This is a genomic window from Neorhizobium sp. P12A, from assembly GCF_008365395.1.
Lineage (GTDB): Bacteria > Pseudomonadota > Alphaproteobacteria > Rhizobiales > Rhizobiaceae > Rhizobium.
Map to the genome: position 1 here is coordinate 111,414 of NZ_QOVX01000010.1, position 100,289 is coordinate 211,702.

General features: G+C 58.9%; 97 protein-coding genes and 1 tRNA gene (1 of these 98 only partly in view). 54 read left to right on the top strand and 44 right to left on the bottom strand.

Translation table 11 applies throughout. The features are described from left to right. On the bottom strand, positions 1-933 hold the 5' portion of the coding sequence (locus tag DTW90_RS24135) for a bifunctional 2-C-methyl-D-erythritol 4-phosphate cytidylyltransferase/2-C-methyl-D-erythritol 2,4-cyclodiphosphate synthase (protein ID WP_149341461.1). The gene continues 288 nt to the left of window position 1, outside the view; only the first 933 of its 1,221 coding nucleotides appear in the window; the start codon lies at positions 931-933; its stop codon lies beyond the left edge, outside the window. 141 nt (positions 934-1,074) lie between these two features. Between DTW90_RS24135 and dusB the strand changes: the two genes are divergently transcribed. The 8 genes from dusB (at position 1,075) to hflX (ending at position 11,322) form a co-directional block, all read left to right on the top strand. After that, the gene (dusB, locus tag DTW90_RS24140; protein ID WP_149341463.1) at positions 1,075-2,100 is read left to right on the top strand and encodes a tRNA dihydrouridine synthase DusB; all 1,026 of its coding nucleotides are present in this window, start codon (positions 1,075-1,077) and stop codon (positions 2,098-2,100) included. Continuing rightward, positions 2,097-3,257, top strand: a complete 1,161-nt coding sequence (locus DTW90_RS24145) for a nitrogen regulation protein NR(II) (protein WP_149341465.1) — start codon at positions 2,097-2,099, stop codon at positions 3,255-3,257. The genes dusB and DTW90_RS24145 overlap by 4 nt, the downstream gene beginning before the upstream one ends. Next, the gene (ntrC, locus tag DTW90_RS24150) at positions 3,254-4,705 is read left to right on the top strand and encodes a nitrogen regulation protein NR(I) (RefSeq protein ID WP_132523834.1); all 1,452 of its coding nucleotides are present in this window, start codon (positions 3,254-3,256) and stop codon (positions 4,703-4,705) included. The genes DTW90_RS24145 and ntrC overlap by 4 nt, the downstream gene beginning before the upstream one ends. A 276-nt stretch (positions 4,706-4,981) precedes the next feature. Then, complete coding sequence (locus DTW90_RS24155) at positions 4,982-7,255, top strand: PAS domain-containing sensor histidine kinase (RefSeq protein WP_149341467.1); 2,274 nt, start codon at positions 4,982-4,984, stop codon at positions 7,253-7,255. Next, the gene (locus DTW90_RS24160) at positions 7,245-8,609 is read left to right on the top strand and encodes a sigma-54 dependent transcriptional regulator (protein WP_132523832.1); all 1,365 of its coding nucleotides are present in this window, start codon (positions 7,245-7,247) and stop codon (positions 8,607-8,609) included. Before DTW90_RS24155 ends, DTW90_RS24160 begins: the two co-directional genes overlap by 11 nt. Before the next feature lie 76 nt (positions 8,610-8,685). After that, a complete protein-coding gene (locus tag DTW90_RS24165; protein WP_149341469.1) occupies positions 8,686-9,549 on the top strand; it encodes a D-amino-acid transaminase in 864 nt (287 codons plus the stop codon). A gap of 109 nt (positions 9,550-9,658) precedes the next feature. Then, positions 9,659-9,901, top strand: coding sequence for an RNA chaperone Hfq (gene hfq / locus DTW90_RS24170; protein WP_003539403.1), 243 nt, complete (start codon positions 9,659-9,661; stop codon positions 9,899-9,901). 89 nt (positions 9,902-9,990) lie between these two features. Further along, positions 9,991-11,322: a GTPase HflX gene (gene hflX, locus DTW90_RS24175; protein ID WP_132523830.1), complete on the top strand. Its 1,332-nt coding sequence runs from the start codon at positions 9,991-9,993 to the stop codon at positions 11,320-11,322. A gap of 51 nt (positions 11,323-11,373) precedes the next feature. Here hflX and DTW90_RS24180 read toward each other — a convergent pair whose 3' ends face one another. From DTW90_RS24180 to DTW90_RS24190, 3 genes are all read right to left on the bottom strand, one after another. Further along, positions 11,374-11,862 (bottom strand): GNAT family N-acetyltransferase, encoded by a 489-nt coding sequence (locus DTW90_RS24180; protein WP_132523829.1) that lies wholly within the window; start codon positions 11,860-11,862, stop codon positions 11,374-11,376. Positions 11,863-12,047: 185 nt separating this feature from the next. Beyond that, the gene (mazG, locus tag DTW90_RS24185) at positions 12,048-12,881 is read right to left on the bottom strand and encodes a nucleoside triphosphate pyrophosphohydrolase (protein ID WP_149341471.1); all 834 of its coding nucleotides are present in this window, start codon (positions 12,879-12,881) and stop codon (positions 12,048-12,050) included. Between the two features lie 6 nt (positions 12,882-12,887). Then, on the bottom strand, positions 12,888-13,475 hold the full coding sequence (locus tag DTW90_RS24190) for a nucleoside deaminase (RefSeq protein ID WP_149341473.1): 588 nt from the start codon (positions 13,473-13,475) through the stop codon (positions 12,888-12,890). Positions 13,476-13,767: 292 nt separating this feature from the next. Here DTW90_RS24190 and cysG point away from each other — a divergent pair, with 292 nt between their 5' ends. The 5 genes from cysG (at position 13,768) to DTW90_RS24215 (ending at position 18,737) form a co-directional block, all read left to right on the top strand. Beyond that, positions 13,768-15,207: a siroheme synthase CysG gene (gene cysG, locus DTW90_RS24195; protein ID WP_149341475.1), complete on the top strand. Its 1,440-nt coding sequence runs from the start codon at positions 13,768-13,770 to the stop codon at positions 15,205-15,207. Then, complete coding sequence (locus tag DTW90_RS24200; RefSeq protein ID WP_149341477.1) at positions 15,207-15,521, top strand: DUF2849 domain-containing protein; 315 nt, start codon at positions 15,207-15,209, stop codon at positions 15,519-15,521. The genes cysG and DTW90_RS24200 overlap by 1 nt, the downstream gene beginning before the upstream one ends. An 8-nt stretch (positions 15,522-15,529) precedes the next feature. After that, positions 15,530-17,203, top strand: coding sequence for a nitrite/sulfite reductase (locus DTW90_RS24205; RefSeq protein ID WP_149341479.1), 1,674 nt, complete (start codon positions 15,530-15,532; stop codon positions 17,201-17,203). A gap of 12 nt (positions 17,204-17,215) precedes the next feature. Further along, positions 17,216-17,728 (top strand): DUF934 domain-containing protein, encoded by a 513-nt coding sequence (locus tag DTW90_RS24210; protein ID WP_132523823.1) that lies wholly within the window; start codon positions 17,216-17,218, stop codon positions 17,726-17,728. A gap of 196 nt (positions 17,729-17,924) precedes the next feature. Further along, positions 17,925-18,737 carry a ferredoxin--NADP reductase gene (locus DTW90_RS24215; protein ID WP_132523822.1) on the top strand — a complete coding sequence of 271 codons (813 nt, stop codon included), beginning with the start codon at positions 17,925-17,927 and terminating at the stop codon, positions 18,735-18,737. Positions 18,738-18,789: 52 nt separating this feature from the next. On the opposite strand, the gene DTW90_RS24220 is transcribed toward DTW90_RS24215, so the two are convergent. The 5 genes from DTW90_RS24220 to DTW90_RS24240 form a co-directional block, all read right to left on the bottom strand. Next, complete coding sequence (locus DTW90_RS24220) at positions 18,790-19,404, bottom strand: GntR family transcriptional regulator (protein ID WP_149341481.1); 615 nt, start codon at positions 19,402-19,404, stop codon at positions 18,790-18,792. A 135-nt stretch (positions 19,405-19,539) separates the two neighbouring features. After that, the gene (locus DTW90_RS24225) at positions 19,540-19,944 is read right to left on the bottom strand and encodes a GFA family protein (RefSeq protein WP_149341483.1); all 405 of its coding nucleotides are present in this window, start codon (positions 19,942-19,944) and stop codon (positions 19,540-19,542) included. Between the two features lie 10 nt (positions 19,945-19,954). Continuing rightward, entirely contained in the window at positions 19,955-20,161 is a 207-nt protein-coding gene (locus tag DTW90_RS24230; RefSeq protein WP_132523819.1) for a hypothetical protein, read from the bottom strand. 206 nt (positions 20,162-20,367) lie between these two features. Next, on the bottom strand, positions 20,368-20,622 hold the full coding sequence (locus tag DTW90_RS24235) for a GlsB/YeaQ/YmgE family stress response membrane protein (protein WP_149341485.1): 255 nt from the start codon (positions 20,620-20,622) through the stop codon (positions 20,368-20,370). 180 nt (positions 20,623-20,802) lie between these two features. Then, positions 20,803-21,069, bottom strand: a complete 267-nt coding sequence (locus DTW90_RS24240; protein ID WP_149341487.1) for a hypothetical protein — start codon at positions 21,067-21,069, stop codon at positions 20,803-20,805. 482 nt (positions 21,070-21,551) lie between these two features. On the opposite strand from DTW90_RS24240, the gene DTW90_RS37195 reads away from it, so the two are divergent. Further along, positions 21,552-21,764 (top strand): hypothetical protein, encoded by a 213-nt coding sequence (locus DTW90_RS37195; RefSeq protein WP_188080026.1) that lies wholly within the window; start codon positions 21,552-21,554, stop codon positions 21,762-21,764. 1 nt (position 21,765) lies between these two features. Here DTW90_RS37195 and DTW90_RS24250 read toward each other — a convergent pair whose 3' ends face one another. Continuing rightward, positions 21,766-22,014: a hypothetical protein gene (locus DTW90_RS24250; RefSeq protein ID WP_132523815.1), complete on the bottom strand. Its 249-nt coding sequence runs from the start codon at positions 22,012-22,014 to the stop codon at positions 21,766-21,768. Between the two features lie 107 nt (positions 22,015-22,121). On the opposite strand from DTW90_RS24250, the gene DTW90_RS24255 reads away from it, so the two are divergent. From DTW90_RS24255 to DTW90_RS24265, 3 genes are all read left to right on the top strand, one after another. Further along, on the top strand, positions 22,122-22,307 hold the full coding sequence (locus DTW90_RS24255; RefSeq protein WP_132523814.1) for a hypothetical protein: 186 nt from the start codon (positions 22,122-22,124) through the stop codon (positions 22,305-22,307). 436 nt (positions 22,308-22,743) lie between these two features. After that, the gene (locus DTW90_RS24260; protein WP_132523813.1) at positions 22,744-23,097 is read left to right on the top strand and encodes a hypothetical protein; all 354 of its coding nucleotides are present in this window, start codon (positions 22,744-22,746) and stop codon (positions 23,095-23,097) included. Positions 23,098-23,328: 231 nt separating this feature from the next. Beyond that, positions 23,329-23,571 (top strand): DUF982 domain-containing protein, encoded by a 243-nt coding sequence (locus tag DTW90_RS24265; RefSeq protein ID WP_245512744.1) that lies wholly within the window; start codon positions 23,329-23,331, stop codon positions 23,569-23,571. Between the two features lie 90 nt (positions 23,572-23,661). Here DTW90_RS24265 and DTW90_RS24270 read toward each other — a convergent pair whose 3' ends face one another. Both DTW90_RS24270 and DTW90_RS24275 read right to left on the bottom strand, forming a co-directional pair. After that, the gene (locus tag DTW90_RS24270) at positions 23,662-23,856 is read right to left on the bottom strand and encodes a hypothetical protein (protein ID WP_132523811.1); all 195 of its coding nucleotides are present in this window, start codon (positions 23,854-23,856) and stop codon (positions 23,662-23,664) included. A 282-nt stretch (positions 23,857-24,138) separates the two neighbouring features. Continuing rightward, positions 24,139-24,214 (bottom strand) — tRNA-Lys (locus tag DTW90_RS24275). A gap of 191 nt (positions 24,215-24,405) precedes the next feature. On the opposite strand from DTW90_RS24275, the gene DTW90_RS24280 reads away from it, so the two are divergent. After that, complete coding sequence (locus DTW90_RS24280) at positions 24,406-25,155, top strand: cytochrome c biogenesis protein CcdA (protein WP_132523810.1); 750 nt, start codon at positions 24,406-24,408, stop codon at positions 25,153-25,155. 7 nt (positions 25,156-25,162) lie between these two features. Here the strand turns inward: DTW90_RS24280 and DTW90_RS24285 are convergent, their stop codons facing one another. Further along, a complete protein-coding gene (locus DTW90_RS24285; RefSeq protein ID WP_149341491.1) occupies positions 25,163-26,365 on the bottom strand; it encodes a UbiH/UbiF family hydroxylase in 1,203 nt (400 codons plus the stop codon). 210 nt (positions 26,366-26,575) lie between these two features. Between DTW90_RS24285 and pcsA the strand changes: the two genes are divergently transcribed. The 13 genes from pcsA (at position 26,576) to DTW90_RS24350 (ending at position 42,079) form a co-directional block, all read left to right on the top strand. Continuing rightward, positions 26,576-27,298, top strand: a complete 723-nt coding sequence (gene pcsA, locus DTW90_RS24290; RefSeq protein ID WP_149341493.1) for a phosphatidylcholine synthase — start codon at positions 26,576-26,578, stop codon at positions 27,296-27,298. 206 nt (positions 27,299-27,504) lie between these two features. Further along, entirely contained in the window at positions 27,505-29,082 is a 1,578-nt protein-coding gene (locus DTW90_RS24295; RefSeq protein ID WP_149341495.1) for an ABC transporter ATP-binding protein, read from the top strand. After that, positions 29,072-30,157 (top strand): ABC transporter permease, encoded by a 1,086-nt coding sequence (locus tag DTW90_RS24300; protein WP_149341496.1) that lies wholly within the window; start codon positions 29,072-29,074, stop codon positions 30,155-30,157. Before DTW90_RS24295 ends, DTW90_RS24300 begins: the two co-directional genes overlap by 11 nt. Further along, positions 30,154-31,074, top strand: a complete 921-nt coding sequence (locus DTW90_RS24305; RefSeq protein WP_149341498.1) for an ABC transporter permease — start codon at positions 30,154-30,156, stop codon at positions 31,072-31,074. The genes DTW90_RS24300 and DTW90_RS24305 overlap by 4 nt, the downstream gene beginning before the upstream one ends. A 55-nt stretch (positions 31,075-31,129) precedes the next feature. Continuing rightward, complete coding sequence (locus DTW90_RS24310; protein WP_149341500.1) at positions 31,130-32,209, top strand: BMP family ABC transporter substrate-binding protein; 1,080 nt, start codon at positions 31,130-31,132, stop codon at positions 32,207-32,209. Between the two features lie 142 nt (positions 32,210-32,351). Then, positions 32,352-33,314 (top strand): galactofuranose ABC transporter, galactofuranose-binding protein YtfQ, encoded by a 963-nt coding sequence (gene ytfQ / locus DTW90_RS24315; protein WP_149341502.1) that lies wholly within the window; start codon positions 32,352-32,354, stop codon positions 33,312-33,314. A 117-nt stretch (positions 33,315-33,431) separates the two neighbouring features. Further along, complete coding sequence (gene ytfR, locus DTW90_RS24320) at positions 33,432-34,955, top strand: galactofuranose ABC transporter, ATP-binding protein YtfR (RefSeq protein WP_149341504.1); 1,524 nt, start codon at positions 33,432-33,434, stop codon at positions 34,953-34,955. Next, entirely contained in the window at positions 34,952-35,980 is a 1,029-nt protein-coding gene (locus DTW90_RS24325; protein ID WP_149341506.1) for an ABC transporter permease, read from the top strand. The genes ytfR and DTW90_RS24325 overlap by 4 nt, the downstream gene beginning before the upstream one ends. Continuing rightward, positions 35,977-36,945, top strand: a complete 969-nt coding sequence (yjfF, locus tag DTW90_RS24330) for a galactofuranose ABC transporter, permease protein YjfF (RefSeq protein ID WP_149341508.1) — start codon at positions 35,977-35,979, stop codon at positions 36,943-36,945. Before DTW90_RS24325 ends, yjfF begins: the two co-directional genes overlap by 4 nt. 10 nt (positions 36,946-36,955) lie before the next feature. Continuing rightward, positions 36,956-37,702, top strand: coding sequence for a FadR/GntR family transcriptional regulator (locus DTW90_RS24335; RefSeq protein ID WP_149341510.1), 747 nt, complete (start codon positions 36,956-36,958; stop codon positions 37,700-37,702). Positions 37,703-37,785: 83 nt separating this feature from the next. After that, entirely contained in the window at positions 37,786-39,147 is a 1,362-nt protein-coding gene (glmU, locus tag DTW90_RS24340; protein WP_149341512.1) for a bifunctional UDP-N-acetylglucosamine diphosphorylase/glucosamine-1-phosphate N-acetyltransferase GlmU, read from the top strand. A gap of 202 nt (positions 39,148-39,349) precedes the next feature. Then, the gene (glmS, locus tag DTW90_RS24345) at positions 39,350-41,176 is read left to right on the top strand and encodes a glutamine--fructose-6-phosphate transaminase (isomerizing) (protein WP_149341514.1); all 1,827 of its coding nucleotides are present in this window, start codon (positions 39,350-39,352) and stop codon (positions 41,174-41,176) included. A 162-nt stretch (positions 41,177-41,338) separates the two neighbouring features. After that, on the top strand, positions 41,339-42,079 hold the full coding sequence (locus DTW90_RS24350; RefSeq protein ID WP_149341516.1) for a DUF502 domain-containing protein: 741 nt from the start codon (positions 41,339-41,341) through the stop codon (positions 42,077-42,079). Here the strand turns inward: DTW90_RS24350 and recG are convergent. Both recG and DTW90_RS24360 read right to left on the bottom strand, forming a co-directional pair. Next, entirely contained in the window at positions 42,035-44,140 is a 2,106-nt protein-coding gene (recG, locus tag DTW90_RS24355; RefSeq protein ID WP_149341518.1) for an ATP-dependent DNA helicase RecG, read from the bottom strand. The two genes, DTW90_RS24350 and recG, sit on opposite strands and share 45 nt — an antisense overlap. A 126-nt stretch (positions 44,141-44,266) precedes the next feature. Then, a complete protein-coding gene (locus tag DTW90_RS24360) occupies positions 44,267-45,265 on the bottom strand; it encodes a serine hydrolase (RefSeq protein ID WP_149341520.1) in 999 nt (332 codons plus the stop codon). Here DTW90_RS24360 and DTW90_RS24365 point away from each other — a divergent pair. From DTW90_RS24365 to DTW90_RS24380, 4 genes are read left to right on the top strand one after another with little or no spacing between them, the layout of a single operon-like run. Next, positions 45,264-45,491, top strand: coding sequence for a hypothetical protein (locus DTW90_RS24365; RefSeq protein ID WP_149341522.1), 228 nt, complete (start codon positions 45,264-45,266; stop codon positions 45,489-45,491). The genes DTW90_RS24360 and DTW90_RS24365 overlap by 2 nt on opposite strands. 27 nt (positions 45,492-45,518) lie before the next feature. After that, positions 45,519-45,836, top strand: coding sequence for a succinate dehydrogenase assembly factor 2 (locus tag DTW90_RS24370; protein ID WP_149341524.1), 318 nt, complete (start codon positions 45,519-45,521; stop codon positions 45,834-45,836). After that, on the top strand, positions 45,833-49,336 hold the full coding sequence (gene mfd, locus DTW90_RS24375; protein WP_149341526.1) for a transcription-repair coupling factor: 3,504 nt from the start codon (positions 45,833-45,835) through the stop codon (positions 49,334-49,336). The genes DTW90_RS24370 and mfd overlap by 4 nt, the downstream gene beginning before the upstream one ends. A 38-nt stretch (positions 49,337-49,374) precedes the next feature. Next, positions 49,375-50,121, top strand: a complete 747-nt coding sequence (locus DTW90_RS24380) for a dienelactone hydrolase family protein (RefSeq protein WP_149341528.1) — start codon at positions 49,375-49,377, stop codon at positions 50,119-50,121. A 42-nt stretch (positions 50,122-50,163) separates the two neighbouring features. Here DTW90_RS24380 and DTW90_RS24385 read toward each other — a convergent pair whose 3' ends face one another. Then, positions 50,164-50,835, bottom strand: coding sequence for a DsbA family oxidoreductase (locus DTW90_RS24385; RefSeq protein ID WP_149341529.1), 672 nt, complete (start codon positions 50,833-50,835; stop codon positions 50,164-50,166). Positions 50,836-50,938: 103 nt separating this feature from the next. After that, positions 50,939-52,753 carry an extracellular solute-binding protein gene (locus DTW90_RS24390; RefSeq protein ID WP_149341531.1) on the bottom strand — a complete coding sequence of 605 codons (1,815 nt, stop codon included), beginning with the start codon at positions 52,751-52,753 and terminating at the stop codon, positions 50,939-50,941. A gap of 263 nt (positions 52,754-53,016) precedes the next feature. Between DTW90_RS24390 and DTW90_RS24395 the strand changes: the two genes are divergently transcribed. Continuing rightward, positions 53,017-53,676, top strand: coding sequence for an invasion associated locus B family protein (locus tag DTW90_RS24395; RefSeq protein WP_132523788.1), 660 nt, complete (start codon positions 53,017-53,019; stop codon positions 53,674-53,676). A 128-nt stretch (positions 53,677-53,804) separates the two neighbouring features. On the opposite strand, the gene hspQ is transcribed toward DTW90_RS24395, so the two are convergent. The 3 genes from hspQ to DTW90_RS24410 all read right to left on the bottom strand — a co-directional run bounded on the left by hspQ (position 53,805) and on the right by DTW90_RS24410 (position 56,151). Then, positions 53,805-54,134, bottom strand: a complete 330-nt coding sequence (hspQ, locus tag DTW90_RS24400) for a heat shock protein HspQ (RefSeq protein WP_132523787.1) — start codon at positions 54,132-54,134, stop codon at positions 53,805-53,807. 211 nt (positions 54,135-54,345) lie between these two features. Next, a complete protein-coding gene (gene glnA, locus DTW90_RS24405; protein WP_132523786.1) occupies positions 54,346-55,755 on the bottom strand; it encodes a type I glutamate--ammonia ligase in 1,410 nt (469 codons plus the stop codon). A gap of 57 nt (positions 55,756-55,812) precedes the next feature. Further along, on the bottom strand, positions 55,813-56,151 hold the full coding sequence (locus DTW90_RS24410) for a P-II family nitrogen regulator (RefSeq protein WP_003539626.1): 339 nt from the start codon (positions 56,149-56,151) through the stop codon (positions 55,813-55,815). 347 nt (positions 56,152-56,498) lie between these two features. Here DTW90_RS24410 and DTW90_RS24415 point away from each other — a divergent pair, with 347 nt between their 5' ends. Further along, complete coding sequence (locus DTW90_RS24415) at positions 56,499-57,974, top strand: NAD(P)H-hydrate dehydratase (protein WP_149341532.1); 1,476 nt, start codon at positions 56,499-56,501, stop codon at positions 57,972-57,974. A gap of 9 nt (positions 57,975-57,983) precedes the next feature. Here DTW90_RS24415 and DTW90_RS24420 read toward each other — a convergent pair whose 3' ends face one another. Further along, positions 57,984-58,790 carry a DUF72 domain-containing protein gene (locus DTW90_RS24420; RefSeq protein ID WP_149341534.1) on the bottom strand — a complete coding sequence of 269 codons (807 nt, stop codon included), beginning with the start codon at positions 58,788-58,790 and terminating at the stop codon, positions 57,984-57,986. Positions 58,791-59,226: 436 nt separating this feature from the next. Then, positions 59,227-62,148, bottom strand: coding sequence for an excinuclease ABC subunit UvrA (uvrA, locus tag DTW90_RS24425; protein WP_132523783.1), 2,922 nt, complete (start codon positions 62,146-62,148; stop codon positions 59,227-59,229). Between the two features lie 248 nt (positions 62,149-62,396). Here uvrA and DTW90_RS24430 point away from each other — a divergent pair, with 248 nt between their 5' ends. Continuing rightward, a complete protein-coding gene (locus DTW90_RS24430; RefSeq protein ID WP_132523782.1) occupies positions 62,397-62,930 on the top strand; it encodes a single-stranded DNA-binding protein in 534 nt (177 codons plus the stop codon). Between the two features lie 132 nt (positions 62,931-63,062). Here the strand turns inward: DTW90_RS24430 and DTW90_RS24435 are convergent, their stop codons facing one another. Both DTW90_RS24435 and DTW90_RS24440 read right to left on the bottom strand, forming a co-directional pair. Further along, positions 63,063-63,611, bottom strand: coding sequence for a cupin domain-containing protein (locus DTW90_RS24435; RefSeq protein WP_149341535.1), 549 nt, complete (start codon positions 63,609-63,611; stop codon positions 63,063-63,065). A 60-nt stretch (positions 63,612-63,671) separates the two neighbouring features. Then, complete coding sequence (locus DTW90_RS24440) at positions 63,672-64,319, bottom strand: MarC family protein (RefSeq protein WP_149341537.1); 648 nt, start codon at positions 64,317-64,319, stop codon at positions 63,672-63,674. Between the two features lie 216 nt (positions 64,320-64,535). Between DTW90_RS24440 and gyrA the strand changes: the two genes are divergently transcribed. Beyond that, positions 64,536-67,331 carry a DNA gyrase subunit A gene (gyrA, locus tag DTW90_RS24445; RefSeq protein WP_132523779.1) on the top strand — a complete coding sequence of 932 codons (2,796 nt, stop codon included), beginning with the start codon at positions 64,536-64,538 and terminating at the stop codon, positions 67,329-67,331. A 332-nt stretch (positions 67,332-67,663) separates the two neighbouring features. On the opposite strand, the gene DTW90_RS37200 is transcribed toward gyrA, so the two are convergent. Together DTW90_RS37200 and DTW90_RS37660 are read right to left on the bottom strand one after the other, a co-directional pair. Continuing rightward, positions 67,664-67,819, bottom strand: a complete 156-nt coding sequence (locus tag DTW90_RS37200; RefSeq protein WP_165927854.1) for a hypothetical protein — start codon at positions 67,817-67,819, stop codon at positions 67,664-67,666. A gap of 143 nt (positions 67,820-67,962) precedes the next feature. Continuing rightward, positions 67,963-68,136 (bottom strand): hypothetical protein, encoded by a 174-nt coding sequence (locus tag DTW90_RS37660; RefSeq protein WP_245512734.1) that lies wholly within the window; start codon positions 68,134-68,136, stop codon positions 67,963-67,965. Between the two features lie 205 nt (positions 68,137-68,341). On the opposite strand from DTW90_RS37660, the gene coaD reads away from it, so the two are divergent. From coaD to DTW90_RS24490, 6 genes are all read left to right on the top strand, one after another. Further along, positions 68,342-68,839 (top strand): pantetheine-phosphate adenylyltransferase, encoded by a 498-nt coding sequence (gene coaD, locus DTW90_RS24455; protein ID WP_132523778.1) that lies wholly within the window; start codon positions 68,342-68,344, stop codon positions 68,837-68,839. 30 nt (positions 68,840-68,869) lie between these two features. Beyond that, positions 68,870-69,439 (top strand): peptidylprolyl isomerase, encoded by a 570-nt coding sequence (locus DTW90_RS24460; RefSeq protein WP_149341539.1) that lies wholly within the window; start codon positions 68,870-68,872, stop codon positions 69,437-69,439. Between the two features lie 20 nt (positions 69,440-69,459). Then, positions 69,460-69,969, top strand: a complete 510-nt coding sequence (locus DTW90_RS24465; protein WP_149341541.1) for a peptidylprolyl isomerase — start codon at positions 69,460-69,462, stop codon at positions 69,967-69,969. Positions 69,970-70,041: 72 nt separating this feature from the next. Then, complete coding sequence (queA, locus tag DTW90_RS24470; RefSeq protein WP_149341543.1) at positions 70,042-71,112, top strand: tRNA preQ1(34) S-adenosylmethionine ribosyltransferase-isomerase QueA; 1,071 nt, start codon at positions 70,042-70,044, stop codon at positions 71,110-71,112. Between the two features lie 271 nt (positions 71,113-71,383). Beyond that, a complete protein-coding gene (gene tgt, locus DTW90_RS24485; protein ID WP_149341545.1) occupies positions 71,384-72,514 on the top strand; it encodes a tRNA guanosine(34) transglycosylase Tgt in 1,131 nt (376 codons plus the stop codon). Positions 72,515-72,750: 236 nt separating this feature from the next. Continuing rightward, entirely contained in the window at positions 72,751-73,254 is a 504-nt protein-coding gene (locus DTW90_RS24490; protein ID WP_348642659.1) for a class I SAM-dependent methyltransferase, read from the top strand. A 17-nt stretch (positions 73,255-73,271) separates the two neighbouring features. On the opposite strand, the gene DTW90_RS24495 is transcribed toward DTW90_RS24490, so the two are convergent. Continuing rightward, positions 73,272-74,000, bottom strand: coding sequence for a DUF2971 domain-containing protein (locus DTW90_RS24495; RefSeq protein ID WP_188080027.1), 729 nt, complete (start codon positions 73,998-74,000; stop codon positions 73,272-73,274). 726 nt (positions 74,001-74,726) lie between these two features. On the opposite strand from DTW90_RS24495, the gene DTW90_RS24500 reads away from it, so the two are divergent. Beyond that, positions 74,727-75,620, top strand: a complete 894-nt coding sequence (locus tag DTW90_RS24500; protein WP_149341551.1) for a cell wall hydrolase — start codon at positions 74,727-74,729, stop codon at positions 75,618-75,620. A 121-nt stretch (positions 75,621-75,741) separates the two neighbouring features. Here DTW90_RS24500 and DTW90_RS24505 read toward each other — a convergent pair whose 3' ends face one another. The 3 genes from DTW90_RS24505 to DTW90_RS24515 form a co-directional block, all read right to left on the bottom strand. Beyond that, positions 75,742-76,179, bottom strand: coding sequence for an SRPBCC family protein (locus tag DTW90_RS24505; protein ID WP_149341553.1), 438 nt, complete (start codon positions 76,177-76,179; stop codon positions 75,742-75,744). A gap of 53 nt (positions 76,180-76,232) precedes the next feature. Continuing rightward, complete coding sequence (locus tag DTW90_RS24510; protein WP_149341555.1) at positions 76,233-76,553, bottom strand: helix-turn-helix domain-containing protein; 321 nt, start codon at positions 76,551-76,553, stop codon at positions 76,233-76,235. A gap of 151 nt (positions 76,554-76,704) precedes the next feature. Next, on the bottom strand, positions 76,705-77,424 hold the full coding sequence (locus tag DTW90_RS24515; RefSeq protein ID WP_149341557.1) for a Crp/Fnr family transcriptional regulator: 720 nt from the start codon (positions 77,422-77,424) through the stop codon (positions 76,705-76,707). A gap of 132 nt (positions 77,425-77,556) precedes the next feature. Here DTW90_RS24515 and DTW90_RS24520 point away from each other — a divergent pair, with 132 nt between their 5' ends. After that, complete coding sequence (locus tag DTW90_RS24520) at positions 77,557-77,802, top strand: hypothetical protein (RefSeq protein WP_149341559.1); 246 nt, start codon at positions 77,557-77,559, stop codon at positions 77,800-77,802. Positions 77,803-77,986: 184 nt separating this feature from the next. On the opposite strand, the gene DTW90_RS24525 is transcribed toward DTW90_RS24520, so the two are convergent. From DTW90_RS24525 to DTW90_RS24545, 5 genes are all read right to left on the bottom strand, one after another. Beyond that, the gene (locus tag DTW90_RS24525) at positions 77,987-78,412 is read right to left on the bottom strand and encodes a DUF4864 domain-containing protein (RefSeq protein WP_132523767.1); all 426 of its coding nucleotides are present in this window, start codon (positions 78,410-78,412) and stop codon (positions 77,987-77,989) included. Positions 78,413-78,479: 67 nt separating this feature from the next. Further along, positions 78,480-79,745 carry a beta-ketoacyl-ACP synthase II gene (fabF, locus tag DTW90_RS24530; RefSeq protein WP_149341561.1) on the bottom strand — a complete coding sequence of 422 codons (1,266 nt, stop codon included), beginning with the start codon at positions 79,743-79,745 and terminating at the stop codon, positions 78,480-78,482. A gap of 81 nt (positions 79,746-79,826) precedes the next feature. Further along, positions 79,827-80,333, bottom strand: coding sequence for a helix-turn-helix domain-containing protein (locus tag DTW90_RS24535; protein ID WP_149341563.1), 507 nt, complete (start codon positions 80,331-80,333; stop codon positions 79,827-79,829). 181 nt (positions 80,334-80,514) lie between these two features. Beyond that, complete coding sequence (locus DTW90_RS24540; RefSeq protein ID WP_149341565.1) at positions 80,515-82,419, bottom strand: ABC transporter ATP-binding protein; 1,905 nt, start codon at positions 82,417-82,419, stop codon at positions 80,515-80,517. A 2-nt stretch (positions 82,420-82,421) separates the two neighbouring features. After that, positions 82,422-84,287 carry an ABC transporter ATP-binding protein gene (locus tag DTW90_RS24545; RefSeq protein ID WP_149341567.1) on the bottom strand — a complete coding sequence of 622 codons (1,866 nt, stop codon included), beginning with the start codon at positions 84,285-84,287 and terminating at the stop codon, positions 82,422-82,424. A 447-nt stretch (positions 84,288-84,734) separates the two neighbouring features. Here DTW90_RS24545 and DTW90_RS24550 point away from each other — a divergent pair, with 447 nt between their 5' ends. Beyond that, positions 84,735-85,802 (top strand): glycosyltransferase, encoded by a 1,068-nt coding sequence (locus DTW90_RS24550; RefSeq protein ID WP_149341569.1) that lies wholly within the window; start codon positions 84,735-84,737, stop codon positions 85,800-85,802. A 158-nt stretch (positions 85,803-85,960) separates the two neighbouring features. Here DTW90_RS24550 and DTW90_RS24555 read toward each other — a convergent pair whose 3' ends face one another. After that, a complete protein-coding gene (locus tag DTW90_RS24555) occupies positions 85,961-86,398 on the bottom strand; it encodes an EF-hand domain-containing protein (RefSeq protein WP_132526849.1) in 438 nt (145 codons plus the stop codon). Positions 86,399-86,654: 256 nt separating this feature from the next. Between DTW90_RS24555 and DTW90_RS24560 the strand changes: the two genes are divergently transcribed. From DTW90_RS24560 to DTW90_RS24570, 3 genes are all read left to right on the top strand, one after another. Beyond that, on the top strand, positions 86,655-86,879 hold the full coding sequence (locus tag DTW90_RS24560; protein ID WP_149341571.1) for a hypothetical protein: 225 nt from the start codon (positions 86,655-86,657) through the stop codon (positions 86,877-86,879). A 313-nt stretch (positions 86,880-87,192) separates the two neighbouring features. Then, positions 87,193-88,170 carry a sugar kinase gene (locus tag DTW90_RS24565; RefSeq protein WP_149341598.1) on the top strand — a complete coding sequence of 326 codons (978 nt, stop codon included), beginning with the start codon at positions 87,193-87,195 and terminating at the stop codon, positions 88,168-88,170. Positions 88,171-88,275: 105 nt separating this feature from the next. Continuing rightward, positions 88,276-89,163, top strand: a complete 888-nt coding sequence (locus DTW90_RS24570) for an MBL fold metallo-hydrolase (RefSeq protein ID WP_149341573.1) — start codon at positions 88,276-88,278, stop codon at positions 89,161-89,163. A gap of 72 nt (positions 89,164-89,235) precedes the next feature. Here DTW90_RS24570 and DTW90_RS24575 read toward each other — a convergent pair whose 3' ends face one another. The 3 genes from DTW90_RS24575 to DTW90_RS37205 form a co-directional block, all read right to left on the bottom strand. Beyond that, entirely contained in the window at positions 89,236-89,433 is a 198-nt protein-coding gene (locus tag DTW90_RS24575) for a hypothetical protein (RefSeq protein WP_149341575.1), read from the bottom strand. A gap of 141 nt (positions 89,434-89,574) precedes the next feature. After that, entirely contained in the window at positions 89,575-90,090 is a 516-nt protein-coding gene (locus DTW90_RS24580; protein ID WP_149341577.1) for a GNAT family N-acetyltransferase, read from the bottom strand. Next, complete coding sequence (locus tag DTW90_RS37205; protein ID WP_188080028.1) at positions 90,074-90,247, bottom strand: hypothetical protein; 174 nt, start codon at positions 90,245-90,247, stop codon at positions 90,074-90,076. The genes DTW90_RS24580 and DTW90_RS37205 overlap by 17 nt, the downstream gene beginning before the upstream one ends. A 219-nt stretch (positions 90,248-90,466) precedes the next feature. Between DTW90_RS37205 and DTW90_RS24585 the strand changes: the two genes are divergently transcribed. Then, complete coding sequence (locus DTW90_RS24585; RefSeq protein WP_132526837.1) at positions 90,467-90,613, top strand: DUF1127 domain-containing protein; 147 nt, start codon at positions 90,467-90,469, stop codon at positions 90,611-90,613. Between the two features lie 188 nt (positions 90,614-90,801). Here the strand turns inward: DTW90_RS24585 and DTW90_RS24590 are convergent, their stop codons facing one another. The 3 genes from DTW90_RS24590 to DTW90_RS24600 all read right to left on the bottom strand — a co-directional run bounded on the left by DTW90_RS24590 (position 90,802) and on the right by DTW90_RS24600 (position 94,669). Continuing rightward, positions 90,802-93,042 carry an EAL domain-containing protein gene (locus tag DTW90_RS24590; protein WP_149341579.1) on the bottom strand — a complete coding sequence of 747 codons (2,241 nt, stop codon included), beginning with the start codon at positions 93,040-93,042 and terminating at the stop codon, positions 90,802-90,804. A 212-nt stretch (positions 93,043-93,254) separates the two neighbouring features. After that, positions 93,255-94,280: a D-cysteine desulfhydrase family protein gene (locus tag DTW90_RS24595; protein WP_149341580.1), complete on the bottom strand. Its 1,026-nt coding sequence runs from the start codon at positions 94,278-94,280 to the stop codon at positions 93,255-93,257. A gap of 143 nt (positions 94,281-94,423) precedes the next feature. Continuing rightward, positions 94,424-94,669 carry a hypothetical protein gene (locus DTW90_RS24600; RefSeq protein WP_149341582.1) on the bottom strand — a complete coding sequence of 82 codons (246 nt, stop codon included), beginning with the start codon at positions 94,667-94,669 and terminating at the stop codon, positions 94,424-94,426. 460 nt (positions 94,670-95,129) lie between these two features. Between DTW90_RS24600 and DTW90_RS24610 the strand changes: the two genes are divergently transcribed. Continuing rightward, positions 95,130-95,831 (top strand): type 1 glutamine amidotransferase domain-containing protein, encoded by a 702-nt coding sequence (locus tag DTW90_RS24610; protein ID WP_149341586.1) that lies wholly within the window; start codon positions 95,130-95,132, stop codon positions 95,829-95,831. Between the two features lie 489 nt (positions 95,832-96,320). On the opposite strand, the gene DTW90_RS24615 is transcribed toward DTW90_RS24610, so the two are convergent. After that, a complete protein-coding gene (locus DTW90_RS24615) occupies positions 96,321-98,324 on the bottom strand; it encodes an ABC transporter ATP-binding protein/permease (protein WP_149341588.1) in 2,004 nt (667 codons plus the stop codon). Positions 98,325-98,462: 138 nt separating this feature from the next. Continuing rightward, positions 98,463-98,675, bottom strand: coding sequence for a hypothetical protein (locus tag DTW90_RS24620; protein WP_149341590.1), 213 nt, complete (start codon positions 98,673-98,675; stop codon positions 98,463-98,465). 630 nt (positions 98,676-99,305) lie between these two features. Between DTW90_RS24620 and DTW90_RS24625 the strand changes: the two genes are divergently transcribed. Further along, positions 99,306-99,620, top strand: coding sequence for a hypothetical protein (locus tag DTW90_RS24625; protein ID WP_245513006.1), 315 nt, complete (start codon positions 99,306-99,308; stop codon positions 99,618-99,620). Positions 99,621-100,289: the final 669 nt, after the last annotated feature.

Below are 100,289 nucleotides of genomic sequence, written 5' to 3' on the forward strand. Positions count from 1 at the left end.
CGGATCGGAGGGCGGGAAATGGTCGCCTATGTCGCCTGCGCCGCAAGTGGCAAGGAGCGCATCGGTCAGCGCATGCAGCGCCACATCGGCGTCGGAATGGCCCTTAAGCTTTTGGTCGTGGGGAATGAAGACGCCGCAAAGCGTCACGCCATCGCCGGCTTCGAGCTGATGCACGTCATAGCCGTTTCCTGTGCGCACATCCGGCAGCAGCGCCCCAGTAAGCTTCTCGTCAGCCATGGCAATATCCCTTTTGATCGTCAGTTTGACATTGTCCGGCGTGCCCAGGACCAGAGTGACCGGCATTCCTGCCCATTCCGCGATGGCGGCATCGTCGGTAAAATCGGTCTTGTGTTCCGCTTCGGCCTTTTCGTGCGCAGCAAGGATCTCGGCGAACTGAAATGATTGCGGGGTCTGCGCCGCATGCAGATGAGCGCGCGGAACGGTCTCACCGACAAGATTGTCCGCCGTTGCTCGCTTGAGCGTATCTGCGACCGGCATTGCAGGCAGCACGGCAGGCGCGCCGGCCGAGAGTGCCGAGAGTACTCGATCGAGCAGATCATGATCGAAGAACGGACGCACCGCATCATGGATCATGACATGCGTAATCTCTGCTTCGCCGAGCGCCTGCAATCCGGCGAGCACCGATTGCTGGCGCGTCTTGCCGCCGAACGCGAATGAGATTTTCGACTGATCGGACAGATGTGCCAAAGCAGCCTTGAAAAGCGCTTCGTCATCCCGGTGGATCACGACCACGATCTTTGCCGTTTGCGGCCATGTCACGAATCTTTCAAGCGTATGCGCAATAACCGGCTTGCCACCGATGGGGCGATACTGCTTCGGGCCTTCCTCAGGCGATCCGGCGCGTTCGCCTCTGCCGGCGGCAACGATGACTATTCCGGCGAACATTGGTTGCATTGAAGGCATTTGCGTCATAAATCCCCGGGAAACAGCCAGCGCGATAGCAGCGGTCTATCGCCTCGACAGGGCATTTTCCAGCATTTGCCCAAAAAATATCGGCTTTCACCGAAACCCCTTGGCAAGCCCATAAAGAGTGGCTAAAAATAGTGCAAACCAATGGCATGCCTGAAAGATAATCATTTGCTTTCCTTCAACTTAGCAGCGCCGTTTTCCATCGGTTCCGTTTCGATCCGAAACCGGGTGATTCTGGCGCCGATGTCCGGTATGACCGATCTCCCGTTCCGGCAACTCGCCTTGCGCTATGGCGCCGGATTGGTGGTGACAGAAATGGTTGCGAGCCGGGAGCTGGTGCAGGACACGCCGGAATCCTGGGCGCGGTTGAGGAGCGCGGGGCTCAAGCCGCACATGGTCCAGCTTGCCGGCCGCGAGGCCCATTGGATGGCCGAGGCCGCTAAGATCGCCGTCGACAATGGCGCCGATATCATCGACATCAACATGGGCTGTCCAGCCAAGAAGGTGATCGGCGGCTATGCCGGCTCCGCTTTGATGCGCGATCCCGATCACGCACTTAGCCTGATCGAGGCAACGGTGAAAGCCGTCGATGTGCCCGTGACCCTGAAGATGCGGCTCGGCTGGGATCACACATCGCTGAACGCGCCGCAGATTGCGCGCCGCGCGGAAGAAGCTGGGATCCAGCTCGTGACCATCCACGGCCGCACCCGTATGCAGTTTTACGAGGGCAGGGCGGATTGGGATGCGATCCGGGCCGTGAGGGACGTGATTTCCGTTCCGCTGGTCGCCAATGGCGATATCGACACGCCTGAGGATGCGCAGGAGATCCTTTGCCGGTCCGGCGCCGACGCCGTGATGATCGGCAGGGGCTGCCAGGGCCGCCCGTGGCATGCCGGCGTGCTGGCTGGTCACGCCGCGCCCGATCTCGGCGACATCGCTGACATTGCCGTCGAACACTACGAGAAGATGCTGGAATTCTACGGCGAGGCGGTCGGCTTGCGCCATTCTCGCAAGCACCTCGGCTGGTACCTCGATCGCTACGCAACGGCGCTTGCCGCCGAGAAAAAGACTGCGATCATGACGGCGACGGACAGCCGTGTCGTCATTCAACATTTCCGCGAGGCGCTCGGCGCCGATTGCGTTGCGTCCAACGCCCGGGAGGCGGCATGAGCTCCAAGTCAGACTCCACGCCTCCTGCTGCGGGTACAGGCAACGCCATGGCGATGGCGGTGCTGAATGCCATTCAAAATCCCGTCGTCATGGTCGACGAAGCCGGCCTCATGGTCTTTGCCAACTGGGAGGCGGAGGCCTTTTTCGGCGCCAGCGCCTCCCATCTCGCCCGCTACAAGATTTCGAGCTTCATTCCCTTCGGCAGTCCGCTTCTGGCGCTCATCGATCAGGTGCGCGAGCGCAAGGCGCCGGTCAACGAATATCGCGTCGACCTGAGCTCGCCGCGTCTCGGCCAGGACAAGCTGGTCGATATTTATGTCGCTCCCGTTCCCAGCGAACCGGGCTCCGTCGTCGTCGTGTTTCAGGAACGTTCGATGGCCGACAAGATCGACAGGCAGCTGACCCATCGCGCCGCTGCCCGCTCGGTGACCGGTCTCGCCTCGATGCTGGCCCATGAGATCAAGAACCCGCTTTCCGGTATCCGCGGTGCGGCACAGCTTCTCGAACAATCGGTAGAAGATGACGACCGTGCCTTGACGCGGCTCATCTGCGACGAGACGGACCGCATCGTCTCGCTTGTCGATCGCATGGAGGTTTTCTCCGACGAGCGGCCGGTCGATCGCCTGCCGATCAACATCCACTCGGTGCTCGACCATGTGAAGGCGATCGCCAAGGCGGGCTTTGCCCGCAACATCAAGATCACCGAACTCTATGACCCCTCGCTGCCGGCGGTCTTTGCCAACCGCGACCAGCTGATACAGGTCTTCCTCAATCTGGTGAAGAATGCGGCCGAGGCGCTCAGCGACACGCCGGAGGCGGAAATCGTGCTGACCACGGCCTATCGACCCGGCATCCGCCTTTCGGTCGCCGGTACGCGCGAGAAGATTTCGCTGCCGCTGGAATTCTGCGTGATCGACAACGGTCCGGGCGTACCGGCCGATCTCCTCCCGCATCTCTTCGATCCGTTCATCACGACAAAGACGAACGGATCCGGTCTCGGTCTGGCGCTCGTTGCCAAGATCATCGGCGACCATGGCGGCATCATCGAATGCGACAGCCAGAACCATAAGACCATCTTCCGCGTGCTGATGCCTGCCTCCAAGGACATCACGCTCGACGACGCCATCTCTCCGAACGCTACAGGACCTTCCAGATGACTGCCACGATCCTTGTTGCCGACGACGATGCGGCCATCCGCACCGTGCTTAATCAGGCGCTTAGCCGCGCCGGCTACGATGTACGTATAACATCGAATGCCGCCACGCTATGGCGCTGGGTTTCCGCCGGAGAGGGCGATCTAGTCGTGACCGACGTCGTCATGCCCGACGAAAATGCCTTCGATCTCTTGCCGCGCATCAAAAAGGCCCGGCCGGACCTGCCAGTTCTCGTCATGAGCGCCCAGAATACCTTCATGACGGCGATCAAGGCTTCGGAGAAGGGAGCCTATGACTATCTGCCGAAGCCCTTCGATCTCACGGAACTGATCGCCATCATCGGCCGTGCGCTCTCGGAGCCGAAGCGCAAGCCTGCCAAGCTCGAAGACGACATCCAGGACGGCATGCCGCTGGTCGGCCGCTCCGCCGCCATGCAGGAAATCTACCGCGTGCTGGCGCGTCTCATGCAGACCGATCTGACGCTGATGATCACCGGCGAATCCGGTACCGGCAAGGAACTGGTCGCCCGCGCGCTGCACGACTACGGCAAGCGCCGCAACGGCCCCTTCGTCGCCATCAACATGGCCGCCATTCCGCGCGATCTCATCGAATCCGAACTTTTCGGCCATGAGAAGGGCGCTTTCACCGGCGCTCAGACGCGCTCGACCGGCCGTTTCGAACAGGCCGAGGGTGGAACTCTCTTCCTCGATGAAATCGGCGACATGCCGATGGACGCCCAGACGCGCCTGCTGCGCGTCCTGCAGCAGGGCGAATATACGACGGTCGGCGGACGCACGCCGATCCGCACCGACGTTCGCATCGTGGCCGCCACCAACAAGGATCTGAAGCAGGCGATCAACCAGGGCCTCTTCCGCGAAGACCTATATTACCGCCTGAACGTCGTGCCGCTGCGGCTGCCGCCGCTGCGCGACCGCGCGGAGGATATTCCGGACCTGGTTCGGCATTTCGTCCAGCAGGCGGAGAAGGAGGGCCTCGGTTCGAAGCGTTTCGATCAGGAAGCGCTCGAATTGATGAAGGCCTATCCGTGGCCGGGCAATGTCCGCGAACTGGAAAACCTCATCCGCCGCCTCATGGCGCTTTATCCACAGGATGTCATCACCCGCGAAATCATCGATTCCGAGCTGCGGGCCGATGTGCCCGACAGCCCGATCGACAAGGGGCCGGTTCGCAATGGCAACATGTCGATTGCTCAGGCTGTCGAGGAAAACATGCGCACTTATTTCGCCAGCTTCGGCGAAAATCTGCCGCCGCCCGGATTATATGACCGCGTTTTGACCGAAATGGAGTATCCTCTGATCCTGGCAGCGCTGACGGCGACCCGCGGAAATCAGATCAAAGCCGCCGATCTCCTCGGCCTCAACCGCAATACGCTGCGAAAGAAGATCCGGGAACTCGGTGTTTCGGTCTATCGGAGCTCCCGCACGGCTTGACAAGGTGGCAGGATGCGTTGCATTTTCGCCACAATGCGTTGCTTAAAGGTCACGCAGCGGATTCACGTTTTTCGTGGAAATGAGTGGCCGACATATTCTTCTCGTTGGGAAGATCGGCGGTGTTTCAGGTGGTTGCGACAGTGCGGCCGCGTGCTTTACCGAAAAATGCGCGATGCGCAGCCTCTCCTTTCTCATCGGCCGCCGTGAGGTCGCGAAAAGCTGGAATTCGATGATGCATGGCCGGGACGAGAATCGCCCCGGTTGAGAGAGGCGCGAATGAACCAAGATGCGGAATCGCCGAGGCTGCGCGACAGAAAAGTCGTGAATATCAGGGATCGCCGTGCCTCCTTTACGCTGCCGGGACTGATATTGGCGGGTGGTGCGCTGTTATGCGCCGTGGCCACGCTTCTGGTCCTGCTGGGCCTCACCCCAATTCCCCCGACATCGCAGGTCGTCATCGCATCGGTGGCAGTGAATTCGGCCTTCGTCTGCGGCCTGCTCTTCATGGTCGGTTTCGAGGTCTTCCGCCTCTTCAAGGCCCGCAGTCGCGGCCGTGCCGCCGCCCGCTTGCATATTCGTATCGTGGTCCTGTTTTCGATCGTGGCGATTACGCCGGCGATCCTCGTTGCAATCTTTGCCAGCCTGACCCTGAACGTCGGCCTCGACCGCTGGTTTGCCTTGCGCACACAGCAGATCATCAGTTCGTCCCAGAACGTCGCGCAGGCCTATCTGACCGAGAATGCCAGCTATCTCCAGGGTCAGACCGTGTCCATGGGCAACGACCTGGAACGCAATCGGGCCCTCTATAATCTCGACCGAACCGGTTTTGCCGATCTGATGACGCGTCAGGCCCGCGGACGCGGCTTGCTTGGCGCGTTTATTGTGCGGTCGGATGGATCGGTCATCGTCCAGGCCGACATCAAGACGGAAAGGCCGCTGCCGGCCATTCCGAAGGATGCACTTGCCGCCTCGGCCGGCGGCCAGCCGACTCTCATTCCACCTGGAGTGACCAACCTTGTCGGCGCGATTATCAAGCTCGACGAAATTTCCGGTGCATTTCTCTATACGGTCCGGGCTGTCGATCCCCGCGTCATGAGCGCTATGCGCATGGTCGAGGAAAATACGGCCGAATATAAGTCGATGGACGAGGGCAGGATCTCGCTGCAGATCGCCTTCGCCGTGCTCTATCTCGGTTTTGCGCTGATCGTGCTTCTTGCCGCGATCTGGACGGCCATCGCGGTCGCCGACCGGATCGTCCGCCCGATTCGACTGCTCATCAGCGCCGCCGACAATGTTGCGTCTGGCAATATGAACGTCCTAGTGCCGGTTCGCGCCGCCGACGGCGATGTTGGCAACCTCTCGCGAACCTTCAACAAGATGATCTCGCAGATACGCACACAGCATGACGAGATTGTCGAAGCCAAGGACGAAGTGGATGATCGCCGCCGCTTCATCGAGGCGGTTCTGTCGGGCGTTACGGCTGCCGTTATCGGCGTTCAGCACGATCGGCAGATCACCATCGTCAACACGTCAGCCGAGGTGTTGTTGACTCAACCGAGCGCCGAACTCCTGGGCAAGAATCTTGCCGATATTGCCCCTGAGGTCGATCAGGTGGTCACCGAAGCCGCCGCGCGTCATCGCAATGATTTCCGCAAACAGATTGCACTCGTTCGCGGCGGTACTGTCCGGACACTCAGCGTCCAGGTCACGCGGGAGGAGGCGAGGGATCACAACGAATCCTACGTCATCACCCTCGACGATATCACCGACCTCGTTATCGCCCAGCGTTCGACCGCATGGGCGGATGTCGCCCGTCGCATCGCTCACGAGATCAAGAATCCGCTGACGCCGATCCAGCTATCCGCAGAGCGTATCCGCCGCCGTTACGGCAAACATATCGACGAGAACGATCGGGCGGTCTTCGATCAATGCACGGATACGATCATCCGGCAGGTCGGCGATATCGGCCGCATGGTCGATGAATTCTCGTCCTTCGCCCGCATGCCGAAGCCGACGATGGAGCCGAGCGATCTTCGAAACATTTTGCGCGATGCCGTGTTCCTCAGGGAGATGGGCAACACGCATGTCAAATTCGAGCGGGAACTGGGCAGCGAGCCGCTGGAGGGCATGTTCGATGCCCGCATGCTGGGTCAGGCCTTCGGCAATCTCATCAAGAATGCGGTCGAGGCGATCGAGGCCGTGCCGACCGACGAGAGCCGCGAGCAGCCGAAGGTCCTCGTCCGGGCATCCCTCGATGAAGAGCGCGACCGCTTTACGGTCGACGTGATCGATAACGGGCGCGGCCTGCCCGTCGAAAACAGGCACAGTATTCTTGAGCCCTATATGACCATGCGCGAGAAGGGCACCGGCCTCGGCCTCGCGATTGTCAAAAAAATTATTGAAGACCACGGCGGGCAGCTGGAACTCCACGATGCTCCCGCAGATTTCGACCAGGGAAGGGGAGCCATGATCCGCGTGCATCTGCCACGTCGCGAACTGGGAACCGCAGCCCAGCCCGCAAGCGATAAGGAAAATGTTTATGGCATCTGATATTCTCGTTGTAGACGACGAGGAAGACATTCGCGAGATTGTCTCGGGGATCCTTTCCGACGAAGGTCATGAAACCCGGACAGCCCATGATAGCGACAGCGCGCTGGCAGCGATTTCCGATCGTGCCCCGCGGCTGGTCTTTCTGGATATCTGGATGCAGGGCAGCAAGCTGGATGGTCTGGCATTGCTGGACGAAATCAAGACCCGCCATCCGGAACTGCCGGTCGTGATGATATCAGGTCACGGCAATATCGAAACGGCAGTTTCCGCCATCAAGCGTGGCGCCTTCGATTTCATCGAAAAACCCTTCAAGGCAGACCGACTGCTGCTGATCGCCGAGCGGGCGCTCGAAAATTCCAAGCTGAAGCGTGAGGTCGTGGAGCTCAAGCGCCGCGCCGGCGAGGCGGCGGAATTGATCGGTACGTCGATTGCCGTGTCCCAGCTTCGCCAGACGATCGACAAGGTCGCTCCGACCAACAGCCGCGTCATGATCTTCGGCCCATCGGGATCAGGCAAGGAACTCGTCGCCCGTATGATCCACAAGAAGTCGACGCGATCGAGCGGCCCCTTCGTCGCGCTGAACGCGGCCAATATCACGCCGGATCGCATGGAGATCGCGCTCTTCGGAACCGAGGGTTCACCTGGTCAGGCGCGCAAGATCGGCGCGCTGGAAGAGGCGCATCGCGGCATCCTCTATCTCGATGAAGTCGGCGAAATGCCCCGCGAGACCCAGAATAAGATCCTGCGTGTTCTGGTCGATCAGCAGTTCGAGCGCGTCGGCGGCTCCAAGCGGGTGAAGGTCGACGTCCGCATCATTTCCTCGACGGCCTATAATCTCGAAAGCCGTATTGCCGAAAGCCTGTTCCGCGAAGATCTCTATCATCGTCTTGCCGTCGTGCCCGTCCGCGTGCCGGCGCTCGCCGAACGCCGCGAGGATATTCCCTTCCTCGTAGACCAGTTGATGCGGCAGATATCCGAACAGGCCGGCATCCGAACCCGTCGGATCGGCGACGATGCTATGGCCGTTCTGCAGGCGCACGACTGGCCCGGCAATATCCGCCAGCTTCGCAACAACATCGAGCGGCTGATGATCCTCGCGCGCACCGACGGACCGGAGACTCCGATCACGGCGGAAATGCTGCCGACCGACCTTGGCGACATGCTGCCGAAGGTCTCCGCCAAGAACGACTATCACATCATGACGTTGCCCCTGCGTGAAGCGCGTGAGATGTTCGAGCGGGATTATCTGATCGCCCAGATCAATCGCTTTGGCGGCAATATTTCCCGCACGGCGGAATTTGTCGGGATGGAGCGGTCGGCGCTCCATCGCAAGCTGAAGTCGCTCGGCGTTTGATGTTATCTCCGGGCGGTGACATTGCCGCCGCCCGTCTTGCTTTTTCTATTTCAAGTGATTTCGACGAAGGTACGCAATGCCGAGAATAGCCTATGTGAATGGACAATACGTAGCGCATACGGACGCGATGGTGCATATCGAGGACCGTGGCTATCAGTTTGCCGACGGGGTCTATGAGGTCTGCGAGGTCAGGCATGGCCTGATCGTCGATCTGACGCGGCATCTCGATCGCCTTAATCGTTCGCTCGGTGAGTTGCGGATTGCATGGCCGATGAGCCGCGCGGCGCTGACGCAGGTCATTCGCCAGACGCTGCGCCGTAATCATGTCCGCAACGGGTTGTTCTATCTTCAGGTAACACGCGGTGTGGCTCGCCGCGATCACGTCTTCCCCAAGGAAGGAACGCCCTCTTCGATCGTCGTGACGGCCAAGAGCACCGACCCAACGATAGTCGCCAAAAAGAATGCCAGCGGCATCAAGGCGATCACTGTTCGGGACAATCGCTGGGACCGCGTCGATATCAAGACCGTGGGATTGCTGCCGAACGCGCTGGCGCGCCAGCAGGCCAAGGAGGCCGGTGCGCAGGAGGCGATCTATATCGATCACAACGGCATGGTGAAGGAGGGGGCCGCCACCAACGTCTGGATCGTCGATGCGGATGGTATCCTGGTCACTCGCCCGGCCGAGCACGGCATCCTTCGGGGCATCACGCGAACGACGCTGATCGACGTGGCCGGCAAGCTCGATCTGCCGGTTGCGGAGCGGTATTTTTCCGTCGAAGAGATGATGTCGGCTCGCGAAGTGTTCATCACGGCGGCGACAAGCATTTGTTTTCCCGTTGTTTCCATCGATGGCCAGACCATTGCCAACGGTCACCCGGGAAGTGTGTCACAGAAAATCCGAGAGGCCTTTTTCGACGTTGCGGAAAAGACAGTGATTTGATACCAAGATTTGCTGGAGGGGAGATACGAGGGAATCTCGCCTCCGGGGACACCAGGACTAAGTTGATATTCCACCGACATTTGTCGGCAAGAAAGAAAGAAGCGGCGCGATGGCGGAACGTTCTCAGAATTTGCAGGATCTGTTTCTCAATACTGTTCGCAAACAAAAAATTTCACTTACGATTTTCCTGATCAACGGTGTAAAGCTCACGGGCGTTGTTACGTCCTTCGACAATTTCTGCGTCCTGCTGCGCCGAGACGGTCATTCGCAACTTGTCTACAAGCATGCGATCTCGACCATCATGCCAGGCCAGCCGATGCAGATGTTCGAGAGCGAAGAAGCCGCATCCTGAATGCATCCTAGATAGGATCTGCCGTCATCACGACACGCGATACCAAGAACGATTCCATCATCCCGGAAACCAAAAAGCTCCGGGATGACATGCGCGCCGTTGTCATCGTGCCTGTGCTGAAACAGGCGCGAAGCAAGGTTTCCCAGAACGAAACCGCGATCACCACCTCACGTTCGCCGGAAAGCCGACTGGAAGAAGCCAAGGGCCTTGCCCAGGCGATCGATCTGGATGTGATGAGCGGCGTCGTGGTGCCGGTCAACGACCCGCGGCCGGCAACCTTGATGGGCACTGGCAAGATGCAGGAGATCAAGGCGCTTCTCGACGAGTTCGACGCCGGCCTCGTCATCGTCGATCATCCCCTGACGCCGGTGCAGCAGCGGAATCTCGAAAAGGAATGGAACGCCAAGGTCATCGACCGGACGGGCCTCATCCTTGAAATCTTCGGCCGCCGCGCCTCCACCAAGGAAGGCACGCTGCAGGTCGATCTGGCACATCTGAACTATCAGAAGGGCCGCCTGGTCCGAAGCTGGACCCACCTTGAGCGTCAGCGCGGCGGTGGCGGCTTCATGGGCGGTCCCGGCGAAACCCAGATCGAAGCCGACCGGCGCCTGCTGCAGGATCGCATCATCAAGCTCGAGCGCGAACTCGAGCAGGTCGTCCGCACTCGCCAGCTTCATCGCGCCAAGCGCAAGAAGGTGCCGCATCCGATCGTGGCGCTCGTGGGTTACACAAACGCCGGCAAGTCGACGCTGTTCAATCGCATCACAGGGGCAGGCGTACTCGCTGAAGACATGCTCTTTGCCACGCTCGACCCGACATTGCGCCGCATGAAGCTGCCGCATGGCCGCACCGTTATCCTGTCCGACACCGTCGGTTTCATCTCCGATCTGCCGACCCACCTCGTCGCCGCCTTCCGGGCAACGCTGGAAGAGGTGCTGGAAGCCGATCTGATCCTGCATGTACGCGACATGGCGGATGAAGACAACGCCGCCCAGAGTTCTGACGTTATGCGCATCCTCGGTGATCTCGGCATCGGCGAGGCCGAGGGCGCTGAACGCATCATCGAGGTCTGGAACAAGATCGATCGGTTGGAGCCGGAAGCCCACGACGCCATCGTGCAAAAGGCGGCAAGCGCGCAGAATATCGTTGCGGTTTCTGCGGTAAGCGGCGAGGGCGTCGACCGGCTGATGGACGAGATCAGCCGCAGGCTCTCCGGCGTCATGACCGAAACGACGATCACGCTTCCGGTCGACAAGCTGGCTCTGTTGCCCTGGCTCTACAATCACGCCGTCGTCGACGGACGAGAGGACAATGAGGACGGCTCGGTGACGCTCGACCTGCGTCTCGCAGAAACCGAGGCTGCGGAATTGGAACGCCGTATGGGCAACGGGCCGAAGGCGCAGAAGGAAGATTGGGAGTAGGGCGGGCGCGGGTGCTTTTCTTAGAACCCGTGAGATTCTACCCTCCTGACGTCATTGCTGTCCTTGGGTCCGCGGAGTCCTCTTTAAGAGCTTAGCCATGGGATAGCCGGGCAGTTTGCCCCAAAATTCCGGCGCACCCGCATCGACATAGCCTTGCATGTAATAAAAGCGGCGCGCTGTTTCCGTACTCGTTAAAGTAGCTTGATTGTGGCCCGAATCCGTCAAAAACCCTTCGAGGGTGGCTAACATAATCTTGCTCACACCTTGGAAGCGAATGCTGGGCGCAACATAGTTCAGCGTGATCTCTCCGCTGTTGGTTGCCCCGCCAACTGCGCAAATTTTTCCATCTTGCTCGTCAACGAAAATGCTCTGATTGGCAGAGGCGAGCCACAGGAGAAAGTTCTCAGCCGTTTTGTTTTCTAGCCACATTCGCAGGACTTCGTCGTTTTCCTGGTGATCTGAAACGCAAAGCTCCTGGATAGATTCGCGTATGACGTGGATTGCTCGATCGGCATCATCCGGTATCGCCATACGGATCATAGTCGCTTTCTTTCGCCCTTTAACAGCTGCACTCTGCGGGCATTCCCGATCTGCGAGTTCACACAGACATCCGCTCAATTGGAGCCGAAGACCAAGCTGAAATGCTTCCACTGAAAAGCGCCAATGAGAATTCGGTCATTGACCCCAGTATCTAATAGCAGATGCACGCTTAACCTGAATTCACCCTAGGTCAACTGCCGCTCGATTGCCTTCGCCGCCTGCCAGATCTCTTCCATGCGCTCCAGTGACGCGCCCTCTAGCGTCTCGCCCTCGGCCTCCAGCGTCGTCTCTATATGGCCGAAACGGCGGCGGAATTTGGTGTTCGTCCCGCGCAACGCCTGTTCCGGATCAGCTTTGATATGCCGGCCGATATTGACGACGGCGAAAATCAGGTCGCCGAGTTCGTCCGCGACCTTGTCTTTTTCGCCGTCCCGCAATGCAACGCGAAGCTCATCGATTTCCTCTTCGATCTTGTCGAGGATAGGTTCGGGCGCCGACCAGTCAAAGCCGACCTTCGCTGCCCGTTCCTGAAGCTTCAGAGCCTCCGTCAGCGCGGGAAAGCTGCGTTGCACCGAACCCAGGAAGCCTGCCTTGAAGTCTTCGGTAATACCGCGCCGCGCGCGGCGTTCGGCTCTCTCCCGCTTCTCCTCGGCCTTGATCTGGTCCCATTGCAGCTTGACGGCATCGGGCGTGTCCGCATCCGAGCGCGCGAAGACATGCGGATGGCGCCGGATCATTTTCCGTGTGATGGCCTCGACGACATCGCCGAATGAAAATTCACCGGCCTCTTCCGCCATCCGCGCATGAAACACCACCTGCAGCAGCAGGTCGCCCAGCTCGTCGCAGAGATCGTCCATATCCCGGCGTTCGATCGCGTCGGAAACCTCGTAGGCCTCCTCGATCGTATAGGGCTTGATCGTCTCGAAGGTCTGGACGATGTCCCAGGGGCAACCCGTCTTGCGATCTCGAAGGGCGGCCATGATTTCGATCAGGCGGGAAATGTCTTTTGAAGATTCCATGATGGCTCAATTCAGCGGAATGTCGTTATCGCCCTTGGAGGCCTGGTAACTATCGGAAAGCGCTGCATAAGTCGCCTTGATCCGGGCAATCTGCGCTTTCAGTTCGGTTCGTGTGTGATCTGCTTCCGTCTCCACCAGGTCGGCGATCGCAAAACTGTTCCAGAAGGCGTTCTGCTTGCGATAGCCGCCCGGTTCAAGGCCGAAGACTTCTTTCAGGATCTTGAGGTCGTGCGGGATGGCGAAGCTGTCGCGGGAATCCTCGTGACTGAAGAAATAATAGAAATTGTCGAAACCAGCCCAGGTGATCGCCGACATGCACATGGTGCAGGGTTCATGCGTGGATAGGAAAATCAACTCTTTCGTGGTCGGTTTCTCGCCCATCTCGTAGAAGCGCTTCAGCGTATGCACTTCGCCGTGCCAAAGCGGGTTTTCCAGCTCGTTGTTGGTTTCGGCCACGACCAGCGAAAGGTCGGATTTGCGCAGGATCGCCGCGCCGAATACCTTGTTGCCGGCGGCAACGCCCTGTCGAGTGAGGGGCAGAATGTCGTTTTCCACGACATCGAGCAGTCGAGCGGCAATCGTATTGGCAGACAAGCGGATACTCCTGAGTTTGACTTGAGCTTATCCGCAACCCCCGTCGCGCGGGAAGCGGAAATGAAGCACCGGTTCCGTTTGCCACAACGAAAAGGACTCTGTCGTGCCGAAAATGCCATAAAAACTATGGATTTTACGTGCTTGAACCCTTGTTGGCGCGATCGGTGAGATTTACTCAAATCGTCGATCGGACGAGCAAAAGAATACGAACTCGCTTGAGGTTTGGAATTTCTGTTTCTTCAATCTCTTGCCGCTAAAGGGCATATTCCGGCAGCTTCGAATTGGAAAGAGTATGCCTCCCAAGACTGATCAGCTATCTGTGTTTCCCGCCTTCTTCCGGGTTGAAGGACGGGTGACGGCTGTCTTCGGCAATGGCGACGAGGCCTTTGCCAAGGTGCGGCTGCTGCAGAATACGCGCGCCCGCATCGTCGCCTATGCCGACGCACCTGAAGCCGACTATCACACCTTCCTGATTTCCAATCGTATCCAGACCGTGCGCGCTTCTTTTTCGCCGGACCAGGTTTCAGGTGCCTCGCTGGTATTTGCAGCTACGGGAAATGCCGAGCTTGACCGCGCGATTGCCGCTGCCGCGCGAGCCGAGAAGATCCCGGCGAATGCGGTCGACCAACCCGATCATTGCGATTTCTTCACGCCGGCGCTCGTCAACCGCGCACCTGTTGCGGTCGCGATCGGCACGGAAGGGGCCGGTCCGGTTCTCGCGCAGATGATCCGGGCGCAGATCGACCAGCTTCTTGCGCCGTCCCTCGGCCGTCTCGCAGAGCTTGCGACCAGCTATCGCAAGACCGTCGAGCATGTGGTTCCGCGCGGTGCGGCCCGTCGGGTTTTCTGGCGCCGCTTCTTTTCAGGCCCGGTGGCGGATGCTGTTGCTGCCGACAATCTCCCGCACGCTCAACAGGTCGCCAATCGGCTCTTGCGCTTCGAGGAGAAAGTTTCAGGGCATGTCTGGCTCGTCGGTGCCGGCCCCGGCGCAGTTGATTTGCTGACGCTGCGCGCCCAGCGCGTAATGATGGAAGCCGACGTCATCGTGTACGATGCCCTTGTGCCGCAGGCGATCGTCGACATGGGCCGCCGTGACGCAGAGCGCCTGTCGGTCGGCAAGCGCAAGGGTTGCCATTCGAAGTCGCAAGAAGAAATCAACGATCTGCTCGTCCAGCTCGGCCGCGACGGTAAACGCGTCGTCCGCCTCAAGAGTGGTGATCCGCTGGTCTATGGCCGGGCAGGCGAAGAGATGGCCGCCCTGCGCGCCGCCGACATCTCCTACGAGATTGTTCCCGGCATCACGTCCGCCTTTGCTGCCGCAGCCGATTTCGAGCTGCCGCTCACCTTGCGTGGCGTTGCATCTTCGCTCGTTTTCACGACGGGCCACGATCTCACGGGTGATGTCCTGCCGGATTGGGCGAGCCTCGCTGTATCGGGCGCGACGATCGCGGTCTATATGGGCCGCACGGTCGCTGCGTCGGTCGCGAGCCGCCTGATGGATGCGGGCTTGCCGGCCGAGACGACAGTCGCGGTCGTCGAGAATGCCAGCCGCTCCGATCGCCGCCTGCTGCACGGCACATTGAAGGATCTTCCGGATCTCGAGTTCCGGGACGAGTTGACGGGGCCCGTCATGGTGATTATCGGCGATGCGGTCGCAGGCGCCAATTTTGAACTGTCCGAGCCGCTGACGCGCAAACGCGCCCGGCTCGATGAACTTGCGAGGAGCATATGATGGTAGACAAGGTTCTCACCGCCAATCGCCTGACCGACGGCATCGCCGTCTGGCTGAATGCGGATGACGAATGGACGACCTCCCTGCAGGAAGCGCTTGTCGCTCGTCATGCGGAAGCGGTCGCGGCGCTTGAGGCGATCGGCAAGAAATCTTATGCGGATAACAAGGTCGTTGACGTTAATGTCATCGAAGTACAAGAAACCAACGGCATTCTGTGGCCGTTGCGCCTTCGCGAGCGCATCCGCGCCCAAGGTCCCACCATGGAATATGCGCCGGGCTACGCGCCGGCCGATCCAGAATTCATTGATGCCTGAGGAAGACGATGTATCGTTACGATGAATTTGACCACGCCTTTGTCGCCGAGCGCGTTGCGCAGTTTCGCGATCAGGTCGAACGGCGCCTTTCTGGCGAGCTGTCGGAAGATGCATTCAAGCCTCTGCGCCTGATGAATGGCGTCTACCTGCAGCTTCACGCCTATATGCTGCGCATCGCCGTTCCCTACGGCACGCTAAGCTCCAGGCAGGTGCGGATGCTGGCTCATATTGGCCGCACCTACGACCGCGGCTACGGCCACTTCACCACGCGCCAGAACCTGCAGTTCAATTGGCCGAAGCTCTCCGATATTCCGGCGGTTCTGGAAGAGTTGGCGAGCGTGGAAATGCACGCGATCCAGACATCGGGCAACTGCATTCGCAACGTGACGGCGGACCATTTCGCCGGCGCTGCAGCAGACGAAGTCGCCGATCCGCGGCCCTATGCAGAAATCCTGCGACAGTGGTCTTCGGTTCATCCTGAATTCTCCTTCCTGCCGCGCAAGTTCAAGATTGCCGTGACCGGCGCAGAGCGTGACCGCGCCGCGATCCAGGTTCACGACATCGGCCTGCATCTGAAGAAGAATGGCAAGGGCGAAATCGGCTTTGCCGTCTATGTCGGCGGCGGCCAGGGCCGTACGCCGATGATTGCCAAGCTGATCCGCGATTTCCTGCCGGAAGAGGATCTACTGTCCTACACGACGGCAATCGTGCGCGTTTACAATCTGCATGGCCGCCGCGACAACAAGTACAAGGCGCGTATCAAGATCCTGGTTCACGAAACCGGCGCCGAGGAGCTGACGCGCCAGATCGAGGCCGAGTTCGCCAAGCTGAAGGACAGCGAGCTGAAACTGCCGGAAGCCGACGTTCAGGCGATCACCGCCTATTTCGCGCCGCCCGCATTGCCGGAGCGCGCCGAAGGCTGGGAAAACCTCGCTCGCTGGAAGAAGGCCGATCCCGAGTTTGCGCGTTGGGTTCAGCAGAACGTGCAACCCCACAAGAACCCCGACTACGGCATGGTGACGATCTCGCTGAAGCCGATCGGCGGTATCCCGGGCGATGCGTCGGATGCGCAGATGGATGCGATCGCCGATATCGCCGAGGAATATGCCTTCGACGAAATCCGCGTCAGCCACGAGCAGAACCTGATCCTGCCGCATGTGGCACTGGCCGATCTCGAAGCCGTCTATCGCGGCTTGGTCGCGATCGGTCTGGCCGAGGCCAATGCGGGCCTGATCACCGATATCATCGCCTGTCCGGGACTGGACTATTGCGCGCTCGCCAATGCGCGCTCGATCCCGGTCGCCCAGGAAATCTCCCGTCGCTTCGGCTCCGCCGAACGTCAGGCTGAAATCGGCGAGTTGAAGATCAAGATCTCGGGCTGCATCAACGCCTGCGGCCACCACCATGTCGGCCATATCGGGCTGCTCGGTGTCGAAAAGAAGGGTGCCGAACTCTACCAGATCACGCTTGGCGGCTCCGGTGACGAGCACACCTCGATCGGCGAGATCATCGGCCGCGGCTTTGAGCCCGAAAAGGTCACGGACGCGATCGAGACCATCGTCGATACTTATCTCGGCCTGCGCCTCAATCCGTCGGAAATCTTCCTCGATGCCTATCGTCGCGTCGGACCGCAGCCTTTCAAGGAAGCGCTCTACGGCTCGTCGGCAGCAGAAGCGGCATAAGGGGGCATAGAGATGACGAAGATCTGGAGAGAGACCGGGTTTGTCGAAAACGATCCGTGGATCATCGAAACCGATGAGGTGAAGGCGACGGAAGACCAGAAGCCGTTGCTGGACCTGGACGCGATGATTGCCAGGGCTGAAGAGAGCAACGATGTCGGCCTCGGCGTGCTGATCAAGCCTGCCGACGATGTAAGGCGCCTTGAGCCCTATCTCTACCGCCTGGAGATCGTTGCTGTTGCATTCCCGGCCTTCAATGACGGCCGGGCTTTCAGCCATGCATCGCTGCTGCGGCAGCGTCTCGGCTATACCAACGAGATTCGCGCGGTCGGTGACGTGCTGATCGACCAGATTCCGCTGATGCTGCGGGTCGGCATCGATAGCTTTGCCGTGACCAACGAAACGGCGCTGAAGCGGCTTTCCGAAAACCGTCTGCCGAGCATCCCGCATCACTATCAGCCGACGGCTCGTCATGCCGAGGGCGGCAAGGGCTATAGCTGGCGCCGCCAGTCCGGAAAGATCGCCTGAAACGATTTCCCCGGATGTGAGAAGAGGTGATATACTTTTCTCCGTCCGGTGACATTGCGGTCTGGAAACTTGACTGCAATAAGCATATTTCCTGCTTACGGTGAGGCATGGAATGGAATGCCTTTAAATGGAGGCAGATTTGTAATATCTGCCTCGCAGCACCGATGATCATCAGACCTACGGGATTAGATTGCGCATGAACGCCCCCGCCAAGACAGAAGAATTCGCATCCGCCATTCCTGCCGGCGTTTTCGCCGAGACGGTGTTGAGCGTCACGCATTACACGGATCGGCTGTTCCGATTCACCATGACCCGGCCGCAGGGCTTCCGCTTCCGCTCCGGCGAATTTGCGATGATCGGCCTCATGGTCGAGGGCAAGCCGATTTTCCGCGCCTATTCGATCGCAAGCCCGGCCTGGGCGGAGGAGCTGGAATTCTTCTCCATCAAGGTTCCGGACGGTCCGCTGACCTCGCATCTGCAGGCAATCAAGCCCGGCGATCAGGTGCTGATGCGCAAGAAGCCGACAGGCACGCTCGTGCTCGACGCGCTAACCCCCGGCAAGCGTCTCTACATGTTCTCGACGGGCACGGGCGTTGCGCCTTTCGCCAGCCTGATCCGCGATCCCGAGACCTACGAGAAGTTCGAGGAAGTCATCCTCACCCACACGACTCGCGACGTCGCCGAGCTGAAATACGGCTTCGATCTGGTCGATGAAATCCGCAACGACGAGCTGCTGAGCGAGATCGTTGGCGACAAGCTACGGCACTACGCAACGGTGACCCGCGAGGATTTCGAATATCGCGGCCGCATCACCGACCTGATTTCGTCAGGCAAGCTCTTTACCGATCTCGGCGTTCCGCCGCTCGATCCTGCGATCGATCGCGGCATGATCTGCGGCTCCTCGGCCATGCTGAAGGACACCAAGGAACTGCTGGAAAAGGCTGGCATGGACGAGGGCGCCAACAGCAAGCCGGCGGAATTCGTGATCGAACGCGCGTTTGTCGGCTGACGCTGACTGTCAGCAGATTTCAAAGGCGGTTCCGGAAACGGAGCCGCCTTTTCTATTTGGCGCCGAGATAGTCGATAAGAGAGGTCATCGCGCGGCGGGCTTCCTCCACGTTCGCCTGGTGGATAGCACGGATCACGGTCACATGGAGCGAGATCGACCGGTCCATGCGTTCGGGATTGGCGGTCGAATACCAGAGCCTGCGGGAGTGCGTCTGCACGGGTGCGAGCGCGGCGGTAATGAAGCCGTTGGGGCAGGCATCTTCCAGAAGCTCGTCAAAGGCCTTGTCGGCCGCAAAGAAACCCGCGAGATCCCCGCTGACGGCGCAATCGGACATGAGCCGTGCGCAATCCAAAAGCTTCATCCGCTGCTCGCCATTGGCATGTTGAGCCACAAGCGCCGCGGCAATCGGCTCCAGTTCGCGGCGCACCTGCATGACATTGGTATGGTCTTCCGGGCGGATCTCTGCGACCTGCAGGCCGACACGCGGCTTTATGAGAATAAGACCCTGCCACGCGAGCTTCTGGATCGCTTCGCGGACCGGAGTGCGCCCGTGACCAGCAAGCTCGATTAACTGCTTCTCCGTCACCAGTGCGCCGGGTTTCAACGCAAGGCTGACGACCAGATGCTCCAAGGCAAGATAGGCGAGGTGGCTCTGCGAATTCTGCATTGTTGGGCGATTCCAGATGATGCTGATATATCACATATTTGCATGTCGCTTTTGCGATGGCAACTTCGCCTGATATATCAGCCTGAGCAGTAGAGGATTGCGACCGCGTCGAAGCGGGAAACTGCTTCGGCCCATTCATTTCTCGGAAATGGCATCCTCGGAAAATTGCCTGGTTCCGGGCAAGGGATGCAGCCAATGCTCCCGCCGCTTGATCCAAAGTTCGTAGGTCGGCTGCAGATCGGTCGGTGCATCGACAAGGGTGCCGATCTGGATTTCGACTTCGTCCTTGTTCAGATTGAAGAGCCTCGAGCCGCAACGGGGGCAGAAGCTTCGACCGCTATATCTCGATACCATTCCTTCCGAAGAAAAGGATGCTCGTGGCCAGATCGCGAAGGTCGCGTAGGCCGAGCCGCTGGATTGCCGGCAATCGGTACAGTGGCAGAGGCCTATGCGTAGCGGGTTTCCGCGAACCTCGTAGCTGACGGCTCCGCACAGGCAATTGCCGGCTCTGGTCTCGGACGAGGTCACCTCAGACCGCATGTCATCGACATCAATGTTCGAGCGTGGACGGCATCATTGGCGGACGACGCTTTGCCGCCATCAACAAATCCAGTTCCGTCGCCGAAGGGCCGAATTTGTCATAGAGGCGCTTGGCCTCACCTTCGTCGAGCCTGTATTTTCTGGCGAACTCTGCAATGCTGTAGGGCTTGCCGCGGATGACCTTCCGGTTCTGTGTCTGGTTGGAAATTCCCGTCATCTCAGCCTCTTTTTTTGAACTCCAGGAGGTAGTTAGGGCTGCCGGCAGCTTTGAGAAGGGGGAACTATAGTCTGATGGCAGCACGCTTCCGCCGAAATACTTCGGAACATCAGAGCCGCGTCGATCCCATCGCGAGATAGGCTAAATTTTATTGGAAACGGTCACCATCCGCCCGGCTCAATAGTGACCGTTACAGGCATTAGCTGTTAGCGGCGAATGAGGCGACCGACCGCGATCAAGATGCAGGCACCGATGAAGCCGGCAATCAGATAGGCGATCATGCCGCCACCGAGGCTGAGATGGAGTACTGATAGAATGGCGTTGGCAACGATCGCGCCGACGATGCCAAGAATGATGTTCATGAATACGCCCATATTGCTGTTCATGAATTTTTCGGCGAGCCAGCCCGCAATACCGCCGATGATGATGGCTGCAATCCAACCCACTTGCCCGTCTTGCATGAATTTCCTCCTGCTTATTGAATTGTTGATTATCAAACGGCGGCAAGGTTCTTCAAAAGGGCCAATGCCGTAAAGAATTGTGCACTTCCTGCTTGCGAAGCGCAATGCTGGCTATATGCCATATCAATGCTGCAGAGCTTTGACGGTCTGATACCTTGTTCGGTATCAGGGCGACCGGGTTCAATGACCAATTTCTCCCCAGCTCGGCTCCCAGTCGACATGGTCAAGCTGGATATAGACGTTCACGGCGTTGATTCCGGCGTAATTGGCGGCCCATGCTAGGGCGGCTTCAGCATCGCAGCCTGGATCCGGCCAGGAATAGCCTTCGTCGGACAAATCCTCGCTCTTGGAAATAACCGCCTGCAAGCCGCGGCTCGCCTTGTAGAGCCGGATCAATACGTAAGGTGGCTCTGCGCAATCTTCTTCGTAATAGCGAAATTTCGTCATGCCGGCTCGCTCCGAAACTTTGCTCCATCAGATGATGCGATCATGCCAGAGGGAGGCCACAGATAAAATGACATTTCGTCCGCCGTCTTCGAAAGAGGTCTTCGCCGGTGTTTGGAGTTTGGGGAGACCGCCGACGATCCCCTCGGGAAAAACTATGAGCCGGCGGTCTCTGCGCTGCGCAGTTGCCATTTTGAGGAAAGCTCACCTAACGTCAATTGCCCCGGCCTTATCTCTTTGGGCTAGCTCATTGCGTTCAGCGCGGGTTCATGGCTGCCCGCTCAGACTTGCTATGTCGTAATGGCAAGGAGCAGAATTCATGAGACGGATAGCGAATTTAGCTGTCGCAGCAAGCCTGGCATTTGGAGCGATTTTTGCTGCGATGGAACCGGCTTCGGCTGTTCCGATGGTCCGCCCCGCAGTGTCGGAAAACTCAAATGTGTTGCAGGTTCAGTATTATAGCCGGTACGGCTACTACGGGCATCATGGACACTATCGCTATCCTGATCGCTACTGGCACCATCATCGCTGGCACCATCGGCATTGGCGCCATCATCATCACCACCACGATCATCACCATCATGGTCACCACTACCATCATGGTCATCACCATCACTAGCGGTCGCTTAAACGTGAACCGCGCCAAGTCACGCGAAATCCACCAGGCGTTAGGTACTGCGCCTGGTAAGATCGTCTAGATCAACGCTGGCTGGCCTCCGCCGCCTCGGTTCGTGCCCGGAACGGGAATTTTCGCCCGCATTGGCATTTGATGATGTAGCTCTCCTGGAAATTGGAGGACCGTTGCTCGAAGAACCCCGTCGGAAGCTGGTCGACCTGAAAACCAGGGTGCTTTCGGGTGGGGTGATCGTCTTCGGATGCTTCGGCAAAACCGGTGTTGTTGCATTGTGGGCAGGTGAGTTTCTTCGAAAAGCGATCGCGGGAAGCCATGAGCAGTCTCTCTTTGGGTCGGCTGTTCATACACGGGGATCAGCCATCGGAAAAGACGGAACCATTCCCCACGGCCTGTCGTTGACCTCAACGAAAGGAGAACGACTATGCCGAATAGAGATCCCATACCGACTCCTAGCGCAGAAACCCCGCGCGGCCCGACGCCCACGCCTGGAATCCCGGATCGCACGCAGGAGAAGCCACCATTGACGCCAGCGCAGGATCCCGGTGACACGAAAAACCCGGAAGATCCGGCACTATTGCCGATCGGCGATCCCGCCGGAGCGGCTTAAATTTCTGCAACTGATATCGATAGGGCGAAGGCGGCTGTCAGGTCGTCTTCGCTTTGTGAAAAATCCGGAACGATCGGACGTCGGTCAGTTGCAAGGACGTCTTCAGACCAAAGCGGATAGCCGCCTGCTCCCATTCCAGAAAAGAACGGTGTCAGCATCTTCAAGCGTCGAGACGGGAGGAGAAAAAAGCCCCGCCGAAGCGAGGCCGAGTTTGCTGCGCTTCGGGGAAATATCGAAGCGACGCGGCTTATGTATCGCCGAAAACGAGTTGATGGGAGGGCAGATTCGGCCGAAGCGGTACGGTCTTTGAACGAATTCGATCAAGCCGGCCGGGGCTGGGATAGCGGCGGCCGGCCGGATATTGATCCTCCGTTTGCATCTTAATTCGAAACAGCTACATTAATTTCGTGGATGAGAAAGCTGGAGGAGCGATTTCATGAAGAGAATGTGGCCCGAAGAGTTGAATGCGGTTCTCGATGGCGCGGAAGAAGTCATGCTGGAAAGCGCTTCGCCCGAGCATCCGGTACATCGGAAGGCTTTGAAGGCCCATCTGCCGATGGAGGACTACGAGCGCATCTGGCCGCTGGCGGAGATGCGCTTTCGCATGGGGGACGGCCGATTCTCCGGCAAGGCAGTGACGCTGATAACAACAAATCCCCATTACCATGAATGGCACCCTGCGGATGGCGGAAGCGTCGAGAACGTTTCGGAGAGTGGGCGGCATTACACGACGAAATATGTCGACGTCTATTTCTTGCTGGACGACGTCAGGGAAACCGTATCCGCGTGAGATAATCTGACCTTGCGGTCACAGGGCCGCGCCAGCCCATCCTTTGGCCGGCCCTGGACATCACCGCTTCAGCGCGCAGCGTGGGCGACAGAGTCCATCGCCGCATCAAGTCGCAAGCTTCATTCTAACCCCACAAAAACCGGAGTTGTGCGTTCCCGCGCAAGCGCTACAGTGGGCCATCGGGGTTAGGGCGCGACGAATATGCAAGGGACAAGGTGGCAAACTCCCGTGATGTTGGCCTGCAAGAAAAGCGGCCAATATTTCGTGATTACCAGCACGCAGGAAGCACTGGATATGCTGTCGACCAAGTGGCCGGTCAACGAAGGTCGGGCGTTGATAGAAGCGCTGGAAACCTGTAGCGCCGCGCTTGAGGGGAGGCGGAGCAATCTTGACGCCAGGCTTGGCCTCCTGCGCGCGGCAGACGAAGCTGGCGTGCCAGTCGTCGACTGTATGTCGCTTGAATATTCGATTTGAATAGCGTCGTCGTCTTGTCTTCCGTGATGCCGGTACTGGCTAACCACGGCCCGGAAAAGACCTCCTCTTTAAATGGTAGTAGCTTCGGTCTCAGCTGAGGCGAGCAATCGTATCGTCGAGGTTATCGATCGCTAACTGCTCGCGCGCGATCATGCCTTCAATATCGACATCCTCGCTCACCCATTTCGCGCTCAGACCCTGCGTCTTCATCGACAGCAGTTCATTAAGATGCGCGACCTTCTCGTCTCGCATCTTGATCAACTTCAAGCGAAAATCGTCGTTCATACCAAACCCCTCCAGAGGTGACGTTCGTCGATGCGCTACTACACTAGCACTGCTCAGGCCCCGTTGCAGAATTGCGGATATTACTCGGCAACTTCTTTCTGCTCCAGTCCGGTAAGAACACCAGAAAAAGCAACTATCGCCTACAGTTCCTAGCCGTTTTCTCTGATCGGAGTTGACGAACGGAGGCGCGAAGAGCGAGCCTAAGAAGAAGAAAGCCGTGTGACTGTATGACTTTCCAACCGTCACAAAAAGCACACGCAAATCGCTGAATAGTTGATTTCATGGTGAGAGCGATGGGATTCGAACCCATGACCTACTGATTAAAAGTCAGTTGCTCTACCGACTGAGCTACGCTCTCCCGTTTCCGGATGCGAAGCACCCCGGTTGGAAGTGCGCGGAACATATGCAGACACCCTATTGTGGTCAACCCGGAAAATTGCCGAAATTGCGGCACCTTGCGGTTTTTTGAAGCGATCCGCTAAAAGGTGATTGGCGTTCGGGCGCTTCAAAAGCTAGGAAGGCTGGATATGTCGTAGCCGGAGTGCCTTCGTGTCGATTGCCGATATCTCGCTTCTCAGCGCCTTGCTGGCCGGAGCGCTTTCCTTCCTTTCGCCTTGCGTCCTGCCTTTGGTCCCACCTTACCTTTGCTATATGGCCGGCATCTCGGTCGAGCAGTTCAGGGGCGGGGAGGCGGTGATCGCCGGGCCAAGCATTCGTGGGAATGTCCTGTTTTCGGCACTGTTCTTCACGCTCGGTTTCGCTACCGTCTTCATTGCGCTCGGCGCCGGCGCCTCCTCGATCGGCTTGCTCTTGCGCCAGCACCTCGATCTGCTTGCGCAGATCGGCGGGCTAATCATCATTGTCATGGGGCTCAACTTCCTCGGCGTTTTCCGCCTCGGAATCCTGGCGCGCGAAGCGCGATTCCAGGGTGGCGGCAAGCCGGCGACGTTGACCGGCGCCTATATCATGGGCCTTGCATTCGCCTTTGGATGGACGCCCTGCATCGGGCCGGTTCTAGGCGCAATTCTCGGTGTTGCCGCGTCGCGTCAGACGGTTGGGGCGGGGGCAGGGCTGCTTGCCATCTATTCGCTCGGCCTTGCCGTGCCCTTCTGGATCGCAGCCGGTTTCTCGGGCGCTTTCATGAATTTTCTCGCCCGCTTCCGTCGTCATCTCGGACTTGTTGAAAAGGTCATGGGCGGCTTTCTTGTCGTCACCGGCCTTGCCTTCATGTTCGGTTTCGTCAGCGACGTCTCGATCTGGTTCCAGCAGACCTTCCCGATCCTGATGCAGATCGGCTGAGTAAAGCCTATCGCCGCAGCTTTTCGCGAAGAGCCGACGGCATCAGCCTGAAGCCGCCGCCGGGCTCTATGCCTTCGCGCATGACGATGCTGCGCAGCGGCGGGATGGCGGAAAGGACATGCAGACCCGCCGCCCGGAGCATCTGCACCGGCAGGAAATCCGACAGCAGCGATCGGTTGAGAAGATCGACGCTCGCCGTGCGGCTGATGATATCGGTGCGGCGCTTGCGGTCGAAACTGTCGCCGGCATCAGCCGCGACCGGCTGGCTGGCCCGGCCGCAAAGAATATCAACCAATCCCATGACATCGCGCAGGCTGAGGTTGAGACCCTGCGCACCGATCGGCGGAAAGACATGCGCGGCTTCGCCGATCAATGCGGCGCGACCCTTTCCAAAACGGTAGGCGGTCATGCCGGAAAGCGGCCAGACCTGCACGCTGTCCTCGACGGTGACCTTTCCGAGCATCGATTGCATGCGCTCTTCGACGTGCCTGCTGAGTTCCTCAAGCGTCAGTTCAGCTCTTGCCGCGGCCTCCGTCGGCTTCTGCACCCAGACGAGGCTCGACCGGCTGCCTGGCAGGGGTACCTGCGTGAACGGGCCGCTCTCGGTGTGAAATTCCGTCGAGATATTCTGGTGCGGCAGCGAATGCGCGAAGTTCAGCACCATGGCGGATTGCGGATAGGACCAGTTGCGAAACTTGATGCCGGCGCTGTCGCGCACGATCGAGCGACGACCATCGGCGCCGACGACGAAGGATGCCTCGACGGTCTCGCCATTGTCGAGAGTGATGGTGACACCGTCTTGCTTTGTCTCGATATCAGTGGCGCTTGCCTCGATGGTCGATATGTTTCCCTCCGCCTTGATGGCGTCGTTCAGCACCTGTGTAAGGGCCGCGTTGGGAATATTGTAGCCGAAGCTTTCGAGGCCGATTTCCGATGCTCGGAACGCAACCGTGGGCGCGCGCAACAATCTCTTGGTGCCGTCGATGATCTGCATCGTATCCAGGGAGGTTGCAGAGGGCGCAATCTTCTCCCAAAGCGCAAGTCGCTCCAGAAAGCGAATGGACTGGTCCATCAGTGCCGTTGTGCGCCGATCGGTCTTTGCCGGGGCAGCGGCGATGAGGACGACCTGTCTGCCGCCGCGCGCCAGCGCGATCGCTGCGATGCTTCCGGCCAAGCCTGCGCCGATAACGGCAACCTCAATCTGCTTCATGTCGCTATCCCGTTGTCATTTCCGGTAAAATTAGCTGTTTGTCCTGTTGAAATCCATGGGATGAAACATCGCAGTGGATGAAAATGACAGGAAGTCGGGCTATCGTCCGGCAAACCCTATGCTTTTGCGCTGGCAGCGCGGGGCAAACGATGCATATTAGACAAAACATCGCCGTAGGGGGCGATCGATAAAGGCAGGCTGCGGGGGCGCATGGCAATTTTCAAATACAAGCGGGTGCCCTATGCGGAGATTCGTGCCTTTTCCGTTCACATCCTGACTGCTTCCGGCTCGTTTCTTGCCTTCCTGGGAGTGGTCGCGGCGGCAGAACATCGCTTTATAGACATGTTCTGGTGGCTGGGCCTGGCGCTGCTGGTCGATGGTATCGACGGCCCGATCGCCCGCAAGGTGCGCGTCAAGGAGGTTCTGCCGAACTGGTCCGGCGATACGCTCGACAATATTATCGACTACGTCACCTACGTATTGCTGCCCGCCTTTGCGCTCTATGAAAGCGGCATGATTGGGCAATTCTGGTCCTTCGTGGCCGCCGGCGCGATCGTGGTTTCGAGCGCCATCTATTATGCCGATACGGGCATGAAGACCGACGAATATTTCTTCTCCGGCTTCCCCGTCGTCTGGAACATGGTCATATTCACGCTGTTCGTCATCGATGCAAGCGCCACGACGGCGATGATCGTGGTCGGTTTTTCGGTCGTGCTGACCTTCCTGCCGATCAATTTCCTGCATCCGGTTCGCGTTGAGAGGCTACGGCCTCTCAATCTCGGTGTTTTTTTCATCTGGTCGGCGCTTGCCGTTTATTCGCTGCTGATGCATTTCATGATGCCGCAATGGGCGGTCGTCCTGTTTATCATTGCCGGCATCTACCTCTATTGCATCGGGGCAGTGTTGCAATTCTTCCCCTCGCTGGGACGATAGGGTGCCTCCAGATGGTTGATGGAAACGCATTCGATTATTTGCTGTTGTGCAAGGCAGCAAAGTGCGTATCAATAATGGCAGAACGCGAACCTTGCGCATCTGCCGCTGCGTGCGTAGGGGTGGAACTGAGAAGAACAAGTGGAACGAAGCTGCTGGTGCCGTAAAGATCCCGAATGGACAGGACAGCAGGGAGAAATGAGGGGAAAGTGTCGTCATCCGATGTGCCGCAAGCCGGTACGTTATTGTCGGTCCGAAAACTGACGAAGCTCTTTGGCAGCTTTGCTGCCTGCAACGAAATAGATCTCGACATCAGGCCGGGTGAAATCCACGCATTGTTGGGAGAGAACGGCGCCGGCAAATCGACCCTGGTGAAGATGCTGTTCGGCGTATTGGAGCCGAGCCATGGTGAAATCCTCTGGCAGGATCGGCCGGTCTCGATCACGTCTCCGGGCGAGGCGCGCAAGCTTGGCATTGGCATGGTTTTCCAGCATTTCTCGCTGTTCGAGGCACTGACCGTCGCCGAGAATATTGCCTTGTCACTCAGCGACAGTATCCCGATCGGCCGGATTGCGGAGGAGGCGAGGTCGCTGTCCAGCGCCTATGGCCTGCCGCTTGATCCGCATGCACATGTGGCCGATCTCTCGGTCGGCGAGCGCCAGCGCATCGAGATTGTCCGCGCGCTGTTGCAGAATCCGAAGCTCATCATCCTCGACGAGCCGACCTCGGTGCTGACGCCGCAGGAGGCCGACAAGCTTTTCGAGACCCTGTTCAAGCTGAGGGCCGAGGGCCGCTCGGTTCTCTATATCAGCCACCGCCTGGAAGAGGTGCAGCGCATTTGCGACCGCGCCACCGTTTTGCGCCACGGTCGCGTGACCGGCTCCTGCGATCCGAAGCTGGAAACGCCGGCCTCGCTTGCCCGCATGATGGTCGGCAGCGACGTGGCTGCCGTCACCCATCCCGAACGTGGCGACAGGGGCGAGGTACAGCTTGCCGTCAACAATCTCTCCGTCGCCCCGCGTACGCCCTTTGCCATGCCGCTGCGCGATGTCTCGCTGACGGTGCGTGCTGGCGAAATCCTGGCGATAGCCGGTGTCGCGGGCAATGGTCAGGGCGAGCTTTTTGATGCCTTGTCCGGAGAATATCCCGTTGCCTCGCCGGATGCCGTTGTCATTCGCCGCAAGCCGGTCGGCACCCAAGGGATTACTGCCCGCCGGCTTCTCGGCGCCAGCTTCGTGCCGGAAGAACGCCACGGTCATGCTGCCGTGCCGGGCATGAAACTTTCGGACAATCTCGTGCTCGCCCGCAACCAGTCGGACCGCAAGGCCTTCCTCGGCGCTGGCCTCTTCGGCATCATCCGCTACGCCGCGGTCAAGCTCGCGTCGCGTCGCATTTCCGAGGCCATGGATGTGCGCAAGAGCGGCGAGGATCCGGCAGCAGGATCGCTGTCCGGGGGTAATTTGCAGAAATTCATCGTGGGCCGCGAGCTTGACCGCCAACCGGCCGTCCTTGTCGTCAATCAGCCGACCTGGGGCGTCGATGCCGGAGCGGCAAGCCGCATCCGTCAGGCGCTTGTCGATCTTGCACGGGCCGGATCGGCTGTCGTGGTCATCAGCCAGGATCTCGACGAGATCTTCGAAGTGGCGACCGATATCGCCGTCATATCAGAGGGAAGGCTGTCGTCCCCCTTTGCGGCCGGCACGCTGACACGCGAAAAGATCGGCCTGCTAATGGGCGGTCTGCACGAGAGCAAGTCAGCCGGCACGGAGGCCACGCATGCGCATTGAACTCGAAAAGCGCCCGCAGGTCTCGAAGCTTTTCGCTTTCGTCTCGCCACTGCTTGCCCTGGTGCTGACCCTGATTACCGGTGTCATCATGTTTGCTATGCTCGGCAAGGATCCCGTCGAGGCAATGGATGCCTTCTTCGTCGAGCCGCTGCTCGAGGTCTGGTCCCTGCATGAGCTGGCGGTCAAGGCCGCACCGCTCATCCTGATGGGCGTTGGCCTCGCCATTTGCTATCGCTCCAACAACTGGAATATCGGCGCCGAAGGCCAGTTCACGATCGGCGCGATTACCGGCTCCTATATCCCGATAGTCTTCTACGACTGGCATTCGCCGCTGGTCCTGCCGCTGATGCTCATTCTCGGCGCGCTCGGTGGCGCGCTGTTTGCCGCAATTCCGGCGCTGCTGAAGGCGCATTTCAACACCAACGAGATCCTGACCTCGCTGATGCTGGTCTATATTGCCCAGCTCTTCCTCGACTGGCTGATCCGTGGCGCCTGGCGCGATCCTCAGGGCTTCAATTTCCCGGTCTCTCGCGATTTCGCGCCGGAAGCGATCGTGCCGGCGATATGGCCGGATTCCGGCCGTGCGCACTGGGCCTTCATCTTCGCGTTGATTGCGGCCGTCGGCTGCTGGTTCATGATGCGCTATACGCTGAAGGGCTTCGAGATCACTGTGCTTGGTCAATCGGAGCGGGCCGGGCGCTTTGCCGGCTTCTCCTCCAAGAAGATGATCTGGTTCGGCTTTCTCTTCTCTGGTGCGCTTGCCGGGCTCGCCGGCATCTGCGAGGTCTCGGGCTCGATCGGCCATCTGCAGCCGGCGATCTCGCCGGGCTACGGCTTCACCGCCATCATCGTCGCCTTCCTTGGCCGCCTCAATCCGCTCGGCATCGTTGCCTCCGGCCTGGTGCTGGCGCTGACCTATCTCGGCGGCGAGGCGGCGCAGCTGTCGATCGGTGTCTCGGACAAGGTGACACGCGTCTTCCAGGGGCTGCTGCTCTTCTTCGTACTCTCCTGCGACACGCTGATCTACTACAAGATCCGCATCGTCTGGTCGCGCATTCGTGGAGGCGTGGCATGAGTATCTTTGAAGCTATCCTCCTGACTGTCATCACGGCGTCCACCCCGCTCGTCATCGCCGCTCTCGGCGAATTGGTGACAGAGCGATCGGGCGTCCTTAATCTCGGCGTCGAAGGCATGATGATCATGGGCGCCGTCGCTGCCTTTGTCGGTGCGCAGATGTCCGGCTCGCCCTATGTCGGCATCGTTTGCGGTATCGTCGCCGGCGCGCTCTTCTCGCTGCTCTTCGGCTTCCTGACGCTGACGCTGGTGGCAAATCAGGTGGCAACGGGCCTTGCATTGACGCTTCTCGGCCTCGGTGCATCAGGCATGATCGGCGAGGGCTATGTCGGCGTGCCCGGTATCCGGCTCGAAGCGATTGTCATTCCCTTTCTCTCCAATATTCCGGTCATCGGTTCCGTTCTCTTCAAGCAGGACCTGATCTTCTATCTGTCGATCGCCCTCGTCTTCGGGGTCAATTGGTTTCTGTTCCGCAGTCGCACCGGCCTGAAACTGCGGGCGATCGGCGACAGTCATTCATCGGCCCACGCGCTCGGCATCCATGTCATCCGCACGCGCTACCTTGCGGTGATGTTCGGCGGCGCCTGCGCGGGCCTGGCCGGCGCCCAGCTGTCGCTCGTCTATACGCCGCAATGGGTGGAGAACATGTCTGCCGGACGTGGCTGGATCACGCTCGCGCTCGTGGTCTTCGCGTCCTGGCGCCCGTGGCGGGTTTTTGCCGGCGGCTATCTCTTCGGCGCAGTGACGATCCTGCAGCTGCATGCCCAGGCCTTCGGCCTCGGCGTTCCCTCGCAGTTCCTCTCGATGCTGCCCTATGCAGCGACTATTGTCGTTCTCATCATCATTTCCCATAATCGCCGCACGACGTTGATCAACACGCCTGCGTCGCTTGGAAAAGCCTTCGTACCGGAGCGATAGACAAGAACCAAAACCGACGGGTTTCCGGAAAACTTCAAACCAAACAGGGGTCCCTATGAAGAAGTTTGCATTTGCCCTTGCCGCCTCGGCCGCTGCCGTGATCGGCCTCTCCTCCGCCGCTGAGGCTGCGGATAAAACCAAGGTCTGCTTTGTCTACGTCGGTTCGCATACCGACGGCGGCTATTCGCAGGCGCATGATCTGGGTCGCCAGCAGGTCCAGAAGGAATTCGGCGACAAGATCGAGACGCCCTATCTCGAAAACGTGCCGGAAGGTCCGGATGCCGAGCGTGCCATCGAGCGTCTCGCACGCTCCGGCTGCCAGCTGATCTTCACCACCTCCTTCGGCTTCATGGATGCGACGATAAACGTCGCCAAGAAGTTCCCGAAGGTGAAGTTCGAGCACGCGACGGGCTTCAAGACCGCACCGAATGTCGCCACCTACAATTCGCGCTTCTATGAAGGCCGCTACATCATCGGCCAGATCGCTGCGAAGATGTCGAAGAATCACGGTGCCGCCTATCTCGCCTCCTTCCCGATCCCTGAGGTCGTGATGGGTATCAATGCTTTCGAGCAGGGCGCGAAGTCGGTCGATCCGAGTTTCAAGCTGAAGGTCATCTGGGTTAACACCTGGTTCGACCCCGGCAAGGAAGCCGATGCCGCCAAGGCTATGATCGACCAGGGCGTCGATATCCTCACGCAGCATACGGATACGACTGCTCCGATGCAGGTTGCTGAAGAGCGCAAGATCCATGCTTTCGGCCAGGCGACCGACATGATCAAAGCCGGCCCGAACGCGCAGCTGACCGCCATCACCGATACTTGGGGAGCCTATTATTCCAAGCGCGTTCATGCCCTTCTTGATGGGACCTGGAAGTCCCAGCAGAACTGGGACGGTCTCAAGGACGGCATCCTGACGATGGCGCCCTATACCAACATGCCTGACGATGTGAAGAAGATGGCTGAGGATACCGAAGCGAAGATCAAGTCCGGCGAACTGGCTCCGTTCACCGGCCCGATCAACAAGCAGGACGGCACGCCGTGGCTGAAGGCTGGCGAGAAGGCGGACGACGCCACATTGCTCGGCATGAACTTCTACATCGAAGGCGTGGACGACAAGCTGCCGTCCTCGAAATAAGCTGATTTCTTCACTTGATACGGGAGGGCGCCATGGGCGCCCTTTTTTGTTGCAGTGCATCATCGAAACCTCATTTACAAAAGTATTACTATATGATTGTTGTTCACTTGGCCGCTTGGAGGCGGTCGATTGGGAGGACATTATGAAATTGAAGACTGCACTCGTAAGTGCCACGATTTTGGCTGCCTGCATGTTCACATCAGCGTCTGCAAAGGATCTGGTCGTCGGCTTCTCGCAGATCGGCTCTGAATCGGGCTGGCGCGCAGCCGAGACGACGGTGACGAAGGAACAGGCCAAGAAGCGTGGCATCGACCTGAAGTTTGCCGACGCACAGCAGAAGCAGGAAAACCAGATCAAGGCTATCCGCTCCTTCATCGCCCAGGGCGTGGATGCAGTTCTGCTCGCTCCGGTCGTAGAAACCGGTTGGGATTCGGTCCTGAAGGAAGCCAAGGAAGCCAAGATCCCGGTCATTCTGCTCGACCGCACGATAAACGCTCCGGAAGATCTCTACCTGACCGCCGTCACTTCCGATCAGGTGCATGAAGGCAAGGTTGCCGGCGACTGGCTGGTCAAGACCGTCGCCGACAGGAAGTGCAACATCGTCGAGCTCCAGGGCACAACCGGTTCCTCGCCGGCGATCGCTCGCAAGAAGGGCTTCGAAGAGGCGATCAAGGGACATGACAACCTGAAGATCGTTCGCAGCCAGACCGGCGACTTCACCCGCACCAAGGGCAAGGAAGTCATGGAAAGCTTCTTGAAGGCCGAGAATGGCGGCAAGGATATCTGCGCACTCTACGCCCATAACGACGATATGGCTGTCGGCGCGATCCAGGCGATCAAGGAAGCCGGCCTCAAGCCAGGCAAGGACATCCTGACCGTTTCCGTCGATTCGGTTCCTGACCTCTTCAAGGCCATGGCTGCGGGTGAGGCGAACGCAACCGTCGAGCTGACGCCGAACATGGCAGGCCCGGCCTTCGACGCGCTCGATGCCTACCTCAAGGACAAGAAGGCTCCGCCGAAGTGGATCCAGACCGAATCGAAGCTCTATACCCAGGCTGACGATCCGCAGAAGGTCTACGAGGAAAAGAAGAACCAGGGCTACTGATCAGACGCCCCGAACTGCACCGGCCCATCATGGACCGGTGCAGAACGGCCGACGCGAGTCGGACATCATGTCCAGCGCTTCGGCATGCGTATCAAATATCAGGAATTTGATTGCCCCATGGCTCACGATTTCGAGAACATTCTGGTCGCCACCGGCTTCTGCAAATACTTTCCAGGCTCTACGGCTCTGGATCATGTGAACTTCACTTTGCGCCGTGGCGAGGTTCATTCGTTGCTCGGTGAAAACGGCGCCGGGAAGTCCACGCTGATCAAATGCATAACCGGCGCCTATCGCCGCGATGCCGGCAGCCTCGTTCTCGATGGCGAGGAAATCAATCCGCACGATACGCTGGCTGCCCAGAAGCTGGGTATCGGTACAGTCTATCAGGAGGTGAACCTCCTTCCCAATCTGAGCGTTGCGGAAAATCTCTTCCTCGGTCGCCAGCCAAGAAGCTTTGGCTTGGTAAAGGCGCGCGAGATCAATCGGCGCGCGAAGGACCTGCTATCGCAATACGGCATCGATATCGATGTGACGCGGCAGCTGGACCGTTTTTCCGTCGCCATCCAGCAGGTCATTGCCATCGCCAGAGCCGTCGACCTTTCCGGCAAGGTCCTTATTCTGGACGAGCCTACCGCCAGCCTGGACACACAGGAAGTGGCGATGCTGTTCCGGATCATACGCGATTTGAAAAATCGCGGATTAGGTATTGTTTTTATTACTCACTTTCTTGAACAGGTCTATGAGATCAGCGATCGCATAACAGTCCTTCGCAACGGCCGCCTTGTCGGCACCCGCGAGACCGCAGGGCTGGAACGACAGGCGCTGATCGCCATGATGCTCGGACGTGAATTGGCCCAGGCCGAGGCGGCCATCAAGGAGAGCGTGACCGAGAGTGGCCCGATTAGATACAGCTTCCGCAATTTCGGCAAGCGCGGAAAGATCAAGCCTTTCGATCTGGAAGTCAGGGGCGGAGAAGTTGTCGGCGTGGCCGGCCTGCTGGGATCGGGACGGACCGAAACCGCGGAGGTTCTCTTTGGCGTCGAGAGGGCCGATAGCGGCGAAGCGCTCGTCGATGGCAAGCCGTTGACGCTGACCGGCCCGCGCGCTGCGATCAAACGCGGGTTCGGCTTTTGTCCGGAGGATCGCAAGACCGACGGCATCATCGGCGACCTTTCCATCCGCGAGAATATCGTCATGGCGCTGCAGGCGCGCCGCGGCTGGGCGAGACCGTTGGCGCGCAGCGAGCAGAATGCGCTCGCCGATCACTACATCAAGGCGCTCGACATCCGGACAACCGATCGCGAAAAGCCGATCAGGCTATTGTCGGGCGGCAACCAGCAGAAGGCCATCCTGGCGCGGTGGCTGGCGACCAATCCGAATTTCCTCATCCTCGACGAACCGACGCGCGGGATCGACGTGGGCGCGCATGCGGAAATCATTCACCTCATCGAGGACCTCTGCCGACAGGGAATGTCCCTGATCGTAATCTCCTCGGAACTGGAGGAACTCGTGGCTTATAGTTCTCGTGTCATCGTGCTGCGTGACAGGGAGCACATTGCCGAGTTGACGGGCCAGGAAATTTCCGCAGGCGCGATTGTCAATGCGATCGCTGCCGCCCAGGAAAAAAGGGAGGAGGCATGAACTCGTCCTTCAAAGCCTTGCTGACGCGACTGGCTCCGCAGCTTATAGCTCTGGCTGCTATTCTTGCGTTGAATTTCATAATGTTCCCGCAGTTTTTTGATGTCGAAGTTCAGAACGGCAGACTTTATGGAAGCTTGATCGACGTGCTCAATCGCGGTGCGCCGGTGGCCCTGATTGCCATAGGCATGACGCTCGTCATCGCGACGAAAGGGATCGATCTTTCCGTCGGTGCGGTTATCGCGATATGCGGTGCGGTTGCGGCCTCCGCGATCGAGTCCGGCAATTCTCTCGGCTATACGCTCGTACTGGCGATTGCCACGGGCCTGCTATGCGGGCTGTGGAACGGCTTCCTCGTCGCGGTTCTCGACATTCAGCCGATTATCGCCACGCTTGTCCTGATGGTTGCCGGTCGAGGAATCGCCCAATTGATCACAGAGGGCATCATCCTGACCTTCAACAATGACGGGCTGATCTTCTTTGGCAGCGGTTCGCTATTCGGATTGCCCATGCCCGTGGTCATCTGGCTGCTGGCCGGGCTTATCGTGACGCTGCTCGTGCGTCGAACAGCCCTCGGCATGCTGGTCGAGGCGATCGGTATCAATCGCCGTGCAAGTACGCTCTCGGGGATTCAGACCCCCATATTGCTCATTGCCGTCTACGTCCTAAGCGGACTTTGCGCATCGGTGGCAGGCATCATCGTTGCGGCCGACATCAAAGGCGCAGATGCGAACAATGCCGGCCTCTGGCTGGAGCTCGATGCCATCCTTGCCGTCGTGGTCGGTGGCAACTCGCTGCTTGGTGGACGCTTCAGCATCGTTGGTTCCCTGATCGGCGCGATGATCATTCAATCCGTCAACACCGGCATACTGCTTTCCGGCTTTCCTCCCGAGTTCAATCTGGTCATCAAGGCCGTCATCGTCATCATCATTCTGGTCATCCAGTCGCCGGCTTTGCGATCTGTTGCGGCCTTCCTCGGAAGGCATCGGGAGAGTGTTCAGATCGTTCGCGAGGAGCAGGTAAAATGAACTCCAAATATCTGCCGCTGCTCGCAACGATCGTCATCTTCATCCTCGCCTATGCGGTCTGCGCTTTCGAATACCCGGCGATGCTTTCGACCCGGGTGGTGGGTAACTTGCTGACCGACAATGGTTTTTTGGGCATTGCCGCCGTCGGCATGACCTTCGTGATCCTCTCTGGTGGCATCGACTTGTCGATCGGCTCCGTGATTGCTTTCACCGGCGTCTTCCTGGCGGTGCTCTTGCGCGACACCACGATCCATCCGCTTATCGCCTTCGTGCTGGTGCTGATCATCACCACGGCGTTCGGGGCAGGGATGGGCGCGATTATTCACTATCTGCAGATGCCGCCCTTCATCGTTACGCTGGCGGGCATGTTTCTCGCCCGCGGGATCGCCTTCGTCCTGTCGATCGACAGTATCCCGATCGAGCATGATTTCTACTCGCAGCTGAGCGACATGTACCTCCTGCTTCCGGGTGGCGGACGGCTCACCCTCATTGGCGGCATTATGCTGCTGGTCTTTGCCGGTGGCATCTTGGTTGCCCATCGCACCCGTTTCGGAGCCAATGTCTATGCGCTCGGCGGCGGCGTCCAGACGGCGGAATTGATGGGCGTTCCAGTCGGTCGCACGACGATCCAGATCTACGCGCTATCAGGCTTCCTAGCGGGTCTATCCGGAATCATTTTTTCGCTTTATACCTCAGCAGGATATTCACTGGCGACCGTCGGCGTTGAGCTCGACGCCATTGCCGCAGTGGTTATCGGCGGGACGTTGCTGACGGGCGGTGCAGGGTTTGTGGGAGGAACCCTGATCGGAATTCTCATACAGGGCCTCATCCAGACTTACATCACTTTCGACGGCACGCTGTCGAGTTGGTGGACGAAGATCCTGATCGGTTTCCTGCTCTTTGCCTTCATCCTGATGCAGAAGGGCCTGTTGCTGCTTTCCCGCTTCAATCGACGATATGCCTGAGGAGAGGCGCTTGCGAAGCAGACTGCTTGAAGCACGAAAGAACGGACGGAAATCGCGAACCAGCCATGCGCAGGTGGTCGACGAGCTCGGCAAGGCTATTGTGTCGGGTGCCTTTCCGGTCGGCGGCATTCTTCCCGGCGACAACGATCTTCTCCAACGCTTCAAGGTCTCCCGAACGGTTCTTCGCGAGAGCATGAAAACGCTCGCAGCCAAGGGGCTTGTCGTTCCGCGCGCCCGGGTCGGAACGAAGGTGACCGAGCGCAATCAGTGGAACATGTTCGACAGCGATGTCCTGACCTGGCATTTCGAAAGCGGGGTCGACCAGGAATTCCTGCTGCATCTCTATGACATCCGCCTTGCCTTCGAGCCAGTCGCCGCGGCCATGGTCGCGGAGCGCGCCGATGCGTCGGAGATCGAGCTGCTGAGGGAAATTGTAGGCGAGATGACCTCAGAGGAAATCACGACCGATAGCCTGGCGCTTATCGATCTTCGCTTTCACCTCGCGATTGCCGAGGCCTCGCACAACCCTTTCATGCGCACGCTTGGCAGCCTTATCGAAGCGGCTCTCGTCGGCATGTTTCGGATAAGCACTCCGCCGTCCAAGAATGGCTTTGCTAATATAGCCGATACCCACATGCGGATTGTCGATGCCATTGTTGCCGGCGACGTTCCCGCCGCGCGTCGGGCAATGGAAGTGGTGATCCTTGAAGGCAGAGATCACGTGCTCGAAGCCTTTTCGGCGCAGGAAGCTTACTGATCACCGTCCTGATTTTCGCCTTGGTTCTCCGCCTGACTTGCTGATATGAGACGGCAAACGACCGATCGATCGGAGCTCGCGACATGAACCGCACCTGCCTTGCCATCATCCTCGCCGCTGGCGACAGCACTCGCATGAAATCCTCTATGTCGAAAGTGCTGCATTCGATCGCCAGACGGCCGATGATCGGTCATGTCATGGAAGCAATCCGCAAGACGGGTATCTCATCCGCTGCCCTGGTGGTCGGTCGTGACGCGGAAGAGGTCGCCGCGGCCGCTCGCATCGGCGGTATCGAAGTGACACCTCATCTTCAGGCGGAGCGCCTCGGTACCGGTCATGCGGTATTGGCCGCCCGGGAAGAGATTGCTGCCGGCTACGACGATATTCTCGTAACCTATGGCGACGTGCCCCTGATCACCGATGCACCTCTGCGTGCTGCACGACAGGGGCTGGCAGATGGTGCCGATATCGTTGTGATCGGCTTCCACACGGACAAGCCTGCCGGTTATGGACGATTGCTGGTCAAGGACGGTGAGCTGATCGCGATCCGTGAAGAAAAGGATGCAAGCGACGCCGAGCGCATGGTCACCTGGTGCAACAGCGGCCTTATGGCGATCAACGGCCGCAAGGCATTGGATCTGCTCGATCGTATTCGCAACGACAATGCCAAGGGTGAATATTATCTGACGGATCTCGTCGAGATCGCCCGTTCGCTGGGCGGCAAGGTCGTCGCGGTGGATGCACCCGAGACAGAGGTTGCCGGCTGCAACAACCGCGTGGAACTGGCCGCTATCGAGCGCCTTTGGCAGGAGCGGCGTCGCAACGAGCTGATGCTTTCGGGTGTGACCATGATCGCGCCGGAAACCGTCTTCCTGGCTTATGACACCGTCATTGGCCGGGACACTGTCATCGAACCCAATGTCTTCTTCGGCCCGAAAACTGTCGTGGAGACGGACGCGATCATTCACTCCTTTTCGCATATCGAGGGAGCGCATGTCGGCGCAGGTGCTGAGATCGGACCGTTCGCCCGGCTGCGTCCGGGCGCTGATCTTGCAGAAGACGCGAAGGTCGGCAATTTCTGTGAGGTCAAGAACAGCAAGATCGGGAAGGGCACGAAGGTCAATCACCTGACCTATATTGGAGATTCGACCGTAGGTGCCGGCAGCAACATCGGAGCCGGCGCGATCACCTGCAACTATGATGGTGTTAACAAATACGAGACCCATATCGGCGAGTACGCGTTTATCGGCTCCAATACGTCGCTCGTTGCGCCGGTCAGTATCGGCGACGGCGCCTACATCGCTTCCGGCAGTGTCATCACCAAGGACGTTCCCGCTAACGCGCTCGCTCTGGGAAGGGCGAGACAGGAGATGAAGCTCGAACGCGCGACGTTCATCCGGGAACGTGCCCTCGCATTCAAGGCAGCCAAAAAGTCCAAGGATTGATCCCTGGACTTCCGTAACGGTCGGAAACTGAAAGTGACCGGCTACGCCATTGAGAGAATTCCATAAATCGATAGTACTCCCGTCGTAATGCGAAAGAACTCGGCGACCGGGGTCGACTTTCGCGCGGGATTATGCGCCATTTCTAAACTGCGCCTCGACTTCTGTCGGCGCGGCGTTTTGGCAGAGCAAGACGGAGAGTTCTATGTGCGGGATCGTGGGGATTGTCGGAACGAAGCCGGTGGCCGAACGGCTGGTCGATGCGCTGAAGCGGCTCGAGTATCGCGGCTATGATTCGGCAGGTATCGCGACGATCCATGAAGGCGTAATGGACCGTCGCCGGGCGCCGGGCAAACTCTTCAATCTTGAAAAGAAACTGGATAGTGAGCCCCTTCCAGGCACTGCCGGCATTGCGCATACCCGCTGGGCAACGCATGGCGTTCCCAACGAGACGAATGCGCACCCACATTTCGTCAAGGGCGTTGCGGTCGTCCATAATGGCATCATCGAGAACTTTTCCGAACTGCGCGAGGAACTGAAGGCCGAGGGCGCCATTTTCGACACCGAGACGGATACTGAAGTCGTCGCACATCTGCTGGCGAAATACCTGGGCGAGGGCTTCGATGCTCGTGCCGCGATGCTCAAGATGCTCAATCGTGTCACCGGTGCCTATGCGTTGGTCGTGATGTTCCAGAGCGATCCCAACGTGCTGATGGCCGCCCGCTCCGGACCGCCGCTTGCCATAGGCTTCGGTCGCGGCGAGATGTTCCTGGGATCGGATGCGATCGCTCTTGCGCCTTTCACCAACGATATCACCTATCTGGTCGACGGCGACTTCGCGATCATCACCAGAGACAGCGCGACCATCCTTGATTTTGCCGGAAATCCGGTCGAGCGCGCGCGCCAGATTTCGCAGGCAACCGCGTTTATTGTCGACAAGGGCAACCACCGCCACTTCATGGAAAAGGAAATCTACGAGCAGCCGGAAGTGATCTCTCACGCGCTGTCGCAATACGTGGATTTCGCCAGCAACCGCGTGAACCGCGATGCATCGGCAATCGACTTCTCGAATGTTTCCGGCCTGGCGCTGTCCGCCTGCGGCACGGCCTATCTGGCCGGCCTCATCGGCAAATATTGGTTCGAGCGCTATGCGCGCCTGCCTGTCGAGATCGATGTCGCTTCCGAGTTCCGCTATCGCGAAATGCCGCTTTCGCCCACCCAGGCCGCACTCTTCATCTCACAGTCGGGCGAAACTGCCGATACGCTCGCCTCGCTGCGCTATTGCAAGGAGAACGGGCTGAAAATCGGCGCCGTCGTCAATGTCCGGGAATCGACGATCGCCCGCGAATCCGACGCCGTGTTTCCGATCATGGCCGGGCCGGAAATCGGGGTTGCCTCGACCAAGGCGTTCACCTGCCAGCTTGCCGTTCTGGCTTCGCTTGCCATCGGCGCTGGCGTAGCGCGAGGCACCGTAACTTCTGACGAAGAAAAGGCGATGGTCCGCCATCTCGCCGAAATGCCGCGCATCATGGCGCGTGTGCTGAACCTCATTCAGCCTCAGATGGAAAGCCTGGCTCGCGAACTCTCGAAGTACAAGGACGTGCTCTATCTCGGCCGCGGCACCAGTTTCCCGCTTGCCATGGAAGGCGCGCTGAAGCTCAAGGAAATTTCCTACATCCATGCGGAAGGCTACGCGGCCGGCGAACTGAAACATGGTCCGATCGCGCTGATCGATGAAAACATGCCCGTTATCGTCATCGCCCCCTATGATCGCTTCTTCGAAAAGACGATCTCAAACATGCAGGAGGTCGCCGCGCGTGGCGGTCGCATTATCTTTATCACCGACGAAGCGGGCGCCGCTGCCTCGACACTGCCGACCATGGCGACAATAACTTTGCCCAACGTCGAGGAAATTATCGCACCAATGATTTTTTCCCTCCCCATTCAGCTGCTTGCTTATCACACGGCCGTCTTCATGGGCACCGACGTCGATCAGCCGCGCAATCTTGCGAAATCAGTCACGGTGGAATGATTGAGCGCTTTGCCGGGCCTTCTGTAAACTTGTCGTAAGATGAGTGCGGAAGCCCGGGAGTGCGCCATTTGCCGATTGTGCATGCGGGGGAATTCTGCCATTTTTGCAGACGGGGGATTTGCCGGAGTCGGTTGACGATTGAACGGAGTTCATGAGCGGCGAATGACCGAAAAGACCACCAGATTGTCCGTGGCTGCACGGCTCAGAAACAATTTCCTTGCCGGATTGATCATTTGCGCGCCGATTGCGATCACGACGTGGCTGACTTGGTCCGTCGTGCATTGGGCCGACAGCTGGGTTCGCCCCTATATTCCGGTGCGTTACGACCCAGAGCGCTACCTGGACTTTGCCGTTCCGGGTACCGGCCTCATCATCGCGATCATCTTCATCACGATCATCGGCTTCCTGGCGAAGAATATCATCGGCCAGAGCATCGTCAATTTTGGCGAGTCGTTGGTCCAGCGCGTACCGCTCGTGCGCCTGGTTTATAAGAGTGTGAAGCAGATTTTCGAGACGGTGCTCAAGGAACGGTCCAACTCCTTCAAGAAGGTTGGCCTCATCGAATATCCGAGCCCCGGCTTGTGGTCTCTCGTCTTTGTCGCCACGGATGCCAAAGGCGAGATAGCATCGAAATTCAACGCGATGGGCCATGACATGGTCAGCGTATTCCTGCCGCCGACACCGGTACCGACCGCCGGTTTCCTGATCTTCGTGCCGCGCGAAAAAATCGTCGTACTAGACATGAGTGCGGAGGATGGGGCCAAGCTTCTGATTTCCGGTGGCCTCGTCACGCCCGAATACAAGGAGAGGCTGACCTCGCCCAAGGAAGCGCCAGTCCCTTTTGTCGGCAAGAAGGCTCTATCCAGCGCGAAGGAAGCGGATCGCCTCATCGCGCCGGAATAGGTAGAGCAGGGTACGGATCGCTACTCCCCGCTCGCTCGTCAGATCCGGATCGCGTTCGATGAGATAGGCCGCGTCCTTGCGGGCGATTTCCAGAAGATCGGCATGGGCTTCCAGGCTCGCGATGCGAAAGCCTGGCGTACCCGATTGCCGGGTTCCCAGAAGCTCGCCTTCACCGCGCAGCTTCAGGTCTTCTTCTGCAATACGGAACCCATCTTCGGTTTCCCGCATAATCGACAGCCTGGCGTGACCGGTTTCGCCAAGCGGCCCCTTGTAAAGCAGGATGCAGGTCGAGGCCTCGTCGCCGCGTCCCACGCGGCCACGGAGCTGATGGAGCTGTGCAAGGCCGAAACGCTCCGCATGTTCGATGACCATGATCGTGGCGTCGGGCACGTCGACGCCGACCTCGACAACAGTGGTGGCGACGAGAAGCCTGATTTCGCCATTCTTGAAGGCCATCATCACGGCGTCCTTCTCCGGCCCGCTCATGCGGCCGTGAATGAGCCCGATTCCCGGCCCGAGCGCCTTGCTCAGCGTTTCGTGACGCTCCTCCGCCGACATCAGGTCGGACTCCTCCGATTCCTCGACGAGAGGGCAGATCCAATAAGCCTTCTTGCCCTCGGCAAGCGCGCTCTTCAGGCGGTTGACGATGTCGCCGGTGCGTTCTGTCGGGATGGTGATCGTCTGGATCGGCTTGCGGCCGGCCGGCTTCTCCGTGAGCTTGGAGACATCCATGTCGCCGAAGGCGGCAAGCACCAGGGTTCGCGGGATAGGCGTCGCTGTCATGACGAGCATATGCGGAGAAATGCCTTTGGCCGTCAGCCGCAGGCGCTGGTGAACGCCAAAGCGATGCTGCTCGTCGACGACGGCGAGCATGAGGTTGGCGTAAGCGACGCTGTCCTGGAAGAGTGCATGCGTGCCGATAACGATCTGTGCCTCGCCTGAAGCGATGCGTTCAAGGATGGCATCGCGTTCGCGACCTTTCGTGCGGCCGGTGAGCACTTCAATCCCGAGGCCGGCGGAGGCGGCGAACTTCGAGATCGTGGCATGGTGCTGGCGCGCCAGAATTTCGGTCGGCGCCATCAGCACGGCCTGACCGCCGCTCTCGATCACAGCCGCAATCGCCATCAGCGCCACGAGCGTCTTGCCGGCGCCGACATCGCCCTGCAGGAGACGAAGCATACGCTCGGTGCCCGCCATATCCTTCAGGATATCGGCAATGGCTTCCGTCTGACTGTTCGTGGGAGAGAAGGGAAGAGAATTCAATATCTTGCCGCTGATTTTTCCTGTAGGAATTACGCTTTGTCCGGCAACCTTGCGCAGGCGCTGGCGGACGAGCGAAAGTGAAAGCTGCCCCGCCAGGAATTCGTCATAGGCAAGCCTGCGTCGAGCCGGCGCCTGGGGATCGATATCGGCGGCATCGCGCGGCTCATGAAGCGCGCGGAAGCTCTCTGCAATATCATCGAAGCCCTGCTTCTGAATAAGTGCGGCATCGTCCCATTCCGGCAATTCGGGCATCCGGGCGACCGCCGCTTCGATCGCCTTGCGCAGGAATTTTGGCGAGAGGCCCGCAGTCAGCGGATAGACCGGCTCGATCAGCGGCAGGTTCTCGCCTTCGCTTTCGCGCACCATATAGTCCGGGTGAACCATCGAAGGCCGGCCGTTGAACCAGTCGACCTTGCCGCTGACGGTCACGGTCTCGCCGATGGGCAGCTGCTTTTCCAGCCACTGCGCCTTGCCGCGAAAGAAGGTGAGCGCCAGTTCCCCTGTCTCGTCATGCAGGAAGACGCGATAGGGCACATTGCCTCGCCCGCGTGGCGGCGGCTGGTGCCGGTCGACACGGCCCGTGATCGTGACGATAGCGCCCTGCGGCGCCCGGGCGATGCCGGGCTGCTCGCGACGGTCGATCAGCGAGGATGGCGCATGGAAGAGGAGATCGATCACCCTCGTATCGTCCACGCCCTCGCGATCGAGCAGCTTCGCAAGAAATTCGGCGACCTTCGGCCCGACACCGGGCAGCGAAGAGACAGAAGCAAACAGGGGATCAAGAATGGCAGGCCGCATAGCCGGCAAGATGCGACGGGGAGCAGGGGCTTGGCAAGGGGCGCAGCGGATACTGGCGACCTGACACCACTGAAAAATCTGTGGCGAACTTGATGCCAATAATTTTCAAAAGTTGAAGACGTTTTGCTAGGGCGCGGGAGGCTGGGCTTCCAGAACCAGGGAGACAAAGGCCCAGAGCTTCTCGTTCTGCTCCCTGGAGCGCTCGATGGATTGAGCGAGATGGACGATGACGATCTCCTTCTCCGGCATGACGGCGATCATCTGGCCATGATGTCCGTGAGCGAAATAGCGAAACGGCGGCATGTGTTTTCGATACGGAGACGGCGCAGTGTTCTGCGCCTCGCCATCATGGCCTGTCGTCCACCACATATAGCCATATCCGTTCGTTCCATCGAAGGAATGAGCCGCGACGCTTTCGTGAACCCAGGTCTCCGGCACGACTTGAGCATCATGCCATCGGCCGCGGTTGAGATAGAGCCAACCGAAGCGCGCGAGGTCTCTGCTTGTCATCAGCATGTGATAGGCGGGGTGAATGGAAGCATCGCCTCGCAGATATTCGCCATCCGACGGCTGAAAATCCTGCATGCCGATCGGCAGCGCGATATCCCTGTATACCCCGTCGAAGACCGATTGCCCCGTTGCGGTTTCATAGATCGTGCCGAGAGCGTTGAAGTCCCAGTTGTTGTAGTACCAGCGATCGCCTGGCTGACTGCTGCCGCGCGGAGGTTTGGTGGCTAGCATCTCCTTCGATTCAGCGAGAGCCGGATGATAGATGCCTGATCGCGCTTGAAGGAGTTGTCTGACCGTCGCCTGCTGTTCCGAAGCGGTAAGACCATTGACGTCGTCAATTCCAAGTTCCGCCAGGGTGTCATCGAGACGTATTCTGCCACGTTCGACCTCGATGCCGATAAGCGCGCTGAGAAAGCTCTTTCTCATGGAACGGATAAGGATTTTCCGCTGCGGATCGCCGTGGCTGGCGATCACAGTGCCCTTGTGAATGATGAAGCCGCTGATCGTGCCGAATTCCATCGCCGATTGCTCTGCACGTGAAAGAAGGTCTCGGCGCCATCCGCGCTGCTGGGCATCGACTTCGTCCCAAGCCTGCTTCGGGAAAATGCCTGACATGAAATTTGACCTATCTAAAATTGCTGAAACACCTGGAATGCAAGTAAAATATCACCGTTTAGTTTTATCAGGCAGAATACGCAATTTATCGGCGAGTACAATCGCCGTTGGGGCCTTTCGTCTGATTCCGGTAGATCTTGATCTGTGCCAACCTCTCCCAAATTTCCCGCCCGGCACACTTTTTTCCGAAAAAGCGGTTCCCACCTTTCAAAGCAATGTTTTATAGAGAGCGCTTCAACGGGAAGGTTTCTTCATGACAGGCGTCACCCTCAGCAGTGCCGATCTTGATGTCAGGCGCCGGCGCATTCTTTTTCGCTGCTGGCATCGCGGTATCAGGGAAATGGATCTGGTCTTCGGCCAGTTCGCCGACAATGAATTGTCGACGCTGCCAGAGGCCGATCTCGATGAGTTCGAACGCATCATGGCGGAAGAGGACAATGATCTCGTCCGCTGGGTCATGGGCACGTTGCCGGTGCCGGCCCATCTTGATACGCCGCTCTTTGCTCGCCTGGCTTCCTACAAGCCGGATTTCGAGGAGGTGACGGCCGCTCTTCTTGGGAAGGCAGAATGATCCCTGGTCTTGACGTCAAGAAACTGGCAGCCGCTGCCGAACCACTGACGATCGGCAACGTGCCATCAGGCATGGAAGCCCTGTTGCTGGCAGAACTCGCGCAGTCGGGACAGCCGGTCGCCTATGTCATGTCCGATGGCCAGCACATGGGCGACATGGAGCAGATGCTTGGTTTCATCGCGCCCGAAATTCCGGTGCTGACGCTGCCAGCCTGGGATTGCTTGCCCTATGACCGGGTGTCGCCGAGCTCCGATACATCCGCCCGCCGCCTTGCTGCGTTGAGTGGTTTGATCGCGCATCATCACAAGCCGCATCCCGCGATCGTTCTCGTTACGGTCAATGCCATGCTGCAGAAGGTGGCGCCGCAGGATGTGATCGAAAGCCTCGCTTTCTCGGCAAGACCCGGCAACCAGCTTCGCATGGACGATATTGCGGGCCGTCTGGAGCGCAACGGCTTCGACCGCGTCGCCACCGTCCGCGAAGTGGGTGAATATGCCGTGCGCGGCGGCATCCTCGATGTCTTTGTGCCGGGAACGGAAGAGCCGGTTCGCCTCGACTTTTTCGGCGATACGCTCGAAAGCATCCGCAGCTTCGATCCGGCGAGCCAGCGCACGACGGGGCAAGTGCGTTCCCTCGATCTCAATCCGATGAGCGAGGTGACGCTGACGCCGGATACGATCAGCCGTTTCCGCAAGAATTATCTTTCGTCTTTCGGCGCGGCAACCCGCGACGATGCGCTTTACGTCGCCGTGTCCGAGGGCCGCCGCTATGCCGGCATGGAACATTGGCTGCCGCTCTTCTACGAGAAGCTGGAGACGGTTTTTGATTATCTGAAGGGCTTCCGGCTGGTCGCCGACCATACCGCTCGTGAAGCCGCAGAAGAGCGCTCGAAGCTGGTGCTGGACTATTACGACGCCCGCCTGAATTCCGGCCAGCCAACCAAGGGGCAAATGGCGCAGGGCACGCCCTATAAGCCCGTTACGCCCGGCCAGCTCTATCTCGACAGCAAGAGTTTCGCCACGGCACTTGATGCCTTCAACGCCATCCGCGTCTCGCCGTTCAACGAGCATGAGGGCGAGGCGAGGCGCGTCGTCAATGTCGAGGCCCGGCAGGGTCAGCGCTGGGCGCGCACTGCCGGCGAAAATGCCGATAGCGAACGCGTCAACGTCTTCGATTCCGTCGTCAAGCATATCGCAGACCGGCGCTCCGGCGGTGCCAAGGTCCTGGTCACCGCCTGGACGGAAGGATCGCTGGACCGCCTGCTGCAGGTTCTGGCGGAGCACGGGCTCGGTGGCATCAAGACGATCGGCGCCATGAAGGAAATGGCCGGGCTTGCCAGGGGCGAGGCGGCGGCCGCCGTCTTGAACCTGGAATCCGGTTTCGAAGCTGGCGATCTCGTCGTCATCGGCGAGCAAGATATTCTCGGCGACCGCATGGTCCGCCGGTCCAAGCGCCGCAAGCGCGCGGCCGACTTCATCTCCGAGGTCGCTGGCCTCGACGAAGGTTCGATCGTCGTTCATGCGGAACACGGCATCGGCCGCTTCGTCGGCTTGAAGACTATCGAGGCTGCCGGCGCGCCGCATGCCTGCCTCGAACTGCAGTATGCCGACGACGCCAAGCTGTTCCTGCCGGTCGAAAACATCGACTTGCTGTCGCGCTATGGCGGCGAGGGCACCGAGGCCATGCTCGACAAGCTGGGCGGCGGCGCTTGGCAAATGCGCAAGGCCAAGCTCAAGAAGCGCCTGCTCGATATGGCGGATGCCTTGATCCGCATCGCAGCCGAGCGCCTGACGCGCCATGCGCCGGTTCTCACGACACCCGAAGGCCTCTACGACGAGTTTGCGGCTCGCTTCCCCTATGATGAGACGGAAGATCAGGACGCTGCCATCGAATCTGTGCGCACAGACCTTGGCGCCGGCCGGCCGATGGATCGCCTCGTCTGCGGTGACGTCGGTTTCGGCAAGACCGAAGTGGCGCTGCGTGCCGCCTTCGTCGCGGCCATGAATGGCGTGCAGGTCGCCGTCGTCGTGCCCACCACGCTGCTTTCCCGCCAGCATTTCAAGACCTTTTCCGAGCGCTTCCGCGGCCTGCCGATCCGGGTGCAGCAGGCATCGCGTCTCGTTGGCTCGAAGGACCTGGCGCTGACGAAGAAGGAGGTCGCCGACGGCAAGACCGATATCGTCGTCGGAACACATGCGCTGCTCGGCGCCGGCATCAACTTCGCCAATCTCGGCCTGCTGATCATCGACGAAGAGCAGCATTTCGGCGTCAAGCACAAGGAGCGGCTGAAGGAGCTGAAGAGCGACGTACACGTGCTGACGCTCTCGGCAACACCGATCCCGCGCACGCTGCAGCTCGCCATGACCGGCGTCCGCGAATTGTCGCTGATTACCACACCGCCGGTCGACCGCATGGCGGTGCGTACCTTCATTTCGCCTTTCGACAGTCTCGTCATCCGCGAGACCTTGATGCGCGAGCACTATCGCGGCGGCCAGAGTTTCTACGTTTGCCCGCGATTGGCCGATCTCGCCGACATCCAGGCCTTCCTGCAGTCGGACGTTCCGGAACTGAAGGTCGCAGTTGCGCACGGCCAGATGCCGGCCGGCGAGTTGGAAGACATCATGAATGCCTTCTACGAAGGCCGCTACGATGTCCTGCTCTCAACGACCATCGTAGAGTCAGGCCTCGATGTCCCCACGGCGAATACGTTGATCGTCCACCGCGCCGACATGTTCGGCCTTGCGCAGCTCTATCAGCTCCGCGGCCGTGTCGGCCGCTCCAAGGTCCGCGCCTTCGCGCTCTTCACGCTGCCGGTCAATAAGGTGCTGACGACGACTGCCGAGCGACGGCTCAAGGTGCTGCAGTCGCTGGATACGCTCGGCGCCGGCTTCCAGCTGGCAAGCCACGACCTCGACATCAGAGGCGCCGGCAACCTGCTCGGCGAGGAGCAATCGGGCCATATCAAGGAAGTCGGCTTCGAGCTCTATCAGCAGATGCTCGAAGAGGCCGTGGCCGAGGTGAAGGGCGTCGACGAGATCCAGGACACCGGCTGGTCGCCGCAGATTTCGGTCGGCACGCCGGTCATGATCCCGGACAATTACGTGCCGGACCTGCATCTGCGCATGGCGCTCTACCGTCGCCTCGGCGAGATCACGGAATTGAAGGAGATCGACAGTTTTGGCGCTGAAATGATCGACCGCTTCGGGTCGATGCCGATAGAGGTGCAGCACCTCTTGAAGATCGTCTACATCAAGTCGCTCTGCCGCACCGCCAATGTCGAGAAGCTGGACGCCGGCCCGAAGGGCATCGTCGTGCAGTTCCGCAACAAGGAATTCCCGAACCCGGCGAATCTCGTCGGCTATATCGCCAAGCAGGGCACCATGGCGAAGATCCGTCCCGACCACAGCGTCTTCCTGACGCGCGACCTGCCGACGCCGGAAAAACGGCTGCAGGGTGCTGCCGTCGTCATGACACAGTTGGCGGAGCTGGCGAAAGGATAAGCCGGCTGAACCCGCAGGAGCCATGGCAGAGGATTTTGATGCGTTCGCTCGCTGCCGTTGTGTCTTCGTTCCTGCATTTGACATTATTCGCGGACGTCAGCGCTGCTGATCGCCTGTCCATCACGGTGCCAACGAGCAATGGTGCTGTCGTGGTCGAGAGGTGGAAAGACGCGGGCGTGTCGCGGCCAGCCGTGATCATTCTGAGCGGCAGCGCCGGCTTCGGTTCTCCTGCTTACGATGATATCGGCAAAACTTTTGAGGCAGCCGGTCTGGATGCCTACCTGGTTCATGTGCTTTCGCCGATCGATTTGAAAAACATCGCAAACGCCGGCAGTGCAAATGCGCGTATCGGCTATTACGCAACACGCCAGTTGGCTTGGATCGCGGCGGTCCAGGATGTCATCTCTTATCTTCGCAGCGCACCCTACCGCGTCGGTAAAATAGGGGTTGTCGGCATTTCCTTGGGCGCGGAAATCGCCGCGGCCGCGTCATCCAATACAACCGACATCGGAGCTCTGGTGCTGGTGGATGGCGGCTTTCCCAAGGGCTATTCGAAGCCCGTAAGTTCGCTGCCGCCGTTGCTTTTGATCTGGGGTCGGGCAGACCGGACTTTCCCATTATCAACGGGACGAAAATTGCACGAGATCGCCGAGGGGCTGGGTGGAGTGGCGAAGCTCGACGTTTACGAAGGTCCACACGACTTCTTCTTGAAGTTGAAAACATCCCAAAGCAAAGCAGCCTACGACAGCGCCGCAAGATTCCTTCTTTCGGAATTGTCGAAGTAGCAGTTGGCGTGCAATTCAAACGCACGCCTAGGACCGCACCGGTCAGTTCATGCCGGCGCGGGCCTCGCTCTTTGCCTTGGCGATATCGCGGAGCGCATTGACAAGCACGTCGGGCGTCTGGGCGCCGCTGACGGCATATTGCTGATCGAAGATGAAAAACGGCACGCCGCTGACACCGATTTTCTGTGCAGCCTCGATTTCGGCGACAATCAGATCCTTGTCCGCGTCGGAGGAAAGCAGCGACTCAATGACGGAACGGTTGAGCCCCGACTTCTCGGCGATGTCGAGCAGCACCGCATGGTCGCCGACATTGCGGCCTTCTTCGAAATTCGCCTTGAAGAGGGCAGTGACGACCTTTTCCTGTATCTCGCGGCTCTCTGTCGTCGCCCAGTGGATCAGGCGATGGGCATCGAGCGTATTCGGCCCGATCTTGATGGCTTCGAAATTGAACTTGATGCCGACTTCGCGTCCGAGGCCAGTCAGCATTTCATGCCCCTTGGCGACGCGTTCAGGACCGCCGAGCTTCTCTTCCAGCGACCTTTTCTGGTCGACGCCCTCGGGCGGATAGTCGGGATTGAGGCGATAAGGCCGCCAGTTGATGTCGACACCGACCTCGTCCTGCACTTCGGCGATCGCCAGCTCGAGCCGCGCCTTGCCGAGATAGCACCAGGGGCAGACGACATCAGAGACGACGTCGATCGTAATGCGTTCCATGGCTTTTTCCTTTCGGCAGGTGTGGAGTCTGCCTGCATCTATGCCCTTTGCTCCGCCGGTTCAACCGGTTACCAAAAGGGAACCCGTAACATTTGCGATAGGCCTACTGCACAGTCGCGTCCCACCAGACCGGCAGCTGATAGCCATAGAGAGGCAAAGTCTCGGGGTGGCCGACGCGCTTGTGGCGGGCGATCCATTGGTCGTCGATGTGGTAGAGCGGCACCAAATAATGCCCCGATATCAACAGACGATCGAAGGAGCGGACGGCGTCGCGAAAATCGTCGGCGTTGCGGGCCGTCAGGATATGCGAGATCAGCGTGTCGACGTCGGGATCGGCGACGCCAGCGAAATTCGAACTGCCTTCCTTGTTGCGGGTCTGGGACGACCAGTAGGAAATCTGCTCGATTCCCGGCGATAGCGACGACGGATAGACCTTCATGATCATGTCGTAGTCGAAACTGATCGTTCGGCGCTGATATTGCGAATCGTCGACCGTGCGGATCGCCACCGCGATGCCGAGCAGTTCCAGCGAGCGGCGATAGGCGATGGCGATGCGCTCTTGGTCGATGTTCTGCGTCATGATCTCGAAGGAGAGCTGCCGGCCGTTGGCGTCGACCATCTTGCCATCCCTGATCGTGTACCCACCCTCCCTTAGGAGATCGACCGCCTGTTTCAGAACCGTGCGGTCGCGGCCGGAACCGTCGCTGACGGGCAGTTTATAGGTGCCGTCGAGCACGGCCGGATCGATGCGGTTCTTGATCGGCCCGAGCATTTCCAGTTCGCGCTGATTGGCGGGCACACCATAAGAGGAGAGGTCGGAATTCTGCCAGAAGCTTTCCGTGCGCGTATAGGCGTTGGAGGAGAGGTTCCTGTTGACCCATTCGAAATCGAAGGCAAGCGACAGGCCCTCGCGGACCTTCGGATTGGCAAAGATCGGCCGGCGTGTGTTGAAGACGAAGCCGAGCATGCCGCTCGGCAGCTTCGGCGTGAAGACGTCCTTGACAACCTCGCCGGATGAGACCGCCGGAAAATCATAGGCATCCGCCCAATGGCCGGGGCTGCCGTCCTCATAGACATCGACGTCGCCCTTCTTGAAGGCCTCGAACAGCGTCGTCTCCTGCAGGAAATAATCGACCGATATCGTGTCGTAATTGTCCATGCCGACCTTGGAGGGCAGGTCTTTCGCCCAGTAATCCGGGTTCCGTTCGAAGGTGATGCTTTCGCCGGGATTGACGGTCTTGACCCGATAGGGGCCGGAACCGATGGGCGGCGTCAGCGAGGTCTGGTCGAATGTGTCGGGATTGATGGCATGCTTCGGCAAGATTGGCACGGAGAGAGCGAGGATCATCGGCGTTTCGCGATCGGCCTTCTTGTTGAAGGTGAAGCGGACGCTGCTGTCGCCGACCTTCTCCATCTTCTCCACCGAATCGAGGCGGTTGCTGAAGGGGCTGCGGCCCTTCTCGCGCAGGAGGTTGAAGCTGAAGATGACGTCGTCGGCGGTGAGCGGCTGCCCGTCCGACCATTTCGCCGCCGGGTTCAGATTGAATTGGATGAAGGTGCGGTCTTCGTCCCATTCAACGGTCTGGGCGAGCAGCCCATACATGGTGAAAGGCTCGTCGCGGGAGCGCTGCATGAGCGATTCATAGACCAGATTGCCGAATTCCGGATCCCACATGCCGCGCGCCGTTGTGCGCATGCTCTTCAGGATGAAGGGGTTGAGATTGTCGTAAGTCCCGACGACACCATAGGTAATATGGCCGCCTTTTTTCACATCCGGATTGACGTAAGGAAAATGCGTGTAGTCGGCGGGAAGAGCAGGGTCGCCATGCATGGTGATTGCGTAAAGCGGTTGTGCTAAGGCGGCAGTACTGGAGAAGATCGCAAAGATCAGGAAAGTAAAGATCCGGAGCGCTTGCATGGCATCCTTTCCGGCAGGGCGTGATTCGAACGGACCTTATCATGCGGATATAAAATCCACATCCGCAGAAGGGATTTCTTGCTGCATGTCGTCAAATCACCAAAGAAATGCTGGATATCCGCCGCAGTGCGATGTAACAGGTGTTCCGAGTTTCGGGTCATGCATTTGCCTCAATCTTTCGACAGGTGGACGGCAGTTTGACCCGACTGGCATGGGGTAGCAAAAAGCTGCTCAGCATCGGATTTCAGGAGGCGGATTTCGCTATGACGTTCAAGAATGACAAAAAAATCCGGGCAGTGGTTTCTGCTCTGGCTCTCATCATCGGCGCGGCTGCCCCGGTTGCTTCTTTTGCCCAGGATGCGTCTAACGCAGCTCCTGCGGATGGTGCCGCTAACCCGGCCCAGCCGCGTCTCGGCTGGTACAAGACCTGCTCCAAGCAGGACGACAACGATATCTGCATCACACAGAATCTGATCATGGCCAATAACGGCCAGCTCGTGACGGCTGTCGGCCTCATCTCGATCGATGGCAAGGTCAACCGCAAGATCCTGCAGATCTCCGTCCCCACGGCTCGCCTGATTGCTCCTGGCGTGACGATGCAGGTTGATGGCGGCAAGGGTCAGAAGATCGACTACGCAGTCTGCCTGCCCGACAAGTGCACGGCCGAAATTCCGGTCACGGACGCCATGATCGCAGGCATGAAGAAGGGCACCGACGTGACCTTCACCTCGATCAACTTCCGCCGCGCTCCGAACCCGATCAAGATTTCCCTCGACGGTTTTGGCGCTGCCTATGACGGTCAGCCGATCTCGGACTCCAAGTTGGCCGAAAGCCAGAAGAGCCTTCAGGACAGCATGCAGAAGAAGGCTGAAGAAGCCCGCAAGAAGCTTGAAGACGCCCAGAAGGCTGCCAAGCAGCAGTAATCTCTGCTTCGATCCTATTCAAAAGCCCGGTTTTAAGCCGGGCTTTTTTGATTCGGGAGGAATGACGGGCATAAAAAAAGGAAGCTGCGCCCGCAGCTTCCTCTACGACTGAACTGTTTCGACTGGCCTTAGTGGGCGAAGCTCATCTTGGGTCTGAACTGGCCTGTCGGAGCCGTGTCGAAGATCTGGTAGACTTGCGGATTGCGCAGCGGAATACCACTTTCGTCACTGACGAGATTCTGTTCCGAAACATAGGCGACATATTCCGTCTCCTCGTTTTCAGCAAGCAGGTGATAGAACGGCTGATCCCTGTTGGGCCTTACCTCGGCCGGAATGGCATTCCACCACTCTTCCGTATTTGCGAATTCGGGGTCGACGTCGAAGATGACTCCACGAAATGGGAAAACCCTGTGTCGAACCACTTCGCCGATGTTAAATTTTGCATTGCTTTGTTTCATGGCGCGAGTTCCTTTCAAGGAAATAAGTGGTGTTATCAGCTCGCCAAATCAAGGTTTTTTCGCAGTTGCTTCATATAGCCGTCATATTTCGTCGTCGGAACTGCCTGACAAAATAGAGGTTCTTTGGTCGCAACCAACTTTAGTTCAAGTCACCCGCAAAGCATCTGCGTTGGCAAAAAGCCCCGGCGAACCGGGGCTTTCGATCTGGCGATCAGGCCGAGTAGTACATGTCGTATTCGACAGGATGCGGTGTCATTTCGAAGCGCATCACTTCCACCATCTTCAATTCGATGAAGGCGTCGATCTGGTCGTCGTCGAACACGCCGCCGGCTGTCAGGAACTTGCGGTCCTTGTCGAGGCTTTCCAGCGCTTCGCGTAGCGAGCCGCAGACGGTCGGGATCTTCTTCAGTTCCTTCGGCGGCAGGTCGTAGAGATCCTTGTCCATGGCCTTGCCGGGATGGATCTTGTTCTTGATGCCGTCGAGGCCGGCCATCAGCATGGCGGCGAAGGCGAGGTAGGGGTTGGCGGTCGGATCCGGGAAGCGGACTTCGACACGCTTTGCCTTCGGGTTCGTGCCGAAGGGAATGCGGCAGGAAGCCGAACGGTTGCGAGCCGAGTAGGCGAGCAGAACCGGTGCTTCATAGCCCGGAACGAGACGCTTGTAGGAGTTCGTCGACGGATTGGTGAAGGCGTTGATCGCCTTGGCATGCTTGATGATGCCGCCGATATAGTAGAGGCAGGTTTCGGAAAGGCCCGCATATTCGTCGCCGGCGAAGGTCGGCTTGCCACCCTTCCAGATCGACTGGTGAACGTGCATGCCCGAGCCGTTGTCGCCGAAGATCGGCTTCGGCATGAAGGTTGCCGTCTTGCCATAGGCATTGGCGACCTGGTGGACCACGTACTTGTAGATCTGCATCTTGTCGGCGTTGCGCACCAGAGTATCGAACTTTATACCGAGTTCGTGCTGGGCAGCAGCGACTTCATGGTGATGCTTTTCGACGACGACGCCCATTTCGGAGAGTACGGTCAGCATTTCCGAGCGCATGTCCTGGCAGCTGTCGACCGGCGGAACCGGGAAGTAGCCGCCCTTGACGCGCGGACGATGGCCGAGGTTGCCGGTCTCGTAATCGGTGTCGTCGTTCGACGGCAGTTCGCTGGAGTCGAGCTTGAAGCCGGTATTGTACGGATCGGCCTTGTACTTGACGTCGTCGAAGACGAAAAATTCGGCTTCCGGTCCGACGAATACGGTATCGCCGATGCCGGATGCCTTCAGATAGGCTTCAGCCTTCTTGGCGGTGCCGCGCGGGTCGCGGTTATAGGCTTCGCCCGAAACCGGGTCGAGAATGTCGCACAAAATGACCATGGTGGACTGCGCGAAGAACGGGTCCATATGGACCGTTTCCGTATCCGGCATGAGCACCATGTCGGACTCGTTGATGGCCTTCCATCCGCCGATCGACGAACCGTCGAACATGACGCCATCGGCAAACATGTCCTCGTCGACGCAAGCGATGTCCATTGTCACGTGCTGCAGCTTACCCTTGGGATCCGTGAAGCGCAGGTCAACGAATTTTACGTCATTGTCCTTGATCTGCTTAAGAATTTCGCTTGCGGTCGTCATTAAGTGCTTCCCTTATTTGATGACGATTATGAACCCTTCGCTTGGCGCGAAGGGCGTTTAAATAGCGTCTATGCCAGTCTCACCGGTACGAATTCGAATGACCTCTTCGACGTTGGAAACGAAAATCTTTCCGTCGCCGATCCGCCCCGTCTGGGCAGCCTTGCGGATCGCGTCGATGACGGCTTCCGCATTCTCGTCCGCCAGCACGACCTCGACCTTTACCTTGGGTAGAAAATCGACCACGTATTCGGCTCCACGGTAAAGCTCCGTGTGACCTTTCTGACGACCGAAGCCCTTCGCTTCCGTGACAGTGATACCCTGCAGGCCGACTTCTTGAAGGGCTTCCTTCACTTCGTCAAGCTTGAAAGGCTTTATGATCGCTTCGATCTTTTTCATGAGAAAATGTCTCTCCGCTTTTCGCGTTACAGCAGGAACGATCCCGCTCGGCCTTGCCAATGCACATAGCGTGCCAGTTCTCATCCATGCTGGGCAAAAAATCTCCAGAATCTGCCCCCGCACCTCCAATTGAGAGGGATTTACGAGAGAATTGATAGTGGTTTTATAGGAGAATTGAAAAAAATCGTGCGAAAATGAAAAAAATCGCGCAATTTTCCGTCCAGCCAATAAGGAGGAAGATTGAACTGAAGAGATTATTTTTTATGCAAAAGCATGTTTTCTACGCAAGCGCGGTTGCGAAATTGCGATTGTTTTTCAGGCAGGTTTAGCATTGAATATCCGATATCATGACCTCAACCCTCGCAGATCTCCTGCTTACACCCAGTGACATGGCCGCGGTCGATCGTGACGCCGCAGCGTCCGGAATTGACTCCTTTGGCCTGATGGAAAAGGCGGGGCAGGCGGTGGCTGCAGCAGCGCTGCGGCATTACCCCCAGGCGTCCAGATACGTCGTCCTTTGCGGTCCCGGAAACAATGGAGGGGACGGCTATATTGCGGCGCGCGCCTTGCGGCAGAGTGGAGCGGATGTAGCCCTGTTCCATCTAGGCGATCCCTCGTCATTAAAGGGGGATGCCGCTCGCGCTTTCGAGGCCTGTGAGATCAAGGGAGATGACATCGGGAAATATGAGCCGGGCAGGGGTGACGTGGTCGTCGATGCCATCTTCGGCGCCGGCCTGTCGAGACCTGTCCCGGATACCGTGGCCTCAGTTATAGCGCGAACCACACAGGCGGGCGTTCCGGTCATCGCCGTCGACCTTCCCTCGGGGCTCGATGGTCGCAATGGCCATGTTCTCGGTACCGCATTCCGGGCGACCCACACGATTACCTTCATGACGCGCAAGCCGGGCCATCTGCTGATGCCGGGGCGGGAACTGTGCGGCGTCATGGAAGTCTTCGACATCGGTATTCCCGGACGCATCGTCCGTGCGCATGCCGGCCACGGGATCGCCGAGAACGAACCGAGGCAATGGCAGGGGACCGTTCCTGCGGCCATGACCGAGACCCACAAATACAAGCGCGGCCATGTCGTCGTTTTCTCCGGCGGCGCCCACGCGACCGGTGCTGCGCGCATGTCGGCAATGGCCGCCTTGAAAGCAGAGGCAGGCCTTGTGACCATCGCCTCTCCAACGCAAGCGCTCAGCGTCAATGCCGGCGCGCTGACGGCCGTCATGGTCCATCCGGTCGACGATGACGCGACATTGAAGAAATGGCTTGAGGACAAGCGGCTGTCGACCTTCGTTCTCGGTCCCGGATTCGGCATTGGTGAAAAGGCGCGCCATTTTGCGCTCGCCCTCAGCGACCGCCATCTCGTTCTGGACGCTGACGGCATCACCTCGTTCCGTGATAATCCACAGCAGCTGTTCGATGCGTTCGCCCACGGCGACACCCATCTTGTCTTGACGCCACACGAAGGCGAATTCGCCCGGCTGTTTCCGGATATCGCCGCGGACGACAGTCTTGGCAAAGTCGAAAAGGCGCGCGCTGCGGCGAAGCGGGCGAACGCCGCCATCGTCTACAAAGGTGCAGACAGCGTCATAGCATCGCCGGACGGTCGCGCCTTGATCAACGCAAATGCGCCGCCATGGCTCGCGACCGCGGGCTCGGGCGACGTTCTTGCGGGCATAATCGCCGGCCTGTTGGCACAGGGCATGCCCGCTTTCGAGGCGGCCGCCGCAGGCGTCTGGCTGCATGGCGAGACCGGTCAGCGAGCCGGAAAAGGGCTCACCGCCGAAGATCTCGTGGCGCATGTCAGACCGCTCTGACGCGACACTCTATTTCGAAAGGGATTTCTGCAAGGCGATCGCCCCATGCGGCGCATTGACCTTGCCTTCGTGGATCATGAAGGCAAAGACGTCCCTTGGTTCAACCTTGACCTTCCGGTCGGGGTCGATGAGCGGCAGATCGTCGGGAATCTTGCCCTCCGCCCAGGTTTCAAGCCGGTCGGCCCACGCCTTCAGATCCTTCGGCGGGTAGCAGGTCGGAATATCGTCCGATCCCTTTTGAAGGCGGGCATAGACGAAATCGGCGGTGACATCAGCGATCATCGGATAGTCGAAATGCTCGGCGAGAACCGGCGCCACGCCATATTTCTCAAGGAGCGCAACGAATTCCGCCACCTTGAAGGAATCATGGCGGACTTCCACCACATGACGCAACGGAAGCCCGTCCTGCTTTGCCGGCAGCAGCTTCAGGAATGCCTCGAAATCCTCGGGCTCGAACTTCTTCGTCGGCGCGAATTGCCAGAGCAGCGGTCCCAGACGGTCGCCAAGTTCGCTGATACCGGACTGCAGAAATCGTTCCATCGATTCACCTGCCTCCGCCAGCACCTTGCGATTGGTGACGAACCGCGTTGCCTTCAGCGAAAAGATAAAGCCATCGGGCACATCTGACGCCCATTTTGCAAAGACCGCAGGCTTTTGCGTGCTGTAATAGGTGCCGTTGACTTCGATCACCTTCAGCTGCCGGCTGGCAAAATTGAGCTCGTCCTTCTGCTTAAGCTCCTTCGGAAAGAAATGACCGCGCCACGGTTCAAAGGTCCAGCCGCCGATACCGGTTCGGATTATTCCGGATTTGGTCATGAAGTCCTCCTCGTTGAAGTTTGAATGAGCGCTTGGACGTTACAATTTTCTTTGATCGTTCGACTTGTTCTTAAGTCCAGTCCCAAGGGCGAACTTTATCAGATTCCAATACTTGGCTGCCCGCCGTCTGCTCTGAAACATCCAAATCAGACAACGCAAACGCCAGTTGGAGGGTCGGTGAACCAAATATGAGCGCTCATTTCCTGTCCACCCAAGATATTTTCCTGTCACCAGCTTGCAATTTCGATCAAGCCAACCCTGAAACTCAGTTGACGCCAAACCCTCTTCGGTCACGACCGTCATCTTGAAGAACGGCGATCTTCCAATTTTGAGTCCATGAAAGCGGACAAGTGGAGTCTTGTTGGCGCCAAAAAACTCCCGTTGAATGTCTCGGGGCATCGCCGAATAAAATCGGAAGACCGAGTTTGCCAAAAGATCACTCCGCCGCCACGACCTTCTTCACCGGCCGCCGCTCCAGCAGTTCCCTGAGGAACTGGCCAGTATAGGATCGCTTCTCCTTGACGATTGCCTCCGGCGTGCCCGTCGCCACGATCTCGCCGCCGCCGTCGCCTCCCTCAGGGCCAAAATCGAGAACCCAGTCGGCGGTCTTGATGACCTCGAGATTGTGCTCGATGACCACAACGGAATTGCCCTGGTTCACCAGTTCGTGCAGCATCTCCAAGAGCTTGGCGACGTCGTGGAAGTGCAGGCCGGTCGTCGGTTCGTCGAGGATGTAGAGCGTGCGCCCGGTCGAGCGCTTCGACAGTTCCTTGGCTAGCTTGACGCGCTGCGCCTCGCCACCCGAAAGCGTATTCGCCTGCTGGCCGACCTTGATATAGCCGAGGCCGACATCGAAGAGCGACTGCAGCTTGTCGCGCACCGCCGGGACCGCCGCGAAGAATTCGACGCCTTCCTCGACCGTCATGTCGAGCACGTCGGCTATCGACTTGCCCTTGAAGGTGACGTCGAGCGTCTCGCGGTTATAGCGCTTGCCATGGCAGACATCGCAGGTGACGTAGACGTCAGGCAAGAAGTGCATCTCGATCTTGATCACGCCGTCGCCCTGGCAGGCCTCGCAGCGTCCGCCCTTGACGTTGAACGAGAACCGCCCCGGCTGATAGCCGCGCGCCTTCGCTTCCGGCAGGCCCGCGAACCAGTCACGGATCGGCGTGAACGCGCCGGTATAGGTCGCGGGGTTCGATCGCGGCGTACGACCAATCGGGGACTGGTCGATGTCGATCACCTTGTCGATATGCTCGAAGCCGTCTATCCGGTCGTGATCGGCCGGGATTTCGCGAGCGCCCATGACGCGCCGCGCCGCGGATTTGTAGAGCGTCTCGATCAGGAAGGTGGACTTGCCACCACCGGAAACACCCGTCACAGCCGTGAAAACGCCGAGCGGAATGGCGGCCGTCACGTTCTTCAGGTTGTTGCCGCGGGCGCCGATAACCTTGATTTCCTTGCCCTTCTTCGGCTTGCGCCGCTCGGAAGGCACGGGAACGCCGAGTTCGCCGGAGAGATACTTGCCCGTCAGCGATTTCGGATTGGCCATGATCTCCTGCGGCGTGCCGTGGGCGACGACCTGGCCGCCATGGACGCCGGCCGCCGGGCCTATGTCCACCACGTCGTCGGCCGTCAGGATCGCATCCTCGTCATGCTCGACGACGATCACAGTATTGCCGATATCGCGCAGGTGTTTCAGCGTTTCGAGCAGGCGCGCATTGTCACGCTGGTGCAGGCCGATCGACGGCTCGTCCAGAACGTAGAGAACGCCCGTAAGCCCCGATCCGATCTGTGATGCGAGGCGAATGCGCTGGCTCTCGCCACCGGACAGCGTGCCTGAATTGCGCGACAGGCTGAGATATTCGAGCCCGACATCGTTCAGGAAGCGAAGGCGATCACGGATTTCCTTGAGGATGCGAACGGCGATTTCATTCTGCTTGGCATTGAACGTCTGCGGCAGCTTTTCGAACCAGTCGCGTGCGATCCGGATCGACATGTCGGACACCTGGCCGATATGCAGCTTGTCGATCTTGACGGCGAGCGCTTCCGGCTTCAGGCGAAAGCCGTTGCAGGCCGGGCAGGGGGCCGCCGACATGTAGCGCTCGATCTCCTCGCGCGCCCAGGCGGAATCCGTTTCCTTCCAGCGGCGCTCGAGGTTCGGCACGATACCTTCGAAATTCTTGTGCGTCGTATAGGAGCGCGCGCCGTCGGCGTAATGGAATTCGATCTTGTCTTCCGTGCCGTTGAGGATGACGTCCTTCGCCTCGTCGGACAGATCGCTCCAGCGGTTGCTCAGCTTGAAACCGTAATGCTTACCCAGCGCTTCCAAAGTCTGATTGTAATAGGGCGAGGTCGACTTGGCCCAGGGTGAGATCGCCCCGTCGCGCAATGTTCGCTCATGTTCCGGTACTATCAGGTCCCGATCGATCTTCTGCTGCGAACCGAGGCCGTCGCAGGTCGGGCAGGCGCCGGTCGGATTGTTGAACGAAAACAGCCGCGGTTCGATTTCCGGAATGGTGAAGCCGGAGACTGGACAGGCGAACTTCTCCGAAAAGAGCACGCGCTCGTGGGTTTCGTTCAGGGACTTGTTGGCCGATCCGCCCGCCGCCGTTTCCTCCGGCGGAAGCGGCTTGTCGGCGAATTCGGCGACGGCGAGCCCGTCGGCAAGCCGCAGGCAGGTCTCGAGGCTGTCCGCCAGGCGAGCAGACACATCGGAACGCACGACGATACGGTCGACCACAACATCGATGTCATGCTTATACTTCTTGTCGAGCGCGGGTGCTTCCGCAATCTCGTAGAACTGGCCGTCGACCTTGACGCGCTGGAAGCCCTTTTTCATGAGCTCCGCCAGTTCCTTCTTGTACTCGCCCTTTCGGCCGCGAACCAAAGGCGCCAATATATAGAGCCGCGTGCCTTCGCCGAAGGTAAGGATGCGGTCGACCATCTGGCTGACGGTCTGGCTCTCGATCGGGAGACCCGTGGCCGGCGAGTAGGGGACGCCGACACGCGCGAAAAGCAGTCGCATATAGTCGTGGATTTCGGTGACGGTGCCGACTGTCGAGCGCGGATTGCGCGACGTCGTCTTCTGCTCGATGGAAATGGCCGGAGAAAGCCCGTCGATCTGGTCGACGTCGGGCTTCTGCATCATCTCGAGAAATTGCCGCGCATAGGCCGACAGGCTCTCGACATAGCGCCGCTGACCCTCGGCATAGATCGTGTCGAAGGCAAGCGAGGATTTGCCGGAGCCCGATAGCCCCGTCATGACGATCAGCTTGTTGCGCGGAAGCTCAAGATCGATGCCCTTGAGATTATGTTCGCGTGCGCCGCGGATGGAAATTGTTTTCAGTTCACTCATCGTCTTTAGCTTGGTCCCTTGGTCTCCGCCCTTATTTAGTGATGCCGGCTGGCGAGTCGAGGCTCAAATGAACGGAGGGATCAGGTTTTCGATTCTGTTGACAGGATCATAGACATAAACTAGAACAAATAAAGAACAAAATTCCTTGTGGATTAAACCGGCGGCGAGCGCATTCGCCAGCGCGATGGTTTAAAGTATATCGATTGGTTAGAACGCCGCCGGGCAGGGCGGCAAGCAGGGTGAAAAGCATGGCTGGTAGCGTGAACAAGGTAATTCTGGTCGGAAACGTGGGGGCTGACCCCGAAATCCGGCGGACGCAGGACGGCCGGCCGATCGCCAATCTTCGGATTGCGACGTCGGAAACCTGGCGCGACCGCAATTCCGGCGAACGCCGCGAAAAGACCGAATGGCATACTGTCGTCGTCTTCAACGAAGGCCTCTGCAAGGTCGTCGAGCAATATGTGAAGAAGGGCGCCAAGCTCTATATCGAGGGCGCACTCCAGACCCGCAAATGGCAGGACCAGAACGGCCAGGACCGCTATTCCACCGAAATCGTGCTGCAGGGCTTCAATTCGACGCTTACGATGCTGGATGGCCGCGGCGAAGGCGGCGGCGCCAGCGAAGGTGGCAGTCGCGGTGGTCGCGGCAATGATTACGGCGGCGGCGGTGGTGGATATGGCGACGACTACGGCCAGTCCCCGTCCTCCGGTCGCGGCGGTAACAGCAGCGGTGGTGGTGGAAGCAACTTCTCGCGGGATCTGGACGACGATATTCCGTTTTGAGATGGAATTTCGAACGCGCTCGCCGACGTTCGTCTATCGCGGCGGCGCGCGAGACTTGCAAGCCGTTCGATCGCCTCGATGAATTCAAACCTATGGCGGCTGCTGTTTCAAATGCCGGTCTCTGATCGGCTGCTAGGGATGGCCGAGCATTTCAGTCCGATATTTGGGCGCAAGCCGCTGCGCCAGCGCTCGGCGGCTTTCGGCTTCCTCTTCGCTTAATTTGGGAGAGGGTGGCGCGCCTTTGTCGATGGGCATTCCCACCGAGAGAAAGAATTCGTCCTGCCCGCCGGGCGTACACATGCACAGCATATGCGTCATGCGTCCGGACCTGTTTTGAAACCGATGCGGCGCATTCGCCGGTATGTTGATGTTTGCCGGTGCTTTCACCGTGAACGTTTTGCCGCGGAAGGTGAATTCCAGTTCGCCCTCAAGCAGCGTGAACATCTCTTCGAAATCATGCCTGTGCAGCGGAGGCCCCCCGCCATCGGGAACCAGAATGTCGATAAGACAGTATCGACCCTCCGTCTGCGCGCTGGAAATGAGGATCGTGTAGGTATCTCCCGCAAGACTGACGACAGATAGATCCGGGTCGGTTGGTGCTGAAATCGTAAGAACACGCTGCGGATCGTCCACCGGGATCGGACCGGTGTCGCCTGATGCCGTGATGGAATGGTCGGCCATCTCGTCTCTCCAGTTTTCTGGACAGCTAACGCTGAAATCCGGCGAGGGTTCCGCGTTCGATCAATGCGGCGCGCCGCCAGCGAGGCTCAACGCCGCCTTGGTCCCGTCAACGACGAATTGTGCCGCGAGCGCCGCCAGGATGACGCCGAGGAGGCGGGTGAGGATCGCGCGGCCGGTGACACCAAGAAAGCGGTCCAGGCGTTCGGCAATCAAGAGGGTCGCGAAGAGCAGCAGCAGGTTGATGGCGATGACGCCGATCAGCTGCGCCCGCTCGAAGGACGATTGCAGCGATCCCGCAAGCAGAATGGTCGCCGAGATCGCGCCGGGACCTGCGATCAGCGGAAGGGCCAGCGGAAAGACTGCGATATTGTGGATCTGGTCCTGCGTGATCGCGACGTCCTTCGTCTTTTCCTTTCGGTCCTGCCGCCTCTCGAAAACCATCTCGAAGGCGATCCAGAAAAGCAGCAGACCGCCGGCAATGCGGAAGGCGCCAATCGAAATTCCGAGGATGCCGAGCACGCTGGAGCCGAAAAGGGCGAAGGCGGCCAGAATGCCGAATGCGATCAAAGAGCCGCGCAGCGCCACCTGGCTGCGCTCCGAGCGGTTCATGCCCGTCGTCAGCCCCAGAAACAGCGGCGCGAGACCCGGCGGATCGACGGTGACGAGCAGCGTCGTGAAGGCATTGATCAGCGTGTCCGCAATCGCCATATCGTGTTCCCGTGGGGTCGTTTTGTTGCGTGTTGGCCCATTGATATGCGACGGAACGGCATTCGCAAGGCGCGAGACGAAAATCTGCCACGGAAATGCGCGATTCCATCGTTTAAAGAGGGGATAAGCCCGTTCCAGGCACCCGCCAAAATTGGCGTAAGCGCATGGTTTCGGATATAAATTCTGCAGTGATTCTAAAAGAGATCGTGATCCGTTTTGACTGAGCAATCCACTCCCGGCGGCGGGAAGCTCCCGCCAGGCATCGAGCCAATTTCCATCATGGAGGAAATGCAGCGGTCGTATCTCGATTACGCCATGAGCGTCATCGTGAGCCGCGCGCTTCCCGACGTGCGCGACGGGCTGAAGCCGGTTCACCGGCGTATCCTCTACGGCATGTCCGAGCTCGGTATCGACTGGAACAAGAAATACGTGAAATGCGCCCGCGTCACCGGTGACGTGATGGGTAAATACCATCCGCACGGCAACGCCGCGATTTACGACGCGCTTGCCCGTATGGCGCAGGACTGGTCGCTCCGGCTGCCGCTGATCGACGGTCAGGGCAATTTCGGTTCTGTCGATGGCGACCCACCGGCGGCCGAACGCTACACCGAGTGCCGCCTGCAGAAGGCTGCGCATTCGCTGTTGGACGACCTCGACAAGGAAACCGTTGATTTCCGCGAAAACTACGACGGCACGCTCTCCGAGCCGGTTGTCGTTCCCGCCAAGTTCCCGAACCTGCTGGTGAATGGTGCCGGCGGTATCGCGGTCGGCATGGCGACGAACATTCCGCCGCATAATCTGTCCGAAGTCATCGATGGCTGCATCGCGCTGATTAACGACCCGGCGATCGAACTGCCGGAAATGATGCAGATCATTCCAGGCCCGGACTTCCCGACCGCCGCCAAGATCCTCGGCCGCGCCGGCATCCGCTCCGCCTACGAGACCGGTCGCGGTTCCGTCATCATGCGCGGCGTTGCCGCAATCGAGCCGATGCGTGGTGACCGCGAGCAGATCATCATCACCGAGATTCCCTATCAGGTGAACAAATCGACGATGATCGAGAAGATGGCCGAACTGGTGCGCGAAAAGCGCATCGAGGGCATCTCCGACCTGCGCGACGAGTCCGACCGCCAGGGCTACCGCGTTGTCATCGAGCTGAAGCGCGATGCGAATGCGGATGTCATCCTGAACCAGCTTTATCGCTATACGCCGCTGCAGACCTCCTTCGGCTGCAATATGGTGGCGCTGAATGGCGGCAAGCCGGAGCAGTTGACGCTGCTCGACATGCTGCGCGCCTTCGTTTCCTTCCGCGAGGAAGTCGTTAGCCGCCGCACGAAGTACCTGCTGCGCAAGGCGCGCGAGCGCGCCCACGTCTTGGTCGGTCTTGCCATTGCCGTCGCCAATATCGACGAAGTCATCCGCGTCATCCGGCAGGCGCCCGATCCGGGTTCTGCCCGCGAAGAGTTGATGACGCGTCGGTGGCCGGCGGCGGATGTTGAGTCCCTTATCCGGCTAATCGATGATCCGCGTCATCGCATCAACGAGGACGGTACGTATAACCTCTCCGAAGAGCAGGCGCGCGCCATTCTCGAATTGCGTCTCGCCCGCCTGACGGCTCTCGGCCGCGATGAAATCGGCGACGAACTGAACAAGATCGGCATCGAGATCAAGGATTACCTCGAAATTCTGTCGTCGCGCGTTCGCATCCAAACCATTGTAAAAGAAGAGCTTACCGCCGTTCGTGATGAATTCGGCACGCCACGCCGGACCGAGATTGTCGATGGCGGTCTGGAAATGGACGATGAGGATCTCATAGCCCGCGAAGATATGGTCGTGACGGTTTCGCACCTCGGCTATATCAAGCGCGTGCCCCTCACGACCTACCGCGCGCAGCGTCGCGGCGGCAAGGGTCGCTCCGGCATGACCACTCGTGACGAGGATTTCGTTAGCCGGCTATTCGTGGTCAATACGCATACGCCCGTTCTCTTCTTCTCGTCGCGCGGCATCGTCTACAAGGAGAAGGTCTGGCGCCTGCCGATCGGCACGCCGACCTCGCGCGGCAAGGCACTCATCAACATGCTGCCGCTGGAACCCGGCGAACGCATCACGACGATCCTGCCGCTGCCCGAGGACGAGGACAGCTGGGATAATCTCGACGTCATGTTCTCGACGACCCGGGGCACGGTCCGCCGCAACAAGCTCAGCGACTTCGTCCAGGTCAACCGCAACGGCAAGATCGCCATGAAGCTCGAGGAAGAGGGCGACGAAATCCTCTCCGTCGAGACCTGCATGGAGCATGACGACGTCCTGCTCACCACGGCGTTGGGCCAGTGCATCCGTTTCCCGGTCGATGATGTGCGCGTCTTTGCCGGACGCAATTCGATCGGCGTACGCGGTATCAACCTCGGTGAGGGTGACAGCATTATTTCCATGACGATCGTCGGCCATGTCGATGCCGAGCCTTGGGAGCGTGCTGCCTATCTCCGGAGATCTGCCGCTGAACGCCGTGCAATAGGCGTCGATGAGGAAGATATCGCACTGGTGGGTGAGGAAGTCACCGAAGAGGGACAGCTGAGCGACGAACGCTACGAGGAACTGAAGGCGCGGGAGCAATTCGTGCTGACGGTCTCGGAGAAGGGCTTCGGCAAGCGTTCTTCATCCTACGACTTCCGTATCTCTGGCCGCGGCGGCAAGGGCATTCGTGCCACCGATACCTCGAAGACCGGCGAGATCGGCGAACTCGTCGCAGCCTTCCCGGTTGAAGACACCGACCAGATCATGCTGGTGTCCGATGGCGGTCAGCTGATCCGTGTTCCGGTCGGCGGCATCCGTATCGCCAGCCGCGCCACGAAGGGCGTGACCATCTTCTCGACCGCCAAGGATGAGAAGGTCGTCTCGGTCGAGCGTATCAGCGAGCCGGAAGGCGAGGACGATGTAGCCGAGATTACAGAAGGCACACCGCCTGAGGCAGGTATTTCTGAAGAGGGAGCCGCGCCTGGTAGCGAGGAATAGGTCGCTTTACCATCGGCAAGCTTTAAAAACCGGGCGGCATTTGCTGCCCGGTTTTCGTTTGGAGCCGATTTTGACAAAAAAAACCGGACGCTGTTGGGGGACGGCGTCCGGTGGGAAAGGCCCAAGCGCTCGGGGACATGAGCGCATTGGGTCGGGGAAAATCAGAAAGCCTTGTGATGCTTGTCGATTTCCTTGATCTCTTCAGTTTCGCGGCGCAATGCGGAGATGGTCGACGCCACGGACACGATGAACATGATGCTGATAAGGGCAGTAAGCATTGTTAAAATCGTGAACATGGCGGTCCTTTCTCTAAAAGGGTTGCGTTCAGATCCTCAATACTGGCTCGTCACGAACGGCCGGGCAGAGGCGAAGGGGCCATAGACTTTCGATTGGTCCACCTTCTGATCATAGAGTGCGATTGTGGCTGCCAGCATGCCCGTGACCATGGTCATCCAAACGAGGTTGATCAGATTCATCTTATCGAGCATGAGTTTTTTCCTTTGGGTCATAATCAGCATATCTATGGTTCGATCTGGTAACGCATCCGCTTCAAGATAGTTCCGCCGGATGTTGAGGCTCTGTTTACCAAGGCCGATCTGAAGCGACCTTGAATGCTCTGTTCATCTGGCGTTCAGATTCGCGCCTGGTTTTTCCGCAAATTCCTTGTGATCTCCAGGGCAATGTCATGGCCGGTCTGTTCGGGCACGGAGACCCAGACGATCTCGTAGTTGCGCCTGAAGTGATGCAGCAGCATTTCAACGAGGAAAGAGCCGAGAATTGCGACTGCGACGTAGAGGACCAGCATGGTCATTTGCCTTTGGATGGAGACTTTCGAACCGCGTGGAGAGTGCGGTTGCGGGAACGTCCGCAATAAAGCATTGCCGAGCTGAAACGGGCTTGAATGGCCTGTTCATCTGTGGTTCAGCGCAGCCGGGCCGAGCATCCGCAATTTGCTTGCGATACAGGTCCATCCATGACAAAAGGCCTGCAAAGCAACCGGCCGGCAAAGCATGACGACGACAGCCTTTTATCCTGGATCCTTCGATCCGATGACAAACGGACATCTCGACGTCCTCGTGCAGGCGTTGAACGTCGCTTCCAGGGTCATTGTCGCCATCGGCATCCATCCAGGCAAGAAGCCGCTCTTTTCTTTCGAGGAGCGCGCCGATCTCATTCGCCGCTCGCTTACCGAGGCCTTGCCGGGGCAGGTGGTCGACATTGAGGTGATCGCCTTCGACAATCTGGTGGTCGATGCGGCAAGAGTGCATGGCGCCAAGCTTCTGGTGCGTGGCCTCCGCGACGGCACCGATCTGGACTATGAAATGCAGATGGCTGGCATGAACCGCCAGATGGCGCCGGATGTTCAGACGATCTTTCTGCCGGCGGGCACGGCCTCGCGGCCCATAACGGCCACATTGGTGCGGCAGATCGCATCCATGGGCGGTGATGTAAGCGCCTTCGTGCCGGCAGCTGTTCTTGAAGCCCTGAAGGCCAAGCTCAAAGACTAGGCCGAAGATAAATTTCCCGATGGAGCACCCATGAAACTCATTCATATCGCGTTTGCCGGGCTGTTGTGCCTGTTCGCCTTCGCCGTCAGCGCCGTTGCTGCCGACGACAACTTCATCACCATTCAGCTGAAGGACGGCCCCGTTGTCATTCAGCTCATGCCTGACGTCGCTCCGAAGCATGTCGCGCAGATCAAGACGCTCATCCAGAAGGGCGAATATGATAATGTCGCCTTTCATCGCGTCATCGACGGCTTCATGGCCCAGACCGGCGACGTGAAGTTCGGCAACATGTCGAAGGGCTATGACCCGCAGAAGGCCGGCACCGGCAGCTCCGATCTGCCTGATATCCCGGCTGAATTTTCCAAGGTACCGTTTACCCGTGGTACGGTCGGCATGGCTCGCGCCCAGGATCCGAACTCCGCCAATTCGCAGTTCTTCATCATGTTCGGCGATGGCTCCTTCCTGAACGGCCAGTACACGGTCGTCGGCAAGGTCGTTTCCGGCATGGAACTCGTCGACAAGATCAAGCGCGGCGAAGGCCAGAACGGCGAAGTCAGCAACCCCGACAAGATGATCAAAGTTACGCTCGGTAAGAAGTAAGCAAACCAAGGAGAAGAAGAATGGCTGAAATCAAGGATCCCGAAAACACCATCATCCTCGAAACCACCAAGGGCAAGGTTGTCATCCAGCTTCTGCCGGAAGTCGCGCCGCTGCATGTTGCGCGCATCAAGGAACTGGCGCGCGAGAAGGCCTATGACGGCGTGGTCTTCCATCGCGTCATCAACGATTTCATGGCCCAGACCGGCGACGTGAAGTTCGGCAAGAAGGATGGCGAGAGCTTCAACCCGGGCCGTGCCGGCATGGGCGGTTCGGAAAAGCCAGATTTGAATGCCGAGTTCTCGGCGCTCAGCCACGTTCGTGGCACCTGCTCGATGGCGCGCTCGCAGAACCCGAATTCCGCCAACTCGCAGTTCTTCATCTGCTTTACCGATAGCCCCTGGCTGAACAAGCAATATTCCGTCTGGGGCCAGGTCATCGAAGGCATGGACAACGTCGACAAGATCAAGAAGGGCGAGCCGGTTGTCGATCCGGACTCCATCGTCTCCATGCGGGTTGCCGCAGACGTCTGATTGTGATTGATCCTGAGCCCGCCTTCGTGCTTTCGGCGCGGGGGCGGGTTTCGCTTTGTCTGAGAGTTTGACATGCGCGTAGACCTTTTCGATTTCGATCTGCCGGAGGAACGTATTGCGCTCAGGCCCGCCGAGCCGCGCGACAGCGCGCGCCTGCTCGTTGTCGAGCCGCAGCTTTCCGACCACAATGTCCGCGATTTGCCATCTTATCTTAGGGAAGGCGATGCAATCGTCTTCAACGACACCAAGGTTATCCCGGCGCAGCTGGAAGGCATCCGTCATCGCGAGGGTGCGCCCGGCCAGCAGGTTTCGGCGACATTGCACATGCGTGCGGCACCCGATCGCTGGAAAGCCTTTGCCAAGCCCGGCAAGCGCATCAAGGTCGGCGATCGCATCGAGTTCGGCCATGGTGAAAATGTCTGCATGCTGGGCAGCTTGCAGGCGACCGTCGAGGAAAAGGGTGAGGCAGGCGAGATAACCCTGCTGTTCGATCTTTCCGGTCCGGCGCTGGACGAGGCGATTGCTACCGTCGGCCATATCCCGCTGCCGCCATATATCGCGGCCAAGCGTCCGGAAGACGATCGCGACCGCACCGATTATCAGACCATCTATGCCCGTGAAGAGGGTGCGGTTGCCGCGCCGACCGCAGGCTTGCATTTCACGCCTGATCTGTTTGCCAAGCTGGACGCCATGGGCGTCGAGCGCCACTTCGTAACTTTGCATGTCGGCGCCGGCACCTTCCTGCCTGTGAAGGCCGATGATACCGAAGACCACAAGATGCATTTCGAGATCGGCCATGTCAGCGCCGAGACGGCCGCTGCATTGAATGCCGTGAAGGCGAGAGGCGGGCGCATAGTCTGCGTCGGCACCACCTCGCTGCGGCTGATCGAAAGTGCCGCCGGCGAGGACGGCAGGATCCACGCCTGGTCGGATGCAACAGGCATCTTCATCACGCCCGGCTATCGGTTCAGGGCGATTGACATCCTGATGACCAATTTCCACCTGCCGCGCTCGACGCTGTTCATGCTGGTTTCGGCCTTTGCCGGCCTCGATACGATGCGCGCGGCTTACAACCATGCTATCGAGACGGGCTATCGCTTCTATTCCTATGGCGATGCCAGCCTCCTGTTCCGGAAAGATTAGAGCCTTTCATGGCTATATTGAAACATTCTGTTGGCTCAAACGGAGTCGGATGGTCGCCCGGCCGGCGGGCGTCGTGGCCAAAGCATACGGCCAAGCTGGCCGGGCGATCAGGCGGCCCGTTTCAGCCAACCCGAAGGGCCGGGCATCTTTGAGCCAGGATCAGAGGCGATCGGCTCGGACGTACCAGGGGGTATGCCCTTCGCCAATCGCCTCTGCCCTGTCACAAACCTGCTCCGGCAGAATGTTTTAATATAGCCATGAAAGGCTCTAAATGACCGAGACGTTCCAGTTCACCCTGAAGAAGACTGACGGCGGTGCTCGCCTCGGCGAGGTCTCCATGCCGCGCGGTGCGATCCGCACGCCGGCCTTCATGCCGGTCGGCACGGTTGGCACTGTCAAGGCCATGTATCTGGATCAAGTGCGCGAGACCGGCGCCGACATCATCCTCGGCAACACCTATCACCTGATGCTGCGCCCGACGGCTGAGCGCGTCGCCCGCCTCGGCGGCCTGCACAAGCTGATCCGCTGGGAGCATCCGATCCTGACGGATTCCGGCGGGTTCCAGGTCATGTCGCTTTCCGGCCTGCGCAAGCTCGACGAAAAGGGCGTCACCTTCAAGTCGCATGTCGATGGTTCTACGCATCACATGTCGCCGGAGCGGTCAATCGAGATCCAGGGCCTGCTCGACAGCGATATCCAGATGCAGCTCGATGAATGCGTGGCGCTTCCTGCCGAGCCCAGGGAAATCGAGCGCGCGATGGAAATGTCGCTGCGCTGGGCCGAACGTTGCAAGGTCGCCTTCGGTAATCAGCCCGGCAAGGCGATGTTCGGCATCGTCCAGGGCGGCGACCAGCCGAACCTGCGCATCCGCTCGGCCGAGGCATTGAAGCAGCTCGACCTCAAGGGTTATGCGGTCGGCGGCCTCGCGGTCGGTGAGCCGCAGGATGTCATGCTCAGCATGCTGGAGACGACGCTGCCGGTGCTGCCATCGGAAAAGCCACGCTATCTCATGGGCGTCGGCACGCCCGACGATATCTTGAAGTCGGTGGCACGCGGCATCGACATGTTCGATTGCGTGATGCCGACCCGCTCCGGCCGCCACGGCCTCGCCTTCACGCGCCGCGGCAAGGTCAACATCCGCAACGCCCGCCACGCCGAGGATATGCGCCCGCTCGACGAGCAGTCGAATTGCCTCGCCTCGCGCGACTATTCCCGCGCCTATCTCCACCATCTTGTTCGTTCGAACGAGGCTCTCGGAGGCATGCTGCTCTCCTGGCACAATCTCGCTTATTATCAGGAACTGATGCAGGGGATTCGCAAGGCGATTGCCGAGGGAAGCTTCGCCGATTTCATGGCGGAAACGCAGGAAAACTGGGCAAAGGGCGATCTGGAGCCGGTTTGAGGTAAAGTTCGCAGTCAGCCGATACAGCGCTCACGGTACATAAAATCGTTACCGAGAACTGACCCCGATATCTGCTAAGGTCGGTTTCAAATGGGGATGATCCGATGACTGCGACTGACCGGAAAGCGCATTGGCAAAATGTGTACACGACCAAGGCGGAGAACGAGGTCAGCTGGTATGAGGATACCCCCGACCTTTCGCTGCGCCTCCTGAGCGAAGCCGGTTTGATGCCCGAAATGTCCGTCATCGATATCGGCGGAGGCGCATCGCACTTGGTGGACACCTTGGAGGCATCCGGCCAGGCCGGAATAGCCGTGCTTGATTTATCTGACGCGGCCCTCGATACCACAAAAGCGCGATTGGCAGACGCTTCGCGGATAGAATGGATTGTTTCCGATGTGACTACGTGGACGCCCGATCGCCAGTACGATCTTTGGCACGACCGAGCCGCATTCCACTTCCTGACTGCTAAGGCGGATCAACAGGCCTATGTTCGCGTGCTGACAAAAGCGCTCAAGGACGGCGGCAGGGCGATCATCGGCGCCTTTGCGCCTGACGGGCCGGAAAAGTGCAGCGGCTTGCCCGTCATCCGCTACGATGCAGAAAGCCTACAGGCAGTTCTCGGAGAGCAATTCAAGCTTCTGAAGAGCGAGAGGTATCAACACACAACCCCTTGGGGATCGGTGCAGAACTTCCAGTTCAACACTTTCGAGAAACTCCCAGAACGCTTACCTCGATAGGCGGTTCCACTAGGACGCTAGAGAAGTCTGTAGGGGCTCTGCGATTTTCCAATATGCTTGGGCAGGATACCGCCGCGTTCGCATAGCATGACGAAAGCATTCTCGATCAGTTCCTTGTGCGAGCTGGGACCGATCGTGATCCGGTCAAATCCAAGAGATGGCTGCACCTGACCGTCCTGGCTGAGAGGGATCTCAAGATAGGGGATCAACATGCTGGACGTTGCTCGAAAGGAAATCGCGCCGTTGGTGTTTGCCGCGATCTTCGAGACCAGGCGCCACTCGTTCTCTTCGGAAAAGGCGCTATCCTTGAAGCAAGCCGCCAACTGGTAGTATTCCCACAGCAGACCATTGGCCGCAAAGTAAGCGCCCCGCGTGTCGATGCCAGCTTCTTTTCCCAAATGGCCAAGTTTGCGATCGAGAAATTCGCCCGCGATCTCCCTCTTCAGCTCGTCATTATAAATGCATTTGATGAGATCAAAGCCCGCGAGGGAGGCGAGATATTTGAGTTGCGCTGTGTCAAACCCGATGGATGCACCGCCGCCCTGGGAATAGCCTCGCCATTGACTTAGCAGATCTCCATCTTCGGTGAAGGAGGCCGCGAACAGATTTATGTTTGAAAATTGCGCCACCCGGGTCGGCAATGTCTCAAGAAAAAGCTTGGTGGTTCCCGCCGCGGTTTGGGCACGGACCTTGACGATCTCGCCCAATATCGCGAGCCCATGCTTAAATTCATTGGCGTCGTTCATGTAATGGATGTCGGTCGCGCGCAGCTTCTTGCTTTCGACAATCCCCAACAGCCCGGACATCGTGGTGTAGTGATAGAGCCTGCGAACACCGTCGTCGGGCTCACCCAGCCGATCGGTCGGCGGTTCCACTGACAGGTGTTTGTGGGTCTTGTCCATCCTGTGCCTTGATGATCAGCTCCCTACTGCCGCCGGCAGGCCTTCAACCTAACCGTATACCTCAATTCACCGGGATCAATCTGTAATCACTAAAATACTAACGAATCTCTGGAGCGCCGCAGAGAGTTCCTTCGATCACGACGTCAGCAAGACGATTGCGCGCATCCGAGAGCAAGCCTGAGTTGAGGCGGTGAAAATCAAGCAATGATTTGTAGAGTTGAGGCATCGAACGAGGGCGCGCGAGGGCCACCCATCAAGGGGAGAATCTACCGGCCTTGACTGCGATTTTGGCCAGTCCGATAGCCGGCAAACGCTCTCCTTTCGTGAGCCACGAAAAGAAAATCATATTTTTTTATTTTCCTTCGCCGACTGAATGTTAACGAATTTTAATATGCGCACGCATGCGGTTTCTTTTAATATCAATAAATTACGTAAGTTTCTTAAATAAAATATTCCCTCAAAATGCGCGGGTATTTTGTGAACGTCACGGGGTTGGGGTTTTTGTTAACTTCAGCTAAAACGTTTTCACCTAACCGATAAGGGCTGAATTCAAATAGGAGGCACCTGACGTTGAGGGCGCAACGTGCTTTGGGTACTTGTATCTCTGGGTTATTGTTTGTGGGGTTGGCGGCAACGGGTTGCACTACTGCGTCCACGATGACACCTCTCGCGCAGAATTCTTCCAAATCCCGGTTGAGCCGGGGAGGGAAAGTCACCTACAACTACACCGCCAAGGACCGCGATTGTCTGAAGCGCGTCATGTATTTCGAGTCGGAGCACTCGGATCATGATGGCTACATGGCGGTGGGAACGGTTGTGATGAACCGGCTGACTTCGGGCGCCTATCCCAGCACGATCTGTGGGATCGTCGCGCAGGAAAAGCAGTTTGCGCCCGGCGTCATGACCAGGGTGGTTCTTCCCCAGGCCGAGCCGGACCTTGATCTTGCTGCGAACGCCTTGCTCCGCGGAGAACGGCATCCCGGCGTCAAGGACGCGATGTTCTTCCATACCAACGGCCTGAAATTCCCTTACGACAACATGCATTACGTTGCAGTTGCAGGCGGAAACGCCTTCTACGAGAAGCGCGATGAATACGGGCAGCTCGAAACGCCCGCACCGCTTCCGGGCTACGAAGTTGCAATGAACTACGTGCCTGTGCAGACGATGTCGACGATGGGTTACTTTCCTGTAGACACCGGGTCGACCGCAACGAATGCAATCACAGCGCCTGCAACGACTATGGCTGCGGTATCCCCGACGGTCATGGCGTCTGCAGCTGCCGCGACCGTGCCCGCGACCACCATGGCAGCGCAAGCGCCGGTGCTGCTTCCGACGCAAGTGCCTGTTCCGATCCTGACGCCGCCGCCTATCCCGGCCTCAGCGCCTGATATGACTGTGACGGCAAGCATCCGTCCCGATCCGGCGATGCCGATAGCAATTCCATCGCCGCGCCCGGTTTTCTAACAGCGTGGGCTCTTGCGGCAGTTTCGCCAACGCCGCAGGTTAGCAAATAGGTCAGCCGTCCGAGAATTCGGGCGGCTTCTCTTATAGCGCAAGGCTGAAGACGCAACCCTCGTCGGTCTTCTCAAATCTCCATCACTTCGCCGGTTTCGAGCAAGGACTTGAGATTGGAAAGTATGCGCGGCCAGCCGCCCGATACGGCGTCAATGAATTTGGCATTTTCAACGTCGATCGTATGCGTGATGCTCAGCTTAGTCGCATTTCCCACCGGCTCGATCTGGAAGACGCACTGCGAGTAACCCTCGGCCTTCAGCTCCGGCCTGAATTCGTTTCGCCATTTGAGCACGAGGCGTTTGGCGGGCTCGACTTCAACAATCTCGCCGGTATCTGCGACGCGGCCGTCGGGGAACATCATTTTCCAGGATGAGCCGAGCTTCCAATCCGTATCGAAATGAATGTTGAACCAGTATTTCCGCATGAAGTCGGGGTTCACGATCGCGGACCAAAGTTCTTCCGGCGTGGTGCGGATGAATGTAACGTAGACGAATTTACTGCCAGCCATGATTCAACTCCTCTTTATTCAGGGCATCGGAATGTTCCGGCGACAGGCGCGAACTATTGACCGCCGCCTTCAAGGGTCTTCTTTAGATCGGCCAGCGCGCTCAGGCGCCGATGTTCGAATTTGCCGATCCAGCGTTCCGCGATCTCGTTGATCGGAACAGGATTGATGAAATGCAGCTTCTCTCGGCCGCGACGTTCCGAGGAAACGAGGTTGGCTTCCTCGAGCAGGCCGATATGCTTCGCAACGGCCTGGCGAGTCATGTCCAGACCCTGGCAGAGCTCGCTCAGGGTCTGGCCGTTTCTTTCGTAAAGCCGATCCAGCAATTGCCGGCGGCTTCCGTCGGCCAGAGCCTTGAAGACAGCGTCATCATCCATGTCGATATACGGAACCTTTTGGTTGCCTATTATATAGGGAACCAAAAGGTTGCCTGTCAAGGCAATATCTGTGCAGGTCGCGTTGGCCGCTATGCGGATGGACAGATGGAGTCGGCTGTTGAGGACTGGTCGGACCGTAATCCGACAGGGACTATCGTGGCTCGACAGTGAGACTGAGATAGGTCCGATCGAATTCAGCGATCTCCTGGAGGCGCTCCCAGTCGACGATGGTGATGGTGCGGTTTTCCCAAGTGAAAGTGCCCTCCTTGCGAAGCGCCTGCAGCGTCTTGTTGAGATGGACAAGGGAGAGGCCCAGCACATCGGCCATTTCCAGCTGCGTCAGCGGGAACTGGAAGCTGGAGCCATTAGTTCGATGCACCACCTGCAATCGGACGAACAGCTCGCAGATAAGCTGCGCAAGATGCGCCTTCTTCGACCTGCGGCCCATCGCGACGATCCATTCGCGATGGATAGCGCCGTCCACCAATGTCCCCAGCCAGAGAAGCCGGGTCAGGTGAGGAGATTTCTCGGTGATCCTCTTCAATTGCGCATGGTCGGCAAAGGCAACATGGCATGCCGACATTGCAATGATGCCGTGGTCCATCTGCTTCAACAGGAAAGCATGCAGGTCGACAAAATCGCCCGGCACATGCAGCGCCGTTATCTGCCGCGTGCCATCGGACAGAACCTTGTATCGGCCCGAAAAGCCATCGAGCAGAAGCGTGCTGTAGGTCGGGCGTGCGCCCTCCGAGACGAGGTCCTCGCCGGCGGAGAAGCGCCGTTCCTTCACGATTACCGAAGTGAGATCCCTGACTTCATCCTCCGAAAGAATATCGTGGCTCCGCAGGTTTAAGAGGAGCGGCTCAATCACGATCGACTCCGGTGCCCGACGGAAGGGTTCGGAGCAGGCGCGCTTCCGTATTTTCTATTAAAATCAATGCCGCATCCACTGGGAACAAAATTTAATGCCGATTAGTTAGCCGGTAGGGATCAGGTGATGCTCATGAACCGGTACTTTTTCGATTTGCATAATGGCGACGGGCCCGTACGCGATGAAGAGGGCACCAGGCTTCCATCCCGAGAAGCCGTCCCCCGAGAGATCGCGCGGATTGTTCTCGACATCGCTCGCGACGAACTGCCGGTGAGCGACAGGACGGTAATTTCAGTAAGGGTGCGTGACGAGACCGGCCGAACGATTTCGGTCGCGAGCCTGATATACAACAACGAATGGCTTGATAGAGACCAATAGGACGATCGAAACATTCGTTCCCCAACCCGGACAAGAGCAATTGGGGCGCAACTTAGATTGAAGGCTATAGAGTCTCATTTAATTATGACATATCGCCATCAGTCAGTTGCAAGTAGATCCTGAGATATTGGATGTGGGAAACGAATGCGTTTGCCAGACAAAGGCGCGGTTCGGATGTCTCGCCTCAGATACCTTGGCTCGTCGTGTTCGGCACGATCTGCACGCCGTTGATCTTGTAGCTTCCATCAGGCTGTCGAGTGACCTGGTAGATCGCCGACCAGTCCTTGCCGTCGGTGCCCGTGATCAGCACCTCCTGATAGACCACGGCGCCGTCATCGATCGATTTGTTGCGGCCGAAGGCATAGTTTCCGGGGTGGTAGACCGGCTCGTAGCTCTTCTTCACCATGGCGAAAAAGGCGTCCTTGTCAGGGAAAAGCGCCTTGATGCCGGGTGCTGCAAAGGAATAGGCCGTCGCCGGGTCGTTGTGCAGGAAGGCCTGGATCTGTTGCTGGATCATGGCTTGCGTAGCCTGCAGCGGATCTTCCGCATGAGCGACTGGAGCGATGGTGAGATATCCGGCAAGCATGAAGACGGCAGGCAATGCGCGCATGGGAACGGTCTCCGGCCTCTATCCGGAAAATGATAGCGCGTTTTTGCCTGCCGGAAAGGGGCCGGTTTTAGTGCCAGCGGCGGAATAGCGCGCTGGCGTTCACGCCGCCGAAACCGAAGCCGTTCGAGATGGCATATTCCATGGCCATTGGCCGCGCCGTAGCACCGACGAGATCGATGCCTTCGGCTGCCGGATCCGGTTCCACCAGATTGCGGGTAGGGGGTGCAATCTGGTCGCGTAGCGCCATAATGGTGAAGACTGCCTCGAGGCCGCCGGCGGCACCGAGGAGGTGCCCGGTTGCCGATTTCGTGCCGCTGACGGCAATGCCGCCCTCGCGCCCGAAGATCGTCTTGATCGCTTCCATCTCGCCATGGTCACCAACCTGGGTCGACGTCGCATGCGCATTCAGATGCTGGACTTCCGCCGGCGTGATGCGCGCTTGCGAGAGTGCCGCGTGCATGGCGCGTCGCGCACCATCGCCGTCTTCCGGACCTGAGGTCATGTGATAGGCATCGGCAGCCGTGCCGTAGCCGACGAGTTCTGCAAGCGGGGTCGCACCGCGGGCAAGCGCATGTTCCAGCGTCTCGATGACGAGAATGCCTGCACCTTCGCCCATGACGAAGCCGTCGCGGCCGGTATCGAAGGGACGGGATGCCTCTTCCGGCCGATTGCTGAAGCCGGTAGAGAGGGCGCGTGCCGCCGCAAAGCCGCCGAGACTGACCTTCTCGATGCAGGCTTCCGCGCCGCCGCAGATCGCGACATCGGCCTCGCCGGAGCGGATCAGCCGGGCCGCGTCGCCGAGGGCCTGAACGCTTGCCGCGCAGGCCGTGACAGGCGCGCCGAGCGGGCCCTTGTAGCCATAGCGGATGCTGATCTGGCCGGCCGCGAGATTGACGAGGAACGAGGGGACGATGAAGGGCGAAAGACGGCGGGGACCACGCGTCTCGACGGTGCGAACCGCGTCGGCAATCGCCGGGAAGCCGCCGATGCCCGATGCGACGATAGTGGCGGTACGCTCGAATTCGGCTGTGGTTGACGGCTGCCAGCCCGATTGCTTGATTGCCTCTTCGGCGGCGGCCATGGCGAAAAGGATGAAGCGGTCCATCTTCTTTTGGTCCTTGACCGGAATGTAACGGTCGACATCGAAGCCACCTTCTGCATCCTCGGCAATATCGGGGACGACGCCACCAACCTTGGCCGCCAGGTCTCCGACCACGTCTTCGGGCAGAACGCGCAGGCCGGACGTGCCCGACACCAGTCGCTTCCAGGCAGTCTCGACCCCGACGCCGAGCGGCGATACGACGCCCATGCCGGTTACAACGATGCGATCCATATGATTGCTCCTATCTGTTCATTGCAATTCCGGCAAAAGCGCAAAGCAGTTTGGCGTCCGGAATTGCGTTAAATCAAAACTCTAGCCGTCGAAGCCCAGGAACCACGCGCGCATATGCGCGATGCGTTCGTAGACGACCTCGTCGGCCGCCGGGCCTGGTTTGATGACGGTTTCCTCCGGAGAGAAGGCGCGTCCCGTGACACGATCGATGAGTAGGGGTTCGCGGTCTTCACCGGTCTCGGGATTGCCGAGGCGCATGGCGATCTCTTCTGGCGGAAGGTATTGGCTTCCCCATGCAAAAAGCGCCATCATGACCGGAAAGAAATCCCGTCCTTTCTGGGTCAGCACATATTCGTAGCGCGGCGGCCGCTCGCAATAGAGCCGGCGCTCGAAGAGGCCTTCTGTTGTCAGATGCTTCAGCCGCCGCGTCAGGATATTCGGCGCAACGCCGAGGCTCTTCTGAAATGCGTCGAAGCGAGTAAGGCCCTGAAAGGCGTCACGCAGGATAAGCATGCTCCAGCTGTCGCCGACGCTTTCAAGCGAGCGGGCGGCGGGGCAGTTGAGTTCTGTGGAGCAGGTGCGTTGCATGCCGCAGTGGATAGCACCAGTAACTATCAAAATGCAAGTTACTATCTTTCGCGGATCGCGAACGCAAAAAATCCCACGCTGGCGAGCGCGGGATTTTCTGATTGCAAGAAGAAATATTGGGTATAAAATCAATTACATGCAGCGATAATATAATGCTTTTTCAGCCTCGCCATCGGTAGCGTCAAGTCTGCGAATCCGTGGACGCTGACTTATCCAGCGCCTCCTCCGGGATATCGTCGAACGAGGCGTAGTTGAGATTATAGAGCTTCGAATAGAGCTTGCCGTTGGCCATAAGTTCCGCGTGGTTGCCCATTTCGATCACCTGGCCGTTTTGCAGGACGATGATCCGGTCCGCCTCGCGGATCGTTGCCAGCCGGTGGGCAATGACGAGGCCGGTGCGATTCTCCAGCAGCTTCACCAGCGCCTTCTGGATCAGCATCTCCGTGTAGCTGTCGATATTGGCCGTGGCCTCGTCGAGCACCAGAATCTTGGCATCGGCCACGAGCGCACGGGCAAAGCTCACGAGCTGCCGTTGGCCGAGCGAAAGGCCGCCGCCGCGCTCGCCGAGCATGGTATCGTAGCCCTGGGCAAGCCGCATGATGAATTCATGCGCGCCGACGGTCTTTGCCGCCTCGATGACCTCTTCGCGGGTCGCCTCGGTCTTGTGATAGCGGATGTTCTCGAAGACGGTTCCGGTAAACAGGAAGGGTTCCTGCAGCACCATGGCGATCTGCCGCCCGAGCGAATCCTGGGTGAGGGCGCGCACGTCATAGCCGCCGACCAGCACCTGTCCCTGTTGGACGTCGTAGAAGCGATGGATCAGCGCCATGGAGCTGGACTTGCCCGAGCCCGTCGGCCCGACGAGCGCGACCGTTTCGCCCGGATTGACCCTGAAGCTGACATTCTTCAGCACCGGATGATCCGGATTGTAGCCGAAAACCACGTCACGGAATTCGACCGAGCCATCCATATCAGGCGGCAAGATCTCGGCATCGGGCGCATCCTCGATATCGACGGGGACATCGAGCACCTCGGTCAGGCGCTGACCCGAGGCCATGGCGCGCTGCATGACGGAATACTGCATGGTGAGCGAGCGGATTGGATCGAAGAAGCGCTGGATATAGAACAGAAAGGCGACCATGACGCCGACATCCAGCCTGTTGCTCAGCACCATCGAACCGCCAACGACGATGACGAAGGCCATGGCCATGCCCGTCAGCGTATCGACGATCGGCACCATTACCTGTGCATATTTCGCCGCCGTCAGGTGCGCCTTGAGATTTGTATGCGCCTTGTCGTCGAAGAGATTGAAGTTGACGCGTTGGCGATCCATGCCCTGGACGGCGCGCACACCATGAATGGCCTCGGCCAGCGCCCCGTTGGTGACGGAATTGGTTTCGTGCGCGTCCATGAAGGCAACGCGCGCCCGCGGCAGCCAGAAAAGGCGAATGATAAAGAGGATGGGCATGACCGAGAGCGTCAGCAGCCCGAGACGAACGTCCAGCCACAACATGACGACGATGATGCCGAAGAGCAGGGCGATATCGCCGACCGAGAGCACCGAAGTCTCCAGGAACTCCTGCATCGAGTTGACGTCGCCCTGCAGGCGCGACATCAGGCGGCCCACTTCGGTCTTGTCCATGAAGGACAGGGAAACGCGTTGCAGATGCACGAACATCGCCTTGCGAATATCGAACAGCACCTCTTCCGCAACCCCGCCGACCACAGTCTCCTGGACATAGCTGGCGGCGTAGTTGACCAGGATAGCGATGAGGAAGCCGATGATCGCGAGCCTGAGGGCCGAATGATCGGAAGCGGCCCCCGGCGCCATTCCGTGGTCAATAGCGTAGCGGATAAGCAGCGGAATGACGATCTGCGATGCGGTGAACATCAGCACCGCGAAAACGGCGAGATACATCTGCCTGCGATAGGGTTTCACGAAGGCCCAGATCCGCCGGATGATCTTGCCGTCGAAGACCTTACCGAAGATCTCCTCCTCGACGCGATGCGATCCGACAACGGCACGGGGAGGGCGGCGCCCGTCTTCGCGAACGTCGTTGCGCTCCGTTTCAGTCACTTCGGCCATGTCTATGCCCCCTTCTTGAGGACGGGAAGTTCATCCTCCGGCCGGACCTGCAGGTCGTACAGCGCGCGGTACCGCCCGCCGGCGGCAAGCAACGACTGGTGCGTGCCGCGCTCGACGATCTGGCCGTTCTCGACGAAAAGTATCTGGTCGGCATGCATCAGCGAACTCAGCCGGTGGGCGACGATGATCGTCACCCGGTCCCGAGCAAAACGCTTCATCGCGCTGCGGATGCGCTGCTCGGTCGCGGCATCGATTGCCGCGGTGGAATCGTCGAACACCATGACCGCCGGCTTCAGCATCAGCGTCCGCGCGATCGAGAGGCGCTGCCGCTGTCCGCCGGACAGCGATACGCCTCGCTCGCCGACAACCGTTTCGTATCCGGTCGGCAGGCCGAGAATATAATTGTGAAGCTGTGCGGACTCGGCCGCGCGCTCGATCCGCTGTTCCTTCGCCCACGGATCGCCATAGGCAATATTGTTCTCGATGCTGGTGGTGAACAGGAATGAATCCTGCTGCACGACAGCAACGGCATGGCGCAACGATTGCAGCGTCGCCTTGCGGATATCCTGACCGTCGATCGTGATCCGGCCTGACGTAGTGTCGTAGAAGCGCGGGATCAGATGCGCGATGGTGGACTTGCCGCTGCCGGGCGGTCCGACGAAGGCGATCGTTTCGCCACGCCTTGCCTCGAAGCTGATGTGCTTCAGCACCGGGCGATCCTCGGCCGCCGGATAGGCGAAACCGACATCCTCAAAGCGCAGCGTGCCTGCCGTAACCTCAAGCGGCTTGGCATCCGGGGCATCCTTGATGGCAATGTCGAGATCCAGCAGGCCAAAGACGCGCGAGCCGCAGGTAGAAGCGCGCGCAAAGGCGTTGACCATCAGGCCGAGCTGGCGCACCGGCATCTGCAGGATGGTCATGAAGGTCAGGAACGAGGCGAGGGTGCCGACGGTGATCTCGCCCGCAATCACCTTGTTGCCGCCGATCCACAGAACGAGGCCCATGGCGGCGAAGAAGGAAAAGTTCATGGCGCTTGTGTTCACCACGCGGATGCCGACACGATTGTGCGCAAGGCTCAGGGCATGGTGCGACGCCTTCTCGAATTTCAGGATCTCATAGGCCTGGGCGGCAAAGGCGCGGACCACGCGGATGCCGCCGAGATTCTCTTCCATGATGCGGGTCAGAACCGACAGTCGTTCCTGCAGGTCGAGCCAGGTGGCGCGCAGTCGCAGCTGTGTGACAGATGATCGCCAGGCGACGAAGGGCACGAAGCTCAGCGCCAGCAGCCCGAGCAACATGTCGGTCGACAAAAGCATGTAGGCGCCGATGCCGATCAGCATGGTAAGCAACACCATGCGCACCAGCGCAGTCGAAAAATACATGCGCACGCCTTCCAGATCGAGCAGGCCGACCGTGATCAGATCTCCGGAATGGACGCTGTCGTGGAAGCTGAAGCTCAGTTGCTGGATCTTCTCATAGCAAGCGAGGCGAAGCTCGTAGCCCATGTGGTGGCCGACAGCTTCGCTGAAGTAGTTCTGCACCATGGTAAAAAGACCACGGAATATGCTGACGAAGAGCAGCAGCAGCGCCGTGGTCCAGAGTGCTGCCTCGGCCGCCTGTCCGGCTGCGCCTCCTGCGAAGGCCGTTTGCGTCTGGTCGACAGCGTGGCCCAACAGGCGAGGGATCATCAACTGCAACGTTGCAGCTACAAGAGTTGATCCGATCGCAAAACTGGTCTGCCAGGGGTGTCGCAGTGTCATATGCGTTATGCGCACAATGGTCGAAAGGCCACGTCCCCAACCGGCTGCTTTGACATGCGCCAACGATGCCAAAGGCTTCGCCGCGCTTCTTGATGAATCGCTGCTCACGCTAATTTCCAAGCATATTATGAACGAGGCGGGCCCGAGCGTCGGGTTCGGATCGCTGAAATGATTGATATGATGAATTTTGCCGATTCCGCCCGGTCATTCAAGGGGCGATGTGGTCACAACTACCACCCTAACGTTAGAAACCGTGTTGAAGCCAAACCGTCGGCAAGCAGGCAAGGCCAGTCTGAGGCATCCGGTCGCAGGCGGATTGTGGGGGCCGGTATTCGCACGAAATGCCGGGTCGCGGGCAGGAGTCATTCAAATGCCACATAGTTGGGGAGGCTTAGCAAGGTACAGACGGATCAAGCAGGATCCGCAACACCCGTCGATCCGCGCCTCTGCGGCCGACGTTCTCGCCTCAAACGGTGGGTTTGCCGGGAACGGGTTTATTCACAGGGCCTGAATGAGAAGGCTCACCGCGACCAGAGCAGATTTGCGAGGTTCAATGTGAGGTATTCCACCCAAGACCGTGTTCCGGTTTCCGTCGTGATCGCCAATTACAACTATGCTCGGTTTCTGAGGCGCTGCATCGATAGCGCTCTGGAGCAGGATTACGACAATGCGGAAGTCATTGTCGTCGACGATGCCTCGACGGACGAAACGGCGAGTGTCGTTGCTTCCTATGGGCCGCGTATCAAGGCCTGCCTGCGGGAAGAGAATGGCGGCCATGCCGCTGCATTCAACACCGGCTTTGCCTCCAGCAAGGGCGAGATCGTGCTGTTCCTCGACGCCGACGATTATCTCTATCCCCATGCGGTGACCGAGATCGTCGATGCCTGGGAGGACAGGACCGCCCAGATGCAGTTCAGACTGCATATCGTCGACGAGGAAATGCGCGTGAAGGACGTCTTCCCGCCGCCCGAACTGGCCTTCGAATCCGGCGATGTCACCCCGAAACTGCTGCAGAAGGGACGCTATCAGACCACGGTTACCAGCGGCCTGGCGTTCGACCGCTCGGCGCTGGAGGCGATCATGCCGGTTCCGGAAAAGGATTTCCGCCAGGGAGCCGATGGTTATCTCGCGACCGTCGCGCCTCTCCACGGAGATGTGACGTCGATCGACGATTGTCTTGGTGCCTATCGCATGCACGGCGCCAACCACTCCGTGTTTGCCGAAAAGCTCGGCCAGCGGGCGCGCTGGCGCATCGAGCATGATTTCCATCGGCTGGAGGCGCTGTCGGATCAGGCAACGGAGATCGGCCTGGACCTGCCGCCGGATGTCGGTCTGCGCGATCCCGTTCATCTGGAAGAGCGCTTGGCATCGCTTTGCATGGACAAGGATCTGCATCCCGTAGCCAACGACTCCAGGCTTGGCCTGGCGACCGCCGGCGCCGTCGCGAGCCTGGATATGAACGCATCGCGAAGACGCCGTGCGCTGCTCGCAGCCTGGTTTCTGTCCGTCGGCGTCCTGCCAGCTCGCATGGCGCGAGCCGTCCTGTCGTGGAAGCTCGTGGCCTCGTCGAGACCCGACGTTCTGCTGCGGCTTTCGAAAGCCATCCGGCATGCCATGGGATAGATCGTGTGAAGCACTCCTACGGGGTGTCATAGAGCGGCCTTGCGACGTATGATCGAGACCGCCGCCAACCCATCAAGTAGATAGCGGCGGCTTCAGATCAACATTATATCAGCAAGTACAATCGCTTAGTGACAAGCATGTCCGCATGCAGAGGAGTGCTATTTCTCCAGCGCTCGTGTACGGAATGCCTCGGCATAGCCTGGATCGAGGTGTCCGACGTTCACGTTGAGGATATTCTTGAGGCCGCCAAGAATATCGTCTTCGCTGGCCGATCCCTTGCCGGTCGTGTCCAGCTTCGACCAGTAGTTCTCGGCAGATTTCTGGTCGAACGGCTTATGGTTCGCTTCTGCGAGGCGCTTTTCGGCAGCCATATATTCGTCTTTCGTGACCTCTCCATCGCCGTTGACGTCAGCCGCGTCGACGAGTTGGTCAGCCATCCGCGAGTAGAAATCGCCGACGAGCTCTTCATCCGATTTGACCTGAGGTGCCTTTGGCGGCTCCACATGCACATCGAACTTTTCATCCGCAACGGACGGGCTCTTTTTGGCTTTGGGCACGAAGAGGCTGTAGATTGAGTTGTCGGAGTCTACTTTCATGGTGTTCCATCCCTTGTTGGATATGCGGGGCGCAACACAACCTGTGGGGCGAAACTTGCTTCAATCTTGCCGAAAACGTGTACTAATGGTTTCTATTATAACGGCAATGGCCTCCCTCCGGGATCGGGTGGGGTTCGCTACTCGATAAATTAGCGCAATCAGATAGCAATCGCCGTCAGGGATACTATTTCCTTACCTCGGTGCTCTATGAACGTGAGTTGCATTCATATTTTATGCAAACATGCGCTGAGGGTTTATGAGATACGCGATCGACGTTTTGCAAGCGGACGGCTCCTGCCGTACGCTCATTGTGGAAGTTATTGGGGGAAGCAAGGGCTCGTTGACGGTAATCCTCGACGGCAAAAGTCAGCAGATAGACTGGAAGGTGATCGCCGGATGGGCTGCCATCGACGAAGAGGGAACGACACCGATCATCTTGAATTGGCTTCCGCAGGGTATGGCGTTCCCGGTATGCATCTGACGATTTAATTGAGCCGCACATTGCCCTGAACCGTAGTTAGGTGGGCCAGGCCTGATCTTGCTTGCGCATGCAATCATGTTGCCTCCGTCCACCGGCGCAGCGCTGACCATCCGTATGTCAGCGACAAGATTGATACGCTCCACATCGCGAAGGCATACGAGGTTATCTCGGCGATTGCGTGATCAACTTCGACCTGATTTTCGATGCGCTGCTTGACATCGACTACAAGCGTGAGGTCGTGTTCGAAAGCGAGGACAGCTGGCTGCCGCAAGTAGCGACGACCTTAGGAACCACATATCGAAAGCAGGATTGCATGACTTCAACACTTGCTCCGGACCAGCTAGGTCCTACTGTCTGTGTCGGCGAGATTCTGGTCGAGATCGTCGCAATGACCGTCGGCGATGGGTTTACCGAAGCGCAGTCCCTCGTCGGACCATATCCGAGCGGCGCACCGGCAATCTTCATTTCACAATGCGGACGCCTCGGTGGCTCGTCGGCCATGGTAGGCGCAGTCGGCGATGACGACTTCGGTCGTGTCAACACGGACAGGCTGAAGCGTGACGGTGTCGACATCTCGACAATCGCGGTCGATGCCGACTATCCGACGGGCAGCGCGTTCGTCCGCTACCGCAAAGACGGCTCCAGAGACTTCGTCTACAACATTGCGAAGTCCGCGGCCGCGCGCTTCGGATGGTCCGACGACGTCCGCCGGCTCATCGAGCGCACAGGGCATCTGCACGTCATGGGATCGGCGCTGTCGGTGCCGAGCGCGCGCGAAGTCATCGATCGGGCGGTGGATATCGTCAAGGCGAGGGGCGGAACGCTTTCCGTCGATCCCAACATCCGCAAGGAGCTCAGACTGGACGAGGCGACGGAGCAGCGGTTCGCAAAGCTTGTAGCCGCCGCCGACCTGCTTCTTCCGTCCGGAGAGGAGCTCGAGAGAGCCGCTGGCGTGGAAGGCGAGGCGAATGCGATCAACCGCCTGTTTGAGATCGGCGTGAAGGAGATCGTCCTGAAGCGCGGCGCCGAAGGCGCAACCTATTTCAGCAGCGGCGGTGAGCGCATTGACGCGCCCGCCTTCATCGTCGAGGAGGTTGATCCGACCGGCGCTGGCGACTGCTTCGGCGGCGCTTACCTTACATGCCGCCGTCTCGGGATGGCGCCGAACGAGGCGCTCACATACGCGTCTGCCGCCGGCGCTCGCAATGTCACGGTCCGTGGACCGATGGAGGGAGCCGGTACGTTGCAGGAACTCGACGCGTTCATCTCTTCGACGAAAAGGCGTGCGTGATGCCGGTCCTTTTGGGCTGATCCTGTTGAACACCGATTAGTGACATGCGTGGTCGTGTAAACTCGAATAAGGTGTATTACGATTTTTGCTCGGGGGAGAAGTGAGATGCTTGATTTCAAGATTTCGGCGAAGCTATTGGCCGCGACCGCTCTGATGGTGGGGTATCAGGGATTTGCTTTCGCGCAGATGCCGCAGCAACAGCCGGACGCGAAGGCTTTCAAACTGGGGAAGCTCGACATTGTCGCCCTTCATGACGCGCAGTTTGTCCAACCCAACGATGGCAAGATTTTTGGTCTCGATCACAACCCTTCCGAAGTCGCGGATTTGCTCAAGGCCGCGGGCGCACCGACCGATACTGTCACACTCAGCGTCGATGCGCTGCTGATCAAGTCCGACCGGTACCTCATCCTGATCGACACCGGTGTCGGCGGCGCGCTTCAGGGCAGTTTGGCGAAGGCTGGTTACAAGCCTGATGCAGTGGACGAAATCCTGATCACCCATTCTCATCCTGATCACGTCGGTGGATTGGTTTTGAATGGAAAGCTCGCTTTTCCAAATGCCACGATCCGCATGTCGGAAGCGGAGTGGTCCTATGCCAAGGCAAATGAAAAGCTGGCCGACATCGTCAAGGTCATCGCGAACCATGTAAAGACGTTCAAACCCGGTGCCGAGGTTGCCCCTGGCATCACATCTGTGGCCCTGAGCGGCCATACGCCGGGTCATGTCGGCTACCAGATAAGATCAGGAAAGGAGAGGCTATTCGATATCGGCGATACCGCTCACAGTTCCATCATCTCGCTTGCCAAGCCAGACTGGGCGATATCGTTCGACGGCGATAAGCCGGAAGGCGAACAGAACCGCGTCAAAACGCTGGGCTCGGTCGCGAAGAGCCACGAGAGGATTTTCGCGCCGCATTTTCCCTTCCCTGGTGTGGGATATATCGAGGCCGAAGGCGATCACTTCAAATGGGCTCCGGATGACAAATCCGAATAGCGGGGAGACGTCGTTCTAGAGCTGCGAGACACAGGTCTAGCTAGGTTTGGATGGCCTTCCATCTTCGCGGGGCTATTCAAATTTGCCCGAAGCGGCAGGATCGCTCGCTGGAAAAGTCTCACGAAGCGCTTCATCGAGTTCCCGATCCGAGGCCCGAACTCTGGGTGCGGGGAACAGTTCGCTCATGATGTCGACGCGCTCGGGTAACATATCTGTCCCGTCTCGCAATTCGCCATGGACGTTGGGAACCAATGTCGTCTGCTTCGCCATTGCTGCCTCCCTGCAAACCTGTTGGTGCGGCGTCGTGAAATCCATCTCATCCGGTGGTCAAGCTTGAAGCAAGAATACCATATGCCTCTCCGGCAGGGAATCCGACTATGGCATTTTGGTGCGGTAGGGGATGTTGCGCGCTCACAGGTCCCTGGTCATTTCGACCATCGTCGGCCGGAACCGTAGCGATGCGAACAGTCTCTGCGCCACCTCGTTGCGGGCCGCCGTGGACAGAACGACTCGCGGCGCCCCGCGCTCCTCAAAATTGCTGATCGCCGCCTGCAACAGCCTGCTGCCTACTCCGCTACGTCGGTGATGCGGATCGACGAAGAGGTCGTGAATGACCCCGGCCGGTCCCCTCAACGCCATATAGTCCGGCCCCTCCAGCACGCCGTAGACATAGCCGATGACGGAAAGGTCGACTTCCGCGACGAGGAGGACGACATCCTCGCGCTCAAGCTGCCGTCCCAGCCATGAGGCATAGGACACTTCCGTTCTGTCCGTCGTCGGGAAAAAGCGCTGTGGGTCCAGGGTGTTGTGAAGAGCGACCAGAGCCGCACCGTATTTGCCGAGAACGGCTGTATCCGATGATCTGGCAACCCGGATCAGGGCTTGGGGTTCTGCAACGCCGCCTGAAGCACTATCTTTTCGAGGCATCTGCGGCTCCGGCAAGTCGTAGCCTTTGGGGCCGTTCGGTCTTCTTCTCCCGATGCCTGCGCTCCTCTTCCGCTGCTTCCATTGTTATCCCGCTCATGTCTTCGAATGCGGCCGCGCGTTCCTGCACGGTCAGTGCACGTCTGATCTTGCTTACCATGATAACCGCCTGTGTGTGAGTGTTTCCCCATATGGGGGCACGGTACAGAGCCCGCCGACATTCGGTACCTGAGAATTTCGAGCCATGCGATTAATGCATGGCTGAGGGGTAAGCTTCACGCTACTCTGGTACAGGGATCAATATTATATATCTCTCATCAAAGCGAACGGAGCGCCTCGAACGGCAGCCATCGCAGGAACCCAAGGAAAGGGGATTAAAATGAGCCTCGCACGTAGCATCAACAACTGGCGTAAATACCGCAAAACCGTTGAAGAACTTGGACGCATGTCCAACCGCAGCCTTCACGACCTCGGCATTAACCGGGATGAGATCCGCGACGTAGCGCGGTCTGCAGTGACCCGCTAACCTATAATATCATCGATATAAAAACGCGTCCGTATTGGTTCAATACGGGCGCGTTTTTGTTTTGATGCCACAAGTCCGGAATGATGATTGGCGCATAGCGAGCATCCGGACCGCAAGCCGCTGCCTATTTTTACGCCAAGGTATCCATAATCTGAGCTTATTGTCGCGCCCAGCCGTCGCCTTACCGGTTAGGCCACATGCTGGCCCGCTTGCTTGCGAGCCTCATAAAAGCGCATGAACTCCTCGGAAGACATGGGTCGAGCGAAGGCATAGCCCTGCAGGACGTGACATCCAAGATCGCGAAGGATGCTGGCGTGCTCCATCGTTTCCACACCTTCGGCGACGATTTCGATGTTTTGAGATCGGCCGATTTCGACGATCGAGGACACCAATCGCCGTTGGGAGGTGGACTGCGTGATGGGCATTACGATCTGTCGATCGATCTTCAGCCTCCGCGGCCGGAGCTCGAGAAGGCTCAATATCGATGCATGGCCCGTACCGAAATCATCGATCTCGATGTCGATGCCGAGCTCCTTGACGTTCTGGATCGACGCCTGGAACGCAGCGCTTTGGCCTTCGAAAGAGATGCTCTCGAGGAGTTCGAAGCAAAGCCTGCCTCGTTGGAACACAAGGGAGGAAAGCTCCCATCGATTCGCCAGTTCGACCAACCTCTGCGCGGAAACGTTGACAGAAATCCTTGGCACGTACATGCCGGCGGCATCCCAGCGCGTCAATTCGAACAGCGATCGCTGCAGGACCAGCCTGTCAATGGCGCTGGACCAGCCACGCTCCTCGGCAACGGAAAGAAATTGCGCCGGTGCGAGAATGCCACGTTCCGGATGATCCCATCGCACCAGAGCCTCGACGCCGACGATCGAATGGGTGTTGACGTCGAACTGCGGCTGGAAGTAGGGCACCAGTTCGTTGCGTTCTATGGCCGCCTCGATCTCGTCACCGAGCTTTTTGGTGGCGCGCGCAGCATCACCGAGCTTTCTGGTGAAAACCTCCGCTTGGCCTCGTCCCTGTCTCTTTGCCTCGTAGAGCGCAAGGTCGGCATTTCCAAGCAGATGAGCGACGTTCCCGTTTTCCCGCTGCCAGGCGACACCGGCGCTCGCGCCGACCTTGCATTCCACTCCGTCAACCAGGATCGGCGTCGACAGTTCGCGCACGATCGAATGGGCAAGGGATACGAATGCTTTCGGATTATCGCCCCTGGTGGCGATGACGAATTCATCTCCACCAATACGCATGGCAACGTCGTCCGGGCCGATGACATCTCGCAGGCGTGATGCGGTTACGCGCAATACCGTGTCCCCGCCGGCATGGCCTCTGCTGTCGTTGACTTCCTTGAAGGCATCGAGGTCAACATGGATCAGCGAAAGCAGGGTCCGTTCGGGACGTAGATACTCCGAAGCAAGCAGTCGATCCAGGTATCGGCGGTTAGGCAGCTCGGTCAGCGGGTCATGGAGCGATTGATATTCCATGTCCTGCCGGGCCAACATGAGATCGCTTTCCCGTTCGCGCAATTTCACAATCGTTTTCTGGCGCGAGCGGGCGAGGGATCCAGCCCAAAGCATTGGAGCGACCACCGCAAGGCAGACCGCACCGGCGGCCAGGCGGAAAACGGTCATGTTATTGTGGCTGCCCCATCCGGACTTTGGAGTTCCGGCAATTGTCCATCTTCCGTAACCCATGTCGAGCGAAGCGAACATGGGATCGCGATCTAATATCGACGCATCACCATAAAAGACATTTTTCGCGTTTGCAGATGCGGCCGGGGAACTGATCGCGATATCGAGATCGGTGGTGGTCAGCCCGCTGTCGGAATAGAGCTTCTCGACATCGATCACGCCGGACAGCAATCCCCAGAAGGTCTGGGCCCTGCCGTCGGTGATGTAGACCGGCGTTCGCGCAATGAACCCTTCACCGCCCTGGACAAGATGGATTGGGCCAACCAGAACGATGTTATGACTGTTGCGGGCTGCCATCGCTCCGTCATGCTGCTGCTTGTCGGTTCGGTAGTCGAGGCCGATCACCTTTTCGTTGCCGTGTGTAGGGTAAACCCATCTGACAACTAGGTTCGGTGCTGCGGTAATGATCTTCAGCTGCGAAGGTGTCTGCAGGACCTGGGCGCTCAACCTGGCATATTCGGCTTCATCCATTGTCGGATTGACCGCGATTCCGGCAACGATACCTTGCAGCAGCATAATGTCGCCGATGAGGTTCGTTTGAAGACGGGCCGCGAGCGAGGTAATCTTCTCCGCTACCTCTGCCCGTTCGTCGGCATTTAGCCGGGCCTGTCGCTGATGGTCCGCAAGGACAAACACGATGAGCGCAACGACAGTTGCCAATATTGCAGGCGCAAAGGTTGCTCGGCGACCAAGATAGGTGCCTGCTTCATGGAGAAGTTTTTCCAAGGATGTGGGCATTCCGGCTGCGACCTGAGGATGAAGAAAACATCATCGCGCGATTGCCTTAAGGGAAGTCTAATTGAGAAGGCTCAAGTGTGAGAAACTGTCATATTTTGCTGCAGGCAGCTCACGGCCTCTTCGATACAGCCTAGTCCAAGTTGGAAGTATTGCTGTCCATGTCGATAGGCTGCCTCTCGCTTTCATCTTGGCGGCAGCATTCTAGGGGAATGCTAATGGCCAAAAACGCCGGCATAGGCGTAAAGTGCCGGCGTTCCGCCCGTCATGACAAACAGCACCTTGGAGCCGGGGGCAATGTTCCCGTCTTGAATGTCGGACAACAGGCCGGCGAAGGCCTTGCCGCCATAGACTGGGTCGAGAAGCAGGCCTTCCGACCGAGCCAGCGTCTTGACGGCGTCGACCATGGCCGTTGTCGGAATACCATACCCATCCCCGAGTTGGCCGTCACTTATGGTGAGGTCTTTCGAATCAACCCGCTCTCCGGCCGATAGGAGTTCGAGAACGGCATTCACCTTGTCGGCGGTGACGGATATCGCGAATTCCTGTGGTGACACGACGCAATACGCTCTTACTCTGGCTGCGTCATTGCCGGACATAATCATGCCGGCGGCGAGACCTGCGTGTGTGCCGCCGCTGCCATTGGGGATGACAATCCGGTCGAACGCAATGTCAAGATCGGCCGATTGCGCCGCAATCTCAAAGGCGCAGTCGACGTAACCCAGGCATCCGACCGGCGTCGAGCCGCCGAGTGTAGCGACAAACGCCCTGCCGCCAGATGCGGTGATCTCGGCGGCGCGATTTTCTGCAAATTGCTTCGGGTCATCACCGTTCGAAAGGATGTGCAGCCGCGCTCCAAACAGGTCATCCAACAGCACGTTCCCATTCTTCCGGTAGAGGTCATCAAACCGCGGAACCATCTGCGCCAGGACAAGCTCGCACGCCAAACCGGAGCGCGCACAGGCCGCCGCCGCCAGGCGAGCGAAGTTGGACTGGACACCACCAAGGGCGATGACCGTGTCGCAGCCCTCCGATTGGGCCTGTCCGAGCAAAAACTCAAGCTTGCGCAGCTTGTTTCCTCCTCCTCCAAGTCCCATGAGGTCGTCCCGTTTCACCCAGATCGCAACTCCTTGCCGCCGATCTCCGAGCCATTGCTCAAGGCGCTCGAGCCGTTGAATAGGCGTCGGAGCGGCCATCAGGCGAATCCGAGGAAACTTATCCAGGATCTGAAACATCTGCATCGTCCGCTCTCCCTCAACCTTTGATACCTGATGGTCCAGCCAGATCATCGAGGAAATCTTGGCCTTCAAGTGTGACTTTCAAGTCATGGTGTTCAGAGATGCGAACTCGTGTGAAGGGGCGCGGAAGTGTGGAAGATCACCCTTCACGCCGATCGATCCAGCATCTGCCGAAGCATTGTCACAAGCCCGTCGGTGCCGTCGTTTGCGGCGACCGAAAGCAGGTGGCTTTCTGCAATCGCGATGATTGCCTCGACGCTTTCTCTTTCCGACCAGCCTGCATCCATCGCCCCGGCAAGAAGTTCGCAGAACGCGGTATCAAGCGCATCTTGGCATCGGATATCCCGATCGGGATCGTCTCTGGTGACAAAGGGGCGCGAGATGCTGTTCATCTTATCGTCCTCAACTGGCCAGGTGCCGCCGGAGGCATCACTTCAGCGACAAATTCAAACTCATCCAGCATGTGATGCACATCAGACCCGGCTCTTGTGACTGTCCAGTAGTCGGGGTCCTCGCCGAAGACGGCCGAAACCCGGGCGACTTCAAGGTCCGAAGACGGCTCTCTCCGTCTGACCCAGTAGAAAATGTCCGGACGCAATTCCAAAGAGACTGGCTTACGCATGTGGGTACCTCGAACATAGCCCGCCGATGAGCATGCTGCGTATTCGTTCTCAATTTATTAAACATCTCCTAAAATACCTGTCCTTATCAAGACGATTTGCTGAGATTGCGATAGGCGGCGCCAAATTCGTTTGAAGCAATACCTATGTGCAAATGCACCATGGGCGGATCGCTGCAATAATCCGCCCGTGCAGCAGTCCGCTGCGTGAACGATTAGGAAGGAACCGACAGATGAAGATCCTGATGGTGTTCACCTCGCATGACGTACTTGGCAGTACAGGGCGCAAGACGGGCTTTTGGCTCGAGGAAGGCGCTGCACCCTATTACGTCTTCCGCGACGCCGGCATCGAACTGACGCTCGCCTCGCCAAAGGGCGGGCAGCCGCCGGTGGATCCGAAGAGCGACTTGCCTGAAAACCAGACGCCGGCGATGGCGCGTTTCAAGAAGGATCCGGATGCACAGAAGGTCTTTGCCACGACCAGGAAGCTTAGCGACGTGAGTTCGGAAGGCTTCGATACGGTCTTCTACCCTGGCGGCCATGGGCCGATGTGGGATCTGGCGGAAGATCCGATCTCGATCTCGCTCATCGAGTCCTTCTACAATTCCGGAAGGCCGGTCGCAGCCGTCTGTCACGCACCGGGCTTGTTGCGTCACGTGTCCTACAAGGGCGCTCCGATCGTAAAGGGCAAGCGCGTCACGGGATTCACGAATACGGAAGAAGAGGAAGTCCAGCTTACGAAGGTGGTGCCGTTCCTGGTCGAGGACGAGCTGAAACGTCTTGGTGGCCTATTCGAAAAGAAGCCGAACTGGCAAAGCTTCGCAATCACCGACGGCCGATTGATCACCGGCCAGAATCCGGCGTCCTCGACAGCCGGCGCCCAGGCCCTGGTAAAGTTGCTGAGTGAGTTGAGGTCCAAGCCTAGCGCTGCCTAAGCCCTAATCGTTGCCGAGCTCAAGTCACGGTCGCAAGCCAGGGGAGTTTGCGACCGCGATCGCTGTTGGGAATCACGAAACCTTCGTCCGCGATAGTCGCGTTGATGGACATTATCCTCCGTCGTGGAAAGGCCGTCTCCGGGCGGGCGGAGACGGCCTTGGCGGATCAGGGAAACGATCCGCAAGCTCCAGTGGAGGGGAGGGGCACCGGAGCAAGGCTGTGGTTGCAGCTACCGCTTATCGAGGAGGGCAGCCACTGCAAGGACTCTATGCCGCGGCGGCGCCTTGCGTAAGTGAACTTAGGTATCGGCCGCCTATACAAGTGGGCAGTGGAGCAGGGGGACGTCCATCGCCGCCGCCACTGGCGCTCAGTCGAACGCGCATCATCGCAAGCCGGTTTTTTCTGGACACGTGCGTTGGTCAACATATTTGAGAGTGGCGATTGCTGCAGATGATCCACTTGGTAGCCGCATCGATGCGAGACAGACTTCAGCTTTTGTTCCCCGGCGACGCGGCTTTCTTCGTGCTGTCTTTCGGTGCGGAGCGCCCCTTGTCCAGAAGACGCGAAAACACGTTCTGTTTCTTCTTTTTCGGAACGAGATCGACATCACTCACGAGCTTTGCGCCGCCTTCGCGCCGTTCCAAGGTGATCTTACGACTATGGAAGGCTTCCAGTTCTGCGCGATGGGCGACGCTGATGATGGTGACATCAGGCAATTCGCGGATCACCATCTCCATCATCTTGTCCTGGCTCTTCTCGTCGAGCGCTGAGGTCGCTTCATCGAGCACGATGATGTCGGGATTGTGCAGGAGGAGACGTGCAAAGGCGAGCCGCTGCTTTTCGCCGCCCGACAAGGTCTGGTCCCATGGCGCCTCTTCCTCGATCCTGTCGTTCAGATAGTCGAGGCCGACTTTCTCGACGGCCGCCTTTATCTCGTCGAGCGGCCAGCCATCGGCTGCACGGGGGTAGGCGACGGCGCGGCGAAGCGTGCCCGAGGGTATGTAGGGCCGCTGCGGCAACATGAACAATCGGCTGTCGGGATGGAAGTCGACGCTGCCATGGCCCCAGGGCCAGAGACCGGAAATTGCCCGCACGAGCGTGCTCTTGCCCGTCCCGGATTCGCCGGCCACGAGCACCCGTTCGCCTCGTTCGATCTTGACCTCTGTCTCCTTGACCACGGACGTGCCGTCATCGAGCGTCACGGAGAGATCGTTGAGGCACAGCATTGCCTCGCCCTCGGTCTCGCCATGCCTGATGCGCACGAGGGAGTCGCTCTTTTCGGCACGCTCCAGCCCGTCGAGCGACATCATCAGCGAGGCGACGCGGTGGGCAGAGGCGTTCCAGTCGGCAAGGCGCGGGTAGTTGTCCACCAGCCATCCGAACGCACTTTGAACGATGGCAAAGGCAGAGGCGGCCTGCATGACCTCACCCAGCGTCATGCTGCCTTCGAGAAATTTCGGCGCGCAAAGCAGGACCGGCACGACAGGTGCAATCAACATGGACCCCTGCGACACGAGCGTCGTGCGCATATATTGATGCGCAAGCAGCGCCCATTGCTTCAGCGCATTGCCAAAAGTCCTGTCGAGGTCGTTGCGCTCCTCCTCTTCGCCGCCGAGCAAGGCAATGCTTTCGCCGTTTTCGCGCACATGCGTCAGCGTATAGCGAAATTCAGCTTCAACCTGGTTCTTGACCTCGGAGACCGCAACGAAATGACGGCCGATGACCGCCATCGAAGTTGAGGTGATCACGGCGTAGAGGACAGCCGTCACAACGAGAAAACCTGGAATTGTGATGATCGAGCCCGCGATCGAAACCGTCAGGGCTCCGCCGATCGTCCATAGCACGACGATGAAGGTCGAGGCCGATACGAAGGCGGAAATGACGCCGGCGAGGAAATCGACAGGGGATTCCGTCGCGATCCGCATATCTTCCGAGAGACGCGCTTCCGGGTTCTTGTGAGCATCGCCGCCGATGAGGTTGAGCTGATAGTAACGGCCATTTGCGAGCCAGCGGGCAATGAGACCGGTCGTCAGCCAGGAACGCCATCGCCGCTGGATCATCATGCGGACGTAGACTTGTACGGTGACCAGAGCGACACTACCGAGCACCAGCGGCAGGAACACCACACTGAGAACATAGACGGTATGCGCATCGTGCTGCTCAATGGCGTCAAAAATCCAGCGGTTCCAGAGATTGATGCCATACTGGAAGCAGACATTGGCGCCGATCAGGGCAAGTAGCCCGATCGTGCATGGCCAAGCGAAGCCGTCGCCGCGGCGGCTCCAGTAACCGCGTGCGCTGATCCAGAAACGCTTGAGCAAATATTTCTTTCGAGCCTGCTCGGCCTCTTCGGGCGGCAGGGTTCGATCCGGTTCGATAACCTCGGGCGGCGGAACATCCTCGGGAGTGGAGACCTTCGCTTGGCGCGTCTCCTCGGCACCCCGCGGCCTGGTGCCGTCGACCGATTTCGGTTTGAGCTTGGCGTCGGTCATATGTGTCACAACGGCTAAATAGCCCAAAGGTTTCACCGGACTGATGTCGAACCTCGCATCGCTTGCTGCACGTGGACCGCTGCAACGCGAGACGCGTTCCCGTTCGACACGGGTCGAAAGCGAGGGCAAGCTTCGTTGTCAGGCCGCGCCGTCCGCGGGCTGCCTGTGGCGATCCCGCTCTCGCTTGGTGCTTTCGGCAGCGCCGTGGTCGCCGAGAAGCTTTTCCCGAGCTTGCGCGATTTCATTGGCGGAGACGACCGTTGGCTGCTTGTCGTCGGGAATACCGGGACCCGTCTTGGCGGCCCTGGTGCTCCTTGGTCGGCGGTTGAGAGCGTTCCTGCTTTTGGACATGGAAGTTTCCTTTCTGGAAAGAAAACGAGCGCGACGGCCATTTGTGCCCTGAGCCGCCCAAAAAGATGATCCGGGGAACTTGCGAGCGGGCGAGGGCGGTAAGCTGTCTGCAAGGCGGACCCAATTCCCGCAGGTAATTTCAAACCCTGAAGGTCGAGTTCATCGCCATTTGCATAGGTGCATTGCACAGCGCTTTTCAGGACAAAAAAGCCTGGGAAACGCGGTGATTTTCATGCTCGCGGCTAACTGCGCGAAAGCACGGTGATTTCAGTTCAGAAGATTGCCGTGTTCTTTCAGACTCACCCGATCTCATGGGATTTTCCTGCTTGTCGTCTGTCGCGTAACACACGGAAAACTATACACAAAAAAACGACAGGTTCTGCGGAATGGAGCCGGAATGCCGCTGCGCTTGGGGACCCGCAATTTGCGTCACTACGCGGATGTACTGGCCGGGAGTCGGAGTATCCCATGTTGTCGAAGTCGCTTATTTTCAAGAGTTCGTTTGTTCGCAATATCTGAAAAGTGCGTCCAAGTCCGTGTCAAGGATTTGTCATAAATGCTGCGGCGCGAGAGGAGTAATGGGCGTGCCGCTGACGGAAATGTCAGCGTCAACAAAAGGAAGCCCCCAAAATGAAAAGACTCCTCTTTATCGCCGCTGTCGGCCTGCTTGCTACGAACGCGATGGCTATGTCCAGCTACGACGCCAAGTCCGTGAGCTGCGGAACCGTTCACCAGAAGATCGCCCAGGAAGGCGCCGTTGTTCTCCGCTATCCGTCCCATCACCCGGGAATGATGATGTATAACCGCTATGTCACGAACTCGACGATGTGCGTCGGCCAAGGCGGCTCGTCACGCACCACCATCGCCGTGAGCGACGATCTGAAATGCCCGGTTATGACCTGCAATACCACGACAGGAAAAGGTCCGAACAAGAACCAACGTTGATCGGCGATATGTCTCTGAGGGTGGGGGCGCTCGCCCCTGCTCTCGAGGCATGGTCCTCAATGTGAATGGCTGTCGTTTGCGCCACATCGGCCCGTCGCGATTTCAGTTTGGATCCAGGGGTCTTTGGAATCCCGTTAGCTCTGAGGCACGCAGTTTGTGGTCTAACGATCGCCGCGGCTAGAAGATGTTACGGCCCCCAAGCATATGCTCGCGCATGAACCTCTGATGTAGCCAGAAGGCCTTCAGTTTCTAAACCACCCGTGCGGCGCAAGATGCAGACGGCGTCGAAGCTTTCTCAAACGCCGTTGTCACTTCGCGGCGACACTATCGCCAAGCGTCGAGAAATAGCCGCCGCATCCAAAAGCTCGGCGATCACGAAGCACATTGTGCCTGATCGCCCGACAGGTCGCAGAGCGCTGACGCCAGATCTCGGTGATCGACAACTTTCCGCTCGACCAGGCGATGAAGACGACGCCGATCGGTGAGGGTCAGTTGCCGATAGCATGAAGCCATTGAAATCACTTGGAAGCAGATGGTATCAGCGTCCATTCGTTGTCACAGCTATTTAAAGATGAGACAAAGTAAGCAATTTAGAAACGCGACGCCATACTATCCAATGTTACTGAATATGCAAGATTCTATAGTTATGGATGCGCAAGCGCGAGCCGC

Excerpts from the sequence above, each read along its gene's own strand:
- dusB (WP_149341463.1), top strand. The coding sequence starts at position 1,075 with ATGGCATGCCTGAAAGATAATCATTTGCTTTCCTTCAACTTAGCAGCG.
- DTW90_RS24145 (WP_149341465.1), top strand. The coding sequence starts at position 2,097 with ATGAGCTCCAAGTCAGACTCCACGCCTCCTGCTGCGGGTACAGGCAAC.
- ntrC (WP_132523834.1), top strand. The coding sequence starts at position 3,254 with ATGACTGCCACGATCCTTGTTGCCGACGACGATGCGGCCATCCGCACC.
- DTW90_RS24155 (WP_149341467.1), top strand. The coding sequence starts at position 4,982 with ATGAACCAAGATGCGGAATCGCCGAGGCTGCGCGACAGAAAAGTCGTG.
- DTW90_RS24160 (WP_132523832.1), top strand. The coding sequence starts at position 7,245 with ATGGCATCTGATATTCTCGTTGTAGACGACGAGGAAGACATTCGCGAG.
- DTW90_RS24165 (WP_149341469.1), top strand. The coding sequence starts at position 8,686 with ATGCCGAGAATAGCCTATGTGAATGGACAATACGTAGCGCATACGGAC.
- hfq (WP_003539403.1), top strand. The coding sequence starts at position 9,659 with ATGGCGGAACGTTCTCAGAATTTGCAGGATCTGTTTCTCAATACTGTT.
- hflX (WP_132523830.1), top strand. The coding sequence starts at position 9,991 with ATGCGCGCCGTTGTCATCGTGCCTGTGCTGAAACAGGCGCGAAGCAAG.
- DTW90_RS24180 (WP_132523829.1), bottom strand. The coding sequence starts at position 11,862 with ATGATCCGTATGGCGATACCGGATGATGCCGATCGAGCAATCCACGTC.
- mazG (WP_149341471.1), bottom strand. The coding sequence starts at position 12,881 with ATGGAATCTTCAAAAGACATTTCCCGCCTGATCGAAATCATGGCCGCC.
- cysG (WP_149341475.1), top strand. The coding sequence starts at position 13,768 with ATGCCTCCCAAGACTGATCAGCTATCTGTGTTTCCCGCCTTCTTCCGG.
- DTW90_RS24200 (WP_149341477.1), top strand. The coding sequence starts at position 15,207 with ATGGTAGACAAGGTTCTCACCGCCAATCGCCTGACCGACGGCATCGCC.
- DTW90_RS24205 (WP_149341479.1), top strand. The coding sequence starts at position 15,530 with ATGTATCGTTACGATGAATTTGACCACGCCTTTGTCGCCGAGCGCGTT.
- DTW90_RS24210 (WP_132523823.1), top strand. The coding sequence starts at position 17,216 with ATGACGAAGATCTGGAGAGAGACCGGGTTTGTCGAAAACGATCCGTGG.
- DTW90_RS24215 (WP_132523822.1), top strand. The coding sequence starts at position 17,925 with ATGAACGCCCCCGCCAAGACAGAAGAATTCGCATCCGCCATTCCTGCC.
- DTW90_RS24220 (WP_149341481.1), bottom strand. The coding sequence starts at position 19,404 with ATGCAGAATTCGCAGAGCCACCTCGCCTATCTTGCCTTGGAGCATCTG.
- DTW90_RS24225 (WP_149341483.1), bottom strand. The coding sequence starts at position 19,944 with ATGCGGTCTGAGGTGACCTCGTCCGAGACCAGAGCCGGCAATTGCCTG.
- DTW90_RS24230 (WP_132523819.1), bottom strand. The coding sequence starts at position 20,161 with ATGACGGGAATTTCCAACCAGACACAGAACCGGAAGGTCATCCGCGGC.
- DTW90_RS24235 (WP_149341485.1), bottom strand. The coding sequence starts at position 20,622 with ATGCAAGACGGGCAAGTGGGTTGGATTGCAGCCATCATCATCGGCGGT.
- DTW90_RS24240 (WP_149341487.1), bottom strand. The coding sequence starts at position 21,069 with ATGACGAAATTTCGCTATTACGAAGAAGATTGCGCAGAGCCACCTTAC.
- DTW90_RS37195 (WP_188080026.1), top strand. The coding sequence starts at position 21,552 with ATGGACACTATCGCTATCCTGATCGCTACTGGCACCATCATCGCTGGC.
- DTW90_RS24250 (WP_132523815.1), bottom strand. The coding sequence starts at position 22,014 with ATGGCTTCCCGCGATCGCTTTTCGAAGAAACTCACCTGCCCACAATGC.
- DTW90_RS24255 (WP_132523814.1), top strand. The coding sequence starts at position 22,122 with ATGCCGAATAGAGATCCCATACCGACTCCTAGCGCAGAAACCCCGCGC.
- DTW90_RS24260 (WP_132523813.1), top strand. The coding sequence starts at position 22,744 with ATGAAGAGAATGTGGCCCGAAGAGTTGAATGCGGTTCTCGATGGCGCG.
- DTW90_RS24265 (WP_245512744.1), top strand. The coding sequence starts at position 23,329 with ATGTTGGCCTGCAAGAAAAGCGGCCAATATTTCGTGATTACCAGCACG.
- DTW90_RS24270 (WP_132523811.1), bottom strand. The coding sequence starts at position 23,856 with ATGAACGACGATTTTCGCTTGAAGTTGATCAAGATGCGAGACGAGAAG.
- DTW90_RS24285 (WP_149341491.1), bottom strand. The coding sequence starts at position 26,365 with ATGAAGCAGATTGAGGTTGCCGTTATCGGCGCAGGCTTGGCCGGAAGC.
- pcsA (WP_149341493.1), top strand. The coding sequence starts at position 26,576 with ATGGCAATTTTCAAATACAAGCGGGTGCCCTATGCGGAGATTCGTGCC.
- DTW90_RS24300 (WP_149341496.1), top strand. The coding sequence starts at position 29,072 with ATGCGCATTGAACTCGAAAAGCGCCCGCAGGTCTCGAAGCTTTTCGCT.
- DTW90_RS24305 (WP_149341498.1), top strand. The coding sequence starts at position 30,154 with ATGAGTATCTTTGAAGCTATCCTCCTGACTGTCATCACGGCGTCCACC.
- DTW90_RS24310 (WP_149341500.1), top strand. The coding sequence starts at position 31,130 with ATGAAGAAGTTTGCATTTGCCCTTGCCGCCTCGGCCGCTGCCGTGATC.
- ytfQ (WP_149341502.1), top strand. The coding sequence starts at position 32,352 with ATGAAATTGAAGACTGCACTCGTAAGTGCCACGATTTTGGCTGCCTGC.
- ytfR (WP_149341504.1), top strand. The coding sequence starts at position 33,432 with ATGGCTCACGATTTCGAGAACATTCTGGTCGCCACCGGCTTCTGCAAA.
- DTW90_RS24325 (WP_149341506.1), top strand. The coding sequence starts at position 34,952 with ATGAACTCGTCCTTCAAAGCCTTGCTGACGCGACTGGCTCCGCAGCTT.
- yjfF (WP_149341508.1), top strand. The coding sequence starts at position 35,977 with ATGAACTCCAAATATCTGCCGCTGCTCGCAACGATCGTCATCTTCATC.
- glmU (WP_149341512.1), top strand. The coding sequence starts at position 37,786 with ATGAACCGCACCTGCCTTGCCATCATCCTCGCCGCTGGCGACAGCACT.
- glmS (WP_149341514.1), top strand. The coding sequence starts at position 39,350 with ATGTGCGGGATCGTGGGGATTGTCGGAACGAAGCCGGTGGCCGAACGG.
- DTW90_RS24350 (WP_149341516.1), top strand. The coding sequence starts at position 41,339 with ATGACCGAAAAGACCACCAGATTGTCCGTGGCTGCACGGCTCAGAAAC.
- recG (WP_149341518.1), bottom strand. The coding sequence starts at position 44,140 with ATGCGGCCTGCCATTCTTGATCCCCTGTTTGCTTCTGTCTCTTCGCTG.
- DTW90_RS24365 (WP_149341522.1), top strand. The coding sequence starts at position 45,264 with ATGAAATTTGACCTATCTAAAATTGCTGAAACACCTGGAATGCAAGTA.
- DTW90_RS24360 (WP_149341520.1), bottom strand. The coding sequence starts at position 45,265 with ATGTCAGGCATTTTCCCGAAGCAGGCTTGGGACGAAGTCGATGCCCAG.
- DTW90_RS24370 (WP_149341524.1), top strand. The coding sequence starts at position 45,519 with ATGACAGGCGTCACCCTCAGCAGTGCCGATCTTGATGTCAGGCGCCGG.
- mfd (WP_149341526.1), top strand. The coding sequence starts at position 45,833 with ATGATCCCTGGTCTTGACGTCAAGAAACTGGCAGCCGCTGCCGAACCA.
- DTW90_RS24380 (WP_149341528.1), top strand. The coding sequence starts at position 49,375 with ATGCGTTCGCTCGCTGCCGTTGTGTCTTCGTTCCTGCATTTGACATTA.
- DTW90_RS24385 (WP_149341529.1), bottom strand. The coding sequence starts at position 50,835 with ATGGAACGCATTACGATCGACGTCGTCTCTGATGTCGTCTGCCCCTGG.
- DTW90_RS24390 (WP_149341531.1), bottom strand. The coding sequence starts at position 52,753 with ATGCAAGCGCTCCGGATCTTTACTTTCCTGATCTTTGCGATCTTCTCC.
- DTW90_RS24395 (WP_132523788.1), top strand. The coding sequence starts at position 53,017 with ATGACGTTCAAGAATGACAAAAAAATCCGGGCAGTGGTTTCTGCTCTG.
- hspQ (WP_132523787.1), bottom strand. The coding sequence starts at position 54,134 with ATGAAACAAAGCAATGCAAAATTTAACATCGGCGAAGTGGTTCGACAC.
- glnA (WP_132523786.1), bottom strand. The coding sequence starts at position 55,755 with ATGACGACCGCAAGCGAAATTCTTAAGCAGATCAAGGACAATGACGTA.
- DTW90_RS24410 (WP_003539626.1), bottom strand. The coding sequence starts at position 56,151 with ATGAAAAAGATCGAAGCGATCATAAAGCCTTTCAAGCTTGACGAAGTG.
- DTW90_RS24415 (WP_149341532.1), top strand. The coding sequence starts at position 56,499 with ATGACCTCAACCCTCGCAGATCTCCTGCTTACACCCAGTGACATGGCC.
- DTW90_RS24420 (WP_149341534.1), bottom strand. The coding sequence starts at position 58,790 with ATGACCAAATCCGGAATAATCCGAACCGGTATCGGCGGCTGGACCTTT.
- uvrA (WP_132523783.1), bottom strand. The coding sequence starts at position 62,148 with ATGAGTGAACTGAAAACAATTTCCATCCGCGGCGCACGCGAACATAAT.
- DTW90_RS24430 (WP_132523782.1), top strand. The coding sequence starts at position 62,397 with ATGGCTGGTAGCGTGAACAAGGTAATTCTGGTCGGAAACGTGGGGGCT.
- DTW90_RS24435 (WP_149341535.1), bottom strand. The coding sequence starts at position 63,611 with ATGGCCGACCATTCCATCACGGCATCAGGCGACACCGGTCCGATCCCG.
- DTW90_RS24440 (WP_149341537.1), bottom strand. The coding sequence starts at position 64,319 with ATGGCGATTGCGGACACGCTGATCAATGCCTTCACGACGCTGCTCGTC.
- DTW90_RS37200 (WP_165927854.1), bottom strand. The coding sequence starts at position 67,819 with ATGCTCGATAAGATGAATCTGATCAACCTCGTTTGGATGACCATGGTC.
- DTW90_RS37660 (WP_245512734.1), bottom strand. The coding sequence starts at position 68,136 with ATGCTGGTCCTCTACGTCGCAGTCGCAATTCTCGGCTCTTTCCTCGTT.
- coaD (WP_132523778.1), top strand. The coding sequence starts at position 68,342 with ATGACGACGACAGCCTTTTATCCTGGATCCTTCGATCCGATGACAAAC.
- DTW90_RS24460 (WP_149341539.1), top strand. The coding sequence starts at position 68,870 with ATGAAACTCATTCATATCGCGTTTGCCGGGCTGTTGTGCCTGTTCGCC.
- DTW90_RS24465 (WP_149341541.1), top strand. The coding sequence starts at position 69,460 with ATGGCTGAAATCAAGGATCCCGAAAACACCATCATCCTCGAAACCACC.
- queA (WP_149341543.1), top strand. The coding sequence starts at position 70,042 with ATGCGCGTAGACCTTTTCGATTTCGATCTGCCGGAGGAACGTATTGCG.
- tgt (WP_149341545.1), top strand. The coding sequence starts at position 71,384 with ATGACCGAGACGTTCCAGTTCACCCTGAAGAAGACTGACGGCGGTGCT.
- DTW90_RS24490 (WP_348642659.1), top strand. The coding sequence starts at position 72,751 with ATGTCCGTCATCGATATCGGCGGAGGCGCATCGCACTTGGTGGACACC.
- DTW90_RS24495 (WP_188080027.1), bottom strand. The coding sequence starts at position 74,000 with ATGAACGACGCCAATGAATTTAAGCATGGGCTCGCGATATTGGGCGAG.
- DTW90_RS24505 (WP_149341553.1), bottom strand. The coding sequence starts at position 76,179 with ATGGCTGGCAGTAAATTCGTCTACGTTACATTCATCCGCACCACGCCG.
- DTW90_RS24510 (WP_149341555.1), bottom strand. The coding sequence starts at position 76,553 with ATGGATGATGACGCTGTCTTCAAGGCTCTGGCCGACGGAAGCCGCCGG.
- DTW90_RS24520 (WP_149341559.1), top strand. The coding sequence starts at position 77,557 with ATGAACCGGTACTTTTTCGATTTGCATAATGGCGACGGGCCCGTACGC.
- DTW90_RS24525 (WP_132523767.1), bottom strand. The coding sequence starts at position 78,412 with ATGCGCGCATTGCCTGCCGTCTTCATGCTTGCCGGATATCTCACCATC.
- fabF (WP_149341561.1), bottom strand. The coding sequence starts at position 79,745 with ATGGATCGCATCGTTGTAACCGGCATGGGCGTCGTATCGCCGCTCGGC.
- DTW90_RS24535 (WP_149341563.1), bottom strand. The coding sequence starts at position 80,333 with ATGCAACGCACCTGCTCCACAGAACTCAACTGCCCCGCCGCCCGCTCG.
- DTW90_RS24540 (WP_149341565.1), bottom strand. The coding sequence starts at position 82,419 with ATGGCCGAAGTGACTGAAACGGAGCGCAACGACGTTCGCGAAGACGGG.
- DTW90_RS24555 (WP_132526849.1), bottom strand. The coding sequence starts at position 86,398 with ATGAAAGTAGACTCCGACAACTCAATCTACAGCCTCTTCGTGCCCAAA.
- DTW90_RS24560 (WP_149341571.1), top strand. The coding sequence starts at position 86,655 with ATGAGATACGCGATCGACGTTTTGCAAGCGGACGGCTCCTGCCGTACG.
- DTW90_RS24565 (WP_149341598.1), top strand. The coding sequence starts at position 87,193 with ATGACTTCAACACTTGCTCCGGACCAGCTAGGTCCTACTGTCTGTGTC.
- DTW90_RS24570 (WP_149341573.1), top strand. The coding sequence starts at position 88,276 with ATGCTTGATTTCAAGATTTCGGCGAAGCTATTGGCCGCGACCGCTCTG.
- DTW90_RS24575 (WP_149341575.1), bottom strand. The coding sequence starts at position 89,433 with ATGGCGAAGCAGACGACATTGGTTCCCAACGTCCATGGCGAATTGCGA.
- DTW90_RS24580 (WP_149341577.1), bottom strand. The coding sequence starts at position 90,090 with ATGCCTCGAAAAGATAGTGCTTCAGGCGGCGTTGCAGAACCCCAAGCC.
- DTW90_RS37205 (WP_188080028.1), bottom strand. The coding sequence starts at position 90,247 with ATGGTAAGCAAGATCAGACGTGCACTGACCGTGCAGGAACGCGCGGCC.
- DTW90_RS24585 (WP_132526837.1), top strand. The coding sequence starts at position 90,467 with ATGAGCCTCGCACGTAGCATCAACAACTGGCGTAAATACCGCAAAACC.
- DTW90_RS24590 (WP_149341579.1), bottom strand. The coding sequence starts at position 93,042 with ATGCCCACATCCTTGGAAAAACTTCTCCATGAAGCAGGCACCTATCTT.
- DTW90_RS24595 (WP_149341580.1), bottom strand. The coding sequence starts at position 94,280 with ATGCAGATGTTTCAGATCCTGGATAAGTTTCCTCGGATTCGCCTGATG.
- DTW90_RS24600 (WP_149341582.1), bottom strand. The coding sequence starts at position 94,669 with ATGAACAGCATCTCGCGCCCCTTTGTCACCAGAGACGATCCCGATCGG.
- DTW90_RS24610 (WP_149341586.1), top strand. The coding sequence starts at position 95,130 with ATGAAGATCCTGATGGTGTTCACCTCGCATGACGTACTTGGCAGTACA.
- DTW90_RS24615 (WP_149341588.1), bottom strand. The coding sequence starts at position 98,324 with ATGACCGACGCCAAGCTCAAACCGAAATCGGTCGACGGCACCAGGCCG.
- DTW90_RS24620 (WP_149341590.1), bottom strand. The coding sequence starts at position 98,675 with ATGTCCAAAAGCAGGAACGCTCTCAACCGCCGACCAAGGAGCACCAGG.
- DTW90_RS24625 (WP_245513006.1), top strand. The coding sequence starts at position 99,306 with ATGAAAAGACTCCTCTTTATCGCCGCTGTCGGCCTGCTTGCTACGAAC.